Origin of the sequence: Streptacidiphilus sp. EB129 (assembly GCF_041262645.1) — a bacterium.
Lineage (GTDB): Bacteria > Actinomycetota > Actinomycetes > Streptomycetales > Streptomycetaceae > Streptacidiphilus.
Window position 1 is genome coordinate 112,739 of sequence record NZ_JBGCCS010000012.1, and the last position, 85,693, is coordinate 198,431.

The 85,693-nt window shown below is 71.8% G+C and carries 77 protein-coding genes and 1 pseudogene (1 of these 78 only partly in view); 37 read left to right on the plus strand and 41 right to left on the minus strand.

Annotated elements, in window-relative coordinates; genetic code table 11:
• The 4 genes from ABH925_RS17210 to ABH925_RS17225 form a co-directional block, all read right to left on the minus strand.
• Positions 1-316 carry the beginning of an MFS transporter gene (locus tag ABH925_RS17210; protein ID WP_370148808.1) on the minus strand. The gene continues 1,121 nt to the left of window position 1, outside the view, so 316 of the gene's 1,437 nt are visible here — the first part of the coding sequence; it begins with the start codon at positions 314-316; its stop codon lies off the left edge, out of view.
• A gap of 283 nt (positions 317-599) precedes the next feature.
• Positions 600-890, minus strand: coding sequence for a hypothetical protein (locus ABH925_RS17215; protein ID WP_370148809.1), 291 nt, complete (start codon positions 888-890; stop codon positions 600-602).
• A gap of 110 nt (positions 891-1,000) precedes the next feature.
• Positions 1,001-1,870 (minus strand): MBL fold metallo-hydrolase, encoded by an 870-nt coding sequence (locus ABH925_RS17220; RefSeq protein ID WP_370148811.1) that lies wholly within the window; start codon positions 1,868-1,870, stop codon positions 1,001-1,003.
• A gap of 159 nt (positions 1,871-2,029) precedes the next feature.
• Positions 2,030-2,974: an AraC family transcriptional regulator gene (locus ABH925_RS17225; protein ID WP_370148812.1), complete on the minus strand. Its 945-nt coding sequence runs from the start codon at positions 2,972-2,974 to the stop codon at positions 2,030-2,032.
• A 107-nt stretch (positions 2,975-3,081) separates the two neighbouring features.
• Between ABH925_RS17225 and ABH925_RS17230 the strand changes: the two genes are divergently transcribed.
• Complete coding sequence (locus tag ABH925_RS17230; RefSeq protein ID WP_370148813.1) at positions 3,082-4,002, plus strand: NADP-dependent oxidoreductase; 921 nt, start codon at positions 3,082-3,084, stop codon at positions 4,000-4,002.
• A gap of 63 nt (positions 4,003-4,065) precedes the next feature.
• Here the strand turns inward: ABH925_RS17230 and ABH925_RS17235 are convergent, their stop codons facing one another.
• The 3 genes from ABH925_RS17235 to ABH925_RS17245 form a co-directional block, all read right to left on the minus strand.
• Complete coding sequence (locus ABH925_RS17235; RefSeq protein WP_370148814.1) at positions 4,066-4,704, minus strand: MBL fold metallo-hydrolase; 639 nt, start codon at positions 4,702-4,704, stop codon at positions 4,066-4,068.
• 59 nt (positions 4,705-4,763) lie between these two features.
• Positions 4,764-5,420 (minus strand): response regulator, encoded by a 657-nt coding sequence (locus ABH925_RS17240; RefSeq protein ID WP_370148817.1) that lies wholly within the window; start codon positions 5,418-5,420, stop codon positions 4,764-4,766.
• A gap of 94 nt (positions 5,421-5,514) precedes the next feature.
• A complete protein-coding gene (locus tag ABH925_RS17245) occupies positions 5,515-7,023 on the minus strand; it encodes a sensor histidine kinase (RefSeq protein WP_370148818.1) in 1,509 nt (502 codons plus the stop codon).
• A gap of 293 nt (positions 7,024-7,316) precedes the next feature.
• On the opposite strand from ABH925_RS17245, the gene ABH925_RS17250 reads away from it, so the two are divergent.
• On the plus strand, positions 7,317-8,195 hold the full coding sequence (locus ABH925_RS17250; protein ID WP_370148819.1) for a hypothetical protein: 879 nt from the start codon (positions 7,317-7,319) through the stop codon (positions 8,193-8,195).
• A 183-nt stretch (positions 8,196-8,378) separates the two neighbouring features.
• Here ABH925_RS17250 and ABH925_RS17255 read toward each other — a convergent pair whose 3' ends face one another.
• Positions 8,379-8,948: a TetR/AcrR family transcriptional regulator gene (locus ABH925_RS17255; protein ID WP_370148820.1), complete on the minus strand. Its 570-nt coding sequence runs from the start codon at positions 8,946-8,948 to the stop codon at positions 8,379-8,381.
• A 95-nt stretch (positions 8,949-9,043) separates the two neighbouring features.
• Between ABH925_RS17255 and ABH925_RS17260 the strand changes: the two genes are divergently transcribed.
• Entirely contained in the window at positions 9,044-9,394 is a 351-nt protein-coding gene (locus ABH925_RS17260; RefSeq protein WP_370148822.1) for a MerR family transcriptional regulator, read from the plus strand.
• A gap of 9 nt (positions 9,395-9,403) precedes the next feature.
• Here the strand turns inward: ABH925_RS17260 and ABH925_RS17265 are convergent, their stop codons facing one another.
• The 10 genes and pseudogenes from ABH925_RS17265 to ABH925_RS17310 form a co-directional block, all read right to left on the minus strand.
• Positions 9,404-10,282, minus strand: a complete 879-nt coding sequence (locus ABH925_RS17265; RefSeq protein ID WP_370148823.1) for an SDR family NAD(P)-dependent oxidoreductase — start codon at positions 10,280-10,282, stop codon at positions 9,404-9,406.
• Between the two features lie 135 nt (positions 10,283-10,417).
• Entirely contained in the window at positions 10,418-11,395 is a 978-nt protein-coding gene (gene egtD, locus ABH925_RS17270; protein ID WP_370148939.1) for an L-histidine N(alpha)-methyltransferase, read from the minus strand.
• 111 nt (positions 11,396-11,506) lie between these two features.
• Positions 11,507-12,217, minus strand: a pseudogene (egtC, locus tag ABH925_RS17275) (ergothioneine biosynthesis protein EgtC); the annotation flags it as partial.
• Positions 12,217-13,566 (minus strand): ergothioneine biosynthesis protein EgtB, encoded by a 1,350-nt coding sequence (gene egtB / locus ABH925_RS17280; protein WP_370148826.1) that lies wholly within the window; start codon positions 13,564-13,566, stop codon positions 12,217-12,219. The pseudogene egtC and the gene egtB, both read right to left, overlap by 1 nt.
• Positions 13,563-14,909, minus strand: coding sequence for an ergothioneine biosynthesis glutamate--cysteine ligase EgtA (gene egtA, locus ABH925_RS17285; RefSeq protein ID WP_370148827.1), 1,347 nt, complete (start codon positions 14,907-14,909; stop codon positions 13,563-13,565). Before egtA ends, egtB begins: the two co-directional genes overlap by 4 nt.
• 195 nt (positions 14,910-15,104) lie before the next feature.
• Positions 15,105-15,674, minus strand: a complete 570-nt coding sequence (locus ABH925_RS17290) for a YbhB/YbcL family Raf kinase inhibitor-like protein (RefSeq protein ID WP_370148828.1) — start codon at positions 15,672-15,674, stop codon at positions 15,105-15,107.
• Positions 15,671-16,237 carry an isochorismatase family protein gene (locus ABH925_RS17295; RefSeq protein WP_370148829.1) on the minus strand — a complete coding sequence of 189 codons (567 nt, stop codon included), beginning with the start codon at positions 16,235-16,237 and terminating at the stop codon, positions 15,671-15,673. The genes ABH925_RS17290 and ABH925_RS17295 overlap by 4 nt, the downstream gene beginning before the upstream one ends.
• Complete coding sequence (locus ABH925_RS17300) at positions 16,228-18,039, minus strand: MFS transporter (RefSeq protein ID WP_370148831.1); 1,812 nt, start codon at positions 18,037-18,039, stop codon at positions 16,228-16,230. Before ABH925_RS17300 ends, ABH925_RS17295 begins: the two co-directional genes overlap by 10 nt.
• Entirely contained in the window at positions 18,036-18,476 is a 441-nt protein-coding gene (locus ABH925_RS17305) for a MarR family winged helix-turn-helix transcriptional regulator (protein WP_370148833.1), read from the minus strand. The genes ABH925_RS17300 and ABH925_RS17305 overlap by 4 nt, the downstream gene beginning before the upstream one ends.
• Positions 18,477-18,493: 17 nt before the next feature.
• Positions 18,494-18,934: an Rrf2 family transcriptional regulator gene (locus ABH925_RS17310; protein ID WP_370148835.1), complete on the minus strand. Its 441-nt coding sequence runs from the start codon at positions 18,932-18,934 to the stop codon at positions 18,494-18,496.
• 82 nt (positions 18,935-19,016) lie between these two features.
• On the opposite strand from ABH925_RS17310, the gene ABH925_RS17315 reads away from it, so the two are divergent.
• The 6 genes from ABH925_RS17315 to ABH925_RS17340 all read left to right on the plus strand — a co-directional run bounded on the left by ABH925_RS17315 (position 19,017) and on the right by ABH925_RS17340 (position 30,483).
• Positions 19,017-19,877: an NAD(P)H-binding protein gene (locus ABH925_RS17315; protein ID WP_370148836.1), complete on the plus strand. Its 861-nt coding sequence runs from the start codon at positions 19,017-19,019 to the stop codon at positions 19,875-19,877.
• Positions 19,878-20,012: 135 nt separating this feature from the next.
• Positions 20,013-21,278 (plus strand): hypothetical protein, encoded by a 1,266-nt coding sequence (locus tag ABH925_RS17320; RefSeq protein ID WP_370148838.1) that lies wholly within the window; start codon positions 20,013-20,015, stop codon positions 21,276-21,278.
• Positions 21,275-22,453 carry a caspase family protein gene (locus tag ABH925_RS17325; protein ID WP_370148840.1) on the plus strand — a complete coding sequence of 393 codons (1,179 nt, stop codon included), beginning with the start codon at positions 21,275-21,277 and terminating at the stop codon, positions 22,451-22,453. Before ABH925_RS17320 ends, ABH925_RS17325 begins: the two co-directional genes overlap by 4 nt.
• A 4-nt stretch (positions 22,454-22,457) precedes the next feature.
• Positions 22,458-24,155 (plus strand): hypothetical protein, encoded by a 1,698-nt coding sequence (locus tag ABH925_RS17330; RefSeq protein WP_370148841.1) that lies wholly within the window; start codon positions 22,458-22,460, stop codon positions 24,153-24,155.
• Between the two features lie 161 nt (positions 24,156-24,316).
• A complete protein-coding gene (locus tag ABH925_RS17335; RefSeq protein ID WP_370148843.1) occupies positions 24,317-27,112 on the plus strand; it encodes a WD40 repeat domain-containing protein in 2,796 nt (931 codons plus the stop codon).
• Positions 27,103-30,483 (plus strand): WD40 repeat domain-containing protein, encoded by a 3,381-nt coding sequence (locus tag ABH925_RS17340; protein ID WP_370148846.1) that lies wholly within the window; start codon positions 27,103-27,105, stop codon positions 30,481-30,483. The genes ABH925_RS17335 and ABH925_RS17340 overlap by 10 nt, the downstream gene beginning before the upstream one ends.
• A gap of 75 nt (positions 30,484-30,558) precedes the next feature.
• Here ABH925_RS17340 and ABH925_RS17345 read toward each other — a convergent pair whose 3' ends face one another.
• The gene (locus ABH925_RS17345; RefSeq protein WP_370148847.1) at positions 30,559-31,524 is read right to left on the minus strand and encodes an SDR family NAD(P)-dependent oxidoreductase; all 966 of its coding nucleotides are present in this window, start codon (positions 31,522-31,524) and stop codon (positions 30,559-30,561) included.
• 257 nt (positions 31,525-31,781) lie between these two features.
• On the opposite strand from ABH925_RS17345, the gene ABH925_RS17350 reads away from it, so the two are divergent.
• On the plus strand, positions 31,782-32,387 hold the full coding sequence (locus tag ABH925_RS17350; protein ID WP_370148848.1) for a TetR/AcrR family transcriptional regulator: 606 nt from the start codon (positions 31,782-31,784) through the stop codon (positions 32,385-32,387).
• Positions 32,388-32,511: 124 nt separating this feature from the next.
• On the opposite strand, the gene ABH925_RS17355 is transcribed toward ABH925_RS17350, so the two are convergent.
• Both ABH925_RS17355 and rpmG read right to left on the minus strand, forming a co-directional pair.
• The gene (locus ABH925_RS17355) at positions 32,512-32,796 is read right to left on the minus strand and encodes a type B 50S ribosomal protein L31 (protein WP_370148849.1); all 285 of its coding nucleotides are present in this window, start codon (positions 32,794-32,796) and stop codon (positions 32,512-32,514) included.
• A 69-nt stretch (positions 32,797-32,865) separates the two neighbouring features.
• Complete coding sequence (gene rpmG, locus ABH925_RS17360) at positions 32,866-33,030, minus strand: 50S ribosomal protein L33 (protein ID WP_370148851.1); 165 nt, start codon at positions 33,028-33,030, stop codon at positions 32,866-32,868.
• Between the two features lie 162 nt (positions 33,031-33,192).
• Between rpmG and rpmB the strand changes: the two genes are divergently transcribed.
• From rpmB to ABH925_RS17400, 8 genes are all read left to right on the plus strand, one after another.
• Entirely contained in the window at positions 33,193-33,429 is a 237-nt protein-coding gene (gene rpmB, locus ABH925_RS17365) for a 50S ribosomal protein L28 (protein ID WP_370148852.1), read from the plus strand.
• Positions 33,429-33,734 carry a 30S ribosomal protein S14 gene (gene rpsN, locus ABH925_RS17370; RefSeq protein WP_370148854.1) on the plus strand — a complete coding sequence of 102 codons (306 nt, stop codon included), beginning with the start codon at positions 33,429-33,431 and terminating at the stop codon, positions 33,732-33,734. The genes rpmB and rpsN overlap by 1 nt, the downstream gene beginning before the upstream one ends.
• A gap of 103 nt (positions 33,735-33,837) precedes the next feature.
• Entirely contained in the window at positions 33,838-35,040 is a 1,203-nt protein-coding gene (locus ABH925_RS17375) for a GTP-binding protein (protein ID WP_370148856.1), read from the plus strand.
• Between the two features lie 42 nt (positions 35,041-35,082).
• Positions 35,083-35,331 (plus strand): 30S ribosomal protein S18, encoded by a 249-nt coding sequence (gene rpsR, locus ABH925_RS17380; RefSeq protein ID WP_370148858.1) that lies wholly within the window; start codon positions 35,083-35,085, stop codon positions 35,329-35,331.
• Positions 35,332-35,397: 66 nt separating this feature from the next.
• The gene (locus tag ABH925_RS17385) at positions 35,398-36,375 is read left to right on the plus strand and encodes an RNA polymerase subunit sigma-70 (protein WP_370148940.1); all 978 of its coding nucleotides are present in this window, start codon (positions 35,398-35,400) and stop codon (positions 36,373-36,375) included.
• Positions 36,376-36,452: 77 nt separating this feature from the next.
• Positions 36,453-37,109 (plus strand): maleylpyruvate isomerase family mycothiol-dependent enzyme, encoded by a 657-nt coding sequence (locus tag ABH925_RS17390; RefSeq protein WP_370148860.1) that lies wholly within the window; start codon positions 36,453-36,455, stop codon positions 37,107-37,109.
• A gap of 64 nt (positions 37,110-37,173) precedes the next feature.
• Positions 37,174-37,965, plus strand: a complete 792-nt coding sequence (locus ABH925_RS17395; protein WP_370148862.1) for an alpha/beta fold hydrolase — start codon at positions 37,174-37,176, stop codon at positions 37,963-37,965.
• 55 nt (positions 37,966-38,020) lie between these two features.
• The gene (locus tag ABH925_RS17400; protein ID WP_370148864.1) at positions 38,021-38,641 is read left to right on the plus strand and encodes an L-threonylcarbamoyladenylate synthase; all 621 of its coding nucleotides are present in this window, start codon (positions 38,021-38,023) and stop codon (positions 38,639-38,641) included.
• A gap of 63 nt (positions 38,642-38,704) precedes the next feature.
• On the opposite strand, the gene kdpA is transcribed toward ABH925_RS17400, so the two are convergent.
• The 4 genes from kdpA to ABH925_RS17420 are packed head-to-tail and all read right to left on the minus strand — an operon-like array spanning position 38,705 to position 43,549.
• Entirely contained in the window at positions 38,705-40,354 is a 1,650-nt protein-coding gene (gene kdpA, locus ABH925_RS17405) for a potassium-transporting ATPase subunit KdpA (RefSeq protein WP_370148866.1), read from the minus strand.
• A 2-nt stretch (positions 40,355-40,356) separates the two neighbouring features.
• Entirely contained in the window at positions 40,357-41,253 is an 897-nt protein-coding gene (locus tag ABH925_RS17410; protein ID WP_370148868.1) for a potassium-transporting ATPase subunit C, read from the minus strand.
• Positions 41,254-41,255: 2 nt separating this feature from the next.
• A complete protein-coding gene (gene kdpB, locus ABH925_RS17415; RefSeq protein WP_370148870.1) occupies positions 41,256-43,460 on the minus strand; it encodes a potassium-transporting ATPase subunit KdpB in 2,205 nt (734 codons plus the stop codon).
• The gene (locus ABH925_RS17420; protein WP_370148872.1) at positions 43,460-43,549 is read right to left on the minus strand and encodes a potassium-transporting ATPase subunit F; all 90 of its coding nucleotides are present in this window, start codon (positions 43,547-43,549) and stop codon (positions 43,460-43,462) included. The genes kdpB and ABH925_RS17420 overlap by 1 nt, the downstream gene beginning before the upstream one ends.
• Before the next feature lie 473 nt (positions 43,550-44,022).
• Here ABH925_RS17420 and ABH925_RS17425 point away from each other — a divergent pair, with 473 nt between their 5' ends.
• A complete protein-coding gene (locus tag ABH925_RS17425) occupies positions 44,023-44,943 on the plus strand; it encodes a hypothetical protein (RefSeq protein WP_370148874.1) in 921 nt (306 codons plus the stop codon).
• A 69-nt stretch (positions 44,944-45,012) separates the two neighbouring features.
• On the opposite strand, the gene ABH925_RS17430 is transcribed toward ABH925_RS17425, so the two are convergent.
• Entirely contained in the window at positions 45,013-46,449 is a 1,437-nt protein-coding gene (locus tag ABH925_RS17430) for a DUF2254 domain-containing protein (protein WP_370148876.1), read from the minus strand.
• A 401-nt stretch (positions 46,450-46,850) separates the two neighbouring features.
• Here ABH925_RS17430 and ABH925_RS17435 point away from each other — a divergent pair, with 401 nt between their 5' ends.
• Positions 46,851-47,672: a hypothetical protein gene (locus ABH925_RS17435; RefSeq protein ID WP_370148877.1), complete on the plus strand. Its 822-nt coding sequence runs from the start codon at positions 46,851-46,853 to the stop codon at positions 47,670-47,672.
• Positions 47,673-47,727: 55 nt separating this feature from the next.
• Here the strand turns inward: ABH925_RS17435 and ABH925_RS17440 are convergent, their stop codons facing one another.
• Complete coding sequence (locus tag ABH925_RS17440; protein WP_370148879.1) at positions 47,728-48,903, minus strand: nitric oxide synthase oxygenase; 1,176 nt, start codon at positions 48,901-48,903, stop codon at positions 47,728-47,730.
• Between the two features lie 440 nt (positions 48,904-49,343).
• On the opposite strand from ABH925_RS17440, the gene ABH925_RS17445 reads away from it, so the two are divergent.
• From ABH925_RS17445 to ABH925_RS17455, 3 genes are all read left to right on the plus strand, one after another.
• Positions 49,344-50,201 (plus strand): DUF3048 domain-containing protein, encoded by an 858-nt coding sequence (locus ABH925_RS17445; RefSeq protein ID WP_370148880.1) that lies wholly within the window; start codon positions 49,344-49,346, stop codon positions 50,199-50,201.
• A 561-nt stretch (positions 50,202-50,762) separates the two neighbouring features.
• Positions 50,763-51,158 carry a transglycosylase SLT domain-containing protein gene (locus ABH925_RS17450; protein ID WP_370148882.1) on the plus strand — a complete coding sequence of 132 codons (396 nt, stop codon included), beginning with the start codon at positions 50,763-50,765 and terminating at the stop codon, positions 51,156-51,158.
• Positions 51,159-51,329: 171 nt separating this feature from the next.
• A complete protein-coding gene (locus ABH925_RS17455; RefSeq protein WP_370148884.1) occupies positions 51,330-52,064 on the plus strand; it encodes a GNAT family N-acetyltransferase in 735 nt (244 codons plus the stop codon).
• Positions 52,065-52,413: 349 nt separating this feature from the next.
• On the opposite strand, the gene ABH925_RS17460 is transcribed toward ABH925_RS17455, so the two are convergent.
• Positions 52,414-54,099 (minus strand): beta-1,3-glucanase family protein, encoded by a 1,686-nt coding sequence (locus tag ABH925_RS17460; protein WP_370148885.1) that lies wholly within the window; start codon positions 54,097-54,099, stop codon positions 52,414-52,416.
• A 64-nt stretch (positions 54,100-54,163) separates the two neighbouring features.
• Positions 54,164-55,648: a carbohydrate-binding protein gene (locus ABH925_RS17465; protein ID WP_370148887.1), complete on the minus strand. Its 1,485-nt coding sequence runs from the start codon at positions 55,646-55,648 to the stop codon at positions 54,164-54,166.
• Between the two features lie 196 nt (positions 55,649-55,844).
• On the opposite strand from ABH925_RS17465, the gene ABH925_RS17470 reads away from it, so the two are divergent.
• Entirely contained in the window at positions 55,845-56,879 is a 1,035-nt protein-coding gene (locus ABH925_RS17470; RefSeq protein WP_370148888.1) for a LacI family DNA-binding transcriptional regulator, read from the plus strand.
• A 40-nt stretch (positions 56,880-56,919) separates the two neighbouring features.
• On the opposite strand, the gene ABH925_RS17475 is transcribed toward ABH925_RS17470, so the two are convergent.
• From ABH925_RS17475 to ABH925_RS17485, 3 genes are all read right to left on the minus strand, one after another.
• On the minus strand, positions 56,920-58,041 hold the full coding sequence (locus ABH925_RS17475; protein WP_370148889.1) for a nitric oxide synthase oxygenase: 1,122 nt from the start codon (positions 58,039-58,041) through the stop codon (positions 56,920-56,922).
• 47 nt (positions 58,042-58,088) lie between these two features.
• Positions 58,089-59,312, minus strand: a complete 1,224-nt coding sequence (locus ABH925_RS17480) for a globin domain-containing protein (RefSeq protein ID WP_370148891.1) — start codon at positions 59,310-59,312, stop codon at positions 58,089-58,091.
• A 182-nt stretch (positions 59,313-59,494) separates the two neighbouring features.
• On the minus strand, positions 59,495-59,902 hold the full coding sequence (locus ABH925_RS17485) for an STAS domain-containing protein (protein ID WP_370148942.1): 408 nt from the start codon (positions 59,900-59,902) through the stop codon (positions 59,495-59,497).
• Positions 59,903-60,806: 904 nt separating this feature from the next.
• Between ABH925_RS17485 and ABH925_RS17490 the strand changes: the two genes are divergently transcribed.
• From ABH925_RS17490 to ABH925_RS17520, 7 genes are all read left to right on the plus strand, one after another.
• Positions 60,807-61,298 (plus strand): SigE family RNA polymerase sigma factor, encoded by a 492-nt coding sequence (locus ABH925_RS17490; RefSeq protein ID WP_370148894.1) that lies wholly within the window; start codon positions 60,807-60,809, stop codon positions 61,296-61,298.
• Positions 61,298-62,062: a hypothetical protein gene (locus ABH925_RS17495; RefSeq protein ID WP_370148896.1), complete on the plus strand. Its 765-nt coding sequence runs from the start codon at positions 61,298-61,300 to the stop codon at positions 62,060-62,062. The genes ABH925_RS17490 and ABH925_RS17495 overlap by 1 nt, the downstream gene beginning before the upstream one ends.
• A gap of 405 nt (positions 62,063-62,467) precedes the next feature.
• Positions 62,468-62,689, plus strand: a complete 222-nt coding sequence (locus ABH925_RS17500) for a type A2 lantipeptide (protein ID WP_370148897.1) — start codon at positions 62,468-62,470, stop codon at positions 62,687-62,689.
• 171 nt (positions 62,690-62,860) lie between these two features.
• Positions 62,861-63,664: a hypothetical protein gene (locus ABH925_RS17505; RefSeq protein ID WP_370148898.1), complete on the plus strand. Its 804-nt coding sequence runs from the start codon at positions 62,861-62,863 to the stop codon at positions 63,662-63,664.
• A gap of 137 nt (positions 63,665-63,801) precedes the next feature.
• Positions 63,802-65,919, plus strand: a complete 2,118-nt coding sequence (locus tag ABH925_RS17510) for an NHLP family bacteriocin export ABC transporter peptidase/permease/ATPase subunit (RefSeq protein WP_370148943.1) — start codon at positions 63,802-63,804, stop codon at positions 65,917-65,919.
• Between the two features lie 98 nt (positions 65,920-66,017).
• Positions 66,018-68,885: an NHLP bacteriocin export ABC transporter permease/ATPase subunit gene (locus tag ABH925_RS17515; RefSeq protein ID WP_370148900.1), complete on the plus strand. Its 2,868-nt coding sequence runs from the start codon at positions 66,018-66,020 to the stop codon at positions 68,883-68,885.
• Positions 68,886-69,072: 187 nt separating this feature from the next.
• Positions 69,073-69,906 carry a M55 family metallopeptidase gene (locus tag ABH925_RS17520; protein ID WP_370148901.1) on the plus strand — a complete coding sequence of 278 codons (834 nt, stop codon included), beginning with the start codon at positions 69,073-69,075 and terminating at the stop codon, positions 69,904-69,906.
• 16 nt (positions 69,907-69,922) lie between these two features.
• Here ABH925_RS17520 and ABH925_RS17525 read toward each other — a convergent pair whose 3' ends face one another.
• A complete protein-coding gene (locus tag ABH925_RS17525) occupies positions 69,923-70,549 on the minus strand; it encodes a TetR/AcrR family transcriptional regulator (protein WP_370148903.1) in 627 nt (208 codons plus the stop codon).
• A 162-nt stretch (positions 70,550-70,711) separates the two neighbouring features.
• On the opposite strand from ABH925_RS17525, the gene ABH925_RS17530 reads away from it, so the two are divergent.
• A complete protein-coding gene (locus ABH925_RS17530; protein WP_370148904.1) occupies positions 70,712-71,158 on the plus strand; it encodes a nuclear transport factor 2 family protein in 447 nt (148 codons plus the stop codon).
• 22 nt (positions 71,159-71,180) lie between these two features.
• Here ABH925_RS17530 and ABH925_RS17535 read toward each other — a convergent pair whose 3' ends face one another.
• Positions 71,181-72,044 (minus strand): LysR family transcriptional regulator, encoded by an 864-nt coding sequence (locus tag ABH925_RS17535; RefSeq protein ID WP_370148906.1) that lies wholly within the window; start codon positions 72,042-72,044, stop codon positions 71,181-71,183.
• A gap of 93 nt (positions 72,045-72,137) precedes the next feature.
• Between ABH925_RS17535 and ABH925_RS17540 the strand changes: the two genes are divergently transcribed.
• A complete protein-coding gene (locus ABH925_RS17540) occupies positions 72,138-72,875 on the plus strand; it encodes an SDR family oxidoreductase (protein WP_370148909.1) in 738 nt (245 codons plus the stop codon).
• Between the two features lie 115 nt (positions 72,876-72,990).
• Here ABH925_RS17540 and ABH925_RS17545 read toward each other — a convergent pair whose 3' ends face one another.
• The 3 genes from ABH925_RS17545 to ABH925_RS17555 all read right to left on the minus strand — a co-directional run bounded on the left by ABH925_RS17545 (position 72,991) and on the right by ABH925_RS17555 (position 74,895).
• Positions 72,991-73,638, minus strand: coding sequence for a class F sortase (locus ABH925_RS17545; RefSeq protein WP_370148911.1), 648 nt, complete (start codon positions 73,636-73,638; stop codon positions 72,991-72,993).
• Positions 73,639-73,640: 2 nt separating this feature from the next.
• Positions 73,641-74,003: a sortase-dependent protein gene (locus ABH925_RS17550; RefSeq protein WP_370148913.1), complete on the minus strand. Its 363-nt coding sequence runs from the start codon at positions 74,001-74,003 to the stop codon at positions 73,641-73,643.
• Positions 74,004-74,214: 211 nt separating this feature from the next.
• The gene (locus tag ABH925_RS17555; RefSeq protein ID WP_370148914.1) at positions 74,215-74,895 is read right to left on the minus strand and encodes a transglycosylase SLT domain-containing protein; all 681 of its coding nucleotides are present in this window, start codon (positions 74,893-74,895) and stop codon (positions 74,215-74,217) included.
• Positions 74,896-75,372: 477 nt separating this feature from the next.
• Between ABH925_RS17555 and ABH925_RS17560 the strand changes: the two genes are divergently transcribed.
• Together ABH925_RS17560 and ABH925_RS17565 are read left to right on the plus strand one after the other, a co-directional pair.
• Positions 75,373-75,888 carry a SigE family RNA polymerase sigma factor gene (locus ABH925_RS17560; protein WP_370148917.1) on the plus strand — a complete coding sequence of 172 codons (516 nt, stop codon included), beginning with the start codon at positions 75,373-75,375 and terminating at the stop codon, positions 75,886-75,888.
• Positions 75,889-75,938: 50 nt separating this feature from the next.
• Positions 75,939-77,123: a hypothetical protein gene (locus ABH925_RS17565; RefSeq protein WP_370148919.1), complete on the plus strand. Its 1,185-nt coding sequence runs from the start codon at positions 75,939-75,941 to the stop codon at positions 77,121-77,123.
• Here ABH925_RS17565 and ABH925_RS17570 read toward each other — a convergent pair.
• On the minus strand, positions 77,081-77,260 hold the full coding sequence (locus ABH925_RS17570; RefSeq protein WP_370148920.1) for a hypothetical protein: 180 nt from the start codon (positions 77,258-77,260) through the stop codon (positions 77,081-77,083). The two genes, ABH925_RS17565 and ABH925_RS17570, sit on opposite strands and share 43 nt — an antisense overlap.
• A gap of 292 nt (positions 77,261-77,552) precedes the next feature.
• On the opposite strand from ABH925_RS17570, the gene ABH925_RS17575 reads away from it, so the two are divergent.
• Entirely contained in the window at positions 77,553-80,387 is a 2,835-nt protein-coding gene (locus tag ABH925_RS17575; protein WP_370148923.1) for a LuxR C-terminal-related transcriptional regulator, read from the plus strand.
• Positions 80,388-80,477: 90 nt separating this feature from the next.
• On the opposite strand, the gene ABH925_RS17580 is transcribed toward ABH925_RS17575, so the two are convergent.
• Positions 80,478-81,089 (minus strand): LysE/ArgO family amino acid transporter, encoded by a 612-nt coding sequence (locus tag ABH925_RS17580; RefSeq protein ID WP_370148925.1) that lies wholly within the window; start codon positions 81,087-81,089, stop codon positions 80,478-80,480.
• 66 nt (positions 81,090-81,155) lie between these two features.
• On the opposite strand from ABH925_RS17580, the gene ABH925_RS17585 reads away from it, so the two are divergent.
• On the plus strand, positions 81,156-82,067 hold the full coding sequence (locus ABH925_RS17585; protein ID WP_370148927.1) for a LysR family transcriptional regulator ArgP: 912 nt from the start codon (positions 81,156-81,158) through the stop codon (positions 82,065-82,067).
• A 67-nt stretch (positions 82,068-82,134) separates the two neighbouring features.
• Here ABH925_RS17585 and ABH925_RS17590 read toward each other — a convergent pair whose 3' ends face one another.
• Together ABH925_RS17590 and ABH925_RS17595 are read right to left on the minus strand one after the other, a co-directional pair.
• On the minus strand, positions 82,135-85,098 hold the full coding sequence (locus ABH925_RS17590; RefSeq protein ID WP_370148928.1) for a CBM35 domain-containing protein: 2,964 nt from the start codon (positions 85,096-85,098) through the stop codon (positions 82,135-82,137).
• 260 nt (positions 85,099-85,358) lie between these two features.
• Positions 85,359-85,693, minus strand: a 335-nt coding sequence (locus ABH925_RS17595) for a substrate-binding domain-containing protein (RefSeq protein WP_370148930.1), incomplete at its 5' end; no start/stop codon positions are given.

The window sequence follows — 85,693 nt, forward strand, 5'->3', positions numbered from 1 at the left end:
CCACGAGCACCAGCACGATGCCGGTGAGGAAGACCCGTCTCGGCCCGAACACCTCCGCGAGGCGCCCGGCAGCGGGCTGGGCCAGTGCGCTGGTGAGGTAGAGGCTGGAGATCAGGATCGCGGTGCCGCCGACGGTGATGTGCATCGCCGCTGCGATGGAGACCAGCGCCGTCGCGATGATCGAGCTGTTGATCGGGTTGAGCGCGGCTCCCAGGTAGAGCGGCGCCACGAAGCGCGGGCCGAAGGGGCTGCCCGCCGGGGCGCCCGCCCCGGATGCTGCCTGTCGCGGAGCGCTGGTGTGGTCGGCAAGGGACACGGCAGGGCTCCTTTCTCCGGGGTCTCGTCGGTGGGGCAGGCCTGCTGCGGAGATCCCGGCAGAGAGGCAAGATATGCAGGCTGCCTGTCAAATATTAGCAGGCTGCCTGCCTAGTTGTGAACGTGAGGGTTCAACTCGTGGAAGTCATGATCGGCGGGGCGGGATCGCCCTCGGGGTCGCGGTGGCCGTGGACCGCTGCGGCGTCACCGGGCGGCATGTTGATCACCGGTGCGATGCCTGCGCCGCTGCGGAACGCCGCGCGCAGAGCCTCCCTGGCCTGCGGTCAGACGGCGTCCTGCAGGGCGCGGCGCAGCTGCTCCACGCTCGGCGCGCCCTGGGCGCGGCCGTCCTGCCCCCGGTAGAGGCGGCAGGAGACGCTCGGCTCGGCGCCGGGTTCGGCGAACGGGTCCACGCCGTCCACAAGGATGGTGGGAGAGCCGGTCATGCCCCACCGCGCTGCTTCGTCCGGAGTGGTGACCTCCACGAACTCGACCGTGGCGGGGTGGCCGGTGAGTGCGGCGTCGATGCGCTCGCGGACCACCGGAGCGTTCGGGCAGTCGTGGACGGTCAGCACGGTGATCCGGCGGTGGTCGGTGCCGGAGGCCGGCCGGCAATCCGCATGGCGACACTGACCGCCGGCCCCTTGCGGGCTGTCGCCCGGTGGACCGTGGAACCCGTGCTGCCTCACCACTGATGTGCCGCGAAGTCGACGGGCCGCGGCCGTAGTTGACGCGTATGGGCGGTCAGCGCACGCAACTGCTCGGCCATCTCCTCGGGTGCCAGCTGCTTGCGGTCACCGTGCCCCGGCAGCACCCACTCGAAGTGCAGCAGGGGCGCGGTGCGCGCCAGCGAGGCGGCCAACTCCTCGATGGAGTACCAGGTGACGTGCTCCGCGACGGCCAGTGCGTTCCTGGTGCGTGACCAGTAGATGCTGTCGCCGCTGAAGCAGTACCGCTGGTCGGCGACGAAGAGGACACTCCCCTCGGTGTGGCCCCGGAGCGGGAACGCGATCACGCCGTCGGCGATCTCGGTGGGCTCGGTGCCGCGCAGCACGCGGTCGGCGTCGGGCGCGGCGGCCAGGTCGCCCTCGTGGATCCACAGCCGGGCGCCGAAGCGGTCCGCATAGCGGCGCCCGTGCGCGACGTGGTCCCGGTGGGTGAGCAGGACATCGGTCACCCGCCCCAACGCCTCGTAGCGGGCCGCGAGTTCGCCGGCCCAGCGAGGGGTGTCGACCATCATCAGGGTGCCGGACGGCCGCCGGAGCAGGTAGGAGTTGGCGGCGGCGGTGTGCGGGGAGTTGTGGCCGCAGATCAGCACGGTGTCGTCGAGTGCCAGCGGGAACGGGTCCGCCGCACTGTCGAGCGGGCCGGCCGGCCGGCGGATCGAGCGGGTGTGGCAGGCGAACGCGGCGGCGTTGAGCTGCGCGAGGTCGGCGGCGTCACGCGGCTGGCGAACGATCTCGGAACGCCCGCCGACCTCCTCGATCAGCCCGGGCGCGAGCTGGCGCGCCACATCGCAGTTGGTGCATCGGTCGTCCACATACCAGTCGTCCATGGCAGTCCCCCGGAGGTTTTGGTGTGCGTGGGTGACGGGCCCGACGGGCCTCGTACTCCAGAAGTAACCCGAGCCATGGGGAAAGAGGAAGGGGATCAGATCTTGTGCTTCGGCGGGGGTGCTGCTCTCTGCGGGGGCGCGCGTTGGCTGCCGGATCGCTCAGCCGACGCTGCCTGCGTGCGATGGTGAGGCGGCGGCGGTGCGCCAGCGGCCGGGGGATGTGCCGTGGTGGCGTTTGAAGGCGGCGGCGAAGGAGAACTCCGACGCGTATCCCAGCGAGCGCGCGACCGCGGCCAGGCCGGCGGCGCCGTCGCGCAGTTGCTCGCGGGCCAGCGCCATCCGCCAGTCGGTGACGTACGTGAGCGGGGGCACACCGAGCAGCGCGGTGAACCGGCGCGCGAAGGTCGCGCGCGACAGCGACGCCTCGGCGGCCAGGTCGGCGAGCGTCCAGGCGCGTGCCGGGGTCGCGTGCACGGCGCGCAGCGAGGCCCCGACCGCGGGGTCGTCCATGGCGCTGAACCAGGCGGGCGCGGCCTGCACATCGGTGGCGAGCTGCTGCCGCAGCGCCTGCACCAGGATCACGTCGAGCAGGCTGTCCAGCAGGGCCTGCTGCCCCGGCGCGTCGCCCAGGAGCTCGCCGGCGAACAGGTCCAGGCTCGCGCGCAGGCTCGATCCGGCGCGCGAGCGCACCACGGTGAGGTCCGGCAGTCCGGCGAGCAGGCCCGTGCACAGGGTGCCCTCGAAGGTGTAGGCGCCGCAGAAGAAGGTGGTCGGCTCGCCGGATCCCGTGCCGAACACCATCCGCCGCGCGCCGCCCGGCGGGCCGGAGGAGGGAAGGCCCAGGAACGGGATCACGTCGGCGCCCGGTACGTGGGCCATGAAGTGCTCGGCCGGCCCGCGGACCAGGACGATGTCGCCGGACAGCACGTGCCGGGACCGGCCGGTGTCGTCGGTCCACGCGAAGGCCTCGCCGCCGAGGATGCCGTGGATCGCGAGCTTGGAGCCGGCCGGGAACCGGACCCCCCACGCGCCGTGCGCCGTCGAGTGCGAGAACGCCGCGCCGCGGGCACGCGAGCGCTGCAGCAGATCGGTGAGTACGTCCATGCCATGAGACGCTCGCATATTTCTTCGCGCGAATCCAGCATGGATCAGGCCTCTCCGTGGGGGTTTCCTGGTGGAGAGGAACAGGAACCTTCGAAGGGAGGGGCGAGATGCCCCAGGCAGTGCGGTTCGACGAGTACGGCGACATCGACGTGCTGGAGGTCCGGGACGTGCCGCGGCCGCAACTCGCTGCGGACGAGGTGCTGGTGCGGGTGCGGGCCGCCGGGATCAACCCCGGCGAGAACGCGATCCGGAGCGGCGCGCTGCACGAGCTGTGGCCGGCGACGTTCCCGTCCGGTCAGGGCAGCGACCTCGCCGGGGTCGTGGAGGAGACCGGCTCCGGGGTGCGGACCTGGTCGGTCGGCGACGAGGTGATCGGATGGGTGGACACCCGCGCCAGCCACGCCGAACTGGTCGCCGCGCCGGCCGGCAATCTCGTGCCGCGTGACCCCGGCGTGCCGTGGCAGGTCGGCGGCGCGCTGTTCGTCGCCGGCACCACCGCGTACGCGAACGTGCGCGCCGTCGGGGCCGGTGCGGGTGACACGATCGTGGTCTCCGGCGCCGCGGGCGGGGTGGGTTCGCTGACGGTGCAGTTGCTGCGCCTGGCCGGGGCCACCGTGGTCGGGCTGGCCGGTGAGTCCCACCACGCCTGGCTGCGGGACCACGGGGTGATCCCGGTGGCCTACGGCGAGGGCGTGCTCGACCGGATCCGGGCGGCCGCGCCCGAAGGTGTCGACGCGTTCGTCGACACCTTCGGCGACGGCTACGTCGACCTGGCCCTCGAACTCGGCGTCGCCAGGGACCGGATCAACACGATCATCGACTTCGCCAGGGCGGCCCGTACCGGAGTCAGGAGCGAGGGCATGAGCGGCTCGGCCAACGCCGGGGTGCTGGCCGAGCTCGTCAAGCTGGTGGCGGCCGGTGACCTCGACGTCCCGATCGCCGCGGGCTACCCGCTCACCGAGGTCCGCGCCGCCTACCACGACCTGATGCGCCGTCACACCCGGGGCAAGATCGTGCTCATGCCGTAGCCCACCGCCGCAGCGGTGGCCGCAGCCGTGTCCCCAGCGGCCGCACCGGCCCCGCCGGCACGCTCACGACGTGGAACCGGACCCCTGGATATCGACGGACCCGCCCAGCGGGATGCGGGCGTAGTCCGTCCCGCCCTTCGTGTCCAGCCACCAGTCGAAGGAGTCAAGACCGACATCGTTGAAGTGGGCGTCGTGGATGGGGAACGCGCGCGCCGGGCCGACCGCGCGGACGAACCCGATGGCCTCCCCCAGCTTCGTCCACGGGCCGGAGACCGGGACCAACAGGGTGTCCACCGCTTCGGCGGGGACGAAATACGAGTCCCCGGGATGGTAGACACCGTCGACAATGAAGCCGATGTTCGGGCAGCCGGGCAGACCGTCGATGATCTCGGCGTGCTCGCCGCCGACGGCGCGCACGGTGAATCCGCCCGCGGTGAAGGTCTCACCCGCGGCGACGGCAGTCACGCCGTCGCCGAGGGTGGCGGCCAGGGCCGCATGGGTGTGGATGGTCAGCGCAGGGTTGCTGTCCCGGGCCGCCTTGAGTTTGTCGATGTCGATGTGATCCTCGTGCTCATGGGTGATGAGCACCGCGGTGGCACCGGACAGTGATTCCCCCTCGGACAGGGTCCCCGGGTCGATCACGAGTACTCGGTCGCCATCTTCGAGGCGAACGCAGGCGTGGCCGTACTTTGTCAGACGCATCTGATCAACCTACCGGCAGGCGCGGAGCGGGAGCCATGCTGCGACGACGATTGCGCCGGTTACTCCAGTAGCCCGCGCCGGATCGCCTCGGCGACCGCCGCGGCGCGGTCGGAGACGCCGAGCTTCGCGTAGAGGTGCTGGACGTGGCTCTTGACCGTGCTGGGGGAGAGGAAGAGCGCGGCGGCGGCCTCCGGGACGCTCCTGCCCTGGGCGAACAGCTCCAGCACCTCGTGCTCGCGCGCGGAGAGCACCGGGCCGTCCAGTTCCCGGCGGGCCCGGATTTCGGCGGCCAGTCCGTCGGTCAGATGCGGGGGGACGACGGACCGGCCGGCAGCGGCCTGGGCGACGGCGTCGACGATCTCGTCGCGCGACGAGTCCTTGAGCAGATAGCCCGCCGCACCCTCCTGGAGCGCCTTGAACACCAGCCCGCTGTCCTCGAAGGCGCTGAGCAGCACCACCCGCGTCGGCAGTTCGTCGCGGACGACCGCGTGCACGACCGCGATGCCGTCCAGGTCGGGCATCTTGTAGTCGACCAGGGCGACGTCCGGGGAGTGTTCGCGGATGGCGGCCAGCGCGGTGCGGCCGGTCTCGGCCTCGGCGACGACCTCCACCCGGCCGCTCAGGGTCAGCGAGCGCCGGACGCCCTCCCGGTACAGCGGGTGGTCGTCCGCCACCACGACACGGATCGGTCGGTCCTGCTGGGGTGTCCGGCTCATGGCGCTCACCGTGCCGTCGTCTCGGGCTCGCCCGGCGGTGGATCGCGCCGCCCGTCCCGGCCCCGCCATCGTATGCCGGGCCGTACGAGGCCGCCTACGCGGAACCGTCCGCCCCGTCCGCTCCGGGATCTCGCGTCGAGTCCACCAACGACGCGTCGGCTGGTGGGAGCGGGAGGGTGACGGTGGCCGCGGTGCCGTGTGGGCGGTTGGGGCCGAGGACCAGCGTGCCGCCCGCTTCCTCCACCCGGATGCGCTGGGCGGACAGTCCGATGTGCCCGTGGGTGACGCGGGCGCGCCGACCGCCGTCCGCGTCGTCGCCCGGCATGCCGACACCGTCGTCGCGGACCTCAAGGACCGCGGAGTCGCCACCGAGCGACAGCGCCACCTCCACGCGCCGGGCCCGAGCGTGCTTGACGACGTTGGCCAGCAGCTCCCGCCCGCACCGGTAGAGGACCCGGTCCGCCCGGTGGCCCGCTGACACCGCGTCGCTGCGGAACGCCAGGGTGAAGCCGCCGCGCTGGGCGGCGCGCTCGGCCAGGTCGCGCAACGCGGGTGACACTCCGGCCTGCTCCAGGGAGGCGGGGTGCAGCTCGGTCACCGAGGAGCGCAGTTCCCGCGCGGCCTCGCGCAGTGCCTGGTCGGCGCGGTCGAGAGCGCCGTCGGTCGTGGCCTCCGCGACCGGATCCGGTGGCAGGCCGTGTGCCGGCGCCGCAGCGGGCACGGCCCGGCCGGTACCGGCCGGGCCGGGCTCGCGCTCCAGCCGGCCGAGGTGGCGGGCCTCGTCGAGGTCCAGCCGCGCCGCCAGCACGTTCTGCAGCGGACCGTCGTGCAGCGCCTCGGCGAGATCCCGGCGCTCCTCGTCCACGGCGGCCACCGTGCGGGCCAGCAACTGCCCGCGCTGGCGGGCCAGCTCCGTGATCATCTGCACGCGGGACTGCTGGATCCGCGACAGCACCACGCCCGCCACGCTGAGCGTGGCCAGCACCAGCCCGTGCGTCAGCGTGTAGTGCAGGTCGGGGGAGGCGTGCAGGTGGCCGATGCCGGAAGCAGCGGTGTAGGTGACCGTCGCGGCCGTACCCGCAACGGCGGTGACCAGCGGGCTCAGCTGGAACGAGGCCAGCAGGGGCACGAACACGAAGGCGTCCGCGCTGAACGGCGTGGACCAGTTCGGGTCGGTGAAGGCCCCGGCAACGGCAAGGATCACCGCCAGGAACGGCAGGTCGACCAGCGGCACCGCCCAGACCAGCCGCTGCGGCCCGTGCTCCCGCCGCGAGGCCACGATCATCAGGGCGCTCCACACCCCGTAGAGCAGGGTCAGCGCGAGCGTCAGCCCGCCGTCGTCGCGAGGGTGGATCAGCAGGATGTCCGCGAGCGCGACCAGGAACACGCACGCCCGCAGCGCCGCCTGGACCCGGACCGCGCGGCGCTGGTGCGCCCGCAGGATCTCGCCGACCGCATGCTTGTCGGCCGCGTCGGGGAGCCCGGGGAAGTCCGGAAGCCGGCGCAGGGGCGCGATGACGCCCGGCAGCCGCGTGCGGGCGGCCTTGCCGGTCGGTTCACCTGGATCTGCCGGGCCTGCCTGGGTGCTGCGGTTCGGTGCCATCGTCGCTCCCGGAGTGCCGTGGGGGTGTGCCGTCGAGCCCTCCGCAGCTTTCAGTCTCGCACCGGGCCGGTCCGCCTGTCGGGCCCGCCGGGCCGGTCGCCTCTGCCCGTGGGTTCGGGCCGCTCACGGAGCGCGGTGGGCGTGAGCCCTGGGTTCATCCTCCCGACCGGCCGATCGGTTGACCCTGCCGCCCCCGGTTGCCGCCGACAGTGGAAAGCGCAGGTCAGCAGACTTGTTCGGGCCGAATGATCCACCTGGCCCGGGAGAGCGAAGCACACTCTTTGGAGAAGACAATGAAGTCGATTCTGGTCACCGGAGCAGTCCTGGCCCTGGGTTCCCTCGCGTTGACCGCCCCGGCCTGGGCGGACTCCGCGGGCTCGACGGGCGGTACCGTCAGCGTCACCTCCGCGGCGGACGCCGGCGGTGCGATCCAGGGTGGCAGCAACGTCGCCATCAGCGGGACCTGCCCGGATGACGCCGTCACGCTGAGCGGCATATCCTCGCCGTTCTTCGCCGGGGGAGCGGCGGCGATCGGCGCGTCCAACCCGCAGGCGTTCACCGCCACGGCGACGGTGCTGCCCGACATCCCGTCGGGGTCGGGCTCGGTGACGGTGTCCTGCGTCAACGGCTCCGGCGCGAGCGAGACGGTGCCGGGCAGCTACACGGTCAGTGCCCCGGTCACGCCGGTCACGCCGGTGACCCCGGTTACCCCCGTCACGCCGGTCACTCCGGTCGCCCCGCTCCAGCCCGTCGCCCCGGTCAAGCCGGTTGCACCCCTGGCGCCGGTGTCGCCTGCCCACGCGGTGGCGCCCCTCACCCCGGCTCACCCGGCCGCGCCGGTGACGCCCGCCCATCGGGTGGCGCCGGTGGCGCCGGTGGCACCCGTGCACCCGGTGGCCCCGGTGGCCCCGGTCACGCCGCCCACTCACCCGGTCGTGCCGGTGGCCCCGACGCATGCGGCCGCCCCCGTCCAGGCGCGCTCCTCCCTGCCGGTGTCGCATCAGGCCGCGTCCGCCGGGCACGTCACGGCCGCAGCGTCGGAGACCGGTGCGGCACATGCGGGTGGCTCCAACGAGAACACCGTGCTCCTGGCCGTCGGTGCGGGCCTGCTCGCGGGTGCCGGAATCATCGGCGGCAGCGTGGCCAAGAAGCGGCTGGGTGCCAAGCGGTGACGACCCATCAGTGACCGGACCGGTCGCCCCCACCACGGGTTGCTCCGGCTCCATGGCCCTTCCGGCGCGGACGAGCCCCGGACCTCCAGGTCCGGGACCCACCCGCGCCGGGCCGGCTGGTCCCGGCCCCGCTCAGCCGAATGGTCGGGATGCAGGGTCGGGAGCACCGCTGTACCCCGCGCGCTACGAGGTGTGCAGGCCTTCCAGGAGGGCGGTCAGATAGCGGTGGGCGGCGTCGGAGCGGGCGGCCGGGGTGTCGCTGTGGACGGTGGCGGCATGGGCGATCCCGCACATCAGCGGGACCAGGTCGTCGGGGGTCAGATCGGCGCGTACGGCACCGGCGTCGCGGGCCTGGTCGAGCAGCCTGGCGCCGACCGACCACAGGGTCTGCTTCAGCTCGGTGGTGCGCGGCAGCGAATCCGTGGGCGCGGCGGTGACGGTGGCCAGTGAAGCGTCGGTGACCTGAGCTTCGATGGTGCCGGCCAGGAAGCCGGAGAACGCGCGCCAGGCGTCGTCGTCGGCCAGCGCCCGCTCGCCGTGCGCGGTGAGTGCCTCCAGACAGGGGGTGGCGACGGTCTCCAGCAGCGCCTCGGCGGTGGGGAAGTGGCGGTAGACCGTGCCGACGCCCAGTCCGGCGCGGCGGGCGACGTCGTTGAGCTGCAGGGGTTCGCCGTCGTCCACGAGGTCGCGGGCCACGGCGACGATCCGTTCCCAGTTGCGGGCGGCGTCCTTGCGCAGGGGAGCAGGCGTCATGGGAGTCAGCCTAACTGGATAGAGCATCCGGATTGCGCTACGGTACAAACCGGATGACCCATCCGTTTACTCCTTGCGACTGCGAGCGGAGAAGCATGAGGATCAGTGAGTTGAGCCGAGCGACCGGCGCGAGCACCCGCTCGCTGCGCTACTACGAGCAGCAGGGCATCCTCACCTCCGAACGCCGGGCCAACGGGTATCGGGACTACGGGCCCGAGGCACCCGAAGTGGTCTCCCGCATCCGTGCACTGCTGGCCATCGGCCTGCCCACCGGGACGATCCGTGACGTCCTGCCCTGCGAAGGCAGTGCGGGACGCCAACCCGAGGTGTGCGCCGGGCTGCGGGCGAGGATCCAGGAGATCCGCGACAACGCCTCCGAGCAGGCCGCAGCACTGTCCCGTACCAGCGATGCCCTGACGCACTACCTCAGGGAGATCGTCGCCTGAGGCCCGCCGTCACGCTGACGCGAGTGGCGCGTGGCGCTCACTGAGGCGGCGGACGGCTTCGGCGACGCGGGGGTCGGCTGCGCCACGGAACGGGGCGATCGGCTGCACCCGGGGTCCGATCACGACGCCGGTCCGGCCGGCCAGTGAGCCGTCGGTCGCGGCGAAGATCGAGGGCTTGGCCGCCACCGACGCCGGGCCCGAGGTCGAGCGCTGGAACTTCCGCCTGACCAGTGGCCAGAGCAGGCGCAGCCCGGGGGAGACGATCTTCGGGTCGCTCAGGGTGCCGTCGGTCATGTCGGTCGCGGCGCCTCCGGGGTCCGCCGCGAAGACCGAGATGTCCGTACCGTCGAGCCGTCCGGCCAGTTCCAGCGTGTAGGCGAGGTTGGCGAGCTTGGCCCGGCCGTACCAGTGAAAGCCGTAGTAGCCGCCGGGCGGCTCGACGGCGTCGAAGGTGCGCTTGGCGACGCCGATCGATCCCGAGGTCACGTTCACGATCCGGCTCGGCGTACCGGCCCGCAGCGAGGGAAGCAGCAGTTCGGTCAGCAGGTACGGCGAGAGGTGGTTGACGGCGAACGTCGCCTCGATCCCGTCGACCGAGTCCTGCCGGTCCGCGAACATCGCCCCGACGTTGTTGACCAGGACGGTCAGCGGACCTTCGGCGGCGATCCGGGCGGCGAGAGCGCGGACCGCGTCGAGCGAGGCGAGGTCGGAGGCCAGGAACCGGGCGGGATGCGCCGGTTCCGTGGCGTTGATCCGTTCGACCGCGCGGTCACCGCGCTCGGGGTTGCGCCCGACCACGGTGACCGCGAGGCCCGCAGCGGCCAGCCCCAGTGCGGTCTCCAGCCCGATTCCCGCCGTCCCCGCGGTGACCACCGCTGTCTGCTTCATTGCATGTCCGTTCTCAGTTGACGCGTCATCGGTCATGACGGCGACTCTAAGGATTGACATCGGTGTCAAGGTCAACCCGGGCGGGCCCGGGTACCGCTGACGGTGGGAGGGCGGGTACCGTGCCGGTCTGGTCGGTTATCGGGTGGGAACGGCGAGAAGCAGGGCGAAACGGGCGGCGCTGTCGGTCCACCAGTGTCGGACGGTGAAGCCGCCGGTGGCGAGTTCCGAGGTCAAGGCGTCGCGGCGGAACTTGGAGCAGATCTCGGTGCGCAGGCTCTCGCCGGCGTGGAGGCCGAGGACGAGGTCGACGGCCGGGATCTTCACCGTCTGCGTGGAGCGGGAGCGCAGGTGCATCTCGATGCGTTCCTCGGCCTCGTTCCACACCGCCTCGTGGTCGAAGGCGGCGGGGTCGAAGTCGGCGTCCAGTTCGCGGTTGAGGACCGTGAGCACGTTCTTGTTGAAGGCCGCGGTGACGCCCTGGCTGTCGTCGTAGGCGCGCACCAGCGTCCCGGTGTCCTTGACCAGGTCGGCTCCGAGCAGCAGGGTGTCGTCCGAGCTGAGCGCGTGCCGCAGGGTGCCGTAGAAGGACTGGCGCTCCGCGGGGTTGAGGTTGCCGATGGTGCTGCCGAGGAAGGCCAGCAGCCGCGGGCCCGGCTCGTCGCCGAGGGCCAGGTCCTGTTCGAAGTCGGTGACGGTGGCCGCGACCCGCAGGCCGGGGTAGTCGCGGCACAGCGCCTCGCCCGCTTCGGTGAGCGCGGAGCTGCTGACGTCCAGCGGTGCGTAGCGCTGCAGGGTGCCGGCGGCGGTGAGCGCGTCCAGCAGCAGGCGGGTCTTGCGGGAGGAGCCCGAGCCGAGTTCGATCAGCGTGCTCGCCCGGGTGAGTGCGGCGATCTCGGGGGCCCGCCGGGTGAGGATCTCCTGTTCGGCGCGGGTGGGGTAGTACTCGGGCAGGCGGGTGATCTGCTCGAAGAGTTCGCTGCCGTGCGCGTCGTAGAACCACTTGGACGGCAGCGTCCTGGGCCTGGTCGCCAGTCCGTGCAGCACGTCGGTGCGCAGGCTGGTGGCGGAGTGGTCCCGGGGCAGCCGGTGTTCGAGCGTGAAGCGGTTCGGCATCGTGCGGTGGTCCTCGGTGGTGGGGAGCGGGTGGGGTGTGGCGGGCCGCAGCGGGAACACCCGCACGCGGCCGGGAACGGCGATGAGCAGGGACCGGTCGGGGACCTCGTGCCACGCGGGATCGTCGTCCGGTTCGGAGGCGACGAGCACGCTGTCGGAGGCCGTCCGGTACCAGAGCGTGTCGCCGTGGCGGGTGGCGGTGATGGTGTGTCCGTCGGTGAGCAGCAGGTTCAGCCGGGCCTGCGGGCGTACCGCGGCGGTCTGCCGGAGCACGTCGGCCAGTGCCGCGGCGGCCGGCTCGCCCCGGCGCAGCCGCCGGCTGAGCATCGCCCACAGCAGGGCGGAGTCGCTGCGCGCCTGCAGCGCGAGCAGGTCGGCGGTGTCCAGTCCGGACGCCGGGCCGAGCGCGGCGGGCAGCCGGGTCCAGTCGGGGACGGCCCCGTTGTGGCTGAACAGCCAGGGCCCGTCCTGGAAGGGGGCGGCGGCGGACTCGTCCTGGCTGGTCCCCTCGGTGGCGGAGCGGACGGCGGCGAGCACGGCCCGGCTGCGGATGCTGCGGGCGAGGTCGGGCAGGTTGGCGTCGGCCCAGATGGGCACCGCCCGCCGGTAGCGGGCGGGCAGCCGGTCCGGCTGGTCGGGCCCGTCTGACCCGTCCGGCCGGTCCGCGTGCGGCGGGTACCAGCCGATGCCGAATCCGTCCGCGTTCACGGTCCCGTGCCGCTGCCGCCGTGGCGCCCAGGACTGCTCACGCAGGCCGTGGGAGGGGGTGAGCAGTGCGGCCAGGGTGGTCTCCGGGCCGAGGTAGGCGAGATGACGGCACATCAGGCGGCCTCGCCAGGGTCCGCGTCGCGGGCGGTGCGGAAGCCGGAGAAGATCTGCCGGCGGATCGGGTAGTCCCAGTTGCGGAAGGTGCCCCGGCAGGCGACCGGGTCCACTCCGAACGAGCCGCCGCGCAGCACCTTGTACTCCGTCCCGAAGAAGACCTCGGAGTACTCCTTGTAGGGGTAGGCGGCGAAGTCCGGGTAGGGCAGGAAGTCGCTGGAGGTCCACTCCCACACGTCACCGGTCAACTGCCGTGCCCCGGAGGGCGCCGCGCCGGCCGGGTAGCTGCCGACCGGGGCCGGCTGCAGGTGGCGCTGGCCGAGGTTGGCGTGCTCGGCGGTCGGGTCGGCGTCGCCCCAGGGGTGGCGGCGCGAGCGGCCGGTGTCCGGATCGTGCCGGGCGGCCTTCTCCCACTCCGCCTCGGTCGGCAGCCGGCGGCCGGCCCAGCGGGCGTAGGCGTCGGCCTCGTACCAGCTCACGTGCAGCACCGGCTCCAGTGGCGGCACGGGCTCGGTGCGGCCGAAGCGGCGGCGCAGCCAGGCCCCGCCGTCGCGGTGGCAGAACAGCGGGGCCTCCAACTGTGCCTGCTGCCGGTGCTTCCAGCCGTCGGGGCTCCACCAGCGCGGGTCGGCGTAGCCGCCGTCGGCGATGAACTCCTGGTACGCGCGGTTGCTGACCGGCACGGTGTCCAGCCAGAACGGCGCCAGGTCCACGGTGTGGGCGGGCCGTTCGTTGTCCAGCGCCCAGGGGTCGGTGTCGGTCCCCATGGTGAAGGGGCCGCCGGGTACCAGCACCTCTCGCGGCAGGGCGGCCGCGTCGGCGGGCGCCGGCGGCGGGGCCGGAGCGTCCAGGACGGCGGGGCCGGAGCGCAGCTGATGGGTGGCCAGCATGGTCTCGGCGTGCTGCTGCTCGTGCTGGGCGACCATGCCGAAGACGAAGCCGCCGGCCGTCACCGGGGTCTCCCCGCCGAAGGCGGATCCGGGGGTGTCCCAGTCGGGTGCGGCGGCGTCCAGGACCTCAAGGGCCCGCTCGCGGACCTGGCGCAGGTAGCGGCGGGCGGCGTCCGGCGCCAGCAGCGGGAGCGCGGGGCGGTCGGCGCGCGGATGGCTGAAGGCGTCGTAGATCGCGTCCAGGTCGGGGCGCAGCGCGGGGAGCCTGCCGGCCTCGCGGACCAGCCAGATCTCCTCCTGGTTGCCGACGTGGGCCAGGTCCCAGACCAGCGGTGACATCAGCGGGGAGTGCTGGGCCAGCAGTTCGGCCTCGTCCAGGCAGTCCGTCAGCGCGAGGGTCCGCTGCCGGGAGGACGTCAACGCGGCGGCGGCGTCGGTGCGGGTGGGGTGCTCGTTCATCGGTCGAGTCCTTCCAGGAGGTCGTCGGCGGGACACCGGCCCTGCTCGGTGTACCGCAGGGCGAACGCGCTCAGGGCGTCGCGCAGCAACCCCCCGGGGTCGGCCCCGACGGTGGTCGCCGACGCGGTGGTGGCCGGTGCGCTGGTGGCCGGGGCGGTGGTCAGTGCTGCTTCGGCGGCTGCGAAGCAGGCCCGTGCCGCTTCGCCGATCGCGGGGTCGGCCGGTCCCAGCCGCGCGGCGCGCAGCCACACCTCGGCGGTGGGCTGGGTGCTGCCGCCGGTGCACAGCGGCTCGGTGGCCGCCCAGGCGGCCTCGGCCGCCGCCGGGTCGTCCAGCAGGGTGGCGGCCAGCACGGCCGGGACGATCCAGCCGTCGCCGTCCTGGGCGTCGACCATCCGCAGTTCCAGCCAGCCGCGCGCGCGTACCGGCGGGAACAGGGTGGTCAGGTGGTAGTCCAGGTCGCCCAGGGTGGGCGGGCGCTCGGCCGCGTCGCCGCGCAGCCAGGAGCGGAAGCTGAGGCCGCGCGGGGCGGCCCAGGACTCGGGCGGGGTGCGGCGCAGGCACAGCAGCGGGGCGTCCAGGGCGTAGCGCGCCCAGGAGCCGCGCGGATCCGCGTCGGACGACGACTGCGACTGAGACTGCGACTGCGAACGCGACGACTGCGGTGGCTGGGGCTGCGGCGGCCGGGTGCGGTCGGGGTCCGCGTTCGCCCAGACCCACTGGCGGGTGGACCGCCAGCCGGTGGGCCTGCCCTGCCAGAGCGGGGAGTTGGCGAAGGCGGCGACCAGGACCGGACCGAGCCGGTGGGCCAGCGCCCAGCGCCTCCGGTAGCCGGTGATGCCGTCGCTGTCGTCCCCGCTGTCAAGGTTGATCTGCACCGACGCGGTGGCCCGCATCATCATCCGTCCCCACGGGCCGAGTGCGTCGAAGTGCTGCTCCATGGCCCGGTAGCGCGGGTGGTCCAGGAGCCGGGCCGGATCCCGGCGCGGTTCGAGGCCGTGGCCGGTCAGCTCCAGCCCCTCAGGGGCGAGCGCCTCTCGCAGGGCGTTCAGGTCGACGGCGGTGGACCGTACGCAGTCGGCGAGCGTGGAGGCCGACCGGGTGCTGAGTTCGACCTGGCCGCCGGGCTCCCGGGTGAGCTTGGAACCGTGCGGCAGCCCGCCGGCGGACTCCACGGCGCCGAGCGCGCCGTCCAGCCGGGTGGCCGGGACGGGCAGGGCGCGGTCGGCGCGGTCGTGCACCAGCCACTCCAGTTCGACGCCGACCCGGCCGGGCGGGCCGGTCTTGAAGCAGACCCCGTGCACGTACTCCTCGGCCTGGGTCTCGGTCAGGACCACGTCCATTGCCTTCTCTCCTCCGCGTCATCGACTGTGCGTCATCGATCGTGCCGCTCAAGGAAATCACCGGCCGCGCCGTCCTCCGTGTCTCCTCGATGATTCTTCGGTGAGTCCCCGATGTACACATCCCCATCGACGGCGGCTTTGTTCCCCACGGGCACCGATCGCAGGAGCGGATTTCGTGAAGGTCTCGACGGTGGGTCAGCGTTCGAAGACGCCGGTCAGTCGGCCCCGGGCCAGGACGGGTGCGGTGACGGCGGGCAGGAGGGTGCGGGGCCGGGCCCGGTCCGGCGTGGTGCCGGGGGCGCCGTGCACGGGGGTCGAGAGGGCGAACACCTGGAAGGTGTAGCGGTGTGGCCCGTGGCCCTTGATGGGTGCGGGACCGTGGTAGCCGCGTCCGATGGTGGACCGCAGCACCTGCACCCCGGGGGCCGGCCGGCGTGCGTTCAGGGCGCCGGGGGCGAGGTGCCCGGATGCCGGGTCGACCAGGGCGAGGCAGTGCACGGCGGGCTTGGTCATGGGGACGTCGATGTCCTCGACGACCAGGAGGAGTTGTGCGGTGCCGGACGGTGGCGGGGTCCAGGCGAGATGGGGCGACAGGTCGTCGCCGCCGACGTGCTTCGCGCAGTGCGCCAGCGGCATGGTGCCGCCGTCGCCGAAGTCCCGGCTGGTGAGGGTCAGCAGCTCGGGGCCGTGGAGGTTGGGCAGGTTCCACGCGGTGTGGGTCTCGCCTGCCCTGCGGTTGGTCAGCAGTCGGCCCAGCAGGGTCATCGCGTTGCCCCGATCATGGCGATGACCTCGGCGGTGCCGGCGGTTTCGCCGAGCTTGGGGAAGACGCGCTCGACGCTGTGGCGGTGGGATTCGGCGTCGGGGTCGGTCATGGCGTCGGTGGCCAGGACGACGTGGTAGCCGTGGTCGGAGGCCGAGCGTGCGGTCGACTCGACGCCCGCGCTGGTCGAGATCCCGGCGAGCACGATCTGGGTGACCCCCAGGTCCCGCAGCAGGGTGTCGAGTCCGGTGTCGTGGAAGGCGCTGCGGCGTCGCTTGGTGATCAGGTGGTCGGTCGGCTGGACGTCGAGTTCGTCGATGAGGTCGGCCCAGCCGGACGGCAGGACGGCGCTGCTGCCCGACCGTCCGGCCTCGGTGCGTCCCGGCGCGCGTCCGGTGACGTTGACCAGGACCACGGGCAGGCCGTGCCGCCGGAACTCTGACGCCAGGTGGGTCGCCTGCCTGACGGCGGCGGAGACCGGATCGCCGGTGTGGGCCGAGACGATGCCCTTCTGTAGGTCGATCACGACGAGCGCGGAGACGGGATCGATCGTTGTCAGTGCCATTGCTGGTTCTCCTGGGGAGGCCGGCTGCTTGCCGGGGAGGGGGGTGTGCCGGTCTCGGCCGCTGCTGTCCCTGCCTGGCCGCCGGTCGCAGCGGTGGGGACAGCGCCGCTGTCGGTCGCCTGCGCTTCGGGAGTCCCGGCGGCGGGGCCGGTGCCGCGCAGCAGGGAGACGATCGCGGCGAGGAGGGCGAGGACGGCGCCGAAGGCGAACACGATGACCAGGCCGGAGTGGAACGGCCCGGCGATCAGGCTCGGGAAGAACTCGCGCCCGGTCAGGGTCTGTTGCTGCGCCGCCGTCAGGTGGGTCAGGGCGCCGCTGGGCTGGAGGAGGTGCTGGACCGGGTTGACGCCCAGTTGGGCGGCGAACAGGGACGAGACCGGCGGCAGGCTGCCGACCTGGGCGGCGACGTGGGCCGGGACGCCCTGCTGGTGCAGGCCGCCGGTGAGGGTGCGCGGAAGGCTGCCGGCGAGTCCGGCGATCATCAGGGAGAAGAAGACGCCGATGGAGACGGCGGTGCCGGAGTTCTGGAAGGTGGCCCGCATGCCGGAGGCGACGCCGCGCAGGTGGGCCGGCACGCTGCCCATGATCGAGGAGGAGTTGGGGGCGGCGAACATGCCGCTGGCGATCCCGTTGAGCGCGATCAGCACCGCGAAGATCCAGTAGCTGAAGTCGATCGGCAGGAGCATCAGGCCGAGGAAGCTGGCGCCGAACAGCAGTGCGCCTCCGGTGGCCAGGCCCCGGGAGCCGATCCGGTCGGAGAGGTAGCCCGAGGCGGGTCCGGCGGCGAGGAAGCCCGCGGTCAGCGGCAGCATGAAGATGCCGGCCCACAGCGGCGTGGCGCCGTAGTCGTAGCCGTGCAGCGGCAGCCAGATGCCCTGCAGCCAGATGATCAGCACGAACTGCATCCCGCCCCGGCCGATGGAGATGGCCAGGCCCGCCAGGTTGCCGAGGGTGAAGGCCCGCAGGCGAAACAGACCCAGTTGGATCATCGGTGCGCTGACGCGGTTCTCGATGGCGACGAACGCCGCCAGCAGCACCAGTCCGCCGACGATCAGTGCGTCGACCAGCGGGTTGGTCCAGCCCATGGTGTGCCCACCGTAGGGCTGCAGGCCGAAGGTGACGGCGATCAGGACCGCGCTCAGCCCCACCGCGAAGGTGATGTTGCCCCACCAGTCGATCCGCCCGCCGCCGCGCCTGCCGCTGTCCCGCAGGGTGCGGTAGGCCCACAGCGTGAAGAACACGCCGACCGGCACGTTCACCCAGAACACCGCCCGCCAGTCCCAGGCCGCGAGCAGCCCGCCCGCGACCAGGCCGATGAACATCCCGCCCAGCCCCGCGACCTGGTTGATGCCCAGGGCGAAGCCGCGCTGCTCCTTGGGGAAGGCGTCGGTCAGGATCGCGGCCGAGTTGGCGGTCAGCATCGAGCCGCCGACGGCCTGCAGCACTCGCCAGGCGATCAGCCACATCGCTCCGCGGCCGCCGTCGAAGGGGTCGAACGACAGCAGGACCGAGGCGAAGGTGAAGACCGCGAAGCCGGCGTTGTAGATCCGGACCCGGCCGAACATGTCGCCCAGGCGGCCCACGGTGACCACCAGGACGGCCTGGACCAGCCGGTATCCCATGATCATCCACAGCAGGTAGGCGATGTTGCCCGGGGCCAGCGGGTCCAGGTGCACACCCCGGAAGATCGCCGGCAGTGCGATCAGCACGATCGAGCCGTCCAGCGCGGACATGAAGACCGCGGCGGTGGTATTCGTCAGCGCCGTCCACCGGTAGCGGTCGGCGGGTGCGGAATTGGTCATATGTTGCTGGCCAGCCGTTCCAGCAGCGGTGCCACCGCGGCGAGTTGCTCCAGCTCCGCCGGGGTGAACGCGCCGCTGGTCAGGGCTTGGGCGATCAGTTCGGTGCGGGCGTTGCGCTTGTCCTTCAGCGCCTGCAGGCCGGCGTCGGTCACCGTCAGCACCACGCGCCTGCCGTCGTCGGGATCCGGGCTGCGTTCGACCAGGCCGCGTTCCCGCAGCGCGCCGAGTGTCGCCCCCATCGCCTGCGCCGTGATCTGCACCTCCCGGGCCAGCGCCGAGGAGGTGGTGGGCCCCGAGCGGTTCAGCTGCGACAGGGCGGTGCGCTCGGGCATCGTGAGTCCGCCGTCGACGGGCACCTGGCGTACCCGTCGTACCAGCACGCTGATACTCGCCAGCAGGACCGAGGCGACTCCACCGGGGTCCGGGTCATCGTTCATGTACTAAGGCTATCTTATCAATCTGCCTTAGTAGATGGCTCCACGCCCTGCATGAGGATGTCGTGCACGGTGAACTGATCGAGTTCTGCGGCGACGGCATCGGCGACCGCTCGGTCGAGAGCGGTGAGCGACTGCTGGACGCTCCGGCCGACCGGACAGGCCGGGTCGGGTCCGTGCAGTCCGAGTACCGGGTCTGTTCCCTGGAGCAGTCGCCAGACCTGCGCGAGCGTGATGTCCCGTGCGCCGGTTTCCAGCTCCCATCCTCCGTGCACGCCGGGCCGTGACCGCACCAGCCCGGCTTCGCGCAGCGGGCCGAGCACCCGGCGCACATAGACCGGGTTGACGTTGGTGCTTCTGGAGAGTTCGTCGGAACTCACCGAGCTGCCCTCGGTCTGGCCCGCGAGGTAGGTGAGGACATGCACGGCTACCGCGAACTGGGTGTTCTTCGATCGGGCCATGGCTCCATGTTGCCATATCGCAACCGTTGCGGTTACGGTAATGCCAATCCGCAACCATGATGACTACAGTTTGGAACAGATCATGACGATCGCCATCACGGGCGCCTCCGGTGCTCTGGGACGAGCCAGCGCCGACTTCGTGCTGCAGACCGTCGACCCGCGAGAGGTCGTACTCACCACCCGTCGCCCCGAGGCGCTCGCCGACCTCGCCGCTCGCGGCGCCCAGGTGCGACGGGCCGACTTCACCGACCCGGGCACGCTCGCCACCGCGTTCGAGGGCGTCGACCGGCTGCTGCTCATCTCCACCGACGCGGTCGGTGCGCGCCTCGACCAGCAGCGCGCGGCCATCTCGGCGGCGGCCGACGCCGGTGTCCGCCACATCGTCTACACCTCCGTCCCCGAACCGGTGCCGGCCAACCCGGCGCTCGTGGTCGCCGACCACGCGGGCACGGAGCAGGCGCTGCGGGACAGCGAGGTGGCGTGGACCGTGCTGCGCAACAACCTGTACGCGCACATGCAGGTGCCGACGATCGGGCAGGCCGTCGCGTCGGGCCGGCTGGTGACCAGCGGTGGCGCCGGCGCCACCGCCTACGTCACCCGTGAGGACTGCGCCGCCGCGGCCGCCGCGATCCTGACCCGGGGCGGGCACGAGGGTAGGGCGTACGACATCACCGGCCCCGAGGCGCTGAGCGCCGCCGACCTGGCGGCTCTCGCCCGCGAGATCGGCGGCCGGGACGTCGAGCTCGTCGAGGTCGACGATGCCGCGTTCGGCACCGGCCTGCGGGCCGCCGGGCTCCCGGACCACATCGCCGAGGTCGTGGCGTCGTTCGGTGCGGCGACCCGTGGCGGCTTCCTCGCGCAGGTCAGCTCCGCGGTCGCCGACCTGACCGGCCGCAAGCCGACGGCGCTGGCGGACGTGGTCCGGGCCGCACTGCAGCCCTGACGCCCGCGCGCTCAATCGTTATGACGGACAATCAGAGAGTTCGGAACCGCGGCCACCGCCCACCCCTATATTGGCCCACATAGCGGGATTGGAGCGGGTGGCCAGAGGTTGCCCGCACACAGAAGGCGGGGTTCCGTGCCTCTGGTCTTCGTCCACGGCGTAGCCAACCGCATCAGCGGTGAGCTGCAGGCCGCATCGGAGCAGCGCGACGCGTACTTCCGCAGGTATCTCCTGCAGCCGCCCCTCTGGCCGGATCCGGGTCAGGTCAGGATCCGCAATCCGTACTGGGGCGACCTGGGCGCGAAGGCGGCCTGGGGCGGTGCCAGCGTGCCCAGGCTGGACGACGACGTCGAAGCCCTCGGCGGATCGGAAGCCGGCGAGGTTCTCGCGGACGCGCTGGAGGAGTACTGCCCGGAGCAGGCGCCACCGCAGGCGCTGCTCGTGGCCACGGCCCGGGTGAGCCTGGTGGACGCCGTCAACCTGCTGTGGGCCGGCACGGTGACGGGGAAGGGTGCCGGCCTCGGCCCGAGCGAGGCCGACGCGCTGGCCGAGCTGTCCGCCTCGGCACTGGCCTACGCGGCGCGGGTGCCACGGCCGGACTGGCTCGACTCCGTCCGCGACGACGAGCAGTTCGTGAACGGGCTGCGCGACGCGCTGGATTCCGAGTGGACCGCAGCCGAGCCGGGCGGTGCGGACGACGCCGACGCCGACACGGAGACGGAGACGGAGACGGAGACGGAGACGGACTGGGAGGTCCTCGGCGACTCCGCCTCCTGGGGAAGGCTGCAGGCAGGCGTGCAGCGCATCAGGTCCGCGGCCGTCAACCGCATCGCGCGGCCGTCCGCGGAGAAACTCCGCGCGAAACTCACACCGAAGCTGACGGACTTCCTGGGCGACGTGCTGGTCTACCTCTCCGAGCGACCGCAGCCGGTCGAGGGCACCCGGCAGGGCGGCGGGGAGATCGCCGACGCGCTGGCCGGCGTGCTGCGAAGCGCGTACGCGGAGCGCCGGGACGACGACCCGCTGGTGGTGATCGCCCACAGCATGGGCGGAAACATCGTCCACGACGTGCTGACCAGGCATCCGGACACGCAGGGCATCAGCGTCGACATCCTGGTGACGGTCGGCTCGCAGGTCGGCTTCTTCGAGGAACTGAGCCTGTTCGGCAGGCATCCCGGGGTCCCCGGTCCGACCGCCGTCCGTCTGCCGCGGCCTTCGGCGGTGCGACGCTGGATCAACATCTTCGACTACAACGACCTGCTGTCGTTCCGCCTGGCGCCGATCATCGACGGCGTGGAGGACTGCGAGTTCCGCACGGGGAAGCTGTCGGCCCACGGGGCCTACTTCCTGCAGCCGGGATTCCACGCCCGGCTCGCCGAGCGCGTTCGGCAGGGCCGGTGACCTACCTGGTCGAGCCCGACCCGCAGGCCACCGGGCCGCTGGTGCATGCCCTGGTCATCGGCGTGGCCGGATACCGGCATCTCCCCGGCGGGTCCGAGCCGGTGTCCCACGACACGATCGTGCGGCACCAGTTGCGCTCGCCCGCCTCCTCGGCACTGGCGTTCGCCGAATGGGTCCGCACCGAGATGCACCACCCCGATGCCACGCTCGGCAGCATCGACGTGCTCGTCTCACCGCGCCCCGGTGTCCGGGACCCGCGCTGTGCCGGGCTGGAACTGCCGTCGGTGGACGCCACCGTCAAGGCGATCTGGCGCTGGGCCGATCTGTGCCGGCAGAACCCGGCGAACGTCGCGATGTTCTTCTTCAGCGGCCACGGTCTCGCGCTGCGGAGCCAGCTCCTGCTGATGGAGGACTTCGGCAGGAACCCGATGCTCTCCTGCGACGCGGCCATCGAGGTCGAGGAACTGGTCGCCGGCATGTGCCGGTTCGTCGCCGAGACTCAGTACTTCTTCATCGACGCCTGCCGCGAGATTCCCCATCAGCTCACCGAATACGACTCCCGGACCGCCCCCGTCTTCGACGGGCGGATCGTCGAGGAGCAACGCAAGGAGTGGGGGGTGGTCAGCTCGACCCGGATGGGACGCCCGGCCTACGGTCGCCGTCGTGGCGTGAGCCTGTTCACCGAGCACCTGCTCGCCTCGCTTCGCGGCAGGGCCGCCAGGCGGAAGGACTCCCGCTGGTCGGTGTCCCTGCTGGCGTTGCACGAGTCGGTCAGCACCCTGACCGAGCGGCATTCCCCGGCCGGCCGCGAGCCCCAGTTCGCGGAATCGCGGTTCTCGGGGGACCGGCTCCTGCACCTCCTGCCGGGACCGCCCCAGGTGGATGCGAGGATCTGCTGCCGCCCCGAGAAGGCCACCGGAGCGGCCCGGGTACGGATCGTCCCCACGGAACCGGCCCCCACGGAACCGGCGCTGACGGAGCCGGCGCCGGACGGTCCGCCCGCCGTGCCCGTGCTGAGGGAGGGCTGGTGGAGCACGCCGCTGACGGCGGGCGTCCATGAGGTCTCGCTCGACTTCGAGGCGGGGGAGTATCTGATGGGCCCTCCGCCGAAGCGGTACCTCCCCTTTGAACCCTTCGACTGCGACCACACCATCGATGTGCGGGAGACGGGGTGACGTCGTGGGTCTGCTGCGCGTGACCGTCGACGCCGCCGCGGCGGTTCCGGGTTCGCTGGTACCGGTGGAGATCGCCGACGTCGGCTCGGGATCAGGGCCGTCGCTCGTCCTCGCCGCAGGCAGGCGTCCGCGTCAGGAGATCGATCTCCCCGACGGGCGGTACGTGGTGCGGGCCGTCGCCCCGAGCGGTGAGCGCTGGTCCGAGGTGATCGATCTGGCCGGGCCGGTATCGGTCAGCCTGCTGGCGGGGATACGCGCCGAGCCCGAGCCGCCGGGATCGGGTCGCGGGTTCACCCTGGTTCCGCGGCGCAGACCCCGGGAACTGGTCGACTGGATCGCGGGCACGACCGCGGCGCTGGCGGCCGGGGCCGTACTCAGCTTCCTGGTCACCGGCGGAGTTCCGCTCGCCATCGTGACGCTCCGCACCGGCCGGCCCACGCGCCTGGACCAACGCCGCCCGGGCCGGCGTCCGGTGTACTGCGGGCTGGCCACTCCGGACGGCCTCCCGGAGTTCACAGCGGTGCCGCCCGGGGCGAGCGCGGAGGTCACTGCGGACTCCGACGCCGTGTCCTCCACCGGCGAGGTACGCATCAGGCTGCGCGACCAGGCCGCCCAGACGCTCCTGGACCACCTGGCCGGCGGACGCCTGCTGTCGGCCGCCCTGGTTGCCGGACCGGTCATCGAGCGGGCTGCCACCCAACGCGGCAGGAAGGCGGATCCGACCCTCGCCTGCGTCGCGGGCTACTACGCGCTCACCTCCGAGGCACCGGGGCTCGGCCTGGACTGGTCCACCGTCACCGCGCGGGACTTCCCCTGGCTCACGGACGTGCTGGTGATCCACGCGGCCATGCTGCTCAGGGAGCTCGGAGCGGAGGCGGTGCCGCAGGCCCGGCGGCTCCTGCTCGACGCGACCGAATCCGAACTGGGTCCCCCGCGCTTCACCCAGGGGCTGCGGCTGCTGCACGACACGCTGACCCGGATCCTTCGTCACGAGGCCACGCTCGCCATGATCGACCCGGTGGCGGTGGAGGCGCGCGCCCGGGTCGAGCGCTACGTGCGTGCCGCCGACTGGAGCCGGTACTTCACCACCTTCACCGGGTCGACTCCCGAGCTGCCGCAGGTTCCGGGTACCGACGGCCGCACCGAAGCCCGGGCTCCGCAGGGCCTCGGCTCGGCGGGACGGCTGCCGGTGACGCTGGCTGAGCACGAGGACGATACGCGGGCCGTTCCCGACGGCGCCGGCCATGGTCTCACCGTTCGCCACGCCGCTTCCGGCCCGCTGGTCCATGCGGCTGCCGACGGGGAGACGACACATGCGCGGCGGGTGACGGCGGGGGACGTCAACTTCGATCTCGACGAGGTGTCCGACCGCTCCGACGGAACACCGGTCTGGCTGCTGACCGCACGCTCCGGCAGGGCGGAGGAGGGCTGGGCCGTCGTCTTCGTCCGGGACGGCACGGCCGTCGACGCCCCCTACCTCCAGTACGTCATCCCGCTGACCCGCTCCCCGCTGACGCTGGACGCGGTGGGCTCACTGCTCATGGGCCCCTCGACCGAAGGCCTGGACTGGTATGCGGCCGAGCAGGCCGTGACCGATGTCCACGCGGTCGCCGACCGGCCGGCGCTGGAACGTTCGCTGGCCAGTACCGCCTCTCCCACGGTTGCGCGGGCGCTGGGCCTGGCCCTGGAGAGGATGCCCTGATGACGGTGCCGGCGGGCTCGGGAGCGGGTTCGGGCGCGGGCTCTGGCTCTGCATCGAGGCGATCGGTGTCCCGCGCGCGGCGCGTCGCGGAAGACGGCTCACGGGCCCTGCTGGCGTGGTTACCGAGCGGGTGGCGGCTCCGGCGGACGGTCCGGCTGCCGGTGGTGCTGGTCCTGCAGGGCGCCGGTGTCCAGGCGGTCCTGTGCACGCTGACGCTGCATCGGGTGCGCGGCCTCCGCAGGCGATCCGCGGCTTCCCCGCGGTTCTTCGCTGCGGATCCCGCGCTGCGAACCGACCGCTCGTTCGACGAGGCGGCTGCGGCGGCTCACGGCTGGGCGGCCGGGCAGCGCCGTTTCCCGCGACGCGCAGCGGTGCGCTGGAGCATCCTGGACGCCGAGGGCGAGGCGCTGTCGTCCGTGGAAGGGGCGTCGGCCGGTGCTGCGCTCGCCGTCGGCCTGGCCTTGCTCCTCGGCCTGTCGCGGGCGGCACGACGCCCGATCCACAAGCGCACGGTGATCAGCGCGGCCGTCGACGACGCCGGCCTACTCCGTTCCGTGGACGGCCTGAACCACAAGGTGCCCGCGGTGGCGTCGAGTGGCCACCGGCTCGTCGTGGCCGCCGCCGACGGGGCGGTCGCCCGTTCCGCCGCACAGGGTGGACGCCCGGAGACACAGACCGCCGTGTCGGTGACCGACGCCGTCACGTGCTCGGTACTCCAACGGGGTTGGATCACGCCGGTACTGGGAGCAGCGGTGCTCGCCGCGGCGGTGGTGGCCTTCTTCCTGCTGCGCAGCGCCACTGCGAACGAGCACGCACAGGCTGCCCAGCAGGCGCAGGGACTGAGCGCGCAGTCGCGTGCCGACGTCGGGGCCGCACCCGACACCGCCGCACGACTCGCCCTCCAGGCCGAGCAACTGGAGCCGGACGACCAGGGTGTGCGCAGCGCCCTGTTCGGGTCCGCGTACTTCGATCCCCGGCTCTCCGCGGTGATCACGCCCCCGTCGACCCCGCATGCCGTGGTCTACGACGCCACCGGCACCGAGATCGCGGTGGCCGAGGGAACCGCCGTCGAGCTCTACTCCGCCGACCACCGACTGCTGGCCCGCACCGATCCCGCCCGCGGTTCCGTCACCACCGTCGCCTTCACGCGCGACCATCGCCTGCTGCTGGGCACGGACCAGGGCAGCGTGCTGCTGTGGACACCCGGGCGAAGCGGTACGTCCACTGCCCAGATGGTCTTCACCGGCACAGGGCGCACCCAGGCTCTCGCCGTCTCCTCCTCCGGAGACATGATCGCCTGGGCGGTCTCGGGCAGTGGCGTCTACGCCGCCCCCACCCCCGAACCCGGCAACGGCGTACCCGGTAGCGGCGTCCCTGGCAATGGCACACCTGGTAGCGGTAGACGTGTCGCGGCCCCCGACGGCCGGATCACCGCTCTGGCCCTCCCCACGTCCGGCCGACTCGTCGTCGGCCGGGACGCGGACTCGAAGGAGCCCTCGCTCCTCCTCTACGACCTGGCCGACACCGCCGCACAGCCCCGGGTCCTGCTGACCGCGCCCGCCCTCGGTCTGGGCAGCAACGGCGTCACCGCCCTCGCGCTCACGGACGGCGGCCGACGGCTGGTCAGCGGACACGCGGACGAGGCTCTGCGCGTCTGGGACACCGCGACCTTCACCACCCCCAGGACCATTCACGTCTCGGGCAGCATCTATGCGTTCGCGCTCTCGCAGGACGGACAGACCGCAGCCGTGGCCACCCACAACTTCCCACCGATCAACGCGGTGGACCTCCAGTCCCCGGACACCCAGGTCTTCACCGTCGCTCTGGCCGACGGTCAGCAGGCGGGCACCCCGTACGAATCCGACTACGGGGCTCTCACCGCAGTTCTCGGCCTGGCGCCCTCCGGCGAGGAGGTGGCCGCCGGTACCGTCTCCGGTCGGATCACCTTCTGGAAGCCGTCCCTGCGACCTGACCCGCGAGGGTCTCTCGCGACGGTCGTCGCCGACCCGGTCACGCCCGGCGCCGTGCTCGCCCTCTACGGAAACGGCCAGGTGAGCCGGTACACGCCCGGGACAACCGGGCAACCGGTGGCCGTGGTCGACATCGGCGGATACGGGCCCGCGGCGACGCTGAGCCTGGACCCCGGCGGATCGCTCCTGGCGGTGGGTCACGGACAGGGAGCGGTGAGCGTGTGGCCGTACCCGCACCGTTCGGTGCCCACCGCCGTGCTGCATACCGGCACCGCCGCAGCGGTCTACCGGCTGGCCTTCTCCCCGAACGGCGGGGAACTGATGGCGGGGGACGCGTCGGGACGCACCTGGCGGTTCGACCCGCACGGTGGCCGGCCACAACCCCTGGTCGGCGACACCGACCAGGCTCCTGTCGGCGCCCTCGCCTTCGACCCGGGGGGCAGTACCCTGCTGATCTCCCATCGCGACGGCTACGCCGCGGTCGTCGATCCGAGCACCGGGCGCCTGCTGCGGGAGGCCAGGTTCACCAGCGACGCCAGCACCGTGCTCACCGAGGCGGACGGCGGCTATCTCATCGGCTTCGGCGACGGTCATCTGGCCCGCTACGACGCCGACCTGAAACTGACGTCCACGCTCACCGCGGCACACGGCTCGAACGTACTGGCGGCCGCCCAGAGCCCCGACCACACGCTGCTGGCCACCGCGGGCGCAGACGCCAACGGCATGATCACCGACCTCGCCGACGGCTCCGCACTGCTGAGCCTTCCGGCGAGCGAATCACCGCCGGGTCCCGGCGAGTCCTTCATCGAAGGGTCCTTCCTGAGCGTCGCTTTCACCGCCGACGGGCGGTACGCCGTCTTCGGCAGCGTGCGCGGGCACCTGACGGCTATCTCGGTCGACCGTGCCGGCCTGCAGGCCCGGCTGTGTTCGCTGATGACGTCCGATCAGAGCCCCGGCGCCACCGCGGAGGAGGCCCCATGCGCCTGACCGACGCCGACCCGGGCACCGTCCTCGCGCACATCCGTGCCGTCTCCCGGACGATGGCAGCGGGCACCGACCCCGACCTCGGGCCGTTCCAGCTCTGTGCGATGCTCTGCGATCAGGGCTGGTGGATCGCCGCCTGCCGCGCAGCCGTCCTCACCGACGACCCGTGGCTGGACGCTGCCACACCCGCCTCCGGGCCGGCCCCGGACGCTGGTCCGCGCGACGAGGCCGGCCTCGCCCTGCACCTGATCCAGCAGGAGCGACCCGAGGCCTTCGGCCGTGCCTGCGCCGTCCTGCACGCGGCCCGTGCGGTGCGGGCACGCCGGACCCACCGAACCGAGGAGCGACGGCAACTGCTGCTGGCAGCCCTGAGCTGGTCGAGCGGGGGCCCTCAGGACGGCGAACCTCAGGACGCCGAACCACAGGACGCCGAACCGCGGGAACTCCCGGTGAACCCCGGCGCTCTGACGGCGGAGAGTCCGCTGACCGACCTGGAAGCCGGCCACCCTGACCTGCCGTGGCAGGCCGTCAGGCACCTCGTCCACCACCTCGAACACGGCCCGCACGCCGCCCACGGCAGCATCCAGTCCCCGATCCTGCTCGGCAGTCCCACCCCGTCAGCCCTCGGCACGCTCGTTCTCGAAGCCGTGACGGATCCCGACGAACAACTGCTCCCCGACCTGTCCAGCATGCTGTTCAGCGACGGCCTGGACGCCATGAGCGCGCTGCTGCGGCCCGCCTTCGACTGGATCCGCGCCCAGGAGCAGTTCCCCCGCGGCCACGGAGCACGCTGGGCTCTCCTCCATCCCGGCGGCCGGCCCGTCACGACGCTCCCGCCCGCCCATCCGGCGGCGGCCGCCGCCGTCGCCCTCGGCCGGCTGTTCCCACCGCGCCCCCTGCGCCTGACACCGATCGGCTGGGCAGTGGGCGACGCCGACCCCCGGGTCGTGATCCACGCCGACATCACACCCGTCGGCGCGCTGCGATCGATTGGACCGGCCGCCGCCGCCGCACTGCCCGGCTCGGCGCTGCGCACCAGCCATGTCCTGCTCGTGGCCACCGCCGACAGACCGGCCGCAGTCGAAGGCAGCACAGTCGAAGGCAGCGCAGCCGGCGGCACCGCAGCGCGGCGCCCACGTGTCCGCGCCGCAGGCAGCGTTCGCAAGGCCGTCCGCAGGAGCAGGCGCCTGTCGCGCGCCACCCGGTGGGCCGCCGGAGTGGCGGTGACGCTGCTCGTTCTGGCCGGCGCGGGGCTGGGTGCCGCCGATCACTTCAGCCGGCAGGCCGACCAGCACCAGATCGGCGTGAACGCGGAGGCCTTCAGCGGCCAAGCCCTCCAGGACGCCGTGGATTCCCCGGACCAGGCCGTGCTCGCGGCCCTCACCGCGCAGGCACTCGCGCCGGGGAGCACCTCCAGCCGATCCGCTCTGCTCTCCGTGGTCAATCGGGATCTGCGTATCCGTCACCTCCTGCCGCCGCGCTCCGCGCACGTCGAAGCGATCGCCGTCGACCAGCAGGCGCACTACACGGCCGTCCTCGGCACCGACCACCACCTGCACGTGTGGAACGTGCCCACCCAGACCGAGGTACCGCTCCCCACCACGCTGGCCACCGACGTCCGGGCCATCGCCTTCCCCGCCGCAGGCGGCCCGCTGGCCGTGGCCGTGAGCACGGGAATCCTGCTGTGGGACCCGGCGTCCCCGGACACCCCCGCCCGGCGGATCGCCGAGGTCGCCGACCCCCGTGCGCTCGCACTGTCCAGCGACGGCCTGACCATGGCATGGAGCACCGGGGACGGGGACCTCGGCGCCCAGGACGTCCGCACCGCGACCACTCCACGGGTGCTCAGAGCCGGGAACCAGCCGGCTCGCGCACTCGCCGTCACCCCGTCCGGCGACACCGTGGCGTTCTCCGGCGCCGACGGGCGTCTGGCGCTGTGGCGCTGGAACTCCTCCGGCACTCCCTCAGCCGTGCGGACGGATCTGCCCCCGATGGACTCCCTGACCTTCGCCGGCCCGCACCTGTACGCCGCCGGCGCGACCCGCCTTTATGCGCTCGACGCCGGCACCGCCCGCAACCTGGCGTCCCCGGCACCCGTCCCGGTGGACACCACCGTCACCTACCGGCCACAGGCCCACCGACTGCTCGTCGCCGTCGACAACGCGGTGAAGGAAGTCGCCGACGATCCCGCCGCGCTCGGCACCACGGACGGCGCGCCGACGAACGGCACCGACCTCGTCGCCTACGGGACGCACGTGGGATCCATCGTGGCTCTCAGCGGTGACGACCAGTCCGCCGCCGTCCCCACCGCCGACGGATCGGTGCTGCTCTACTCCGCACCGTCCGCACCCGTCATCGACACCACCGTGCAGGTCGGATTCATCAAGGCCACCTACCCCGTGCCCGGAACGTCGACACTGCTGTACGTCTCCACCCTGTCCACGACCGGCTCGGTCACGGTCTACGACACCGCTCGGGGATCCGCCCACCTCACCCGGGTCACCGTCGACGGTGCGCAGACCGCGATCTACGGCTCCTCCTACAGCGCCCGGCAGTCCACCCTCGCGCTCGCCACCCGCTCCGGCCGGATCCTGCTCTATCCCTTCCGCAACGGCGCCCTGGGCAGCCCGGTCGTCATCGACGGACCCGCGGGCCAAGTCGCCCGGGGCGCCCTCTTCGACGACACCACCGGCGAGCTCGTCTGCCTCTGGAGTCACATGCTCGCCGTCTACTCCACACCCGCGCAGGGCTCCGCTCAGCCGGTTCCGCTCTACCGCACGACCATCACGGACGCCGCCTCCAGCGAGGCCCTGTCCAGCGTCGGCGGATATCTCTTCATCGGCGGAAGTCAGGGCCTGTACGCGCTGGCCCGCCACCAGGCCGGCTACGACTGGACCGGCCGCACCACGCTCACCAGCCGGTACATCCTCACGGTCCAGCCGCTGCCGGATGGTTCGGCGGTGGCCATGTCCTTCAGCGGTGGCATCTCCCTCTACCGTCACACCCAGGGCGCCATCTGGGCGGAGACCACCGTTGCCGGTCACGGCAGTACCACCGACGCCCTGATAGTCGGCGACGACTTCATCGGCTCGGCCGGCTTCACCCAGGTGCGGCTCTTCGACTCCACCACCGGCCGCCCCCTGGTGACGGTGAACTATGGCGACTTGTTCTCCACCAGCGCCTGGTACGGCGCACCCGTCCTCCATGTCAACGGCGACGTGGCGGGTGTCGGTGCTGACATTCCGGTGGGCCAGGACGAGCTGAACCGACGCGCCTGCGCGCTCGCGGGCCCCTCCACCGGAACCGTGAACGCCCTGTGGCCCGCAGCACCGACGAGCGTCCGCGATCGCACTCTCTGCCCAGCCCGCAACTGAACACCCCAACCCCCGCTGCGAACAGCGGCAGTGTCACGCCGATGCCGTCCGGGATCGTGCACGATCCGCGGAGCGTCAGCCGCGGGTGCCTGCCAGGGTGTCGTGCGAGACCTGCCAGAGCAGCGCGGCGGCCTCGGGGTCGAGGGCGTATTCGGCGACGCCGTTACGTGCGCCGAGTTCGCCGCGGACCGCTTCGTTGCAGTCCTCGAAGTAACGGCCGCTGACACCCTCCAGCAGCGGCGAGGCCGCGAGCAGCACGGAGGTGGCCGCGCCCTGTTCGGTGGTCTTCCACTTCAGCTCCGTGCCGCCGGCGGCCTGGGCGCGCAGCCGGTCGAGTTCCTCCGTGGAGACGTGGCGCTGAAGGTTGGTGCGGATCCCGCCGGGCATCAGGGCGTTGACGGTGATGCCGTCCGCGGCCCAGCGCTTGGCGGCCTCGACGGCGAACAGCACGTTGGCGGTCTTGGACTGGCCGTAGGCGGACCAGGGCTCGTACGGGCGCTCGCGGAAGTGGATGTCCTCGAAGACGACGGGGGAGCGGTGGTGGGCGCTGGAGCTGACGGCCACGACGCGCGCTCCGCCGTCCCGCGCCAGAGTTTCGTGCAGACCGGTGGCCAGCGCGAAGTGGCCGAGGTGGTTGGTGGCGAACTGGAGCTCCCAGCCTTCCGGGGTGCGGAGCTCGGGCGAGGCCATCACGCCGGCGTTGTTGACCAGGATGTGCAGCGGCCCGTCCCACGCGGCCACGAACGCGGCGACGGAGGCCTGGTCGGCGAGATCGAGGGGTGCGACGTGGATGTCCTTGTTGCCGGTGGTCGCGGTGATGTCCTCGGCGGTGCGGGCTCCGGCGTCGAGGTCCCGGACCGCGAGGGTGACCTGTGCGCCGGCCGAGGCGAGGGCGCGTGCGGTCTCGACGCCGATGCCGGAGGCGCCGCCGGTGACGACGGCGCGGCGGCCGGCCAGGTCGACGCCCGAGATGACTTCGGCTGCCGTGGACTGGGCGCCGAAGGGGGTGGTGAGGCGGGCGGGGGGAGTGGTGGCGGTCATGATCATTCCCATCTGGCTGGGGTCCGGGCTCCGGCTGGGGTCCGGACCGGGGTGCGCGCGGGGGTGCGCAGAGGGATACGGCCGGTAGAGTGAGAACCGGAGGACCCTCCGCATATCTCGAGACTAAGCGGAGGATCCTCCGCTTGCAACCCGACCCGCCCATTTGATGCGCCCATCCGACCCGCGCACCCGGGCAGAACTGTCGAGCGGGCCGAACCGTCGGCCACGCCGTCCGCAGCCGGAAGAGAGGAATCGCCGTGACCACCGCCGACCCCCGGCCGCTGCGCGCCGACGCGCGCCGCAACCGCGACCGACTGATCGAGGTGGCGGCGCGGGCCTTCGCCCAGGACGGGCCGGAGGCGACGCTCGACGCGATCGCCAAGGAGGCCGGCGTGGGCATCGGCACCCTCTACCGCCACTTCGCCACCCGCGAGGAACTCGTCGAAGCGGCCTATCGGAGCGAACTCGTCAGGCTCTGCGACTCGGCCTCAGAGCTTCTGGGTACCAGGGAGCCTGACGCCGCGTTGCGTGCCTGGATGGACGGCTTCATCCAGTACATGACGACCAAGCGCGGGATGTCCGATGCGCTGCGCGCCCTCATCGCCTCCGGAGGCGACCCGTTCTCGCACAGCCGGGCGATGCTGACCGACGCGATCACCGAACTGCTCCGGGCCGGAACGGCGGCGGGCGTGATCCGCGCCGACGTCGAGCCGGACGACGTGCTGTTCAGCCTCAGTGGCCTGTCCCTGGCCGCCGCGACCCCGGAGCACCAGGCCCGGATGGCACGCCTTCTCGACCTCCTGATGGACGGCCTCCGCTACCACGCCGCCTCCGGTACCGCCGCCCCCGGCGACGGGGCGTAGTCCGCCGACAACACCCCGCTCTGACTCGCACGTGGCGGACGCCGCCGGGTGAGGGCGTCCCTCGCAGCGGAGGTGCTGCCGCAGCTGCGGTGATCCCTCCGCTCCGAGGCGTGCGGGCGGTGCGTCAGTTCGCGGTGCCGGGCTGCCGCGCGCCCGTCTGCTTGGCCGCGTGAGCGTAGCGGCGGTTGAAGCGTTCGACGCGGCCGGCGGTGTCCAGGACGCGGGCGTTGCCGGTGTAGAAGGGGTGGCTGGCGGAGGAGGTCTCGACGTCGATGATGGGGTAGGTGTTGCCGTCCTCCCAGTCGATGGTGTGGGCGCTGGTGGCGGTCGAGCGGGTCAGGAAGGCGAGGCCGCCGACCTTGTCGCGGAAGACGACGGGGCGGTACTCGGGGTGGATTCCGGGCTTCATCGTGGCTCCTTGCGGGATGTGTGCAGCGGGATGTGTGCAGCGGGACGTGCGCGGTGGGGTGGGTGGCGGTCAGCGCTCTTCGCGGAACTCGACGTGCCCGCGGACGACCGGGTCGAACTTGCGCAGGGTGAGCCGGTCCGGGTTGTTGCGGCGGTTCTTACGGGTGACGTACGTGTAGCCGGTTCCGGCGGTGGAGCGGAGCTTGATGATCGGGCGCAGTTCGTTGCGAGCCATGGGGGTCTCCTCCTCGGGTGTGATCTGACGGGCCACCATAGCGTAATGGTTTTCGTTTCCATTAGTGCTAGTGTCCTGCTCAACGCCGACGGCAGCCGTGGCATTCCCGCTGCCGTTCCGGCCTCATCCACGTCCTTCGCCTCCTCCTGCCTGGAGCCGCCCATGTCCGCCCACTGCCAGCTCACCGGGCGCAAGCCCGGGTTCGGCAACGCCATCTCCCACTCGCACCGCCGCACCAAGCGCCGCTTCGACCCCAACATCCAGACCAAGCGCTACTGGCTCCCCAGCGAGGGCCGATCCGTGCGCCTCACCCTGTCCACGAAGGGCATCAAGACCGTCGACAGGCTCGGCATCGAGAAGGCCGTCGCCCGCCTGCGCGCCCAGGGGGTCAGGGTCTGATGGCCAAACGCAGCAAGATCGCCAAGAACGAGCAGCGGCGCGTCGTCGTCGCCCGCTACGCCGAGCGCCGCGGCGAGCTCAAGCGCCTGATCGCCGCCCCGGCCACCTCGCCCGAGGACCGCCTCGCCGCCCAGGCCGAGCTGCGACGCCAGCCCCGCGACGCCAGCGCGACGCGCGTGCGCAACCGCGACGCGGTGGACGGACGGCCCCGCGGCTACCAGCGCGCCTTCGGTCTGTCCCGGATCAACCTGCGCCAGCAGGCCCACGCCGGATACCTCCCCGGCGTCCGCAAATCCAGCTGGTAGATGCCCCACAGACCGGTCGCGCCCCGGACTGCGCCGACATTCCCGGGCCGGACAGGCCGGGGCGCGACCCCCGAACAAGGAAAACAGGAAGAAGGAAGCACACGTGTCCGCACAGAGCCTGCTGCCCGTGGTGGTCGTCGCCGGCCTGCACCAGGCCGCCCGCCGCCAGGCCGTACTGGAAATCCTCGCCGGCTGCGAGGGCGCCGTGGTGCTGCACCACGACCTGACCGACGCGTCCCAGGGCCGGGTGCACCGCAAGGCCTGGGACGCCACCGGTCCGCTGGCCGGGGCGGAGGTGCCGCTGACCAACGACTGCCCCTGCTGCGCGCTGCGCGTGGATCTGCTGCCCGAACTGCGCGCCATCGCCGAGGCCGGACGTCACCGCCTGGCCGTGGTCGAGTTGTGGGGCGGATGCGACCCGCACCCGTTGGTGGAGATGATCGCGGGAGGCGAGGCCGCAGGCCGCTGCATGGACGAACTCGTCGAGATCGCAGGGGTGGTCACGGCCGTGGACCCGCTCCGGGTCCTGCCCGAGCTGTCCGTCTCCGACCAGCTGTCCGAGCATGGGCTGCACACCAGCGCCGACGACGAGCGTACGGTTGACGAGGCCCTGTCGCACCAGGTCGAGTACGCCGGACTGATCGCCGTCGCCCACGTCCCCGAGGCGGTCGACACCCCGGAACTGGGGGCGGGGCTGGCGATGCTGCGTCAACTGCGGCCTACCGCCGAGCTGGTCCGCCTCGGCACCCCCGCACCGGTGGGTACGGCGCTGACCGCCGCGGCCCTCGCGGGCTTCGACGTCGCGGCGGCCCGGGACCGGGTCAACCCGGCGTTGGCCCTGCTGCCCCAGCGCTGCGACGAGGCCGGAGTCGCCACCCTGCTGTGGGAGCGCCGCCGCCCGCTGCACCCGGGCCGGTTCCACGCGGCGCTGGACGATCTGGTGCCCGCCGCCCAGCGCAGCCGGGGCCGGTTCTGGCTGGCCAACCGCCCGGACCTGATGCTGGCCTGGGACGCGGCCGGGGCGAACCTCGCGGTGGAGGGGTGCGGCCCCTGGCTGGTCTCGCTGCCGGACGCGGCCTGGGAGCTCTACCCGCCGACCCGTCGCACCGCCGCCGCCCTGGACTGGGACGCCGTCTACGGCGACCGGGTCCAGCAACTGTGCTTCACCGCGCAGGGGCTGGACAGCGGCGGCATCACCGACCTGCTCGACTCCTGCCTGCTCACCGACACCGAGCTGGCGGCGGGCGAACCGGGCTGGAAGGCACTGCCGGACGCCTTCGCCGACCTGCTCGACCCGGTCGCCTGAACGACTCCCCGCCGAGAGACCCCACGAAAGCGAGAACCCGCCGTGGTCAAGATCGCCCCAGGGCGCAAGGAGCGCAAGCCCCGCCCGAACCCGCTGCACGAAGCCCGCGTCAGCTACATCGACTACAAGGACACCACCCTGCTGCGGAAGTTCATCTCCGATCGCGGCAAGATCCGCAGCCGCCGGGTCACCCGCCTCACCGTCCAGCAGCAGCGCGCCATGGCCACCGCCATCAAGAACGCCCGCGAGATGGCCCTGCTGCCCTACACCTCCGACAAGGCCGGCCGATGACCCCATCCCCCGGCGTCGGTCGCGGCGGGGCGTCGAGGGATCCGGCATCATGGGCGGGTGGCTGCCATGCAGGGATCGCCCTCCGCCGAGACTGCGCTCGAACCGCTGCGCGGTCCGCTGACCGGCTACTGCTATCGCATGCTGGGGGCGGTCGGCGAGGTCGACGACGCCGTGCAGGAGACCTTGCTGCGCGCCTACCGGAACCTGGACCGCTACGACCCGGACCGGGCCGGGCTGTCCACCTGGGTGCACACCATCGCCACCAACGTCTGCCTGGACCTGCTGCGTGGTGCCCGGCGCCGCGCGCTGCCCTGGGATCTGGGACCCGCCGCCACCGACGGAGTCCTGGGCACGCCGCTGCCGCCCTCGCACTGGGTGGAGCCGATGGCGGACTCGCGGCTGCCTCGCATCGCCGACCCGGCCGATCTCGCGGTGCGCCGGGAGTCGGTCCGGCTGGCCTTTGTCGCGGCCCTGCAGTGGCTGCCGCCCCGGCAGCGCGCCGTGCTGGTGCTGCGCGACGTGCTGGGCTTCTCCGCGGCGGAGACCGCGCAGATCCTCGACTCCTCGGTCGCGGCCACCAACAGCGCTCTGCAGCGGGCCCGGGCCACCCTGGCGGAGCACCGTCCCGCCCCGACCGACGTGCCGGACCTGGCGGGCACCGAGCAGCAAGCCCTGCTGCGCGAGTACGTGGACGCCTTCGAGGCGCACGACGTGGACCGACTGATCGGGCTGCTCGCCGACGACGTCCGCTCCGGCATGCCGCCGTTCGCGTGGTGGCTGCGCGGCCCCGCCGGCATCGGCGCGGCGATGACCGCCGGTGCCGACGCCTGCGCCGGGGACCGGCTCCTTCCGGGGGCGACCGCCAACGGCTGCCTGACCCTGGGGCAGTACCGGCCGGACCCGGACGGCGTCCTGCGGCCCTTCGCGCTGCTCGTGCTGGAGCTGCGCGGCAACCGGGTGGCCGAGATGGTCACGTTCCTCGGCTGGGGCGAACGCTTCGCCGAGTTCGGACTGCCGCACGATCCGGAAACCGTGTCGTCCTGAAGCGATGAGTTCGTGGTCCCCGCGTCGTACGAGGAGTGACAGGCACGTCCACTCCCGCGACAGGAAGACCGAGCACCATGACGCCGACCACGCCGACCACCCCGATGACGACGGAAACGGAGCTGCGGGCGCAGACCCGCGCGGAGCGCGAGCGGCTCGCCGCACTCCTCGCGGGCCTCACCGAAGAGCAGTGGGACACCCCGTCCCTCTGCGCCGGCTGGCGGGTTCGCGAGGTGGTCGCCCACATCACCATGCCGTTCCGCACCAGCACACCCCGCTTCGCGGCGGGCCTGGTCGCCGCCCGGTTCTCCTTCAACCGCTTCGCGGACCACGTCGCCCGCCGGGACGGCGCCGGCATGACGCCGGACGAGCTGCTCGGCACGCTGCGCGACAACATCGGCCACCCCTGGCAGCCGCCGGGCGGCGGCCCGGCCGCCGCGCTGAGCCATGATGTGATTCACGGCCTGGACATCACCGAGCCGCTCGGTCTTCCCCCGGCCCCGTCAGAGCGCATCGCGACCGTGCTGGCGCACTCAAGCCCGCGCGCCCTCGCCTTCTTCGGCGTCGACCTCACCGGCATCGAACTGCGCGCCACCGACGCGGACCTCCGCCTCGGCACCGGCCGGGTGGTGGAGCTGCCCGTCAAGGACATCCTGCTGACCGTGACCGGCCGCCGACCCGCCCCACGCCAGGACACGGAGGCTGCGGGTGAGGTCCCGGTCAGCGACGGGTAGGCAAAGGTGAGGGTCGTCCGATAGCTTCATTGTCGCGTACACGACCCATCAGATCGGAGCTGACGTGGCCTCCCTCGCGCTGCCGCACACCCTGCTCGGTACGGGCCCGCACCATGTGATCGCTGTGCACGGCTGGTTCGGCGACCGCGGGACGTTCGCGCGCCTGCTGCCGGACCTCGACCTCGACGCCTTCAGCTACGCCTTCGTCGACCTGCGCGGCTATGGCGAGGCCAAGGACACCTTCGGCGCCTACACCACACGCGAGGCCGGCGCCGACGTGATCGCGCTCGCCGACACGCTGGGATGGGAGCGCTACTCGCTGATCGGCCACTCGATGGGCGCCTGCGTCGTGCAGCGCGCGCTCGCCATGGCGCCGTCGAGGGTCCGGCGGCTGGTCGGACTCAACCCGGTGCCGGCGGGCGGGTTCCCGATGACCCCGGAGCAGTGGGAGCTGTTCTCCGGGGCGGCGGACCTGCCCGCGAACAGGCGCGCCATCATCGACCTGACCACCGGCGGGGCGCGCCCGGCGGCCTGGCTCGACCGGATGGTGGCGGAGTCGCTGGACCGCAGCGACGCCAAGGCCTTCCGGGCCTGGCTGGACTCCTGGGCGCGGGAGGACTTCCACGAGGAGATCGAGGGCAGCCCGCTCCCGGTCCGGGTCGTCGTGGGTGCTTTGGACCCGGCCCTGAGCGCCGAGGTGATGCGTCAGACCTGGCTCCGCTGGTACCCGCACGCCGACCTGGTGGAGCTCCCCGCCACCGGCCACTACCCGATGGAGGAGACTCCACTGCAACTCCTCTCCGCCGTCGAGGAGTTCCTGCGCGCCGACGACGAGGTGGCCGGGAACCGCGGGTGACCGGGCCCGGGGGTGGCGTCAGGGAATCCGCCGTCTGATCCCGTACGCTCGGCGGATGGCGAAGTACTTCGACGTGCATCCTGAGAATCCCCAGCAGCGCGTCCTCGGCAACGTGGCTGATCTCGTCCGGTCCGGCGCGCTGGTCGCGTACCCGACGGACTCGTGTTTCGCGCTGGGGTGCCAGCTCGGAAACCGTGACGGCCTGTCCCGGATCCGGTCGATCCGGCACCTCGACGATCACCACCACTTCACGCTGGTGTGCCAGAACTTCGCCCAGCTGGGTCAGTTCGTGCATATCGACAACAACGTGTTCCGTGCGATCAAGGCGGCAACGCCCGGGAGCTACACCTTCATCCTCCCCGCGACGACGGAGGTGCCGCGGCAGCTGCTGCACCCGAAGAAGCGGACGGTGGGAGTCAGGATCCCGGACCACGTCGTCACCCAGGCCCTGCTCGCCGAGCTCGGGGAGCCACTGCTCTCCAGCACCCTGCTGCTGCCGGGCGAGGACGAGCCGATGACGCAGGGCTGGGAGATCAAGGAACGGCTCGACCACGTGGTGGACGCCGTGATCGACTCGGGGGACTGCGGCACCGAGCCGACCACGGTCATCGACTTCTCCAGCGGCAGTGCCGAGATCGTGCGCCGAGGAGCGGGCGACACCACGCGGTTCGAGTAGGACGTACCGTCGCGCTCCAGCAGCGCCCGGCGGGGCCCGGCCCCGAGGAGGCGGCCGCGGGCCCTAGTGGAGCCCGTCGGCCAGCGGGCCGAGGGAGAGTGCGGGCAGGAAGTTGAGCAGGGCCAGGACGAGGGCGGCTCCGCTGGCCAGGGCGACGAAGTTCACCCCGTACGGGCGCAGCGTGCCCACGGTCACCGCACCATGGCGCTGTTGGGCGAGCCTCCCGGCCAGGGCCAGTACGAAGGCCATCGGCAGGTAGCGTCCGACGAACATGGCCGCGGCCATGGTGAGGTTGTAGAACGGGGTGTTCCCGCTCAGGCCTCCCATCGAGCTGCCGTTGCTCTGCACGTTGCTGGTGAAGGCGTAGATCACCTCGGTCAGCCCGTGCGCGCCCGTGTTGCCCATCGCGGCTCTGCCCTGCGGCAGGGCGACGGCGAGTGCGCTGAACAGCAGGGTCAGCGTCGGGGCGACCAGTGCGTAGCAGACCACGTAGCGCATCTCCAGGAAGCCGATGCGCTTGCGCAGGTACTCGGGGGTGCGGCCGACCATCAGGCCGCCGATGAACACCGCCAGCAGCACCGCGATCAGCAGCCCGTAGAGCCCGCTGCCGGTGCCGCCGGGGGCGACCTCGCCGAGCATCATCGCGGCCAGCAGCACGCCTCCGCCCATGCTGGAGAAGCTGTCGTAGGAGGCCGCGCCCGCGCCGTCGGCGGAGCCGGTGGCGGAGACGCCGAACAGGGTGCTGCCGTTGATGCCGATCCTGGTCTCGGTGCCCTCGTACTGTCCGCCGACGGCGGCCGTGACCGTGCCGGTGTGGGCGCTCTGCGCCATCGCGCCGGCGGCGAGCAGCAGGCCGAAGAGGATGCCGACGACGGTGAGCAGGGTCCAGCTCTGCTTGAGGCTGCCGACCATGCGGCCGAAAGTGCGGATGAAGGCGGTGGGGATCAGCAGCATCAGCAGGATCTCCAGCAGGTTGCTCCAGGCCGAGGGGTTCTCGAACGGGTGCGCGCTGCTGGCGTTGAAGAAGCCGCCGCCGTCGCCGGACATCAGCTTGACGGACTCCCAGGAGCCGACCGGACCCCCGATCAGGGTCTGCCTGGCCCCGGCCAGGGTGGTGGCGGTCTGCGCGCCGTGCAGGTTCTGCTCGACGCCGAGGGCGATCAGGATCAGCCCGGAGACGACCGCCAGCGGCAGGATCACCCGCAGGCAGGTGCGGAACAGGTCGACCCAGAAGTTGCCCAGGTCGCCGGTGCTGCGCCGGACCAGGCCGCGGATCAGGGCCAGGCCGACGCAGATGCCGACCGCCGCCGAGGCGAAGGCCTGCACGCCGAGGCCGGCCATCACCGCGAGGTGGCCGGTGGTGGTCTCGCCGGCGTAGTTCTGCCAGCTGGTGTTGGTGGTGAAGCTGACCGCGGTGTTCAGCGCCAGCTGCCAGGGCATTCCGCCGTGGCCCAGCGACCAGGGCAGCCACTGCTGGCAGGTGAGCAGGCCGAACAGGGCCAGGATGCTCATGACCGAGAAGGCCATCAGCGCGGTGAAGTAGTGCTTCCAGTCCTGTTCGCGGTCGGGGTCGATCCCGCAGAACCGGTACAGCAGGCGTTCGGCTCTCCAGTGCGCGCCGCCGTCCAGCACCCGCGCCATGTAGTCGCCGAGCGGAACGTGCAGCGCCACCAGGACGCCGATCAGGAGCAGGGCTTGCAGCCATCCGGCCATGGTCACGCCTCCTTGGCGGGGTAGCTGCGGTCCAGCGCGAGGTTGAGTTCCAGGACGTTGACGCCGGGTTCGCCGAGCACGCCCAGGGCGCGTCCGGTGGTGTTCTGGCTGATCAGCCGCAGCACCTCGGTGACGGGGACGGTGCGGGCCCTGGCGACGCGGGCGGCCTGGAGCCGGGCGTAGGCGGGGCTGATCTGCGGGTCCAGGCCGCTGGCGCTGGCGGTCACCGCGTCGGCGGGGACCACCGGGTCGGCCGGGACGCTGCCCCGGATCGGCACGACCAGGGCGTGGCTGTAGTCCTCGCCCGGTTTGGCGCACTCGACCGTGACCTGCTGATAGATACTCAGGAACGGTCTGGCCGGGCAGGCCTGATCGAGGCTCACCACCCGGGTGACGGTCCCGGTCAGCCCGTTCGCGCGGAAGACGCCGAGTACGGCGCCGACCCCGTCCGGGGTGCAGTAGGGCCGGGAGCCGTCGACGTGTTCCAGCTGCCCGACCGCGAGGCTGCGCGCGCAGACCTGGGTGAGCAGGCTCTGCCTGCCGGAGGTCGGCTGTCCCGGGGTGGGCAGGGTGTCGACGACGTCCTGGGGGCCGAGGTTGCTCGCCCCGCTGGAGGTGGGGTCGTAGCCGGTACCGGCCGCCGAGGGGCGGGACTGGAAGTACTGGACCAGCGGGTTGCCCTTGGCGTCGGTGAAGCTCTGGCCGATCAGCCGGCTGCCGACGAGCTTGCGGCTGGCGGTGTTGCGGATCAGCGAGCCCTGGGCCTGCTGGTCCAGTCCGGGAAGGTGCGCGAGGACGGTCATCCCGAGCGGGTAGACCAGCCCCAGCAGGACGGTGAGCACCAGGACGACCCTCAGCGCCGCCAGGTGCTGGGCGGCGAGATTCGGTATGCGACGCATGATCAGATCCCCGGGATGAACTGGACGAGGGCGAAATCGATGAACTTGATCGCCAGGAAGGGCGCGATCACGCCGCCCATGCCGTAGACCCACAGGTTGCGGGTGAGCAGCGCGGAGGCGCTGCTGGGCCGGTAGCGGACGCCGCGCAGGGCCAGCGGGATCAGTGCCACGATGACCACGGCGTTGAAGATGACCGCGGACAGGATCGCCGACAGCGGCGAGTGCAGCTGCATGACGTTGAGCCTGCCGAGCGCCGGGTAGACCCCGGCGAACATCGCCGGCAGGATCGCGAAGTACTTGGCGATGTCGTTGGTGATCGAGAAGGCCGTCAACGCGCCCCGGGTGATCAGGAGTTGCTTGCCGATCTCGACGATCTCGATGATCTTGGTGGGGTCGGAGTCCAGGTCCACCATGTTCCCGGCCTCCTTGGCGGCCGAGGTACCGGTGTTCATGGCCACACCCACATCGGCCTGGGCCAGGGCGGGGGCGTCGTTGGTGCCGTCGCCGGTCATCGCGACCAGCTTGCCGCCGGCCTGCTCCGCCCTGATGAGAGCCAGCTTCTGCTCGGGGGTGGCCTCGGCGAGGAAGTCGTCGACGCCCGCCTCGGCGGCGATCGCGGCCGCGGTGGTCGGGTTGTCGCCGGTGATCATGACGGTGCGGATGCCCATGGCCCGCAACTGCTCGAAGCGCTCCCGCAGACCGGGTTTGACCACGTCCTTGAGGTGGATCACACCGAGGACCCTGGCGCTGCCGTCCACGGACTCGGCCACGGCCAACGGGGTTCCCCCGGACGCGGAGACCGATTCCACCAGGGTCTCCAGACCGTCCGGGACGGTGCCGCCGTTCTCACGGACCCAGGCGGCCACGGCGGCGGCCGCGCCCTTGCGCAGGCCGTGCGGCACCGGTTCCGAGAGGTCGACGCCGGACATCCGGGTGGTCGCGGAGAACGCCACCCAGTGCGCGTCCAGCCGGACCTGTGAGGTGAGGCCGTAGTGCTCGCGCGCGAACTCGACCACCGAGCGGCCCTCGGGCGTCTCGTCGGCCAGGCTGGACAGCAGGGCCGCGGACGCCAGAGCCTCCTCGTCGGCGTCGCCGACCGGCAGGAACGCGGCGGCCTGGCGGTTGCCGAAGGTGATGGTGCCCGTCTTGTCGAGCAGCAGGGTGTGCACGTCGCCGGCCGCCTCGACCGCGCGGCCCGACATGGCCAGCACATTGCGCTGCACCATCCGGTCCATCCCGGCGATGCCGATCGCGGAGAGCAGCGCACCGATGGTGGTGGGGATCAGACACACCAGGAGCGAGACCAGGACGATGCCGGTGACGCCGTCGGCGTTGAGCGCCCCCGTGTCGGGGGCGGCCGGCATCACCTGCTTGGAGAAGATCGCCATCGGCTGCAGGGTGACCGTCGCCATCAGGAAGACGAAGGTCAGCGCGACCAGCAGCAGGTTCAGTGCCAGCTCGTTGGGCGTCTTCTGCCGCTTCGCGCCCTCGACCAGTGCGATCATGCGGTCCAGGAAGCTCTGTCCGGGCTGCTGGGTGATCCGCACCACGATCCGGTCCGACAGCACCCGGGTGCCCCCGGTCACCGCACAGCGGTCGCCGCCCGACTCGCGGATCACCGGAGCGGACTCGCCGGTGATCGCCGACTCGTCCACGCTGGCGAGCCCCTGGACCACGTCGCCGTCGCCGGGAATCACGCCACCGGCCTCCACCACCACGAAGTCCCCGCGCTGGAGCTGTGCGGCGGACACCTCCTTCTCGCGCGCGTCCCCGCCGTCCGTCGACCGCTCGTCCCCGGTCCAGTCGAGCAGCCGCCGGGCGGTGGTCTCCTGCCGGGTCCGGCGCAGCGAGTCCGCCTGGGCCCTGCCGCGGCTCTCGGCGACCGCCTCGGCCAGGTTGGCGAACACCACGGTCAGCCAGAGCCAGGCGGTGATCAGCCAGCCGAACAGGGTGGGCGTCGCGATCGCCAGGCCGGTGGTCAGCGTCGCACCGACCTCGGTGACGAACATCACCGGATTACGCACCAGCGAGGCGGGGTTGAGCTTGCGCAGCGCTTCCGGGAGTGCCCGCCACAACTGGCCCGGATCCAGCGCTCCCGCGCCGACCCGGTAGCCGCGACCCGTCTCCACGGAGCCGGTATCAGGTGGCTGGGTGCGCTTGGGCCCCGCCCCGCCGGAGGACGCCCGCTCCGGCGCCTGCGCGGTCATCAGAACTTCTCCGGGTAACGGATGGCCAGGACCAGATAGCCGACCAAGCCGCCCGCGACGAGCAACCCGACCAGATTCGCCACACTCATCGGTGCATGCCTCTCGTGTGTCCGGCAGTGGCGTTCCACTGCCGCCCGGACACATGAAAGCGCTGGTCCCACGCCTGCACAGCTGATACTGACGCGTTCCGAACGCCATGGTCCTGAATCTTGCCGCGGCGTTGACAACGGCCACGTGCGCCGTCCCGGCAGCGCGCCGGTTCGGACGACGGCACACTCGTCAAAGGCATGTCAGGGTTGGCTGTCAGCCGGTCAACGAGTCGTCAGGGACACGCCGTTCGGCATCCCGCCCGGCGTAGCGTCGGTGACGCCTCCCAGGCGGGCGGATGGGGCTCGGCACGGGACATCCGGTCCCGTCGGGTGGTCGGGGAGTGACGGGGGAGCGGTTGTCAACGGTGGGAAGCAGTCGAACGGTGAGATGGCCGAGCCGCTCGGATCGGACGACGGGGCCGGGCGGGGAGGCCGCCGTACTGGACGTGGGGTGCCACAGTGCCCTGCTGGAGGTGGTCCGGTGGAGTCCGGGTGCGGGTTTGGAGCCGGTGTTCTCCTGCAAGGCGCGGCTACGGCTGCACGAGTCACTCGACAGCCGGGGCCGTATCGGCGCGGCCGGGATCGCCAGCGTGCAGCGCGCCGTGGCCGAGGTGATGTCCGCCGCCCGGTTCCGTTGCCCGACGGCGGTGTTTCCGTTCGCGACCTCGGTCATCCGGGACGCGCCCAACGGCGGGGACGTGATCGCGCAGGTGAGCCGTGCGACCGGCACCCGGTTGCGGGTTCTGCCCGGCGAGGAGGAAGCCCGCCTCGCCTATGTCGCGGCCCGGGAGTGGACGGGGCCGACGTCAGGCCCACTGCTGATGCTGGACATCGGCGGTGGCACGGTGGAGATCGCCACGGGCCGGGGCGGACAGCCCGGCAGCGTGCTCTCGCTGCCGCTGGGCGCCCGACGGATCACCCGGGACTGGCTCCCGGACGGCACCGGTCCATGCGGGTCTGCGCGCCTGGAGGAGATCCGGGAGTTCCTCGGCGATGCCCTGCGCGAAGTGCCCGGCTTGCCGGAAGTGACCCAGGACGGGTGCATCGTCGCCTGCTCCAAGACCTTCCAGCAACTCGCTCAGCTGACCTCCGTCCCGCCCCGTGGCAGACGGCTGCGTGCTGGACGGCAGCTGACCCTGCCCCAGTTGCGCCGGTGGATCCCGGTGCTGGCCGGAGCCGACCGGGCTCGGCAGAACCGGCTGCCGGGAATCTCCCGGCACCGCGCGGGGCAGACACTGGCCGGCGCACTGGTCGCTGAGGCTCTGCTCTCGACCTACCGGGCCGAGAGTGTGGACATCTGCCCCTGGTCCACCAGGGAAGGGCTGCTGCTGGAGCAACTCGGCGCGGCTCGCGCGGTACCCGTCGAAGTTGACGCGTCGTCAGAACCGCGTTAGGGAGCGCAAGGTCCCGCGCCCGCCCCAGGCGGTGCCCGGTCGCATCCCGCGCCGGGCACCGCCGGCCGCTCAGAGCTGCGGCGGCAGGTGATTCGGGCCCCGGGGGTGCGGCACGGCCGAACTGAGGCCGTCGGTGGCGTAGCCGACCGCGATGATCTCGTCCTCCGGCGACTTCGCCAGCTCCAGCACCGCGCGGTGGCGGCGCAGCACGTCCTCGCGGTCGGCCGGCTCGGGTACCGAGGTGCGGCAGGAGGCCGCGATCAGGTCGGCCTGTTCCAGCAGGAGCTGGCGGCGTTCCGGGTCGCCGGTGCGTTCCATGATCTTGTGGAGTGCGTCCAGTTGACGGATCATCACCGCCGGCATGCCCACTCCGGCCTGGCGGATCTTCTCGAACGCACGCTGCACCAGCCGCTCGTACGAGGCCTGATAGGCGATGAGGCGCACGTAGCCCTCGGTGTCGCGGTGCACGCGTCGGGAGTGCCAGCCCGGGCCGATTCTGCACAGGCAGTCGCCGAGCCAGTCGATGCAGGTCAGCGCGGTAAAGGTGTCGTTCACCGCCGGCGAGAGGGCGCGGATGGCTATCTCGACGAGTTGGTCGATGCCGAAGGAGATGTCCTGGGTCAGCGTCCGGTAGGGGCCGGTGACCTGACCGCGTTTGAGCCCGGCGCCCACCCTGGCGGCGGCTTCGGGAGGCCAGACCAGCGCCAACGGACTGCCCTCGATCAGGAAGTGGCCCGGCCGGTAGAGCAGATGGATCACCGCGTCCGAGTCGTGGGCCATCGCGATCAGCCGGTCGTGACGGAGGTACTGCAGGTAGCCCGACGACGGGGTACACACCGGCGCCGACGCCACCACGGACATCCGGTCCAGCAGTTCGCGCGGCGACAGGCCCCGTTCGCGTCCGTCCATGCCGGTCGCGTCCGCGCAGCCCTCCTGCTCGATGGCACGCGCCAAGTCCCCTGCGATGCCCGCGATCACGTGCGGCAGCTGGATGGCCCGGGCGATGTGGTGGATGAAGAAGATCAGCATGGCCAGGTCCACCAGGGTGAGGCCCAGCGCCACGGTCACCGACAGATGCGGGACGAAATCCCCGTGCGGTCCGGGGCTGATCGCCACCAGTACCAGCATCGCGTACAGGAATGTCGCGACGAAGGTCCCGAGCGTCAGCTGGGTGCCCCGGTCACGGATGAAGTTCCGCAGCATCCGCGGCCCGAACTGCGTAGATGCGAGGGTGAGCGCCACGATCGTGATCGAGAACACCAGCCCCGCGACCGTGATGATGGCCGCGGCGATCGTGCTGAGCACCTGCCGCGCCCCGTCCGCGCTGCCGCTGAGCACCCACGAGGGAAACCTCATCCCGCCCTGGTAGGCGGTCCAGTCGAGCTTCGTGGTGCCCGCGAACAGCACCACGACCGCGGCGGCCTCGACAGCGGGAACCAGCCACAGATTGGTGCGCAGCCGCTCACGCCGCCAGTCATGGACACGAAGGCCGTTCGACGCAAACATTTCAGGCTCCCAGCCGCTCGTCGCGTCGCGGTGACACCCCGCCCCGAGGCAGGACCGTGCGCAGCGCCGACCAGACTTCCCGGCTCACCCTGACGCGAGCTTAGCGGCCGCAGATCACAGCAGAGTTTCGAAAGCGTCGGGCCCGGCCGCGCGGGACGAGTGGCGCCGGAACCTGCTCGCACCATCCAGCATCGGAGAGGTGGCAGGCTCTCTCGCTGACTGCCGCCAGGAGTAGGATCCCCACTGTTCGGCTGGTCGGACGCCGAAGCGGATCACGCGGGCCGGGAGCAGTGGACCACCGCAGCTCATGGGGCTGGATCGGGGACACACGGCGGAGAGCGGCAGGCGGAACCGGTAGCCGGCCGAGGCGGTGGTCGGCCCCTGATCGTACGGAGTAACGGATGCCCGGATCGCACCCCGCCATGGCGGACCCGCGTGGCGTCTGGCGGCGCACATTCGTCCGCGAGGCGGATGGCTCGACGGACCGGAGCACCACGGTGACATGGGTGCAGGGCCCGTCGTTGTTCGGGGACCTGCGCCAGCCACCTGGTCTGGCGGAGGCGGTCGGCAGGGCGCGGCTGATGGACCTGGAGCGCCCGCAGTTGCTGGCGCTCTGCGGGCAGCGGGCGTTTGCCGGCACATTGGAGCCGGAGGGTGACGGGTTCACCTGGGTCCGCGGGATCGATCTGCACCCGTCGGCTCCGCTTCCGGACGCGGGCGTCCTGCGCTGGGAGGGCGGGGTGCTGGTCGAAGAGGGCCTGCACGAGGCCTATCTGGAGCACTGGGAACCCGTCGAGCGCTCATCCGGCGGCTGCCAGGCGGCGGCAGCCTGGCTGGTTGATCCGGAGGAGGGCTGCTCGGGCCTGCTGGTCCGCGTGGGCTCCTGGTTCTGCTACGCCCGGGACCGGTCGGTGCCGCTCCCGACGACCGGAGTCCCGCTCATCGAGCAGGTCCGAGGCTGCGAGCGCCGAGCGGAGGCGGCCGCTCTGCTGGACTGCGAGGTATCGATCGGCCGGGTACGCGCGGACCGGTGGGAGATCACCCGCTCCACCCTGCCGCATCGTGTCGGGTCCCGACTGCGGCCCGAGTCGACCCACTCCGGTGACGGGCTGCGGATCCGCGACCTGGACCCGCACGGGCGGGCCCTGCCGCGCACCTGGCAGCTGGTACGGACCGAGGGCCCGGTGCCGCTCCTCGCAGCAGCGCCGGGCGCCCCGAGCTGAGCATTGCCTGCCGCAACGGTGTGCCCCGTCATCGTGGCGGGGCACACCGTTGCAGTCAGGGCGCCGGGTGGGGAGTGAAGTTGGGACGCTCCCTGGTGGGTTCGTAGCGGCGCTGCCAGATCGGGGTGGTCGAGCCGCTGGTGGCCGGGACGATGGCGGACCAGTCGGCCGGGCAGGTGCGGCCGCTCTTGAGCTCGCGTTCCTCGTGCCGTACGAACTGCTTGCTGGCGAAGTGATGGTCGATGACGGACACTCCGGCCTGGTCGAACGAGTGCAGCACGGCCTGGGTGAGTTCCAGCAGCGCTCGGTCGCGCCACAGTGTCCGGTCCCGGCTGGTGTCCAGCCCCATGCCGTCGGCGACCTGCGGGAGCTTGTCGTAGCGGTTGGTGTCGGACAGGTTGCGGGCGCCGATCTCGGTGCAGGTGTACCAGGCGCTGAACGGCGCCAGCGGGTAACGCAGGCCGCCCAGTTCGAGGACCTGGTTGGAGATCGTCGGGAACGCGTGCCAGCGAAGGCCCAGCCGTTCGAACCACGGGTACTCGGGGTGGGTGATGCGCACCTCGGGGGTCGCGTCCGACGGCAGGTCGAAGAACCTGGGGTCGCGCCCCGGCCACTGGATGATCAGCGGAAGGACGTCGTACTCGGTGCCCTTGCCGCGCCAGCCCAGCCTCTGGACCGCCTCGGTGAGGCCCACCGACTCGGGGTCGCCCACGACCGACCCGTCGTGCTGCCGGTAGCCGGCGTATCGGATGAGCTGTCCGTTCCAGACCCGGGGGCCCGGCCGACCGGGCGCGCTCGGGGCGAAGACGCTCAGCAACAGCCGTACCTTGCCGCCGTTCCAGGCCAGTCGGAGATGCTCCACGAGCGCCTCGAACAGCGCGCCCTCGTCACCGCCCCCGTCACCGCCCTCGCCCCCGCCACCGTCGCCGACTCCGGTGTCGCGACAGTCGCGGGTCTCCAGGCCCCTCCAGTAGAACTTGCCGATGCACTGGGGGTTGTTCCGCCAGGCAATCCGCGCACCCAGCAGGAGTTCATCCGGGCTGTGCCGGTAGCTGCCGGTGGTGGCCAACCGGCCCTCGATCTCTCTGATCCGCTGCTCTGCCGCGTCGGCCGACAGGTGTCCCTCGGCAGCGAGTTGGCGCACCAGGTCTCCGGCCTCGGCAGCCACCGACTGGGCGGGCGTGGAGGAGAGCGGCGTGGGTGGTACGCGCAGGAACGATGTCGTCACCATGAGCCCCCTGTCAACAGTGAGGAACGTGCGGTCAGTTAACTTGCCGGAAACATGCCAACAGCCGGACGCTACGCCGTTGGAGCCGCTGTGCGAAACCAGGGCGGGTGGCTTTGATGGAACCCATGCGCACCCTGACGGCATCGGTACGGCGATCCGGTGCGGCGGGATCGTTGCCCTGTCGGTGGGCTCCGGCCGAGAATGGAACGGGCAGGGAGGTGGCCGACGGGACCATGAACACACTCGGACGCATACGCGCGCGTTGGACGTCCCTGCCCCTGCTGGCGAAGGTGGTCCTGGCCGCCGTTCCTGTCATCGCCGCAGTGATCGGGGTGGTGCTCGGCATCCCCGGACCGCGTTCCTCACCTCCCTCGGCGTCGGCATCAGCGCAACCGCCGCCGCCATCACCGGCGCCCGGTGCGACCACCCTGCCGGGGGTACCGGTGTCGCCCCTCACCGGTCTGCCCGGCCAGGCCGGGCGCATTCTCGCCGTGAAGATCGACAACATCGTCGACGCCCGTCCGCAGACCGGCATCGACTCGGCCGATGTCGTCTACGCGATCGAGGTCGAGGGAGGTCTGTCACGCTTCCTGGCCGTCTTCGATTCCAACCATCTGCCACCCGGCAACAGGATCGGCCCGGTGCGCAGCGCCCGGGAGAGTGATCTACCGGTCCTGCAGCAGTACGGAAAGGTCGACTTCGCCTACTCGGGGGCGCTGACCCGGTTCCTGCCGGTCCTCGCCGCGGCGAACGTGTTCAACTGCTCGCCGCTGCAGGACAGCCCCTCCTTCTTCCGGGGTCAGAACAACGTGCCGCCCTACAACCAGTACCTGGTGCCGTCGGACATCCTTCGAGACTTCCCCGACTCGGCGACCGCCGCCGATGTCGGCTTCCGTTTCGGCAACGCGCCCTCGGGCGGCGTCCCCACCGCCTCCTTCACGGCCAGGATGCCGGCGGCGTCCTTCACCTTCAGCTGGTCCGCCGGGCAGGACAAGTACCTCGTGGCCATGGACGGCGCACCCGCGGGCACCACCGACGCGGGGCAGATGGGCGCACCGACCATCGTGGTGCAGAAAGTGGCCGAGACCACGTCCCCGAGGGGGTTCATGGACTCCCCGGGCGTGCTGTCCCCCTACGCGCCGACCATCGGCAGCGGTGAGGCCATCGTGCTGCGCGACGGAAAGGCCTACGACGGCACCTGGTCGCGCCCCGACGCCGGCAGCGGTACCGCGTTCGACTTCGCCGGCCGGCCCATGACCTTTCATCCCGGCCAAGTGTGGATCATCCTCGAACCCGAGTGACCGCGACCACCGACCCCGAAAGGGTGGGCCTATACCCCACCCATCGACCCGATCAGAACCGGCAATCGGGGCATAAGGGGCAAGCTGCTGGTGATGGTGCTCACAGGGCGACAGCCGTCCACTACTCCCGATAGTTGATCGATCCGGCATGTTTGGCGCACGGGTGGCCTCGTCCGGGGGCGGCTGTCGCGTTCCACCCGGCCACAGGCCCAACGCCGTTGCATTCCCGCAGCTCAGAGGCGCTGTGCGACGGATTGAAGATTTCTTGCATGACCTGGTTTGAGCTCCGGAGCGCCGGGAATCGGGCGCCATCAGGCCGTGCCCGGCACCGCTCCGTCCTACGATGCCGCCTCGTATCAAGGGCTCTTGGAGGACGCCGGGCCGCGCGCTAACAATGGCGAAGTCGACCCGATGCCGCAGCACTCCCGCCGCGGCTCATCCCCGGCACCAGCCCCTCAGCGGTGGTGCCCGGCGCCCACCCCGCCGTTTCGGCCCCTGTTCGGCCGCGCGGTCACCCAGGGGTGCAGGCACCAGCCAACCCATTGAGGACGTACTTCCCCCATGTCTTTCATCCCCTCCCGCCTGCGCAAGTCCACCGCCGTGCTCGTTGCCGCCGCCGGCATCGTCACCCTCGGCGCGGCCGTCGCCCCGGCCATGGCCTCCGCCGCGACCGGCTCCGCACAGGACCTGGCCGCGCAGATCGTGCCCGCCGACCAGCTGGCCTCGTTCGACCAGATCATCAGCCACGAGAGCGGCTGGAACACCGGCGCGACCAACGCGTCCTCCGGCGCCTACGGACTGGGCCAGGCGCTGCCGGGCAACAAGATGGCCTCGGCCGGCGCCGACTGGCAGACCAACCCCGCCACGCAGATCAAGTGGGCGCTGGGCTACATGGACAGCACCTACGGCAGCCCCAACCAGGCCTGGAGCTTCTGGCAGGCCCACAACTGGTACTGATCCAACCTGGACCGCTGATCCAACCTGAACTCTGACGTCTGGGCCCGGTGCGACGCACCGGGCCCAGACGCCGTCCTCGACCACCGTCAACGGCACCCGCCGCCGCACACCCCCACCCCACCCCGCCGCACCGCACGCATCGGCCGCCTGGGGGGCTCGTACCATGACGGGATGCGCGAACTGACTACCACCGCGGAACTGTCCGATGCCTGTGACGGGGACAGCCTGTGTCTGTGGGTGGCTCAGGGCCTGGGCGCGCGGGGCAGGGCCTGGGCCGGTGAGGACGCCGTCCTGGCGGCCGCGCCGGACATCTCCACACGGGACCGGTTGGCCGTCTGGGCCCGCAGTCCCGAGGCGGCGGTCGAGCTCTACCGCGAGGTGGCGCCGCAGTTGCCGCGCGGTTTCCGGCCTTTCGGGGAGCGGCGGCTGATCGCGGCGCTGGCGCAGGCGACGCCCGGTCTGGAGGTGGTCGGGCACTTCGGCTGGATGGACACCAGCGCGGTATCGGTGTCGGCCGATCCGCGAGCGCAGTGGCTGGACGAGAGCGACGCCGAGGATATCGCCACAGTGCTGGACCTCGCCTTCCCCACCTCCTACGCCCGCCCCGGAGTCCCGGGCGTTCAGCGCTGGGCGGGGGTACGCGACGGCGCGCAGCTGCTGGTGGTCGGCGCGCTGGCCTGGTCCTCGCCGGAGGTGGCCCTGGTCAGCGGCGTGGCAGTGACCCCCGAGGCACGCGGCAAGGGCCTGGGACTGACAGCGTGCAGCCTGCTGGTGGACGCGGCGCTGGCGGAGCACGGTGCCGTCGGCCTGATGGTTGAGGACTGGAACGTTCCCGGGCAGCGCCTCTACCAGCGGCTCGGCCTGCGGCGGCGCGCGGTGAGCGCGGCGGCGTTCGCGCAGCAGTAGACCATCCGCCGGTGCGCGGCTGTGCGGCGGTACTGCCCTGTCCTGGGTTCTGACGCTCCGTTTGGGCGAAACGACGCGCGCGGGCGATCGCGCGCGAGCACCATGGTGGTCATGACCACGAGTGACACGGAACCGGCCGTCGACCCGGACGAACTCCTGGACCTGCTTGACCTGGACGAGGACACAGGCTGGATCTACGACGACGAGGCGTACGACTGGGTCGACCGCTGAGCGCCCGCGGGGCGACGAGAGGGGAGTCCTCCCGTCGCCTCGCGGAGGTGTCGGCGCAGCCGGGCCCGCCATGCTGCCCTTCCCCCCCGCACAGGCGGGGGAGTGGGCGGGCCTGCGGTCAGGTGGCGGTGAAGGTGAACCAGTTGACGTTCACGAAGTCGGCGGGTTGGCCGCTGCTGAAGGTGAGGTAGAGCGTGTGCACTCCGGTGGCCCTGGTCATGTTCGCCGGAACCGTGCGCCAGCTCTGCCAGCCGCCGGTGTTCGCCAGGGAGAAGCTACCGATCACCGGGTTGGTGGCGGCGTCCAGGCGGACCTGGACCAGGCCGCTGACCCCGGCCGCGGCGCCGGAGGCCACCCGGGCCTGGAACTGGGTGGCGCCACCGGTGCCGAAGTCGATGCCGGCGTAGCAGAGCCAGTCGCCGTTGGCGATCGAGCCGACGTCCTGACCGCCGCCGGTGTCCGAGGTGGGCTCGGTGACGGTTCCCGACTGGCTGGTCCACGCCTCGGCCTGGATGGTCGAGTACGCGCTCACCCTTCCGCCCGTCGGGGTGGGCGCGGGTGTGGGTGACGGGCTCGGTGGGACGGTGGAACCGCCGTTGGCCGGGCCGATGGTGACGGTCAGCAGGGTCGGGTCGGGGTCGATGACCGCGCCGGACTGGTCGACGCCGCCGTCGGGCTGGACGTCGTCGTACGGGAAGGCGTAGCCGCGTCCGTCCAGGCTCACCGCGTGCAGGATGCGGGCGTAGTGGTTGGTCTGTGGGAAGCCGTAGTACTGGGAGGGGTTCTCGCCGTCGGGCTGGTCGGTGTCGATCAGCAGGGTGGTGCGGTTCATGGCGGCGCTGAGCCGTGCCGCCAGCGCGCCCAGTTCCTGGGAGGAGACGTTGAACGGCCCGGAGTTGCAGCTGAAGATGTCGGCGCTGGACGGCCTCGCGAAGGAACCGACGCCGGGGAAGTCCAGCACGCCTCCGCTGACCTGCCCGGTGACCCGGCCCCAGGAGGCCTGGGTGTCGACGGTCAGTGGGGCGCTGGAGTACTTCTGCCAGACCTGGTCCAGGTATCCGTCGAAGTAGCCGGCGAGCAGGGCGGGGTTTCTGACGATCCCGTTGGTGGGACTCAGGGCCCGCAGGTTTGCCCCGCCCGAGGCGACGATGAGCTCGTTCCAGCCCTGACCGTCCGCGGCGGCCTGGGCGCTGAGGCCCGCGCAGACGGTGTCCAGACCGCCCGCGGGCAGCCCGGGAGCCGACTGGGTGCCGGCCGACCCGGTCAGCCGCAGTCCGATGGGCAGGGAGACGAAGTCGACGAAGCTGATGTTCGCGTAGAGGTTCGCGCTGTCGAAGGTGAACTCGCAGAAGTCCCAGAGGGTGTCGATGTTGGGGTCGGAAGGGTTGGTCACGGACGGCTCGACCAGAGCAGGGCCCGGATTGAGCAGGAAGGTGATCGGCGCACCGACGGAGAACCAGATCCGGCCGCCGCCGAGTCGGGGCACGGTGATCCGGGTGGGGCTCGCACCCGAGGGGCCGAGCCGGATCGCGCAGTCCGTGCCCAGCGGGCTGCCGGTGCCGGCGGGCGAGGTGGGGAAGTAGGGAGTCTGCCCGTCGGCCTGCAGCAGGAACAGTGCGTTCCCCTGGTCCAGGGCCACGCCGGTGACGTAGGCGTAGACGGTGTCGGAGCCGGTGGTGTTCTGCAGGTCGACGCTCAGGGTGGTGGCCGTGCCCGCCGACGCCCGCGACACGAGTGCGGTGACGGCGACGGGTACGGCGAGGAGCGCCGCTGAGGCGGAGACGAACTTCCTGCGGGAGAGCATGGTCGCGCTCCACTCCTTCGGTCTGGCGGTTCTCGCGGATCTGTCGCATGGGGTTCGGATCGGTTCAGTGAGCGGGGAAGGAGAAGTAGTGCAGGCTCACAAAGGGCGGGTTGCCACCGGCGTTGGACTGCAGCTTCAGGTAGACATCGTGGGTTCCGGTGGTGGTCGCGATATTGGCCGGGACGGTGCGCCAGCTCGACCAGCCACCGGTGTTCGCGATGGCGAAGCTGCCGATCGGCGCGTTGCCGGGATTGTCGAGGACCACATTGACCAGCCCACTGACCCCGCCTGCGGCGCCGGAGGCGACGCGCGCGTCGAACTGGCTGGAGCCCGGGCCGAAGTCGACCCCGGGGTATTCGATCCAACCGCCGTTCGCCAGCTGGGCGGTCTGGTTGCCGTCCACACCGGACGGGTTGGTGTCGCCGGTGGCCGCGTCGACCGTGACCGTGCCCTGGGACCGGCGGTAGCAGTCGGCGGAGATGTCGGAGGTCGCGGTCGTGGCACAGAGGGCGCCTCCGCCACCGCCGGTGGGAGTGGGCGTCGGAGTGGGTGTCGGGGTGGCCGTGGGTGTCGGCGTGGGGGTCGGGCTGGTGGTGGCGCCGTTGGTCTCGTACACCGCGACGTAGTCCACGCTCATGCCCGCGCCGGAGCTGGTGGCGGCGCCGGGCGAGGTGCAACCGCAGATGGCGTTGGGGTAGGCGCCGCCCATGGCCACGTTGAGGATCGCGAAGAAGCCGTGGTCGACCGCGGCGGCCCAGGTCGCCGGGTCCACCTGACTCTGGTCGACCGTGAGTTGAAGGGTGCCGTCGGTGTAGAAGCGCAGCTGCTCGGCGCTGGTGTCGGTGCGGTCGACGATCACCGAGTAGGTGTGGTACCCGGTCTGGCAGCCGCCGCAGGCCAGCAGGCCGCTGCCGATACCGGTGGTCTCATGGCACGGCCCGCCCGGGTCGACGCCGCAGTGGAAGGTGTGCGAGACCTGGCTGAGCCCGTTGACGTCCTCCATCACGTCCAGCTCGCCGATGCTGGGCCAGTTGGTCGCGCCGACCCCGCGCGCGGCCGAGCCCATGGCCCAGAACGCGGGCCAGTAGCCGAGCCCGTTCCCGGGGTTGGGCTGCTCGATGGAGGCCGTAATCTCCATCTCGCCGCCCGCGGGCGCCGCGAAGTCGGTGCGTTGGGTCTCGATCCGGCCCGAGGTCCAGGCACCGTTGCTGTAGACCGGCTTGATCACCAGGTGGCCGGCGCCGTCCTGGTAGACGTTGGCGGTCGAGTCGGTCACCGTCTCGACCTCGCCGGTGCCCCAGTTGCCTGCGCCGCCGGGGTAGCCGCTGCCGGAGTCGTAGAGCCAGTTCGACGGATCGAGGCCGGTGCCCGCAGCGCCGTTGAAGTCGTCGCTGAACACCGTGCTCCAGCCCGGAGGGGCTGCGGGTACGTCGGAGGTGGCGGCCGGCGCGCCGGTCGCGCCCGCCACGGTCATCAGGGCGGCGACCAGCAGCAGCGTGGAGACCAGGGCGGTGAGCAGCCGGCGGTTCGGGCGTGGGGGTGGCGCCATCATCGCTCCTGCGGGGGATGAGGTCTGGCAGGGAGATCCGGAAACGTTTCCGGAGCAGTTGTGGCGAGTATGTTTTGTGATCATGGTCGCGTCAACCGGTCTGACGCGACGTCATCGCCGGGATCGGTCCCGGCGCCGGGTCAGGCCGTGATGTGATGGCCCCACTTGGCGCGCCACCGGCGGAAGGGCGGCACAGATGGCAGGTATCCGGGACCTCGCCCATGAATGCGGGGTGTCGGTGGCGACGGTCTCCCGTGCCCTCAACGGGCACCCGGAGGTCAGCGCGGCGACCCGGACCCAGATCTGGGAGGCCGCCAGGCGCCTCGGGTACCAGCCCAGCCAGTCCGCACGCGCCCTGGTACGGGGGCGATCCGACACCGTCGGGCTGCTCTGGGACACCGGCTACGAGTCCGGCGGCCGGCGCCACCCGTTCCTCCAGGAACTGATGGTCGGCATCAAGCGCGCGCTCGGAGACAGCGGTCGGCATCTGCTGCTGCTCAGCATCGGCGACCAGCACAACGACGAGCACAGCTACCTGGAGACCGCCCGGCAGCACCAGCTGGACGGCGTGATCATGATGGGCGTCGACCCACAGCTCCCGCCGGTCAGGGCCCTGACCGCGTCCGGACTGCCCTGCGTGGCCTTCGACCAGCCGCTCGCGGGGCCGCACACCTCCCATGTCACCTCCGACAACCGCGCGGGCGCCGCCCAAGCCGTGCGTTACCTGCACTCGCTCGGCCACCGCAGGATCGCCACCATCACCGGCCCGCTCGACCTGATGCCCGCAGCCGCCCGGCTCGCCGGCTTCCACGCCGAGACCGACGCGCTCGGGCTGGCGGCGCCGGCCGGCTATGTGCAGCTCGGGGACTTCTTCCTGGACAGCGGCTACGCCGCCGGCCGTCGCCTGGCGGAGCTGCCCGACCGGCCCACCGCGGTGTTCGCCGCAGGGGACGAGATGGCGATCGGCGCACTGCACGCCTTCGCCGACCTGGGCATCGACACCCCGCAGGGGATCTCCGTCGTCGGCTTCGACAACATCGAATCCGCGAGTCTGGTGCGGCCCGCACTCACCACGGTTGCCCAGGACCCGCTGCGGCTCGGCGCCGCCGCCGTGCGGCTCCTGCTGGAGCTGGTGGCGAACGCGGCGACGCAGGCCCCCGCCGCGATCCCGCCGTGCACCGTGCCCACGCGCCTGATCCTGCGCGGCTCCTGCGGCGGTGTCAGGAGCTGAGGGCATGGACCCGGATCCGCCCCGCCCGCCGGGGCGACCGTCAGCGGAATTCGGAGCGGTGCAGGAACGCCGGGCGTAGGGTCTCGTCCGGCGGGTCGTAGGTGCGGTGGAACACGGGTGTCGCCGAACCGGAGAGCGGCGGCACGATCCAGCTCCAGTCCGCGGGGACGGAGCGGCCGTGCCGGCGCTCGCTCTCGATGTGGGCCAGGAACCGTGCCGACTCGGTGTGGTGGTCGGCCATGGTCACACCGGCCTTCTCGAAGGAGTGCAGCACCGCCAGGTTCAGCTCCACCAGCGCCCGGTCCCGCCACAGGCTGCGTTCGTTCGCCGTGTCCAGGCCGAACAGGGCGGCGACCGTCGGCAGCAGGTTGTAGCGGTCCGTGTCGCCCAGATTCCGGGACCCTATCTCGGTGCCCATGTACCACCCGTTGAACGGCGCCGCCGGGTAGCTGATCCCACCGATCTCCAGGGTCATGTCCGAGACCGCGGGCACGGCGTACCAGCGCAGGCCCAGGCCGGCGAAACCGGGGTGGTGCGGGTGGTGCAGTGCCACCTCCATGACCGCGTCCGCGGGCAGTTCGTAGTACTCCGGTGAACGGTCGGGTCCCGCCTGTATCAGCAGCGGCAGCACGTCGAACTCCTCCTTGCCGCCGTTCCAGCCCAGTTCCCGTGCCAGCGAGAGCCGCCGCGCGCTGCGCCGGTCGTCCGCGTAGCGCACGAGCTGTTCGTTCAGCAGCCGTGCTGCCGGGCGCTCCGGTCGGTCCGGCGCGAAGACGCTGATGACGGGTCGGATCCGGCCGCCGTTGGTGGCCAGGCGCAGATGCTCGGCACACTGCTCGGCGATGTCGTCCGGATGCCGCAGATGCCGCAGGTCGCGCACGATCAGGCTGCGCCAGTACAGCCGGCCGATGCAGCGCGCGGCGTTGCGCCAGGCGACCCTGGCGCCAAAGGTCAGCTCCTCGGAGGTCTGCTCGTAGGTCCCGTGTGTCTCGATGGACGCGCGGACCGCGCGGAGCCGGCGCCCGGGGTCGCCCGACTCGGGGTTCTCCCGTGCGAACTGACGGATGAAACTCTCGGCGGCCTCCAGCCTCCCGGCGGGCTCCGGGGCGGGCGCGGGTGGACGACGGTGAGAAGCGGCGGCGTGCTGGCGTTGGAACAGCAAGGGTGAAGCACTCCAGGTCGGTGACGAAAGGGTCGAGGAGGACGGGCTCACACGGCGGACAGCGCGGGCGCGCCGAACGGGTCGTGGTGGATGCGGGCCGGGGGGACCCCATATCGCGACAGCACCCGGGCGGCCGTGGTGATCATGGGCGGCGGTCCGCTGAGATACGCCTCGTACCGGTGCCAGGGGCCGTTCTCGGCCAGTACCTGCGGCAGTGATCCGCCGGCGCCGGGAATGTCCTCGTGCGAGACCGCGGCACGCACGCTGAGCCAGTGGTTGCGCTGGGCCAGGCGCAGCATGGATTCGAGCCCGTAGAGCTCGTCCGCCGTCCGTGCTCCGATCAGCAGCTCCATCCGTCGCTCCCAGCCGCTCTGGGCGGCGTGTTCGACCATGGCCCGGATCGGCGCGAGCCCGGTGCCGCCGGCCACGCAGACGATGTCCCTGCCGGCGCCGGGGTCGAGCGTCATGTCGCCGAGCGGTGGGCCGAGCCTGATCACGTCGCCGACGGCGGCGCGCCGCACCAGGGCGTTGCTGACCCAGCCGCCCGGTACGGCCCGGACGTGGAACGTCATCGTGGTGTCGGGGCGTGGCGCGTTGGCCGGCGAGTAGTAGCGCCACTGCTTGGGCCACCACGGGGTCTCGATGCTGAGGTACTGCCCGGCGGTGTAGTGGTAGGGCGTCTCCGGCTGCACGGTGATCTCGGCGAGCCCGAAGCCGTGCTGCACGTGGTGGACGATCCGGGCGTGCCAGACCGCGGGTCGGCTGCGGGCGTCGTCCTCGGCGGCCCGGGACATCACCTGCGCGGCGGCGGTGTAGGCGCGGGTCCAGGCGGCGGCCACCTCGGTGTTCCAGGCCGGGCCCGCGAACCGTTCCAGGGCGGCCAGCAGGCACTCCCCGACCGGGGCGTAGTGCTCGCTCCGGGTGCCGAACTTGCGGTGGTCCCGGCCCAGATGGGAGCAGAAGCGCACCAGGTTCCCGGGATCGTCGACCAGGTCGACGATGCGCAGCAGCGCGTGCAGCAGTCGCCCGCGCTGCAGGTCCATGCCGGGCGGGAACAGCTCGCGGACCTGCGGGTAGCGGGTGAAGAGGGTCGCGTAGAAGTAGGCGGCCAGGTCCGCGGCCTGAGGCTCGACGGCCGCGAGGCTGGCCCGTACCAGGGAGATGTCGCGGTTCGACAGGACGCCGCCGGTACCGCCGCCGGGACCGGCCGCGTCGGCGGCGTCCTGCGGCGGCACGCCGGTGGCGGACGGGTGGGGTGAGCGGGACCGCACGGTGAAGGGCTCCTGTCGCGAGCGTTCCGGTTCCCGGCGGCTCCGGAACCAAGCAGCCTTGATTCTGCTCATGTCAGCGAATTCGCTGACAACCAAGGATGTGTGAGGGTTTGGTAGCGGAATGTCCCGCCCCGTCTCCTGCGCGGACCGCACGGTCGCCGCGGTCCGCCCCGGACCGGACGTCAGTCCGCGGACTGGGACGTGTCGTTCCGCTGCCTCGGCAGCGCGGCCCGGAGCGCGCCGGGTGTGTCGTTCCCGACGGTCAGGGCCTCGCCCGCCGAGGGGTACACCTCGAAGAGCTTCTCGATGCCGAACGAGGCGAGCACCTTGCGGACGTGCGTGTCCGGCCCGGGGAGTACCAGTCGCAGCCTCCCGCCGCGCGCGACCAGCAGGCGGCGGACGGCCACCAGCACGGCGAACCCGGTGGAGTCGCAGAAGGCGAGCATGCTCAGGTCGATGACGACCCGGTCGCACCCTCCGGCGATCAGCCGCTGCAGTCGCTCGCGCAGCGCCGCGACTCCGGTGATGTCGACCTCTCCGGTCACCTGGACCACTGTCCAGCCGTATCGATCCCCGTAGCTGACGTTCATTGCCACGCTGATGTCTTCCTTTTCAACCCCCGGCCAGAACCCGGGGGGTGATGCTCCGCGCTGCCGTCTCGTCGCAGGCGAAGGGCGTCCCGCAGGAGCGCCCGGCCACACGACCCTACGACCGCCGGCACATCGGGGGTCTGCGGGGAGTTCTGCGTTGGGCAAAGACGTGGAGGGGCCGCCGGATGGGGCAAGCGGTTCCGTTTCCCCGTCGCGGCACTGATGAACCGCCGAGGATGTGATGGTTCTGCGGGATGGACGCGTGGACCCTGTGAACCACGGTGATGCCGGCGCGAAGACCGGGCGAATCAGCCCGGAACGTGCGTACATCGTCCCCGGTAGACCTTTGCGGCATCCGCACGATTCGGAGTGAACCGCGGCCTCGTTCCGACGCTGTGGGTGGATGCTGTGGGTGGATGCGCGCGTGGATGTGAGCCAGGTCACGAAAAATTCGAGGCGATGGATGTAACCGGGACGGTGCCGGGCTGCGTAGAGGGCATGAATCGTTCCTCTGTTCGCAGTCCAGCCCCAGGAGCAAGGCCTCATGCGTGTTGCGTGCACCGATCGGCACCTCGCCGCCGCGCCGGATCAGCCCGGTGACCGCGGACCTCGTCCGGTTGCTCAGCCTGCCGGGCCGACGCGGTCAGGGCGATGACAGACTCCGGACCGGTGCATGCCGTGCGGCGATGGCGACTCCCCCCATCCCATGACGCGTGGCGCGCCGGTCCGGTGCCGACCCCGACCGGGGCCTCGGCGCCAGGGTTCGGCAGGATGTTCGGATCGATGTCCGAGGGAGCGGCATCGTGGCGAAGGGAGTGCGCGGCCGAAGTGGCTGCGCCCGGTACTCGGGGTTCCGCGCACAGCGGGATGGGCCGGGTACCGACGGAGCAGGGAGCGGGAGCGCTTGTCGCCTGACGAGTTCGACGACTTCTACGCCGGCAGCTGGTCGCGGCTGGTCGGTCAGCTGTATGCGATGACCGGGAACCTGGCCGAGGCGCAGGACGTCGTCCAGGAGGCCTTCGTCCGCGCCTGGAACGGGCGCGAGGAACTGTCCGCGGCCCAGGCCCCCGAGGCGTGGGTGCGCACCGTGGCCTGGCGGCTGGCGGTCAGCAGGTGGCGGCGGACCCGCAGCTCCCTGCTGGCGGTGTTCCGCCATGGCGCCCCGCCCGATGCCCCGGGCCCGGGCCCGGAGTACGCCGCGCTGGTGGCAGCGCTGCGCAAGATACCCGAGGAGCAGCGTCGCGTGGTTGTCCTGCACTACCTGTGCGACCTGCCGGTGGCCGAGGTCGCCCGGGAGACCGGGGCGCCGGAGGGCACCGTGAAGGTCCGCCTGTCCCGGGCTCGGGCGACCCTGGCCAAGCATCTGTCCGATGACCTGATGGAAATGTCAGCGTGATGAGCGAACGGAATGAGCGCTTTCGGGAGTCGCTGCGCGGCCTCGCGGCGAGCGCGGCGGGGGAACCGCCGATGAGCGGACCTGAGGTGCGTCGCCTGGCGGAGCGCCGGAGCCGGCGACGGCTGCTGGCCGTGCCGACCCTGGCCCTGTCGGGGCTGCTGGTCGGCGGGACGGCGTTCGCGCTCTCCGGCGGCTTCGGGCCCGCGCCGCGACCGGTTCCGCAGGTGCCGGGCGGGATCCCGTCCGCGTCCGCGCCGGGGATCGCGGACGCGACGCCCGGTCCTTCGCGTCCCGCCGAGCCGGTCAGGTCGGCGGCCCCGAGCCGCCCGGGTGGCCCGGCCGCGCCCACCGCCTCCAGTCGCGTCATACCGGCCGGACCCCCGGCGTCGGCGACGCCGACGGTGCCGGGCCCCGGCGCGGTGGTCGCCTGCGCGACGGCCCAGGCGGGGGAGACCTTGGTGCGGCTGCATACGCTCCAACTGCCGGGCGGTCTCGCCCCGGGCGTGGATGCGCTGCTCAGCGCCGTGCCGGTGGCCTGCGTGCGGGGACAGCTCACCCCCACCGGCGTGACGCAGTGGCTGAGCGTGCTGCCCGACGCCGTGGTGACCACCACGTCCCCGCTGAGCGCGGGCGCGGGAACGTCGGTGAACACTCTGGCGGGACTGGCGAGCGCCCTGAACCGGCATCCGGAGCAGCTGTTCGGCATCCGCCGGGACGCCGAAGGACGGGTGTACCGCCTGGACCAGGTCGCCGACGGGAGCTGACCTCCGATCAGTCGATGGTCCGGAGGCGGCTTGTGTGATCGGCGGGGCCGTTCATCCCCCGGGGTGGGCGGCCTAGCGGCGCATTCGCTTTGAAATGCCTTTCCGGGGTCGCCGGAATTGGCATGGGGAAGCTTGTGAAGGAGTCGTCACAATTCCGTGGCCAATACTGCACGGCATCGTGCCTGAAGTGCGGAAACGTTCACTGAAAATACGACGGGCTGACTGGACGGAATGCCTGTCGGGATGGTTTGATCGTGCAGTCGGCGGAAGTCGAAGGACTGGATTCCGGATCCGAATTATGGGGTCTGGGGTCCAGGCGACCGTTGCACCGGCCGGCATGGCGTCCTCCAGGCCCGGCCGAAATCATTCAGAAGCACTCCACAGTATTGAAGGGAAACGCAAGTCATGCGTAAGGACTTCACGCCGCAGGTCGAGACCCGCGAGATTTCCGACAGCGACCTGGACAACGTGTCGGGCGGCGTCGGCCTGCTCGGCCTCGACGTCTCCGGCGTCACCACGCCGGTCCTCGGTGCCGCCGAGTCCGTCCTGCCGATCTCCATCTCGCAGACGGTTTCGCAGGTCACCAGCCTGGTCCCGGGTCAGGTCACCGGTCTCGCCGGTCTCTGACAGCCGGAACCGCCACGGGCGTCACAGCCCGTAGCGCGCGTGTCGGCTGCGGGGTTCAGGTACCCCCCTGACCGGGCCCCGCAGCCGGCTCGACCGGGCGTCGGAATTTCGTGTGGTGCGGCCGGGCGCTGTTGCGTCCGGCCGGCGCCGGTGCAGTCGAAGGAATAGTCAGTGCAGTTCCGCCAGAAAGCGCTTTCCAAACTCCAGTCGCCCGAGGAACTCGATATACCGGTGCATTTGGCCAGACCGCAGGGCCGGCTGGTGCTTGCGGTCGTGGTGGCGGTTATGGCGGCGGCGTGTTCCTGGGCGGTGACCGGCACGGTGTCGCCCCGGATGAGCGCGCCCGGAATCCTGACCTTCGCGGAAGGCAGTTACACACTGCAGAGTCCCGTCGCGGGTCAGGTGATATCCGTATTCGCCAACGAGGGCGACATGCTGTCCACCGGGGCGCCTCTGCTGAGCGTTCGCACCGACCGGACCGTGGAGACCGTGCGCACGGTGGCAGCGGGCCGGCTGACCGTACTGACGGCCAGGATCGGTGCCGTCGTCGCCACCGGGGCGGATCTGGCGACGCTGGAGCGCGTCAACAGCCCCACCGACCCGCTGCTGGCGGTGCTGTACGCGCCGAGCGGCGGATCGACGATCCCGGTGGGCGCCGCCGTCGACCTGACCGTGCAGTCGGTGCCCGCTCAGCACTACGGCGTGCTGCGCGGGCGCGTCCTGGCGGTCGGCCGGGTTCCCGAGACGCAGCAGCAGATCACCGACTTCCTCGGGGACAGCCAGCTGGGCGCGCAGTTCTCGGCGCAGGGCCAACCGGTGGCCGTCACGGTCCAGCTGGACCGCTCGGGGCCCGCCCCGTCCGGGTACGCGTGGTCGTCGGCCCAGGGTCCCCCGTACCCGATCGATGCCACGACGCTGGTCAGTGGTGCCATCCAGCTCACCGCCCAGCATCCGATCGATTGGCTCCTGCCGTGACCGCGCACCACGAACCCGCCGGGACGGAACCGCTGCCGCCGCTGCCGGGGCGCGGGAGACACCGTCCGAACGGGCCGGCCCCGAGAGGGCGCAGGCCCAGAAGACCGAAAGCGGTGCGCAGCCGCACCGTTCTGCAGATGGAGGCCGTGGAGTGCGGTGCCGCCTCCCTGGCGATGGTGCTCGGCCACCACGGCCGCCATGTGCCGCTTGAGGAACTGCGGATCGCCTGCGGGGTGTCCCGCGACGGCTCCCGCGCCAGCAGCCTGCTCAAGGCGGCCCGCGGGTACGGCCTCGCGGCCAGGGGCATGCAGATGGAACCGGCCGCCCTGGCCCAGGTCCAGGCACCCGCCGTGCTGTTCTGGGAGTTCAACCACTTCGTCGTCTACGACGGCATGGGCCGTCGCTTCGGCCGCCGGGGCGTGCACATCAACGATCCCGGCAGCGGCCGTCGCTTCGTCTCGCCGGAGGACTTCGACTCCAGCTTCACCGGTGTCGTGCTGACCTTCGAGCCCGGTGACGGGTTCCGCCGGTCCGGCCGGCGGCCGGGGATCCTCCGCGCCCTGCCGGCGCGGCTGCGCGGCACCTCCGGCCCGATGCTGGCCGCAGTGCTCGCCAGCTTCCTGCTGGTCGTCGTCGGTGCGGTGCTGCCGGCCCTGAGCCGTACGTACATCGACATGTTCCTGATCGGCAACCAGACGTCGCTGCTGCCGGTGCTGTTCGCGTCGATGGCCGTGATGGTGCTGCTGACCGCCGGGCTGACCGCTCTGCAGCAGGCGAACCTGCTCCGCGGGCGCATGATCTCCTCCACGCTGAGCAGCGCCCGGTTCCTGCGGCACCTGCTCAGGCTGCCGGTCACCTTCTTCGCCCAGCGCAACCCGGCCGACCTGGTCCAGCGGCTGCAGTCGAACGACGCCGTGGCCGAGACCCTGGCCAGGGATCTCGCCGCCGCCGGGGTGGACGCCCTGGTGGTGATCCTCTACGCGCTGCTGCTGTGGACCTACGATCCCCAGCTGACGGTTCTCGGGGTGCTGGTCGCGCTGCTCAACGTGGTGGCACTGCGGCTGGTGGTACGCATCAGGGCCACCGGCGTCCAGAAGCTGCGCGCCGACAGCGCACGGTTGACCAACACCTCCTACAGCGGACTCCAGCTGATCGAGACGATGAAGGCCACCGGCGCCGAGAACGGGTACTTCCGCCGCTGGGCGGGCCAGCACTCGCTGACCCTGGACGGCCAGCAGCGGCTCGGCGTGCCCAGCGCGGCGCTGGCCGTGGTCGCCCCCACGCTCGCCGCGCTCAACAGCGCGCTGATCCTCCTGATCGGTGGTCAGCGAGCGGTGGACGGCGGCATCTCGATCGGTCTGCTCGTGGCCTTCCAGGCCCTGGTGACCAGTTTCACCGGACCGGTCACCCGGCTGAACGGCGTGGCCGGCCGGATCCAGGACTTCGCGGCCGACATGGCCCGGCTCAAGGACGTCGAGAGCTTCCCGGTGGACCCGCTGTACTCGCGGCGCGAGCCGGCCGCGAGCACCCGCCGGCTCAGCGGCCACGTGACCCTGGACGGCGTCACCTTCGGGTACAACCCGCTCGACAAGCCGCTGCTCACCGACTTCTCGCTGTCGGTGGGGCCCGGCCGGCAGGTGGCGCTGGTCGGCGGATCCGGCAGCGGCAAGTCGACGGTGTCCCGGCTCATCTCCGGGCTCTACCAGCCCTGGCAGGGCGAGATCCGGATCGACGGGCAGCGCCTGGAGGAGATCCCGCGCAGTTCGCTGTCGGCCTCGGTCTCCTTCGTCGACCAGGACGTCTTCCTGTTCGAGGGCACGGTCCGCGACAACGTGACGCTGTGGGATCCCTCGATCCCGGACGAGGCCGTCAGCACCGCACTCAGGGACGCGGCGGTGTACGACGCCGTGTCCAGGCGTCCCGGCGGCATCCACAGTCGGGTGGAGCAGGACGGACGCAACTTCTCCGGCGGGCAGCGCCAGCGGCTGGAGATAGCCAGGGCGCTGGTGCGAGGGCCCAGCGTCCTGGTCCTGGACGAGGTGACCAGCGCCCTGGACGCGGAGACCGAGCAGGTGATCATCGACAACGTACGCCGGCGCGGCTGCGCGTGCGTCGTGATCGCGCACCGGCTGAGCACGGTGCGCGACAGCGACGAGATCGTCGTGCTGGACCACGGCACCGTGGTGCAGCGCGGGCGGCACGAGGACCTGCTCGCCGCCGGGGGGCGGTACGCCGAGCTGGTCCGTGAGCACTGATGTCGGCGGCATGGAGTTCGACGGGCGGGGGGAGTCCGGCAGGGATGGAGTTCGGTGGGCATGGAGTTGCTGAGCAGTGGGGTTCGGGGGGAACCGACGTGACATCGGTTCAGTACCCGGTGGCCGCCGGTCCCTGGCCGCCGGTCGACGTGGTGGTCGGCGCCCTCGGCGGTCTGGGCGAGCCGGTCGACTGCGCCGGCCTGCGCAGCCTGACGCCGGAGGGTCCCGACGTGCTCTGGCTGGTCGTGGACGGCGCGATGGACCTGTTCGCGGTCGACGCCGCCGAGCAGGGCCGCTGGCACTTCCTCAGCCGGCTCGGAACGGGAACGCTGCTGCTCGGACCCGTCACCGGCCCCCGGCACACGCTCATCGGCAGGCCCCTGCAGGGATGCGTGCTGCACCGGATCCAGCTGCGCGAGCTGTGGCGCCCCGACGGGTCCGGCCCCTGGTCGTACGGCGGCGCCGAACAGCCGCTCAGCCCGCTGGAGGACGCCTTCGCGCGAGGCATCGGACGGAGCTTTCGCGCGGTGCTGGAAACGCCGGCCGACGGGGCGGCGCCGCCGGGTGACGGCCCCATGGACGACGGCCCGTCCGACGACGGCATCCTGTGGATGTCGGTGAACCCCGGCAGCCTGCGGTACGGCGCCGAGTTCGGCCCGGCGACCGCCAGGGACCTGCTCATCGACACCGCGATGTGGCAACGCCTGGTCGACCAGCAGACCCGGCTGATGGTCGCGGTGGATCACCGGATCGACGAGCTGGAGCGCGCCCACGAGGACCGCACGGCGGCCGGCATCAAAGCCGGCGAGGCAGTCAGGGCGCAGGCGGACCGGGTGCTGCTCGCCTCCATCAACACCTCGGCCGGGACCAGGGGACGTCCGGCCGCGGGGTCCGACGACGCCGCCCTCGCCGTCTGCCGCGCGGTCGCGGCCGCCGCCGGGATCACCGTCACCGCGCCCGTGCCCGCGCCCTCAGGGAGCGATGCGTCGAACGAGCGGCTGGGGCCGGTCGAGCGGATCGCCCTGAGCTCGCGCTTCCGCACCCGCGCGGTCAGGCTCACCGGCAGCTGGTGGCGGGAGAACGCCGGTCCGCTGGTGGGGCACCGGACCGCGAACGGAGCCCCGGTCGCGCTGCTGTGGCGGCGCGGCCGCTACGAGGCCGTGCAACCCGGCAGCGGTCGGCGGACGCGCATCAGCCGCGCGAACGCGGCGGAGTTCGAGACCCAGGCGGTCATGTTCTACCGCCCGCTGCCGGAACAGCCGCTGCCCGCATGGCGGTTGCTGCGCTTCAGCCTGCGCGGCACCCGGCCGGACCTGTGCACCCTGGTCCTCGGCGGCCTGGTGACGGTGCTTCTCGGCGCGATGGTCCCGATCGCGACCGGACAGGTCCTCGGCACCTATGTGCCGAACGCCGAGAAGAGCCTCATCGTCCAGACCTCGCTGGCGATCGTGGCCACCACCGTCCTGTCCGCCGCGTTCATGCTGCTGGAGAACATCTCCATCCTGCGCATGGAGGGGCGGATCGAAGCCACCATGCAACCGGCCGTCTGGGACCGGCTGCTGCGCCTGCCGACAGGCTTCTTCGCTGCGCGCTCCACCGGAGAACTCGCCACGGCGGCGATGGGGATCAGTGCCATCCGGCGCGTGCTGTCGGGCATCAGCTCGGTGGCCGTGCAGGCCGGCACGGTCGGAACGGTGAACGTCGTGCTGCTGCTGTGCTACAGCGTCCCGCTCGCGCTGACCGCCGTCGCCATGGTGGCCGTCATCGGCACGGTGTTCCTCGCGCTGGGCCTGTGGCAGCTGCGCTGGCAGCGCCGGCTGGTCGTGCTCACCAACAAGCTCAACAACCAGGCCTTCCAGACGCTGCGCGGACTGCCCAAACTGCGCGCCGCCGCGGCTGAGAACTTCGCCTACGCGGCCTGGGCCGGTGAGTTCGCCCGCAGCCGTGAGATGCAGCGCCGGGCGGGCCGGATCAAGAACCTGATCACGGTCACCAATGCGCTCTATCTGCCGTTCTGCACGCTCCTGATGTTCATGCTGCTCGCGGGCCCGGCCCGCGGGACCCTGTCGGCGAGCGGTTTCCTCACCTTCAGCACCGCCGTGACGATGGTGCTGACCTCGGTGACGCAGCTCACCGGTGCGCTGATCTCCGCCGCCTCGGTCCTGCCGCTGTACGAGCAGATCAGGCCGGTGCTCGACGCGGTCCCCGAGTCCGGCGGCGGCAGCACCGCGCCCGGCGTCCTGTCCGGCGAGATCGAGGTCGGACAGCTGTCGTTCCGCTACAGCGAGGACGGGCCGCTGGTGCTCGACGACGTGTCGTTCCGGGTGCGTCCGGGTGAGTTCGTCGCGATCGTCGGGGCCAGTGGCAGCGGCAAGTCGACCCTGCTCCGGCTGCTCATCGGCTTCGACCGGCCGACCTCCGGCAGCGTGCGCTACGACGGCCAGGAACTGGCGTCCCTGGACCGGACCGCCGTGCGCCGCCAGTGCGGAGTCGTGCTGCAGAACGCCCAGCCGTTCACCGGCTCGATCCTGGACTGCATCCGCGGCGCCGAGACCTTCTCGCTGGAGGAGGCCTGGGAGGCCGCCGAGATGGCGGGCCTGGCCGAGGACGTCAAGCTGATGCCGATGGGCATGCACACGGTGCTCTCCGACGGCGGCGGCACGGTCTCGGGCGGGCAGCGGCAGCGCTTGATGATCGCCCAGGCGCTGATCCGCCGCCCGCGCATCCTCTTCTTCGACGAGGCCACCAGCGCGCTGGACAACGCGACCCAGCGGGTCGTGATCGAGAGCACCCGCGGGCTGCGGGCCACCCGCGTGGTGATCGCCCACCGGCTGTCCACCGTCATGGACGCCGACCGGGTCCTCGTCATGTCACACGGCCGGGTCGTCCAGCAGGGACCGCCGGCCGAACTGCTCGCCGATCCCGGCAGCCCCTTCCACGATCTGGTCCGCCGCCAGATCCGCTGACGCTACGGGCCGACCGGCGCGGCGGGCCGGGCGCGGTCCAGATTGCCGACCCGCGGATTGCCTCGCCGATTTCAGGGGGAGCACCGGCTGTCGGAGGGGGCGAAGTGACCGATGGGGCACGGGGCGAGAGCGGAGGAGTTAGGTTGGGGGCGGTGGAACGACGGTGCGGTGGGAATGGGGCTTCCGGGTGAACGTGCTGATATCGGTGGATCTCGAAGGTGTCGCGGGCATCGCGACGCGGCAGCAGATCCACCCAGGGGGGCACGACTACCCGATCGCGCGGGCGCTGATGACCGCGGAGGCGAACGCCGCGGTGGCCGGCGCCTTCGAGGGTGGCGCCACCTCCGTGGTCGTCAACGACAGCCACGGGTCGGCGGACAACCTCCTTGGCGAGCAACTCGACCGGCGCGCCGACTATGTGGTCGGCGATCCGAAGCCGTTGGACATGCTGCAGGAACTGACACCGCAGACCGGGGTGGTGCTGTTCGTCGGCTACCACGCCGGGGCGGCGGACCCGGCCGGCGTGCTGGGTCACACCTACAGCGGCGGTGCGTTCACTGATGTGCGGCTCAACGCCGGTTCCATCGGCGAGGCCGAACTCAATGCCCTGCTCGTGGCGGCGGCCGGGGTCCCGCTGGGGCTGGTGACCGGCGACGACGTGATCTGCGCGGTCGCGGAGAAGGCGTTCCCCGGTGTGGTCACCGTCCCGGTGAAGACCGCGCGCGGACGGACCGCCGTGCGCAGCAGGCACCCGGCGGCCGCCCGGGAGGCCATCGCCGCGGGGGCGGCCCGCGCCGTGGCGAACGCCTCCTGCGGGGCGGTCCGGCCGCTGGCCGTTCCCAGCGAGCTGGTCATCGAAGCCGATCTGCGGCCCAGCGGCGCCGCGGAGCTGGTGGCGCTGGTGCCGGGCACCGAGCGCACCGGCGCCCGCACGGTGCGCTTCCAGGCGGCGGGCCCGCGCGAGGCGCTGGACGTGCTCATCGTCTGGTCCGCGCTGACCAGTCACTACTCCAGCCGCTGAGTCAGGGAACGCACCGTCAGGGTCCGGTGGTCCGGGCCGTACGCAGCCCGTCACTGATGATCCGGGTGAGCCGACCCGGGCGGGCACCTGCTCCGCGGGACCGTTCGGCCGCGACCGCGCCTGCCACGAGGGCGTGCAGGTCGGCGACGTCGACGTCGGTCCGGACCGCATCGGCGGACTGGGCGCGGGCCAGCAGTTCGCCGAGCGCGCCGCGCAGGTCGCCGGCCGCGTCGAGGGTGGCCCGCTGCAGGTCGACCCCGGCGCCGACGAGGGCGTCGGCGAGATCCATCTTGGTCCCCGCGTCGGCGACCACCACGGCCAGATAGCCGAAGAACGCCTCACCTGGATCCCCGCCTGCGGCGATATCCGCCAGCGCCTCGCGCCCGACCTCCGTCAGCGCCTTGATGCGGTCGGTGACCACGGCCTCGAACAGTGCCTCTTTGGTGGGGAAGTGACGGTAGACCGTCCCGGCGCCGACCCCGGCGCGACGGGCGATCTCGTCCAGCGGCACCGCCAGGCCCTCCGCGGCGAAGACCTCGCGTGCGGCCTCCAGGACGCGGGCGCGGTTGCGGCGCGCGTCGGCACGCAGAGGCCGGCTCTCGCGGGCGGTCACTTCGGGCGGCGGTTCACTCATCGCGGACATGGCACTCCTCGGCATGGGGGCGGGGGACGCTCACCGTAGACAACCGGGGCGACCGTTCCGTATATTCGAAGCGGGGCGATCGTTCCGATTCTATCCGTGCGCACCCCCCGGTAGCGCTGTGCTGTCCACTGCGCCGAACACGCCGATCTCGAAGGATTCCTGATGTCCTCTCTCGACCCCGCTCCGCTCGTCCGCACCCCGCGCGAGACCGTGGCACTGCTTCTGCGTACCACGGTCGAGGGCACCCGCAGCGACCTCGCCGACCTCTACGCCCCGGACGTCGTTGTGGAGATGCCCTTCACCCGGCCCGGCTTCCCGTCCCGGACCGAAGGGGGCGAGACGATACGCACGCGGATGAAAGCCGTCGAGGGGTTGTGGACCTATGACTCGGTGGACGGCGTGACGCTGCACGACACCGCCGACCCGGAGGTCGTCATCGCCGAGTTCCGCGTCCATGGCCATCTGACCGCGAACCGGGAACCGTTCACGCTGGGCTACATCAACGTCGTCCGCGTGGTCGACGGGCTCATCGTGTCCTCGCGGGACTACGGCAACCCCCTGGAGAGCCAGGTGCTGATGTCCGCGCTTCCCCGCCCTCTCGACTCCTGACACGACACCGGGCAGCTCGGTTTCACAGTCGCGAGGCCGTGCGGATCAGTCCGGCGAGGGCCAGGGAACGGCTGTGTGCCGGCCAGGCGATGTGGGTGACGACGGGCGGTGCGTCGGTCACGGGGACGGCGGCATGCTCGGCCCACAGCCAGGCGCGGGCGGAGTCGGGGAGGACGGCCGCGGTGCGTCCGAGGGCGATCAGCTGGGCCAGCTGCGTCTGGTTGTGGACCTCGGGGCCCGGGCCGGGTGGGTAGCCGCCGTCGTGGGGCCAGCGGGCGAGTGGAAGATCGGGGACGCCGCTGACCTCGGCCAGGGACAGCGTCCTGCGAGCGGCGAGGGGGTGTCCGGCCGGCAGGACGGCGATCTGCCCCTCGGTCATCAGTTCCTCGCTGTCGAACCCGGCCAGGGAGTTGTACGGCGTGTGCATGAGCGCCACATCGGCACGGCCATCGCGCAGTAGCTCTCCCTGCTCGTTGATGCCGCACGGCAGCACCTCGATCTCGGCGGCGTCGGGCTCGGCCGCGTAGGCGTCGAGAAGCTTCTGCAGCAGTTCGTGAGCGGCGGCGGCCTTCACCGCCAGCACCAGGCGATTGCGGGAGCCGTCCGGCCCGCCGGCGCCACCGGCGCGACGGGTGCGGCGAGCGGCGGCGCTGGTCGCGTCGAGGGCTGCGCGGCCCTCGTGCAGCAGCACCTCTCCGGCCCCGGTCAGGGAGACGCCGCGGCGGTCACGTTCCAGCAGGGAGACGCCGAGGCGCCGCTCAAGCTGCTGGATCGCCCGGGACAGCGGTGGCTGTGCCATGCCGAGGCGCTCTGCCGCGCGGCCGAAGTGCAGTTCCTCGGCCACGGCCACGAAGTACCTCAACTCGCGGGTCTCCAGGGTGTCCACGGCCGCAGCATAGCTCAGTGATACCTACCGGGTATGACAGGACACCGTATCGGTGTTGGCTGCGGCGCTCGTCCGCGAGCGAACATCAACGGTATGAGCGAAACGAAGATCGCGCTGGTCACCGGCGCGAACAAGGGAATTGGCTACGCAATCGCGAACGGGCTGGGGCTCCTCGGGTACCGCGTGGGTGTGGGAGCCCGCGACGAGGCCCGGCGCGAGACCGCCGTGGAGAAGCTGCGCGCCGCCGGGGTGGACGCGTTCGGGGTGCCGCTGGACGTGACCGGCGACCAGAGCGTCACCGCTGCCGCAGAACTGATCGAACGTCAGGCCGGGCGCCTGGACGTCCTGATCAACAACGCCGGCATCTCGGGGGAGATGGGTCCGGGGTGGGAGCAGGACCCGACCACACTCGACCTCGACCTGGTCCGCACGGTCGTGGAGACCAACGTCATCGGTGTGATCCGGGTGACCAATGCGATGCTGCCGCTGCTGCGGCGCTCGACGGCGCCACGCATCGTCATCGTCTCCAGTGCGGTCGGCTCGCTGACCCGGCAGGCGGACCCGGACATCGAGGTCGGTCCCGTCATGGCGGCCTACGCGCCGTCGAAGTCGTTCCTCAACGCCGTCACGGTGCAGTACGCCCGGAAGTTCGCCGACACGAACATCCTGATCAACGCAGCCTCGCCGGGCCTGGTCGCGACCGACTTCAACGGCTTCCACGGACCCCGTACCCCTGAGCAGGGCGCAGCCACAGTGATCCGGCTCGCCACGCTGCCCGACGACGGCCCGCGCGGTTCGTTCTTCGAGGACGACGGCGTCATCCCCTGGTGACCCCGAAGCCGTCCCGATCACGCGGTAGGTCTGGCGTGGCTCGACGCCGGGCCGGTGAGCGGACGGCTCACCGGCCCGGACGGCCCACAGGCCCGGAACGCAGGGGTCCGGAGGACTACTGGCCCGCGGTGGCCAGCGAGGCGTAGACGACCACGTTGTCGAGGTAGCCGCCGCCCCCGCTGTCACGGGGGCCGCCACAGGTGATCAGTCGCAGAACCGGACGGTCGACGGTCCCGTAGACCGCGTTCGTCGGGAACTGCGTCTTGGCGACCGTCTGCACCGAGTCCACGGTGTACGCGGCCGACGCGCCGTCCTGGAGCAGGGCGACGATGCGGTCGCCCTGCTTCAGCCGGGACAGGTGCAGAAACACCCCGTCCCCGTACCTGCCGACCGTCACATGGGCCAGGATCACCGAGGCCCCGATCTGACCGGGCGTCACGGACCCCCGGTACCAGCCGGCCGGGGAGTTCGCCGCGATGGGCGGCACCTGCACACTCCCGTCGGCGGCCAGTCCGAGCTGGATGACGGGCGTGTCGACCCCGATGCTGGGGATCTGCAGCCGCACCGGAACCGACCGCGCGATCGGCGTCGGGGACGACGCCGCCCCGGCCGCGGGCGGAGCAGCCGGAGAGCCGGACTGCGACATGGTCGTGGCCGGGCTCGGGCCGGTGTCCGGCTGCTGCGCCGCGCCGCACCCGGCGGTCAGCGAGACAGTCAGCGCGGCCAGCGCGGCCAGGGCTGCGGCTGTACGGTGTGCCCGCAAAATCAGCCCTGAGCCTTGGACCTGCGACGCAGCACGATGGTGCCGGCCCCGGCGAGCAGGACCACCCCGGCCGCACCGCCGACGGCCGCGTCCGTCGTCGCGCTGTTGCCGCCGTTGGTGGCCAGGGGCGGCACCCCCGTGTCGGGCGCGCCCTTGGGCACGACGACGGACGGGGCGGGGCTCGTCGAGGCCGTCGGAGCCGCCCCGGTGCCGCCGGCGGGCGCGGGGGAGACGCTGGCGGTCGGGCCGGCACCGGCCGGTGCCGGAGTGGCGCTCGCGCTGGGCTCGGCAGCGAGGGCGGACCCGGCCCCCGCCAGCACCGCGGTGCAGGCCAGGGCGACGGCTGTGAAGACACTCTTGCGCATGAACAGCTTCTCTCTGTGCGGTCTGTGTTCCAGATCGGGCGGAGAGACGACGCAGTGGTCGATCTGGTTGTAAAGAGCTGGCAAAGGATCAGCGGCACCCGGCATCCGGCTCCGGGAAGCGAGTTGACGGTCCATGAGGCGGTGGCGGTGGCTAGACATGTCGAAGCCCCCGATCGGAAGGGATCGGGGGCTTCGACACGGGTGCGCCGGCTCAGTACGACCGGTGCACCTGCCAGAAGGCCCATGCGCCGCAGGGGCTGCCGTAGCTGCTGTTCATGTAGCCGACACCCCACTTGATCTGAGTCGCCGGGTTGGTCCGCCAGTCCGCGCCTGCCGAGGCCATCTTGTCCCCGGGCAGTGCCTGGACCAGGCCGTACGCACCGGAGCCGGCGTTGGTGGCGGTGTAGTTCCAGCCGCTCTCATGAGTGACGATGTTGCTGAAGCACTGGAACTGGGTCGCGTTGCCGATGATCGACTGGGCCATCGCCTGCAGCGAGCCGGGGCTGTAGGTCTTGGCCAGTGCGGCGCGGGTGCTCGCGCGGCTCGCCGCCGCCGCGGCGTCGTGTGCGGCCTTGGCGGCGGCTGCCGCCTTCTCCGCGTTGGCCTTGGCCGTCGCGTCGGCTGCCGCCTTGACGCGGGTGGCCTCGGCGGCGGCCTTCTGCGCGGCGGCGGTCGCGTCGGCCTGCTGGGCGTCGGCCTGTGCGGCGACGTTGTCGCTGATGGTCTGCGCCTGCGGGCCCGACGGGATGTCGGCAAGGAGGGTGGAGCCTGCGACGTCGGCGACCGACGAGGCCGGCTTGGTGTCGCCCGAGGCGACGCCGACCACGGCTCCGACGGCAGTAACGGCGGTGGCGGAGGCCACGGCCACACCCCGCACCGAGATCCGGTTCATACGCTTTCCTTCCGGCGCCGTCCGTGAGGTGACCGCACGGACGATCTCCGCCCCTGACACTGGTCTCCGCCCGCGCTGGTCACGGGAGACACGGGCCCGGTACGACCCGGTGGGAACGGGACGCGGTCCAACTCGGGCGGCGTACGGCTGACTGTCATTCAGTTCCTGGAACTCCAGCACCTGGTGAGATGCCGACTGGGTGCCCGGTCATGCCGTACGCGAGGCCTGACAGAACCCACACCCTGCCCGCCGAGGGCGGGTTGGCGCAATTCTCCGATACATGGCGAAGATCACATCGTGTACGAGCAGAAGGTTCCGCCGTTCCCCTGCGGGGCGGCCGGGGCCATGGTATCCGTGCAGTTCTTCCTCGGCCTCGTTGATCTCGCCGCCGGAAAGTCTCTCGGTGTCGCGCATAACGAGGGGGAGGGGTCGAAGCGTCGATGGAGTGTGAAGGGGAGCTACGGCGAGGGGACGCTAGTGAGCCAGCGAAGCGCGGCGAACGAGGAGTACGTGGAGTTCTCCGCCGGTCGGATCGGGCATCTCTACCGTTCGGCCTGCCTGCTGACCGGGGGTGACACCCATCTCGCGGAGGACCTGGTCCAGGAGACCCTGGGCCGGATCTTCGTACGATGGCGCCGCGTGTCGGCGGCTGACAACCCGGTCGCGTATGCCCAGACGATGCTGGTGCACACGTTCCTGTCGTGGCGTCGGCTACGGCGCAGCAGTGAGCAGCCCAGCGCCTCCCCGCCCGAGCTTCCTTCGAACGACGACGGCGATGTCGCCCTGCGCGTGACACTGCTCGCGGCCCTGGCCCAACTCTCGGCCCGGGACCGCGCGGTACTGGTGCTCCGGTACTGGGAGGACCGCAGTGTCGAGGAGACCGCGGCCGCGCTGCGGCTCAGCCCCGGAGCGATCCGGGCCCACTCGCTTCGCGCGCTCGCCCGGCTGCGGGCGCAGCTCGGTGACGACCTCTCGATATTCGTCGCGCTCTGACCGCGCGCATTCGACCACGCTCCCGACCGACGATGAAACGGCGGTTTGCCATGGACACAGACTTCGAAGACAAGATCGGCGACGCGTTTCGCCGGGCCGGCCAGGGCTACGACATCGAGCCCCAATCACTGCTCGACCGCGGTCTGCGCCGAGGACACGCGCTGCGCCGACGGCGCGTGGCGTACACCGTTGTCAGCGGTGTCACCGCACTGGCCCTGATCGGCGGGGGTTCTGCCCTCTTCGCCGGTGGGACGGATGGCCCGAAGCAGGTCACCGTCGTGGCCGGAGGGGCGACCGGATTCAGCGGTCAGCAGATCCTCGACCTGCTCAAGCGAACACTGCCGCCGGGGCAGATCAGCGGAGCATGGGCCACAGGGGTGGGTGGCGGCCGGCCCGCCCTTGTGGCGCAGGCCCATCTGATCTTCGACGACGGTCACGGTGCCGGGTCGCTGGACCTCGGCTCCGCTGCACTGAACGACGGCAACGTGATGGCCCCGACGACCTGCACGCCTGGTAGTCCCCCCAAGGGTGGGACCTGTGACCAGACCACTCGTGCCGACGGCTCCACGGTGGCCATCGAGAAGATCAGCTACGGTGGCTCGGCCGGCAAGCCGGCCTCGCTGCAGTGGAATGTGAGCCTGGTGACCCGCAAGGGTGAGCACCTGTGGCTCACTGAGGACAACTCGACAACCGGGGGACCCGGTGCGGAGACCACGCGATCGACGCCGCCGCTGTCGGCGGCGCAGCTCACCGCGCTGGTCAGCGACCCCGACTGGTCGCGGTTGTTCGCCGCGATGCGCACCGCTCAGCCGGACCACCAGCCGTCCCAGGCGCAGGTGCTCGCGACACTGAGGCAAGTGCTTCCCGCTGGAGTCCATGCAGGGGACAACAACGCGATGGACCAGGAGGGGTCGGCCGCCGTACCGGTGAATGCGATGGGTACGGACCAGCTCAGCGTCCAGGTCCAGCGCTGGCCGGGCGAGGCTCGCAGTGAGATCGCGGCCGAGAGCTTCCAGGGTGCCAACAGGCTCCCTGACGGCACCCTGATGGCAGTCAGGCAGCAGGGGAGCCAGGCGTCCGTCGCCATGTGGGACGTCAGGGTGCTCCGGCCTGACGGAACCATGGTCTGGTTGATGGAGCAGCAGATGGACCTGGGCAGGCCCAATCCGGCCGGGCCGACGCTGTCCCTGGATCAGCTCAAGGCGATGGCCATGAGCCCGAAGTGGACCCGGTGACCCCGGCTCACCCCGGTACGGGCCGGTCTGCCGACATCGGGTTCCCGGTACGCGGGCGCGTGGGCCGGGGTGGCCAGGCCGGCGGTGCCGGCGAGGGAGCAGGCCAGGGAGAGCAGCAGGGTACCGACACGATGCACGGCTGGACGCCACAGGAGAAGTGGGGGCGGGAACCAGGCAGGGAAGAACCGGACCTGACGGTGGGAAGGTCCTGACGGTAGGGAAGGTCACATGTCCGCCCGCCGCGCCCGCCACCGCCGCGCCGCCGCTCCTGCGGGCATCACCCGTCCGGTGGTCGGAGGCCCTTCGCCGCCGGCCCCGGTCCGTCCCGGCGGTGCCGGCTCATGTCCGCTCTGACGTGGTGGGGCCAAGTCGGTTCCCTGGATGGACCTCGAATCGGAGTGCGGGGTCGGGGCGACTACTGTGCCGTTCATGTCTGACGATCTGCCCGAGGTTTCACCGGTGTGGGCGGGACGGACCGACGGCCTCGTCGCCGGCCGCGCGGGGGCGAACGCCTGCGCACTCCCCGCCGTCCGCGAGGTGGCACCGCTGCCCCGTACGCTGACCGCCGGTACTCCTCGGCTGGTGGGCCGGGAGGCCGTGGTCCAGGACCTGCTGGCGGCACTGGGTGAGCTGGGGTCGGGCCGAGGACGTGCCGTCGCGCTGGTCGGGGAGCCGGGCATCGGCAAGAGCGCGCTGATGCTGACGGCGGCCGCGTACGCCCAGGCCGCCGGAGTCCGGGTCCTCGCGGCAGACGGCCCGCGCGCGCCCACCCCCATGTCCCGCGATGTCCGCCCGCCGGCGGACGGCTGCTGCGATCTGCACGAGCAGGTGGCGCGGGGGACGGCCACGCTGGTGGCCATGGACGACCTGCATCACCTGGCGACCGACGAGATTCCTGGTGTGGAGCGGTTGTTGCACACGGCCGCCACCGGTCCGGTGCTCTGCCTGCTGGCCTACCGTCGGCGCCAGCTCTCGCCCGCGTTGGCCGCGGTGCTCTCCCGCGCCGCGTCCACGGGTCAGCTGGAGGTGCGGCACCTCGGACCGCTCTCCCCCGAGCAGTCCCTGGCCGTGCTCGGCGACCACCCCGATGCCGAGGAGGTGCAGCGCGCGTGCCAGGGCAATCCGCAGTACCTCAAGGTCCTCGCCGCCGACGGGGAGGCGAGCGCCGACGCCGCCCTGGCAATCCTCGGTGAGCTGGCCGGGCTGGATCACACCGCGGTCGCCGTGGTGCAGGCCGCGGCGGTGCTCGCCGAGCCGTGCCACCCGGAGCTGCTCGCCGCGGTCGCCGGCCTGGAGGTGGCCGCGACCATGCGGGCCCTGGACGTTCTCTCCCGCCTCGACCTGGTCCGGCCGGCCGACCCGGCACCGCAGCTGATGTTGCGTCACCGCGCGGTCGGCGAGGTCGTCTACCAGCGACTGGAGCCCAGCCGACGGCTCGCCCTGCACCGCAGCGCCGAACTCGCGCTGGCCGAGCGGGCGGCGCCCATATCCCGGCGCGCCCACCACGTCGTACGGGCCGCCGACCTGGGCCGGCCGGAGCATGTGACGACCCTGATCGCCGCTGCTCGCGACTCGCTCCACAGCTCGCCCGCCGCGGCGACCGAGTACCTGCAGGCCGCGTTGGCACTGCTCCACGCGGGCGAGCCGCACTGGCACGAGGCGCGCGTCCTGCTCGCCCAGGCCCGGCTGCTGACCGGAGACGCACCGGAAAGCCGGGCGCTCCTCGATGCCCTGCGAACCGCGGGCCCCGGCCGCGCCCCGCACCAGAGCACCGCCCCGACCGCACTGGCCGACGCCAGCCGGGTCGAACGACGGCTCGGCCGTTTCACCGAGGCCGGCGCCATCGCCCGCGCCGGGCTCACCGCACTGGCCGACCAGGACTCCGCGACGGCTGCCGCCCTGCACGCCGAACTCGCCGACTACACCTATGACCTCCAGGACTTCGCCACCTCGCTCCAGCACGCCGAGACGGGTGCGGCGATCGCGCGCAGGCACCAGGACCGGGTCGGTGAGGCCAACGCGCTGGCCCAGGCATCGCTGGCCCACCTGTTCACCGGCGATATGTCCATCGCCCGGACGACCGTGGCCAGAGCAGCCGAACTCGTCGACGCCACCTCGGACGCCACCCTGCTGACCAACCTGGAGGCCGCCTACCAACTGGGCATGACCGAGGGGATGCTGGGGCTGCTGGCCGACTCCGAACGTCACCTCGACCGCGGCGCGACGCTGTCCCGGCGCACCGGGCAGACCTATGTCCGGCCCATGACGCTGATGAGCCTGGCCAACACCCAGCTGCGTGCGGGGAACCTGCGCCAGGCACTGGCCACCCTCGACGAGGCCACCCCGCTCGTCGAACGCGCCGGCAACCCCGCGACCCGGGCCGGCCTGGCGGTGTTCCGGGCCGAGGCCCTGCTCTGGCTCAACAGCGCGGACGACCTGCGGGAGGTCCTCGCGCTGACCGACCAGGCCGCGGCGTTCGCCGACGGGCAGTCACCCGGGTGGGCCGTCGGCGTCCGCTGCCTGGTCGCCGGCCTGGTCCTGCTCGCCGGCGACCCGACCCGTGCCGGCTGGCTGCTGCTGGACGCGGCGGGTGGAACCGACCTGCCCCGGCTCACCACCTGGCGCCAACCGCGCTTCTGCGACACCTTGGCGCAGACGGCCCTGGCCGAGGGCGATCGGGCCTCGGTCGAGCACTGGGCCCGGCTCGCGGAGCGTTGTGTCGAACAGCTCCCCTCGGCGAGCCGACTCGGATTCGCCCTGCGTACGCGGATGTGGGCCCAGGCCGTACGCGGGGAGACCGAGCCGGCCCTGCTCAGCGCCCAGGAGGCGGTTGGGCACTTCGCCGCCGGAGGCGAGCGCATCGAGGTTGGCCGCACCCTGGTCACGGCAGCCGCGCTCGCCCTGGACGCGGGACGGACCGATCGGGTGGCCGACCGGCTGGACCGGGCGGCGCTGCTGGCCCACCAGTGCGGTTCGGTACGACTGGCTGACGAAGTCGGCCTTCAGCGCGGCCGGCTCGCCGCGTACGCCGCCGGGGCGGGGGACCCGGGCCCCCTCGACGCGCTGGCCGTGCTCACCGCACGGGAGCGGGAGATCGCCGGCCTCGCCAGCACCGGCATGACCAGCAGCGAGATCGCCGGCGCCCTGGTGCTCAGTGTACGCACCATCGACAGTCACCTGGGCCGGATCTATCGCAAACTCGGCGTGCCCAACCGCGCGAGCCTCACCCACACGCTGCTCGGCGCCACACCCGACACACCGTGACCCCGGCGCGCCCGCCCACCGGGCCGGCCACACCCAGGGCTTCCGAGCGCGTCGCACGGGGCGCACCACCCGTGGCCGAAGAGATGGGTGTCAGGCCCCCGCGGCCAGGGACAGGCCGGTGAGCAGCATGGTCGTGGCGACCAACGCGTCCAGGACGCGCCAGGAGGAGGCGCGGCGGAAGAAGCCGGCGAGCAGGCGGGCACCGAAGCCCAGAGCGGCGAACCAGCAGAGGCTGGCCAGCACGGCGCCGAGTGCGAACTGCCAGCGCAGCGCGCCGTGGGTGGCCGCGACGGCGCCGAGCAGGAGCACCGTGTCGAGGTAGACATGCGGGTTCAGCCAGGTCATCGCGAGACAGGTGAGCACCGCGCGGCGGCGGGAACGGACGGCCGGTCCGTCGCCCTGCAGGCCGGAGGCCCGCAGGGCGCGCCGCGCGGCGATCACGGCGTAGCAGAGCAGGAAGGCGGCCCCCACCGCGCGCACCGCCGTCAGCGCTGCCGGCCACGCCGTGACCAGCGCACCGAGCCCGGCCACCCCGCAGGTGATCAGCACCGCATCGGAGACCGCGCAGATCGCGACCACCGACAGCACCGCCTCCCGGCGGACGCCCTGGCGCAGCACAAAGGAGTTCTGCGCCCCGATGACGACGATGAGCGACAGACCGGTCCCGAATCCGGCTACGACGGCGGTGAACGCGTTTCCCATGGGCGCCACCGTAGGCAGCAGGCGAACATAAGGCCAGGTAAACATTTTTACGTATCATTAGCAGGCATGAAGAGTGAGCTGCCGCACGACCTGGTCCGAACCCTGCTCGCAGTCGTCGACGAGGGCACCTTCGATGCCGCCGCGGCGGCCCTGCACGTCACGCCCTCCGCCGTGAGCCAGCGGATCAAGGCGCTGGAGCAGCGCACCGGGCGGGTGCTGCTGACCCGGACCCGGCCGGTCCAGGCCACCGAATCCGGCCAGGTGGTGGTGCGCTTCGGCCGTCAGCTCGCCCGACTGGAGGACGACGTGTGCACCGCGCTCGGGCTGGCCGAGGACGAGGAGGGAGCCGAGCCGGCGAGCCCCTCCTGGCTGCCGATCGCGGTCAACGCGGACTCGCTGGCGAGCTGGTTCGTGCCGGCCCTGGCCCCGCTCGCACGGGACGCGCGGATCCACGTCGACCTGCGCCGTGAGGACGAGTCGCACACGACCGCCCTGCTGCGCGCGGGCGAGGTGATGGCGGCGGTGACCTCGTCACCCCACCCGGTGGCCGGCTGCTCGGTGCGCCGGCTCGGCGCGATGGTCTACCTCCCGGTCGCCGCACCGCAGTTCGCCGGCCGTTGGCTCGACGGCGACCCGGCCCTGCTGCTGTCACGCGCCCCGGTGGTCTGCTTCGACCGCCGCGACGAGCTGCAGGACGCCTTCGCCCGCCGGCTGACGGACGGTCAGGACGCGAGCCCGCTGCGGCACTACGTGCCGTCCAGCGAGGGGTTCATCGACGCGGTGACCGCCGGCCTCGGCTGGGGTCTCGTCCCGCGCGGCCAGGCCGAGCCACGGCTGCGCGATGGTGCGCTGGTCCAGTTCCTGCCGGGCCGCACGGCCGAGGTCCCGCTCTACTGGCAGCAGTGGCGCCTCGACTCACCCGCGCTCGCGGCCGTCGCCGCCGCGGTGGCGGCGGAGGCAGAACTGGCGTTGCGGTAGCCGAGGAAGACGGTGCAAGGGGGTGGCCCGGCAGCTGTGCTGCCGGGCCACCCCAGGCCTCACCGGGTCAGAAGCCGCTGTCGCCCGGGCCGCGGTTGATGGTGTAGTTGCCCGGGTTGTTCAGGCCGCCCGACTGCGCGCCGGTGACGGTCACGTAGTTGGCGGTCATGCTGCCGGTGACGTTGCTGATGTCGAAGCCGTAGGTGCCGGCCCCGGTGATGGTGTCGTGGTCGAGGGTCAGGTTGCTGATCTGCTTGCCGAAGCTGAGCAGGACGGCCTGGTAGCTGCTGTCGTCGATGGCGTTGCCGTCGACGGTGACGGGCTGGGTGATGTCGGCCTGCACGGCGTAGATCCACAGCGCTCCGATGTCGGAGCCCCAGTTGGAGTTGTACGACCCGGTGCGGGTGAGGGTGTTGTCCCGGACTGTGGTGGGACCGTTGTAGCCCGCGCCGAACGCCGTGCTGACGGTGATTCCGGAGCCGAAGGCGACGGTGTCGGAGACGAGGTTGTTCTCGACGGTGTTGTTCGCCCCGCCGTAGACGCCGATGCCGTTGGCCTGTACCGGCGTCTGGACGGTGTCGTACGCGAGCACGGAGTCGGTGACCAGCCCCTGCTCCGAGTCCAGGGCCAGTTCGTCGTCCCCGGTGTTGCGTACGGCCGACTGGTCGACCCGCGAGCCGGTGGTCCCGCCGTTGAGGTGCACGCCGTCGGCGAAGGTGTCGCGGACCCGGGCGCCGGCGACGTAGAGGCCGGTGCCGGAGTCGGTCCAGATGCCGACCTTGGTGTGCTCGATCCAGACGTCGAAGATCAGCGACCCGGCGGCGAAGTTGCCCTCGATGCCCGCTGCTCCGGCGTTGTTGTTGCGGTCGGTCTGGTCGCCGGAGACGGTCAGGTCGGCGATCTGGTTGGTGCCGCCGGTGGCGAACAGGCCGCCGGAGCCGTTGAGGGCGGTGGACTGCAGCGTGGTGTACCACTCACCGGCGCCTCGGACCGGAACCCCGTTGATGCTGACCCGGCCGGAGATGTCATAGCTGCCGGAGGGGAACCACAGGCCCTTGCCCGTCCCGGAGAGCGAGCTGAGCGCGCTGTTGACGGCCGAGGTGTCGTCGGCGCCGCTGTTCGGGGTCACCCCGTAGTCGGTGACGGACACGAACCCGGCCGGCAGGGTGAAGGCCGGATCGACCTGCTCGGTGTCGACGAGGTCGACGGTGTAGGAGGCGGCGGTGTCCGAGGCGTCCTTCTGCAGCTTCAGCACCGTCCCTGCGGGCCAGTTGCCGATCAGGGCGCGGGTCTCGTCGTAGAAGTGGTGCGCCGGGCCGTTGCCGGGGGAGTGGGTGTCGGTGTAGCCGCCGCCGTACAGCCAGGAGTACGTGGTGGTCAGGCTGAGGTCCTGGATGTGGTTGCCGTTGGCGTACAGGGCCAGCGGCGCGGTCGCGGCGGAGCCGTCGGCGTTGTCGGGGATCGAGTAGCGGACCACGATCGAGTTGGTCGGCCGGGTCAGCGTGAACTGCACGTACTGGCCGGTCGCGGTCAGCTGCACCGCCTGGCGCGCGGTGGCCTCGGCCTGCAGGCTCGGGTAGCTGCGGCTGGCGGGCAGCACGGTGCCGTCGGTCTGTGCGGCGGCGGCCTGGTACTCGGTGTAGGGCATGGTCGCACCCTGGTTCGCCAGCGCGGTGCCGCCGGTGACCGTCACACTGTCGATCGCCACGTTGCCGGTGTCGCCGGAGTCCAGCTGATAGCCGATCAGGTTCAGCCCGGAGCGCAGCGCCAGGTTCTGCGTGGCGCTCAGCCAGCCGCTGCCTGCCGGGAGGCTGAGCTGCTGGTTCTTCAGGCCGTTGGTGTAGAGGGAGAGCGTCTGGGCCGAGCCGGTGCTGTTCGCGTAGCGGACGGCCACCGGGTAGCTGCCGGCCGTGGGCACGTCCACGCTGACGATCAGACGCGCGCCCGGTGCGGTGAACCCGGTGACGTACCCGGTGCCGGTGTAGCCGCTGATCGAGGTGGCGACGCCGGGGCCGCCGGAGAGGAACGCGGTCTCGGCCTCGTACACCTGGCCGGTGGGCGGCGGGGGCGGCGTACCGGTGGGCGAGGGCGTTGGCGAGGGGGAGCCGGAGGGTGCGGTGACCAGTATGTTGTCGAGGTTGACGTTGCCGCTGTCGGTGCTGTCGAACTTGTAGGCGATGGTGTTGGTACCGGAGTTGAGGGTGATGCTCTCGGTCTCGGTGGTCCAGGTGTTCCAGTCGGCGGTGACCGGGAGCTGGATCTGGCGCAGTTTGCCGCCGTTGACGTAGAGCGACAGCGTCATCGTGGAGCCGGTGCCGTTGGCGTAGCGGAGCGCGACGGTGCCGCTGCCGGCCCCGTCCGAGGGGACGGTGAAGGTGGTGTCGGCGGTGCCCTTGTTGCCGTCGGTGTAGCCCTCGACGAAGCCGGTGCCGGTGTAGCCGGTGTGTTCGGTGCCGATCACCGCCCCGCCGGAGAGCGCGGCCGACTCGGCCTCGTACTGCCCGGGCGGTGGTGGCGGAACCGGGGCCAGGGTGGTGTTGTCGAGGTTGACGTTGCCGCTGTCGGTGCTGTCGAACTTGTAGGCGATGGTGTTGGTACCGGAGTTGAGGGTGATGCTCTCGGTCTCGGTGGTCCAGGTGTTCCAGTCGGCGGTGACCGGGAGCTGGATCTGGCGCAGTTTGCCGCCGTTGACGTAGAGCGACAGCGTCATCGTCGAGCCCGTGCCGTTGGAGTAGCGCAGGGACGAGGTGTACGCGCCGGTGGTGGCTGCGGAGACGGTGAAGGTGGTGTCGGCGGTGCCCTTGTTGCCGTCGGTGTAGCCCTCGACGAAGCCGGTGCCGGTGTAGCCGGTGTGTTCGGTGCTGACCACCGCCCCGCCGGAGAGCGCGGCCGACTCGGCCTCGTAGACGGTGGTGGAGGCGTGGGCGACCTGGGGCGACCAGGAGACCAGTGCGGTGATCAGGGCCATGAGCGCGAACACGGCAGTGAGGGCCGCGAGAGTGCGGCGGCTGCCGGGGTGTGTCCCGAGCATGATGCTCCAGAGGTGGGAGGAGCCGAGCGAATTGACGCGCACAGTAGTGCGGCCCATAAATCAGCGCAATGTTTCGAGTGGGAAGAGAAAATTCCCGACAGATCCGTTCGCTGCGGCTTGCTCGATTTGCTCCCGGCGCTGAGCTGCGAGAACCCGGCCGGCGGGGCGTGGAGGCGGTGGTGCGGGGTGAAATTCTCCGAATTCCGAGGTCGCTTTCTTGCGGCGACTGCGAGCGCGCGGCGACCCGGTCGTGTTCGGCTCTACGCCGGGGTCTGGCGACAGGGGGCGGTGGTTCCGCGGACGACGAGTTCGGGTTCGTGGAGGAGTTCTTTGGGGGTGGGGTTGGTGCCGTTGATCTGGTTGACGAGGAGGGTGACGGCGGCGCGGGCCATGGCTTCGATGGGTTGGCGCAGGGTGGTCAGGGGTGGGTCGGTGTAGTTCATGAAGGCGGAGTCGTCGTAGCCGACGACGGAGATGTCGGTGGGGACGGTGTGTCCCAGGCGGCGGGCGGCGCGGATGGCGCCGAGGGCGAGGATGTCGCTGCCGCAGATCAGGGCGGTGGCGCCGGCGGTGATGAGGTCGGTGGCGACGGCTT

Bases quoted from the DNA above. Each gene is read 5' to 3' on its own strand.
- ABH925_RS17430 (WP_370148876.1), bottom strand. From the start codon at position 46,449: ATGTTTGCGTCGAACGGCCTTCGTGTCCATGACTGGCGGCGTGAGCGG.
- ABH925_RS17385 (WP_370148940.1), top strand. From the start codon at position 35,398: ATGCAGGGATCGCCCTCCGCCGAGACTGCGCTCGAACCGCTGCGCGGT.
- egtA (WP_370148827.1), bottom strand. From the start codon at position 14,909: ATGGACGTGGTCCTGACCGAGACCCAGGCCGAGGAGTACGTGCACGGG.
- ABH925_RS17590 (WP_370148928.1), bottom strand. From the start codon at position 85,098: ATGCTCGGGACACACCCCGGCAGCCGCCGCACTCTCGCGGCCCTCACT.
- ABH925_RS17500 (WP_370148897.1), top strand. From the start codon at position 62,468: ATGCGTAAGGACTTCACGCCGCAGGTCGAGACCCGCGAGATTTCCGAC.
- ABH925_RS17525 (WP_370148903.1), bottom strand. From the start codon at position 70,549: ATGTCCGCGATGAGTGAACCGCCGCCCGAAGTGACCGCCCGCGAGAGC.
- ABH925_RS17340 (WP_370148846.1), top strand. From the start codon at position 27,103: ATGCGCCTGACCGACGCCGACCCGGGCACCGTCCTCGCGCACATCCGT.
- ABH925_RS17305 (WP_370148833.1), bottom strand. From the start codon at position 18,476: ATGAACGATGACCCGGACCCCGGTGGAGTCGCCTCGGTCCTGCTGGCG.
- rpmB (WP_370148852.1), top strand. From the start codon at position 33,193: ATGTCCGCCCACTGCCAGCTCACCGGGCGCAAGCCCGGGTTCGGCAAC.
- ABH925_RS17575 (WP_370148923.1), top strand. From the start codon at position 77,553: ATGTCTGACGATCTGCCCGAGGTTTCACCGGTGTGGGCGGGACGGACC.
- ABH925_RS17355 (WP_370148849.1), bottom strand. From the start codon at position 32,796: ATGAAGCCCGGAATCCACCCCGAGTACCGCCCCGTCGTCTTCCGCGAC.
- ABH925_RS17260 (WP_370148822.1), top strand. From the start codon at position 9,044: ATGAGGATCAGTGAGTTGAGCCGAGCGACCGGCGCGAGCACCCGCTCG.
- ABH925_RS17230 (WP_370148813.1), top strand. From the start codon at position 3,082: ATGCCCCAGGCAGTGCGGTTCGACGAGTACGGCGACATCGACGTGCTG.
- kdpB (WP_370148870.1), bottom strand. From the start codon at position 43,460: ATGACCGCGCAGGCGCCGGAGCGGGCGTCCTCCGGCGGGGCGGGGCCC.
- ABH925_RS17555 (WP_370148914.1), bottom strand. From the start codon at position 74,895: ATGAACCGGATCTCGGTGCGGGGTGTGGCCGTGGCCTCCGCCACCGCC.
- ABH925_RS17310 (WP_370148835.1), bottom strand. From the start codon at position 18,934: ATGGCCCGATCGAAGAACACCCAGTTCGCGGTAGCCGTGCATGTCCTC.
- egtB (WP_370148826.1), bottom strand. From the start codon at position 13,566: ATGAACGAGCACCCCACCCGCACCGACGCCGCCGCCGCGTTGACGTCC.
- egtD (WP_370148939.1), bottom strand. From the start codon at position 11,395: ATGCCGAACCGCTTCACGCTCGAACACCGGCTGCCCCGGGACCACTCC.
- ABH925_RS17485 (WP_370148942.1), bottom strand. From the start codon at position 59,902: ATGAACGTCAGCTACGGGGATCGATACGGCTGGACAGTGGTCCAGGTG.
- ABH925_RS17265 (WP_370148823.1), bottom strand. From the start codon at position 10,282: ATGAAGCAGACAGCGGTGGTCACCGCGGGGACGGCGGGAATCGGGCTG.
- ABH925_RS17460 (WP_370148885.1), bottom strand. From the start codon at position 54,099: ATGCTCTCCCGCAGGAAGTTCGTCTCCGCCTCAGCGGCGCTCCTCGCC.
- ABH925_RS17435 (WP_370148877.1), top strand. From the start codon at position 46,851: ATGCCCGGATCGCACCCCGCCATGGCGGACCCGCGTGGCGTCTGGCGG.
- ABH925_RS17465 (WP_370148887.1), bottom strand. From the start codon at position 55,648: ATGGCGCCACCCCCACGCCCGAACCGCCGGCTGCTCACCGCCCTGGTC.
- ABH925_RS17400 (WP_370148864.1), top strand. From the start codon at position 38,021: ATGGCGAAGTACTTCGACGTGCATCCTGAGAATCCCCAGCAGCGCGTC.
- ABH925_RS17580 (WP_370148925.1), bottom strand. From the start codon at position 81,089: ATGGGAAACGCGTTCACCGCCGTCGTAGCCGGATTCGGGACCGGTCTG.
- ABH925_RS17300 (WP_370148831.1), bottom strand. From the start codon at position 18,039: ATGACCAATTCCGCACCCGCCGACCGCTACCGGTGGACGGCGCTGACG.
- ABH925_RS17470 (WP_370148888.1), top strand. From the start codon at position 55,845: ATGGCAGGTATCCGGGACCTCGCCCATGAATGCGGGGTGTCGGTGGCG.
- ABH925_RS17220 (WP_370148811.1), bottom strand. From the start codon at position 1,870: ATGGACGACTGGTATGTGGACGACCGATGCACCAACTGCGATGTGGCG.
- ABH925_RS17290 (WP_370148828.1), bottom strand. From the start codon at position 15,674: ATGACCCTGCTGGGCCGACTGCTGACCAACCGCAGGGCAGGCGAGACC.
- ABH925_RS17565 (WP_370148919.1), top strand. From the start codon at position 75,939: ATGGACACAGACTTCGAAGACAAGATCGGCGACGCGTTTCGCCGGGCC.
- ABH925_RS17450 (WP_370148882.1), top strand. From the start codon at position 50,763: ATGTCTTTCATCCCCTCCCGCCTGCGCAAGTCCACCGCCGTGCTCGTT.
- ABH925_RS17420 (WP_370148872.1), bottom strand. From the start codon at position 43,549: ATGAGTGTGGCGAATCTGGTCGGGTTGCTCGTCGCGGGCGGCTTGGTC.
- ABH925_RS17315 (WP_370148836.1), top strand. From the start codon at position 19,017: ATGACGATCGCCATCACGGGCGCCTCCGGTGCTCTGGGACGAGCCAGC.
- ABH925_RS17510 (WP_370148943.1), top strand. From the start codon at position 63,802: ATGGAGGCCGTGGAGTGCGGTGCCGCCTCCCTGGCGATGGTGCTCGGC.
- ABH925_RS17390 (WP_370148860.1), top strand. From the start codon at position 36,453: ATGACGCCGACCACGCCGACCACCCCGATGACGACGGAAACGGAGCTG.
- ABH925_RS17540 (WP_370148909.1), top strand. From the start codon at position 72,138: ATGAGCGAAACGAAGATCGCGCTGGTCACCGGCGCGAACAAGGGAATT.
- ABH925_RS17245 (WP_370148818.1), bottom strand. From the start codon at position 7,023: ATGGCACCGAACCGCAGCACCCAGGCAGGCCCGGCAGATCCAGGTGAA.
- ABH925_RS17255 (WP_370148820.1), bottom strand. From the start codon at position 8,948: ATGACGCCTGCTCCCCTGCGCAAGGACGCCGCCCGCAACTGGGAACGG.
- ABH925_RS17495 (WP_370148896.1), top strand. From the start codon at position 61,298: ATGAGCGAACGGAATGAGCGCTTTCGGGAGTCGCTGCGCGGCCTCGCG.
- ABH925_RS17585 (WP_370148927.1), top strand. From the start codon at position 81,156: ATGAAGAGTGAGCTGCCGCACGACCTGGTCCGAACCCTGCTCGCAGTC.
- ABH925_RS17240 (WP_370148817.1), bottom strand. From the start codon at position 5,420: ATGAGCCGGACACCCCAGCAGGACCGACCGATCCGTGTCGTGGTGGCG.
- ABH925_RS17530 (WP_370148904.1), top strand. From the start codon at position 70,712: ATGTCCTCTCTCGACCCCGCTCCGCTCGTCCGCACCCCGCGCGAGACC.
- ABH925_RS17455 (WP_370148884.1), top strand. From the start codon at position 51,330: ATGCGCGAACTGACTACCACCGCGGAACTGTCCGATGCCTGTGACGGG.
- rpsN (WP_370148854.1), top strand. From the start codon at position 33,429: ATGGCCAAACGCAGCAAGATCGCCAAGAACGAGCAGCGGCGCGTCGTC.
- ABH925_RS17345 (WP_370148847.1), bottom strand. From the start codon at position 31,524: ATGACCGCCACCACTCCCCCCGCCCGCCTCACCACCCCCTTCGGCGCC.
- ABH925_RS17250 (WP_370148819.1), top strand. From the start codon at position 7,317: ATGAAGTCGATTCTGGTCACCGGAGCAGTCCTGGCCCTGGGTTCCCTC.
- rpmG (WP_370148851.1), bottom strand. From the start codon at position 33,030: ATGGCTCGCAACGAACTGCGCCCGATCATCAAGCTCCGCTCCACCGCC.
- ABH925_RS17295 (WP_370148829.1), bottom strand. From the start codon at position 16,237: ATGGCACTGACAACGATCGATCCCGTCTCCGCGCTCGTCGTGATCGAC.
- ABH925_RS17410 (WP_370148868.1), bottom strand. From the start codon at position 41,253: ATGCGTCGCATACCGAATCTCGCCGCCCAGCACCTGGCGGCGCTGAGG.
- ABH925_RS17235 (WP_370148814.1), bottom strand. From the start codon at position 4,704: ATGCGTCTGACAAAGTACGGCCACGCCTGCGTTCGCCTCGAAGATGGC.
- ABH925_RS17440 (WP_370148879.1), bottom strand. From the start codon at position 48,903: ATGGTGACGACATCGTTCCTGCGCGTACCACCCACGCCGCTCTCCTCC.
- ABH925_RS17225 (WP_370148812.1), bottom strand. From the start codon at position 2,974: ATGGACGTACTCACCGATCTGCTGCAGCGCTCGCGTGCCCGCGGCGCG.
- ABH925_RS17550 (WP_370148913.1), bottom strand. From the start codon at position 74,003: ATGCGCAAGAGTGTCTTCACAGCCGTCGCCCTGGCCTGCACCGCGGTG.
- kdpA (WP_370148866.1), bottom strand. From the start codon at position 40,354: ATGGCCGGATGGCTGCAAGCCCTGCTCCTGATCGGCGTCCTGGTGGCG.